The 115343-nt window shown below is 59.8% G+C and carries 100 protein-coding genes and 9 pseudogenes (2 of these 109 only partly in view); 51 read left to right on the forward strand and 58 right to left on the reverse strand.

The features are described 5' to 3' along the window. Both RG540_RS27995 and RG540_RS28000 read left to right on the forward strand, forming a co-directional pair. Positions 1-314, forward strand: the 3' end of a protein-coding gene (locus RG540_RS27995) for a carbon-nitrogen hydrolase family protein (RefSeq protein WP_041365367.1). The gene continues 709 nt to the left of window position 1, outside the view; the window shows 314 of its 1023 coding nt (coding positions 710-1023); the start codon falls outside the window, past its left edge; its stop codon occupies positions 312-314. A gap of 4 nt (positions 315-318) precedes the next feature. Further along, positions 319-1305, forward strand: a pseudogene (locus RG540_RS28000) (molybdopterin-dependent oxidoreductase). Positions 1306-1333: 28 nt separating this feature from the next. Here the strand turns inward: RG540_RS28000 and RG540_RS32055 are convergent. From RG540_RS32055 to RG540_RS33330, 3 pseudogenes are all read right to left on the reverse strand, one after another. Next, positions 1334-1489 (reverse strand): annotated as a pseudogene (locus RG540_RS32055) (SLC13 family permease); the annotation flags it as partial. A 109-nt stretch (positions 1490-1598) separates the two neighbouring features. Next, positions 1599-2036 (reverse strand): annotated as a pseudogene (locus tag RG540_RS28005) (AMP-binding enzyme); the annotation flags it as partial. A 57-nt stretch (positions 2037-2093) separates the two neighbouring features. Next, a pseudogene (locus RG540_RS33330) lies at positions 2094-2367 on the reverse strand (DDE-type integrase/transposase/recombinase); the annotation flags it as partial. On the opposite strand from RG540_RS33330, the gene RG540_RS28010 reads away from it, so the two are divergent. The 9 genes and pseudogenes from RG540_RS28010 to RG540_RS32620 form a co-directional block, all read left to right on the forward strand. After that, positions 2317-2652 (forward strand): M20/M25/M40 family metallo-hydrolase, encoded by a 336-nt coding sequence (locus RG540_RS28010; RefSeq protein WP_244446715.1) that lies wholly within the window; start codon positions 2317-2319, stop codon positions 2650-2652. The pseudogene RG540_RS33330 and the gene RG540_RS28010 overlap by 51 nt on opposite strands. A gap of 1007 nt (positions 2653-3659) precedes the next feature. Next, positions 3660-4169 (forward strand): hypothetical protein, encoded by a 510-nt coding sequence (locus RG540_RS28020; RefSeq protein ID WP_051909867.1) that lies wholly within the window; start codon positions 3660-3662, stop codon positions 4167-4169. 225 nt (positions 4170-4394) lie between these two features. Next, a complete protein-coding gene (locus tag RG540_RS28025) occupies positions 4395-5540 on the forward strand; it encodes a hypothetical protein (RefSeq protein WP_041365375.1) in 1146 nt (381 codons plus the stop codon). Positions 5541-5638: 98 nt separating this feature from the next. Further along, on the forward strand, positions 5639-5914 hold the full coding sequence (locus RG540_RS28030) for a hypothetical protein (protein ID WP_244446716.1): 276 nt from the start codon (positions 5639-5641) through the stop codon (positions 5912-5914). Then, complete coding sequence (hxsB, locus tag RG540_RS28035; RefSeq protein ID WP_041365377.1) at positions 5895-7304, forward strand: His-Xaa-Ser system radical SAM maturase HxsB; 1410 nt, start codon at positions 5895-5897, stop codon at positions 7302-7304. Before RG540_RS28030 ends, hxsB begins: the two co-directional genes overlap by 20 nt. Beyond that, on the forward strand, positions 7301-8389 hold the full coding sequence (gene hxsC / locus RG540_RS28040; RefSeq protein WP_041365379.1) for a His-Xaa-Ser system radical SAM maturase HxsC: 1089 nt from the start codon (positions 7301-7303) through the stop codon (positions 8387-8389). Before hxsB ends, hxsC begins: the two co-directional genes overlap by 4 nt. After that, entirely contained in the window at positions 8386-9003 is a 618-nt protein-coding gene (hxsA, locus tag RG540_RS28045) for a His-Xaa-Ser repeat protein HxsA (protein WP_041365381.1), read from the forward strand. Before hxsC ends, hxsA begins: the two co-directional genes overlap by 4 nt. A 179-nt stretch (positions 9004-9182) precedes the next feature. Continuing rightward, positions 9183-9809, forward strand: a complete 627-nt coding sequence (locus tag RG540_RS28050) for an SH3 domain-containing protein (RefSeq protein ID WP_051909869.1) — start codon at positions 9183-9185, stop codon at positions 9807-9809. Between the two features lie 268 nt (positions 9810-10077). Further along, positions 10078-10221: pseudogene (locus tag RG540_RS32620) on the forward strand (IS3 family transposase); the annotation flags it as partial. Positions 10222-10603: 382 nt separating this feature from the next. Here the strand turns inward: RG540_RS32620 and RG540_RS28060 are convergent. The 8 genes from RG540_RS28060 to RG540_RS28095 form a co-directional block, all read right to left on the reverse strand. Beyond that, positions 10604-12139 (reverse strand): ABC transporter substrate-binding protein, encoded by a 1536-nt coding sequence (locus tag RG540_RS28060; protein WP_046601204.1) that lies wholly within the window; start codon positions 12137-12139, stop codon positions 10604-10606. Between the two features lie 50 nt (positions 12140-12189). Then, positions 12190-13026, reverse strand: a complete 837-nt coding sequence (locus RG540_RS28065) for an ABC transporter permease (RefSeq protein WP_041365385.1) — start codon at positions 13024-13026, stop codon at positions 12190-12192. Beyond that, positions 13023-14000 (reverse strand): ABC transporter permease, encoded by a 978-nt coding sequence (locus RG540_RS28070; RefSeq protein WP_041365387.1) that lies wholly within the window; start codon positions 13998-14000, stop codon positions 13023-13025. Before RG540_RS28070 ends, RG540_RS28065 begins: the two co-directional genes overlap by 4 nt. Further along, positions 13997-15700, reverse strand: coding sequence for an ABC transporter ATP-binding protein (locus RG540_RS28075; RefSeq protein WP_041365389.1), 1704 nt, complete (start codon positions 15698-15700; stop codon positions 13997-13999). The genes RG540_RS28070 and RG540_RS28075 overlap by 4 nt, the downstream gene beginning before the upstream one ends. An 11-nt stretch (positions 15701-15711) precedes the next feature. Beyond that, the gene (locus tag RG540_RS28080; protein WP_041365390.1) at positions 15712-16605 is read right to left on the reverse strand and encodes a fructoselysine 6-kinase; all 894 of its coding nucleotides are present in this window, start codon (positions 16603-16605) and stop codon (positions 15712-15714) included. 133 nt (positions 16606-16738) lie between these two features. After that, positions 16739-17785: an SIS domain-containing protein gene (locus RG540_RS28085; RefSeq protein WP_041365392.1), complete on the reverse strand. Its 1047-nt coding sequence runs from the start codon at positions 17783-17785 to the stop codon at positions 16739-16741. A gap of 23 nt (positions 17786-17808) precedes the next feature. Beyond that, complete coding sequence (locus RG540_RS28090; protein ID WP_041365394.1) at positions 17809-19419, reverse strand: hydantoinase B/oxoprolinase family protein; 1611 nt, start codon at positions 19417-19419, stop codon at positions 17809-17811. Then, positions 19419-21464 (reverse strand): hydantoinase/oxoprolinase family protein, encoded by a 2046-nt coding sequence (locus RG540_RS28095; protein ID WP_041365396.1) that lies wholly within the window; start codon positions 21462-21464, stop codon positions 19419-19421. Before RG540_RS28095 ends, RG540_RS28090 begins: the two co-directional genes overlap by 1 nt. A 137-nt stretch (positions 21465-21601) precedes the next feature. On the opposite strand from RG540_RS28095, the gene RG540_RS28100 reads away from it, so the two are divergent. Beyond that, positions 21602-22504: a LysR family transcriptional regulator gene (locus tag RG540_RS28100; RefSeq protein WP_041365398.1), complete on the forward strand. Its 903-nt coding sequence runs from the start codon at positions 21602-21604 to the stop codon at positions 22502-22504. 263 nt (positions 22505-22767) lie between these two features. Here RG540_RS28100 and RG540_RS28105 read toward each other — a convergent pair whose 3' ends face one another. Continuing rightward, positions 22768-23250: an Lrp/AsnC family transcriptional regulator gene (locus RG540_RS28105; protein ID WP_041365400.1), complete on the reverse strand. Its 483-nt coding sequence runs from the start codon at positions 23248-23250 to the stop codon at positions 22768-22770. A gap of 104 nt (positions 23251-23354) precedes the next feature. Between RG540_RS28105 and RG540_RS28110 the strand changes: the two genes are divergently transcribed. Genes RG540_RS28110 through RG540_RS28120 form a run of 3 tightly spaced genes read left to right on the forward strand, consistent with a single transcriptional unit; the run spans position 23355 to position 26524 of the window. Then, on the forward strand, positions 23355-24860 hold the full coding sequence (locus RG540_RS28110; RefSeq protein ID WP_407668936.1) for an aminotransferase class V-fold PLP-dependent enzyme: 1506 nt from the start codon (positions 23355-23357) through the stop codon (positions 24858-24860). Further along, complete coding sequence (locus RG540_RS28115) at positions 24847-25722, forward strand: MBL fold metallo-hydrolase (RefSeq protein WP_041365404.1); 876 nt, start codon at positions 24847-24849, stop codon at positions 25720-25722. Before RG540_RS28110 ends, RG540_RS28115 begins: the two co-directional genes overlap by 14 nt. 7 nt (positions 25723-25729) lie before the next feature. Then, complete coding sequence (locus tag RG540_RS28120; RefSeq protein WP_041365406.1) at positions 25730-26524, forward strand: sulfite exporter TauE/SafE family protein; 795 nt, start codon at positions 25730-25732, stop codon at positions 26522-26524. 125 nt (positions 26525-26649) lie between these two features. On the opposite strand, the gene groL is transcribed toward RG540_RS28120, so the two are convergent. From groL to tssH, 21 genes are all read right to left on the reverse strand, one after another. After that, the gene (gene groL / locus RG540_RS28125) at positions 26650-28284 is read right to left on the reverse strand and encodes a chaperonin GroEL (RefSeq protein ID WP_041365408.1); all 1635 of its coding nucleotides are present in this window, start codon (positions 28282-28284) and stop codon (positions 26650-26652) included. Positions 28285-28350: 66 nt separating this feature from the next. Then, complete coding sequence (groES, locus tag RG540_RS28130) at positions 28351-28647, reverse strand: co-chaperone GroES (RefSeq protein ID WP_040125314.1); 297 nt, start codon at positions 28645-28647, stop codon at positions 28351-28353. A 240-nt stretch (positions 28648-28887) separates the two neighbouring features. After that, entirely contained in the window at positions 28888-29496 is a 609-nt protein-coding gene (locus RG540_RS28135; RefSeq protein ID WP_040125316.1) for a J domain-containing protein, read from the reverse strand. Between the two features lie 166 nt (positions 29497-29662). Next, on the reverse strand, positions 29663-30919 hold the full coding sequence (locus RG540_RS28140) for an NAD(P)/FAD-dependent oxidoreductase (protein WP_041365412.1): 1257 nt from the start codon (positions 30917-30919) through the stop codon (positions 29663-29665). A gap of 34 nt (positions 30920-30953) precedes the next feature. Beyond that, positions 30954-32453, reverse strand: a complete 1500-nt coding sequence (locus RG540_RS28145; RefSeq protein WP_041365415.1) for a tripartite tricarboxylate transporter permease — start codon at positions 32451-32453, stop codon at positions 30954-30956. Between the two features lie 10 nt (positions 32454-32463). After that, complete coding sequence (locus tag RG540_RS28150; protein ID WP_244446717.1) at positions 32464-32883, reverse strand: tripartite tricarboxylate transporter TctB family protein; 420 nt, start codon at positions 32881-32883, stop codon at positions 32464-32466. A gap of 35 nt (positions 32884-32918) precedes the next feature. Beyond that, on the reverse strand, positions 32919-35294 hold the full coding sequence (locus RG540_RS28155) for a molybdopterin-dependent oxidoreductase (protein WP_041366501.1): 2376 nt from the start codon (positions 35292-35294) through the stop codon (positions 32919-32921). A gap of 2 nt (positions 35295-35296) precedes the next feature. Then, entirely contained in the window at positions 35297-36268 is a 972-nt protein-coding gene (locus RG540_RS28160; RefSeq protein ID WP_041365419.1) for a Bug family tripartite tricarboxylate transporter substrate binding protein, read from the reverse strand. Between the two features lie 114 nt (positions 36269-36382). After that, positions 36383-37162, reverse strand: coding sequence for an SDR family NAD(P)-dependent oxidoreductase (locus RG540_RS28165; RefSeq protein WP_041365421.1), 780 nt, complete (start codon positions 37160-37162; stop codon positions 36383-36385). Positions 37163-37172: 10 nt separating this feature from the next. Next, positions 37173-38120 carry a 4-hydroxy-tetrahydrodipicolinate synthase family protein gene (locus RG540_RS28170; RefSeq protein WP_041365423.1) on the reverse strand — a complete coding sequence of 316 codons (948 nt, stop codon included), beginning with the start codon at positions 38118-38120 and terminating at the stop codon, positions 37173-37175. 297 nt (positions 38121-38417) lie between these two features. Further along, the gene (locus RG540_RS28175; RefSeq protein ID WP_244446785.1) at positions 38418-39164 is read right to left on the reverse strand and encodes a TetR/AcrR family transcriptional regulator; all 747 of its coding nucleotides are present in this window, start codon (positions 39162-39164) and stop codon (positions 38418-38420) included. Between the two features lie 150 nt (positions 39165-39314). Then, positions 39315-39767 carry an ankyrin repeat domain-containing protein gene (locus RG540_RS28180; protein WP_041365427.1) on the reverse strand — a complete coding sequence of 151 codons (453 nt, stop codon included), beginning with the start codon at positions 39765-39767 and terminating at the stop codon, positions 39315-39317. A gap of 2 nt (positions 39768-39769) precedes the next feature. Then, complete coding sequence (locus RG540_RS28185) at positions 39770-40237, reverse strand: SMI1/KNR4 family protein (protein ID WP_041365429.1); 468 nt, start codon at positions 40235-40237, stop codon at positions 39770-39772. Positions 40238-40389: 152 nt separating this feature from the next. Next, positions 40390-41127 (reverse strand): GAD-like domain-containing protein, encoded by a 738-nt coding sequence (locus RG540_RS28190; RefSeq protein ID WP_244446718.1) that lies wholly within the window; start codon positions 41125-41127, stop codon positions 40390-40392. Next, on the reverse strand, positions 41111-42877 hold the full coding sequence (locus tag RG540_RS28195; RefSeq protein WP_041365433.1) for a PAAR-like domain-containing protein: 1767 nt from the start codon (positions 42875-42877) through the stop codon (positions 41111-41113). Before RG540_RS28195 ends, RG540_RS28190 begins: the two co-directional genes overlap by 17 nt. Continuing rightward, positions 42877-43947 carry a DUF2169 family type VI secretion system accessory protein gene (locus RG540_RS28200; RefSeq protein WP_041365435.1) on the reverse strand — a complete coding sequence of 357 codons (1071 nt, stop codon included), beginning with the start codon at positions 43945-43947 and terminating at the stop codon, positions 42877-42879. The genes RG540_RS28195 and RG540_RS28200 overlap by 1 nt, the downstream gene beginning before the upstream one ends. Before the next feature lie 7 nt (positions 43948-43954). Further along, positions 43955-46279 carry a type VI secretion system tip protein TssI/VgrG gene (tssI, locus tag RG540_RS28205; protein WP_041365438.1) on the reverse strand — a complete coding sequence of 775 codons (2325 nt, stop codon included), beginning with the start codon at positions 46277-46279 and terminating at the stop codon, positions 43955-43957. 28 nt (positions 46280-46307) lie between these two features. Next, positions 46308-47165, reverse strand: a complete 858-nt coding sequence (locus RG540_RS28210) for a hypothetical protein (protein WP_244446719.1) — start codon at positions 47163-47165, stop codon at positions 46308-46310. 82 nt (positions 47166-47247) lie between these two features. Continuing rightward, positions 47248-48252 (reverse strand): hypothetical protein, encoded by a 1005-nt coding sequence (locus tag RG540_RS28215; protein ID WP_244446720.1) that lies wholly within the window; start codon positions 48250-48252, stop codon positions 47248-47250. Between the two features lie 218 nt (positions 48253-48470). Continuing rightward, positions 48471-48947: an Hcp family type VI secretion system effector gene (locus RG540_RS28220; RefSeq protein ID WP_041365441.1), complete on the reverse strand. Its 477-nt coding sequence runs from the start codon at positions 48945-48947 to the stop codon at positions 48471-48473. Positions 48948-48989: 42 nt separating this feature from the next. Next, entirely contained in the window at positions 48990-51770 is a 2781-nt protein-coding gene (gene tssH / locus RG540_RS28225; protein ID WP_041365443.1) for a type VI secretion system ATPase TssH, read from the reverse strand. 231 nt (positions 51771-52001) lie between these two features. Here tssH and tssA point away from each other — a divergent pair, with 231 nt between their 5' ends. The 14 genes from tssA to RG540_RS28295 all read left to right on the forward strand — a co-directional run bounded on the left by tssA (position 52002) and on the right by RG540_RS28295 (position 70848). Continuing rightward, the gene (gene tssA, locus RG540_RS28230) at positions 52002-53081 is read left to right on the forward strand and encodes a type VI secretion system protein TssA (protein ID WP_080725108.1); all 1080 of its coding nucleotides are present in this window, start codon (positions 52002-52004) and stop codon (positions 53079-53081) included. Between the two features lie 91 nt (positions 53082-53172). Continuing rightward, complete coding sequence (gene tssB / locus RG540_RS28235; RefSeq protein ID WP_041365447.1) at positions 53173-53697, forward strand: type VI secretion system contractile sheath small subunit; 525 nt, start codon at positions 53173-53175, stop codon at positions 53695-53697. A 122-nt stretch (positions 53698-53819) separates the two neighbouring features. After that, entirely contained in the window at positions 53820-55301 is a 1482-nt protein-coding gene (tssC, locus tag RG540_RS28240; protein ID WP_041365449.1) for a type VI secretion system contractile sheath large subunit, read from the forward strand. 127 nt (positions 55302-55428) lie between these two features. Continuing rightward, positions 55429-56817: a type VI secretion system contractile sheath large subunit gene (tssC, locus tag RG540_RS28245; RefSeq protein ID WP_080725169.1), complete on the forward strand. Its 1389-nt coding sequence runs from the start codon at positions 55429-55431 to the stop codon at positions 56815-56817. Next, positions 56814-57644 (forward strand): type VI secretion system accessory protein TagJ, encoded by an 831-nt coding sequence (locus RG540_RS28250; protein WP_041365453.1) that lies wholly within the window; start codon positions 56814-56816, stop codon positions 57642-57644. Before tssC (RG540_RS28245) ends, RG540_RS28250 begins: the two co-directional genes overlap by 4 nt. After that, on the forward strand, positions 57637-58146 hold the full coding sequence (gene tssE / locus RG540_RS28255; protein WP_041365455.1) for a type VI secretion system baseplate subunit TssE: 510 nt from the start codon (positions 57637-57639) through the stop codon (positions 58144-58146). Before RG540_RS28250 ends, tssE begins: the two co-directional genes overlap by 8 nt. After that, the gene (gene tssF, locus RG540_RS28260) at positions 58139-59920 is read left to right on the forward strand and encodes a type VI secretion system baseplate subunit TssF (protein ID WP_041365457.1); all 1782 of its coding nucleotides are present in this window, start codon (positions 58139-58141) and stop codon (positions 59918-59920) included. Before tssE ends, tssF begins: the two co-directional genes overlap by 8 nt. 21 nt (positions 59921-59941) lie before the next feature. Continuing rightward, positions 59942-61000, forward strand: coding sequence for a type VI secretion system baseplate subunit TssG (gene tssG, locus RG540_RS28265; RefSeq protein ID WP_041365459.1), 1059 nt, complete (start codon positions 59942-59944; stop codon positions 60998-61000). Further along, positions 60990-62186 (forward strand): type VI secretion system-associated FHA domain protein, encoded by a 1197-nt coding sequence (locus tag RG540_RS32625; protein WP_065814454.1) that lies wholly within the window; start codon positions 60990-60992, stop codon positions 62184-62186. The genes tssG and RG540_RS32625 overlap by 11 nt, the downstream gene beginning before the upstream one ends. Then, positions 62176-63516 (forward strand): type VI secretion system baseplate subunit TssK, encoded by a 1341-nt coding sequence (gene tssK / locus RG540_RS28275; protein ID WP_041365461.1) that lies wholly within the window; start codon positions 62176-62178, stop codon positions 63514-63516. The genes RG540_RS32625 and tssK overlap by 11 nt, the downstream gene beginning before the upstream one ends. Further along, entirely contained in the window at positions 63513-65057 is a 1545-nt protein-coding gene (gene tssL / locus RG540_RS28280; protein ID WP_041365463.1) for a type VI secretion system protein TssL, long form, read from the forward strand. Before tssK ends, tssL begins: the two co-directional genes overlap by 4 nt. Continuing rightward, the gene (gene tssM, locus RG540_RS28285; RefSeq protein WP_041365465.1) at positions 65054-68536 is read left to right on the forward strand and encodes a type VI secretion system membrane subunit TssM; all 3483 of its coding nucleotides are present in this window, start codon (positions 65054-65056) and stop codon (positions 68534-68536) included. The genes tssL and tssM overlap by 4 nt, the downstream gene beginning before the upstream one ends. Further along, complete coding sequence (tagF, locus tag RG540_RS28290) at positions 68508-69932, forward strand: type VI secretion system-associated protein TagF (RefSeq protein WP_244446722.1); 1425 nt, start codon at positions 68508-68510, stop codon at positions 69930-69932. Before tssM ends, tagF begins: the two co-directional genes overlap by 29 nt. After that, the gene (locus RG540_RS28295; protein ID WP_041365467.1) at positions 69925-70848 is read left to right on the forward strand and encodes a serine/threonine-protein kinase; all 924 of its coding nucleotides are present in this window, start codon (positions 69925-69927) and stop codon (positions 70846-70848) included. Before tagF ends, RG540_RS28295 begins: the two co-directional genes overlap by 8 nt. Before the next feature lie 2 nt (positions 70849-70850). Here the strand turns inward: RG540_RS28295 and RG540_RS28300 are convergent, their stop codons facing one another. Both RG540_RS28300 and RG540_RS28305 read right to left on the reverse strand, forming a co-directional pair. Then, a complete protein-coding gene (locus RG540_RS28300; protein ID WP_041365468.1) occupies positions 70851-71987 on the reverse strand; it encodes a polysaccharide biosynthesis/export family protein in 1137 nt (378 codons plus the stop codon). 372 nt (positions 71988-72359) lie between these two features. Then, complete coding sequence (locus RG540_RS28305; protein ID WP_244446723.1) at positions 72360-72950, reverse strand: helix-turn-helix transcriptional regulator; 591 nt, start codon at positions 72948-72950, stop codon at positions 72360-72362. Between the two features lie 77 nt (positions 72951-73027). Here RG540_RS28305 and RG540_RS28310 point away from each other — a divergent pair, with 77 nt between their 5' ends. Both RG540_RS28310 and RG540_RS28315 read left to right on the forward strand, forming a co-directional pair. Then, the gene (locus RG540_RS28310) at positions 73028-73741 is read left to right on the forward strand and encodes a CoA transferase subunit A (protein ID WP_041365470.1); all 714 of its coding nucleotides are present in this window, start codon (positions 73028-73030) and stop codon (positions 73739-73741) included. Next, a complete protein-coding gene (locus RG540_RS28315) occupies positions 73741-74382 on the forward strand; it encodes a 3-oxoacid CoA-transferase subunit B (protein ID WP_041365472.1) in 642 nt (213 codons plus the stop codon). The genes RG540_RS28310 and RG540_RS28315 overlap by 1 nt, the downstream gene beginning before the upstream one ends. A gap of 121 nt (positions 74383-74503) precedes the next feature. Here the strand turns inward: RG540_RS28315 and RG540_RS32630 are convergent, their stop codons facing one another. Continuing rightward, positions 74504-74671: a hypothetical protein gene (locus tag RG540_RS32630; protein WP_155414762.1), complete on the reverse strand. Its 168-nt coding sequence runs from the start codon at positions 74669-74671 to the stop codon at positions 74504-74506. A 5-nt stretch (positions 74672-74676) separates the two neighbouring features. On the opposite strand from RG540_RS32630, the gene RG540_RS28320 reads away from it, so the two are divergent. Continuing rightward, entirely contained in the window at positions 74677-74871 is a 195-nt protein-coding gene (locus RG540_RS28320) for an ATP-binding cassette domain-containing protein (protein ID WP_041365474.1), read from the forward strand. Between the two features lie 503 nt (positions 74872-75374). Further along, entirely contained in the window at positions 75375-77396 is a 2022-nt protein-coding gene (locus tag RG540_RS28325) for a sensor domain-containing diguanylate cyclase (protein WP_051909871.1), read from the forward strand. On the opposite strand, the gene RG540_RS28330 is transcribed toward RG540_RS28325, so the two are convergent. The 8 genes from RG540_RS28330 to RG540_RS28365 form a co-directional block, all read right to left on the reverse strand. Beyond that, complete coding sequence (locus tag RG540_RS28330) at positions 77364-77807, reverse strand: gamma-glutamylcyclotransferase (RefSeq protein ID WP_046601167.1); 444 nt, start codon at positions 77805-77807, stop codon at positions 77364-77366. The two genes, RG540_RS28325 and RG540_RS28330, sit on opposite strands and share 33 nt — an antisense overlap. Before the next feature lie 33 nt (positions 77808-77840). Then, complete coding sequence (gene otnC / locus RG540_RS28335) at positions 77841-78476, reverse strand: 3-oxo-tetronate 4-phosphate decarboxylase (RefSeq protein ID WP_041365476.1); 636 nt, start codon at positions 78474-78476, stop codon at positions 77841-77843. Beyond that, a complete protein-coding gene (gene otnK / locus RG540_RS28340) occupies positions 78473-79750 on the reverse strand; it encodes a 3-oxo-tetronate kinase (protein ID WP_041365478.1) in 1278 nt (425 codons plus the stop codon). The genes otnC and otnK overlap by 4 nt, the downstream gene beginning before the upstream one ends. A 3-nt stretch (positions 79751-79753) precedes the next feature. Beyond that, positions 79754-80428, reverse strand: a complete 675-nt coding sequence (locus RG540_RS28345; RefSeq protein WP_041365480.1) for an aspartate/glutamate racemase family protein — start codon at positions 80426-80428, stop codon at positions 79754-79756. A gap of 20 nt (positions 80429-80448) precedes the next feature. Beyond that, positions 80449-81861, reverse strand: coding sequence for an NAD(P)H-dependent oxidoreductase (locus tag RG540_RS28350; protein WP_041365482.1), 1413 nt, complete (start codon positions 81859-81861; stop codon positions 80449-80451). 137 nt (positions 81862-81998) lie between these two features. Beyond that, the gene (locus RG540_RS28355; RefSeq protein WP_041365484.1) at positions 81999-83522 is read right to left on the reverse strand and encodes a tripartite tricarboxylate transporter permease; all 1524 of its coding nucleotides are present in this window, start codon (positions 83520-83522) and stop codon (positions 81999-82001) included. A 21-nt stretch (positions 83523-83543) separates the two neighbouring features. Continuing rightward, the gene (locus RG540_RS28360; protein WP_041365486.1) at positions 83544-83990 is read right to left on the reverse strand and encodes a tripartite tricarboxylate transporter TctB family protein; all 447 of its coding nucleotides are present in this window, start codon (positions 83988-83990) and stop codon (positions 83544-83546) included. 76 nt (positions 83991-84066) lie between these two features. Beyond that, entirely contained in the window at positions 84067-85053 is a 987-nt protein-coding gene (locus RG540_RS28365) for a Bug family tripartite tricarboxylate transporter substrate binding protein (protein WP_244446724.1), read from the reverse strand. A gap of 153 nt (positions 85054-85206) precedes the next feature. Between RG540_RS28365 and RG540_RS28370 the strand changes: the two genes are divergently transcribed. Further along, complete coding sequence (locus RG540_RS28370; RefSeq protein ID WP_162182829.1) at positions 85207-86145, forward strand: LysR family transcriptional regulator; 939 nt, start codon at positions 85207-85209, stop codon at positions 86143-86145. Positions 86146-86166: 21 nt separating this feature from the next. On the opposite strand, the gene RG540_RS28375 is transcribed toward RG540_RS28370, so the two are convergent. Then, complete coding sequence (locus tag RG540_RS28375; RefSeq protein ID WP_162182830.1) at positions 86167-87120, reverse strand: LysR family transcriptional regulator; 954 nt, start codon at positions 87118-87120, stop codon at positions 86167-86169. Between the two features lie 246 nt (positions 87121-87366). On the opposite strand from RG540_RS28375, the gene RG540_RS28380 reads away from it, so the two are divergent. The 5 genes from RG540_RS28380 (at position 87367) to RG540_RS33560 (ending at position 92151) form a co-directional block, all read left to right on the forward strand. Next, positions 87367-88803 (forward strand): c-type cytochrome, encoded by a 1437-nt coding sequence (locus RG540_RS28380; RefSeq protein WP_080725110.1) that lies wholly within the window; start codon positions 87367-87369, stop codon positions 88801-88803. Positions 88804-88863: 60 nt separating this feature from the next. Beyond that, complete coding sequence (locus tag RG540_RS28385; RefSeq protein ID WP_051909875.1) at positions 88864-89391, forward strand: sugar dehydrogenase complex small subunit; 528 nt, start codon at positions 88864-88866, stop codon at positions 89389-89391. 13 nt (positions 89392-89404) lie between these two features. Next, positions 89405-91039: a GMC family oxidoreductase gene (locus RG540_RS28390; protein WP_041365492.1), complete on the forward strand. Its 1635-nt coding sequence runs from the start codon at positions 89405-89407 to the stop codon at positions 91037-91039. Positions 91040-91676: 637 nt separating this feature from the next. Next, the gene (locus RG540_RS32065) at positions 91677-92048 is read left to right on the forward strand and encodes a hypothetical protein (RefSeq protein WP_255761275.1); all 372 of its coding nucleotides are present in this window, start codon (positions 91677-91679) and stop codon (positions 92046-92048) included. Beyond that, positions 91963-92151: a hypothetical protein gene (locus RG540_RS33560; protein WP_255761274.1), complete on the forward strand. Its 189-nt coding sequence runs from the start codon at positions 91963-91965 to the stop codon at positions 92149-92151. Before RG540_RS32065 ends, RG540_RS33560 begins: the two co-directional genes overlap by 86 nt. A 22-nt stretch (positions 92152-92173) precedes the next feature. On the opposite strand, the gene RG540_RS28405 is transcribed toward RG540_RS33560, so the two are convergent. Next, positions 92174-92575, reverse strand: coding sequence for a winged helix-turn-helix transcriptional regulator (locus tag RG540_RS28405; RefSeq protein ID WP_046601199.1), 402 nt, complete (start codon positions 92573-92575; stop codon positions 92174-92176). A gap of 116 nt (positions 92576-92691) precedes the next feature. On the opposite strand from RG540_RS28405, the gene RG540_RS28410 reads away from it, so the two are divergent. After that, the gene (locus RG540_RS28410; RefSeq protein ID WP_041365499.1) at positions 92692-93420 is read left to right on the forward strand and encodes an SDR family NAD(P)-dependent oxidoreductase; all 729 of its coding nucleotides are present in this window, start codon (positions 92692-92694) and stop codon (positions 93418-93420) included. A 420-nt stretch (positions 93421-93840) separates the two neighbouring features. On the opposite strand, the pseudogene RG540_RS32640 reads toward RG540_RS28410, so the two are convergent. Next, a pseudogene (locus tag RG540_RS32640) lies at positions 93841-94035 on the reverse strand (hypothetical protein); the annotation flags it as partial. A 255-nt stretch (positions 94036-94290) separates the two neighbouring features. Here RG540_RS32640 and RG540_RS28420 point away from each other — a divergent pair. Together RG540_RS28420 and RG540_RS28425 are read left to right on the forward strand one after the other, a co-directional pair. Further along, positions 94291-94602 (forward strand): helix-turn-helix domain-containing protein, encoded by a 312-nt coding sequence (locus RG540_RS28420; protein WP_041365503.1) that lies wholly within the window; start codon positions 94291-94293, stop codon positions 94600-94602. Further along, positions 94595-95848, forward strand: coding sequence for a type II toxin-antitoxin system HipA family toxin (locus RG540_RS28425; protein WP_041365505.1), 1254 nt, complete (start codon positions 94595-94597; stop codon positions 95846-95848). Before RG540_RS28420 ends, RG540_RS28425 begins: the two co-directional genes overlap by 8 nt. Here RG540_RS28425 and RG540_RS32645 read toward each other — a convergent pair. Both RG540_RS32645 and RG540_RS28430 read right to left on the reverse strand, forming a co-directional pair. Next, positions 95841-96015: pseudogene (locus RG540_RS32645) on the reverse strand (IS701 family transposase); the annotation flags it as partial. The gene RG540_RS28425 and the pseudogene RG540_RS32645 sit on opposite strands and share 8 nt — an antisense overlap. Positions 96016-96167: 152 nt before the next feature. After that, positions 96168-97493, reverse strand: coding sequence for an aminotransferase-like domain-containing protein (locus RG540_RS28430; protein WP_041365507.1), 1326 nt, complete (start codon positions 97491-97493; stop codon positions 96168-96170). 103 nt (positions 97494-97596) lie between these two features. Here RG540_RS28430 and RG540_RS28435 point away from each other — a divergent pair, with 103 nt between their 5' ends. From RG540_RS28435 to RG540_RS28455, 5 genes are all read left to right on the forward strand, one after another. Further along, on the forward strand, positions 97597-98565 hold the full coding sequence (locus RG540_RS28435; protein WP_041365509.1) for a substrate-binding domain-containing protein: 969 nt from the start codon (positions 97597-97599) through the stop codon (positions 98563-98565). Positions 98566-98624: 59 nt separating this feature from the next. Further along, positions 98625-99512 carry an ABC transporter substrate-binding protein gene (locus RG540_RS28440; protein ID WP_041366517.1) on the forward strand — a complete coding sequence of 296 codons (888 nt, stop codon included), beginning with the start codon at positions 98625-98627 and terminating at the stop codon, positions 99510-99512. Then, complete coding sequence (locus tag RG540_RS28445) at positions 99509-100432, forward strand: amino acid ABC transporter permease (protein ID WP_041365511.1); 924 nt, start codon at positions 99509-99511, stop codon at positions 100430-100432. The genes RG540_RS28440 and RG540_RS28445 overlap by 4 nt, the downstream gene beginning before the upstream one ends. Then, a complete protein-coding gene (locus RG540_RS28450) occupies positions 100429-101208 on the forward strand; it encodes an amino acid ABC transporter ATP-binding protein (RefSeq protein WP_041365513.1) in 780 nt (259 codons plus the stop codon). Before RG540_RS28445 ends, RG540_RS28450 begins: the two co-directional genes overlap by 4 nt. 69 nt (positions 101209-101277) lie before the next feature. After that, a complete protein-coding gene (locus RG540_RS28455; RefSeq protein ID WP_041365515.1) occupies positions 101278-102462 on the forward strand; it encodes a M20 aminoacylase family protein in 1185 nt (394 codons plus the stop codon). Between the two features lie 394 nt (positions 102463-102856). Here RG540_RS28455 and RG540_RS28460 read toward each other — a convergent pair whose 3' ends face one another. From RG540_RS28460 to RG540_RS28470, 4 genes and pseudogenes are all read right to left on the reverse strand, one after another. Continuing rightward, positions 102857-103153, reverse strand: a complete 297-nt coding sequence (locus RG540_RS28460; RefSeq protein ID WP_041366519.1) for a YciI family protein — start codon at positions 103151-103153, stop codon at positions 102857-102859. Between the two features lie 224 nt (positions 103154-103377). Beyond that, positions 103378-103937 (reverse strand): annotated as a pseudogene (locus tag RG540_RS33335) (hypothetical protein); the annotation flags it as partial. 197 nt (positions 103938-104134) lie between these two features. After that, positions 104135-105517, reverse strand: a complete 1383-nt coding sequence (locus RG540_RS28465; RefSeq protein WP_041365518.1) for an MFS transporter — start codon at positions 105515-105517, stop codon at positions 104135-104137. Positions 105518-105754: 237 nt separating this feature from the next. Further along, positions 105755-106702 (reverse strand): dihydrodipicolinate synthase family protein, encoded by a 948-nt coding sequence (locus RG540_RS28470; RefSeq protein WP_041365520.1) that lies wholly within the window; start codon positions 106700-106702, stop codon positions 105755-105757. Positions 106703-106867: 165 nt separating this feature from the next. Between RG540_RS28470 and RG540_RS28475 the strand changes: the two genes are divergently transcribed. From RG540_RS28475 to RG540_RS28490, 4 genes are all read left to right on the forward strand, one after another. After that, positions 106868-107899 carry a LacI family DNA-binding transcriptional regulator gene (locus tag RG540_RS28475; protein ID WP_041366520.1) on the forward strand — a complete coding sequence of 344 codons (1032 nt, stop codon included), beginning with the start codon at positions 106868-106870 and terminating at the stop codon, positions 107897-107899. 104 nt (positions 107900-108003) lie between these two features. Then, positions 108004-108507, forward strand: a complete 504-nt coding sequence (locus RG540_RS28480) for a hypothetical protein (protein ID WP_041365521.1) — start codon at positions 108004-108006, stop codon at positions 108505-108507. Positions 108508-108660: 153 nt separating this feature from the next. Then, on the forward strand, positions 108661-108912 hold the full coding sequence (locus RG540_RS33675; protein WP_051909877.1) for a DUF982 domain-containing protein: 252 nt from the start codon (positions 108661-108663) through the stop codon (positions 108910-108912). A gap of 90 nt (positions 108913-109002) precedes the next feature. Continuing rightward, positions 109003-109257 (forward strand): hypothetical protein, encoded by a 255-nt coding sequence (locus RG540_RS28490; protein ID WP_157884707.1) that lies wholly within the window; start codon positions 109003-109005, stop codon positions 109255-109257. 196 nt (positions 109258-109453) lie between these two features. On the opposite strand, the pseudogene RG540_RS28495 reads toward RG540_RS28490, so the two are convergent. The 5 genes and pseudogenes from RG540_RS28495 to RG540_RS28515 all read right to left on the reverse strand — a co-directional run. Beyond that, positions 109454-110161 (reverse strand): annotated as a pseudogene (locus tag RG540_RS28495) (IS6 family transposase). A gap of 161 nt (positions 110162-110322) precedes the next feature. Beyond that, entirely contained in the window at positions 110323-112677 is a 2355-nt protein-coding gene (locus RG540_RS28500; protein ID WP_041365525.1) for a penicillin acylase family protein, read from the reverse strand. A gap of 26 nt (positions 112678-112703) precedes the next feature. Further along, complete coding sequence (locus RG540_RS28505) at positions 112704-113681, reverse strand: ABC transporter ATP-binding protein (protein WP_041365527.1); 978 nt, start codon at positions 113679-113681, stop codon at positions 112704-112706. Further along, entirely contained in the window at positions 113678-114676 is a 999-nt protein-coding gene (locus tag RG540_RS28510) for an ABC transporter ATP-binding protein (RefSeq protein WP_244446725.1), read from the reverse strand. Before RG540_RS28510 ends, RG540_RS28505 begins: the two co-directional genes overlap by 4 nt. A 6-nt stretch (positions 114677-114682) precedes the next feature. Next, positions 114683-115343, reverse strand: the 3' portion of a protein-coding gene (locus tag RG540_RS28515; RefSeq protein WP_041365529.1) for an SDR family NAD(P)-dependent oxidoreductase. The gene runs 122 nt beyond the window's last position; only the last 661 of its 783 coding nucleotides appear in the window; the start codon falls outside the window, past its right edge; the stop codon is at positions 114683-114685.

Consider the following 115343-nt stretch of genomic DNA (forward strand, 5'->3'; position numbering starts at 1 on the left):
GCAGATCCATTGCTTTGGATGATTCTGCCATCGCAGCAATTATAGATGCCAGTCCGCGGGCCAGCAGTTTTTTCCTTGGACCGACTGGAGCGCCAATTGGTGATGAAATGATCGACGAAGGTATCGGCTACGCCCACATCGATCTCGACGACTGTGTTGAACCGAAGCGCTTTCACGATGTCGTTGCAGGTTACAATCGCTTCGATATATTTGACGTTACCGTCAACCGGGCGCGCCGAAAGCCGATCACATTTTTAGAAGACCACGCTAAGGAGGCTCTAACAGGCCCTGAGGCGATGGCTTTGTCGGAGTAAGGCTATGGAGCGGGCAGGCATGCAAATGACCAAGAAGGGTTTCTCTTTCCGGGGCCCGGATGAAGGCGTGCATGCCCTGAAAACTTGGATCACCCCGGAGGACGATCTTTTTCTGGTTACGCATATGGGGTTCGTCGAGATCGGTTCAGAGCATTGGTATCTCGATATTGATGGCCTCCTGGGCAACCCAATGAGGTTGCGTCTCTCGGATCTTCAAGCCATGCCGCAGCGCGAGTATATGTCGTTCCACGAATGTGCTGGGAGCCCTCTTGCCCCGACAGTCGCCAAGCGAAGGATCGGCAACGTGGTTTGGAAAGGGGTGCCGCTGTCGCTTGTTCTGGAGCGTGCAGAGATCAGCAGCGATGCGTCTTACATCTGGACTTCCGGCCTCGAGTGGGGCGAGTACGCAGAAGTCCAAGAACCTTACCAAAAGGACCTCCCTGTCGAGAAAGCGCTCTCACAAGAAGTTCTTCTCGCACTTGAGATAAACGGTCAGCCGCTCACTCCGGAGCGCGGAGGTCCGGTTAGATTGGTCGTGCCGGGTTGGTATGGCACGAACTCCGTAAAGTGGGTTGGTTCGATTACGGCCGCCAACCGTCGGGCGAGCGGCGCCTATACCACGCGCTTCTATAACGATCCGACTCCTTCAGGCGGGAAGCCGGTTTGGACTGTCGCCCCGGAGTCGGTTATCGTGTCGCCGTCCCCGTATGATCCGGTATTGGCTGACGTGCCGACGAGAATATGGGGCTGGGATTAGGGAGATCGTGAGATATCAAGCGTCGAAGTCAGCGTAGATGGAGGAGACTCCTGGCAACGTGCCACTGTAGGTCAGCGCGAGGACAGAAGTTGGCAGCGGTTTGAATTGCCATGGACCCCAGCGTCCGGCCCGCATCTCCTGCTTTGTCGCTGCACCAACGAGATTGGCGAGGGACAGCCCCCATCGGAAGCAAGAAACGCCGTGCACTCTGTCGAGGTTCAAGTTCGTAACTAGGTCTACAGCAAACGCGAAATCAGGCGGCGTTCGAAGGAAATCGGAAGTCCTCACTGGGTTTCATCCCGATGATCATCGAGCCGAGCGCGGAGGCGCCGACAAACGCCAGTGCACCCATGTTGATCGGTTGGATCGTCGCAATGATAAAGATCGCGACCAGTAAGCCGATGGCCAATAGTTCCAATACCCATGATTCCCCTCCCTCTGACGCACTCTAATTTAGTGCCGTAGTTGTTGTGTTCGAGATTGATGCAGAATGTCGACGCGCCCTCCGCCCAGAGGACGCGATCGCCTTACGTCCTGGCGTAAAGATCGGCGTATTGCTGCCTCAAGACGTTTTTCTGGACCTTGCCCATCGTGTTGCGCGGCAGGTCGTTGGCAAAAATGACGCGCTTTGGCAGCTTGTAGCGCGCGAGACGGTCCTGGAGTGCCGCGACGATCGCCTTTTCATCGATGCTCGCGCCGGGCTTGCGCACGACGATGGCCGTTACCCCTTCGCCGAAGTCGGGATGCGGCACGCCGATCACGGCGCTCTCGACCACGCCCTCGATCTGGTCGATCTCGCCCTCGACCTCTTTCGGATAGATGTTGTATCCACCCGAAATCACAAGGTCCTTGTCGCGACCAACGATGTGCACATAGCCCTCGGCGTCGATTTTGCCGAGATCGCCGCTGATGAAGAAACCGTCGGCCGTGAATTCGGCCGCGGTCTTCTCCGGCATACGCCAGTATGGCATTGTAAACTTAACGTTCACGAGGCAATCGTAGGCCGCTTGCACCATGGCGGTTCAGGCGCGAGCGACTTTTGCCCAGAGGGTTGATTGCCTCTGAACGCAGTTCGCGATGATGGCTTGAGGAAATGTCGTGGCGGGGGATGTGTAACAGGTTGGCGATAGGATCATGGATAGAGGCGAAGCGCTGCAAATGGCGCTGCGACTTGAAGCGTTTCATGATCCGTTCCCGTCGCCGGAATGGCTGATGAGAGTTTTTCGCCCGATTGTTCAAACCTTTATGCGAGCGGTGTTCGACACTTGGCATAATCTCGCGCTTTGCAGCGTCGTATATCCCGCAGTCGTCAATCATCCGGCAGAAACAGCGTTGGCTGTGGAGGTTGCCCGTACCGTCATGGGAGAGGATTCCGTCGATCCCGACCACTCGCAGCTCATGGGCTCTGAGGATTTCGCTTTCATGCTCGAACACCGGGCCGGAAATATCGCGCTGCTTGGAAACGGCAGCACGGCGGGGCTGCATGACCCTGGTTATGATTTCAACGATGCAGCGATTCCTTACGGTGTCGGCTACTGGACACGTTTGGTCGAAACAGCAATGCCGGTGCAGAAATCCTAGGACCGTTCCGATGCAGATCATTTTTAGGTCCCTTGTGAGGAACGATCTTCCCGAACTGCGCAAGTGGTTCGAGGATGCAAAGCTATCACGTCGGCTGTCACTTCCGACTGATGAATGGCTGCACACGTCGCGACTGCGAATCATATAGATCTGAAACCCTCAGCGAGGTGACGAATACGGTCACCGCCCGTCGGCGCGCTAGGTCCGTTTCAGTGATTACGTCGGTCATGCCCGATCTCTCCGGGCTATATTTCAGGTGATTTCAAATGAAGCGGTTATACACCCGCAGCGAGTTTCACGAGCTTGTGTGGTCTGCCCCCGGCAATAAACTCGCGGAAAAACTAGGACTTACACCGAAAGCCCTCAGCCGGCTTTGCCAACACTATCTCATCCCTTTTCCGTCCCCGACGTATTGGTCAGGAGTGGCTGATGGGAAGCCGCCGAAGGCAACGCCTTTACTGCCTATAGACAACGACGAGCTACAGGTAGTCAATCTGGACGGTCCTCAAACCAATAGAAGCGCTTACGCAGCAAAAATCATTGCAACAGCAGCGGCGGCGTCGAATGGAAATGGCCCTCCACTCCCCCGAAAGCCTCCCAGTCCAGCCCCTGCGAAACACGAGGTATCAAAGACCGAGCCAAGTCCGCCTCCCGAGCGCTTTCTAGCGCCAATCGGGAAGATGCATCCAGTAATCAAGGAGTTCGATCGAGATCTTCGAAGCAGCTCCCTGAACCACGCAGGTGAGCTTAATCTAGGCGAAACTGCAATTCACCCTAGCAGTCGGCAAAGGCTAGCCATATTTTTTCACTATCTGGCCAGCGACCTTCACAACGAGGGCATCGATCTCCGCCGAGAAGACCAGCGGTTGGTATTCTTCGATGGCCCGGATAGTACGAGAATCTATTGCAAGGAGCAAAGGACGCGAACAAAACACGAGCCTACAGCGGCCGAGCTTCGCGCGCTTGAGCATGCCAGGCGGTCACGTGAGTGGGGCCGATGGCCATCCATGCCTGATTATGACTACGAACACTCAGGCAAGCTGACGCTGGAAATAGGCGGATGGGGCGGGAATCTTCGCGGGAAATGGTCAGATGGCAAACACCAAACGCTGGAACGGGTGTTTGACAGCATTAAAGCCGGAATCTTGGCACGGATCACATACGAGCGGGAGGAGCGACTTGAGAGAGAGCGGCGCCACCGAGAATGGGAACACTACCAGCATCGGAGGAAACTCCAGAAAGGCAGAGTAGAGCGAGAAGCGAAGCGAGTTTCGTTTCTGAAGCAGTTAGCCGAGTTTCAGCGTGAAGCCTCGGATCTGAGGATGACTATCTCCGAGACGGCATCGGCGCCTAGGACCAATACCGAATATGATCGAATGCTTTTATGGGCGAAGGATCGGCTCGCTCATCTTGAGAGCCTGCAAACGATGGAAGCGGTCACCGAAAAGCTGAAGCAAGAGAAGCTCTTTCCCGACCTAGACGACCTCCATGATCCAGAGGGCGAGCTGCCAAGTTGATAGGCAAGGCTTTAACCCGACTATGCTCGAAAGATTTTAAGCCGCTGAATGGGAATTCTTGTTCCAGGAATCCCCTTATCGCCGCCGACCAAAGTCGAGGTGCTCAAGACGAGCCCTCATAGCAATATTCGCTCGTTTTCGAACAAGATCTGTTAGTATGGCTCCAAAGATTTACAGACGTTCAATGAAGTGGGCATTCGTACGCTTCGGGATTGGCTATGTGTGATGCTTTCTGAGCGCCCGAGTTCTATTTGGCACTTGGCCCGACTGGTGCCGCTGGCTGCCTTGCTCGCGATTGGCGCCGTTGGCAATGTTTCGGCTCAGACAATTGCGGGCTACGCTATCGGTGAAAACCATCTGAAACTAAGTGAACTCGGCCACGCCGCGTGGCAATACGACTACGGCGAGTATACAAGCGCTACGTTCAATGTCGGCCCTGCTATCAGCATATCGAGCGCTGTCGAAAAATCGACGGGTAAGGTCGTCCGCCTGGAAGCCAGTTGGAGCGGCCGAGGCAAGCCGGAGCCGGCATATTTCTCGGACTTCAAATTTGGACTGACTGATCTGGCCACCATCAGGCAACGGCTCGGCAGTTCGGGCGCGCTTCCGGGCAGTGGCTCACCCGTCCTCAGCAGTTCGGACGGTGGCGTCGAAATCTCAAGCTTCTATGAAGTTGCCAACTCCCAGATCATCGCATCTTTCATTACGAAAGTCAGCCGTGACGCACTTGTCGATCTCCAGCGTCGATATGGAACTGAGACCTATGCGCATGTCGCAAAAGTTGCCACCCTTAAGTCAGTCGTGATTTCAGACGCTGCTTATTTCAAGAGCCTTCGCGGGACGACATCTATTTTCGATGTTGGATACCGCTCGATTGCCTGGGAACCAGCAGCCGCGCTGACGATGGATGCAAAGCGGGAAATCTCGCTCGCGCGGATTAAGCCATCGCAATTGCCGGTTCCTCGTGTCTATTCTGGCCCGAACAACCTTCCCGACCTCACCGGTCAAAGCGCATCGTTCAGGACCCACCAGGCCAAGATCGCTGACGGAATGGCGTCCGGGCCATCCTTCGCCGGCGAGTTCGCAGTTATTCAGATCGGTTGCGGATCAAGTTGCTCGAATGTTTTTGTCGGCAATGTACGAACCGGCGAAGTGTTCAAGCTGCCGAAAGGCGGCAAGGACAATCTAAACCTCACTCTTAAATACGAGCTTTCCAGCCGGCTGATGACTGCCCAGTGGTCCGAGGCGGAAACGGGCAAGTGCTTTGTTGTGTTTTTCAGTTTCGATGACGGCGAATGGGTCGAACTCTTAAGGCGCGACATCGGATCGTCAGATCGCTGCCTGGCCTCTCTTGCGCAAAATCTGAGATAGCAAGAAGGCACCGATGACTTCTTTTCGTTGTGCCGTTCGTTGATCAGCGATATCTATGTTTCGGTTGCACGACGTGGCAGCCGGCAGAGTATCTTAAAATGGAAGTAACAGACCCTCGTACCCCGATAACAATCGATGAGCACCTTCTGCCTTGGCTATCCGACGCCGCGCTCCGCTTTCGATACCTCTATCCCCAGATCGCGCTGCACATAGACGGAAACACCGTCAGCTTCCGGGGTGAAGCAGCCGACGATCCTGGCGTTACCAGAGATTTTCTGTTTTGCATCTACCGTCAGAAGATATTCGCCGAAACGCTGCCCTTGCGGAAAATGCTGATTGAAGGCGTCACGGGTTTTGCAGATCGTACCCCTTAAATTCCGCCCGACCGATGACGGGGCTCTGCTGTTCGCGGACGATGCCGGCGGGTATTTCAAGGCCGACCAAGATTTCTTGGAACGGTACGTGGACGACAGCCTCACCCAGTCCGACCACCGCTTCCTAGACGTCAACGGACACGCTTTCGACGGTGTCGGTGACCTCGCCTATTCCGGTTTCGAGTACCGATTTGCGAGCCGGCTCTACTCTCCCGCGGAGCTGGACTATGTGATCCTTGTCCCGACGCTGAGATGCAATCTCTCATGCGGCTATTGCCAGGTCTCCCGCGTCAACGAAACCACCCCTGGATTTGACTGGAACGGCGAGACGCTGCAGGCGGTCCTGCGATTTCTGGGTGGCTTGTCGACGAAGAGGATCAAGATCGAGTTCCAGGGCGGAGAACCACTGCTTCGACTTGATGCCATCAGGCAGGTACAGGCTTTCTGCCGATCGAAGTTCGACCATTGCGAATTCGTGATCTGCACAAACCTGCAGGAGGTCAGCCCCGAAGCATGGGCGGTTCTGGAAGAACCCCATGTGTTCACCAGCACATCACTCGATGCCGACCGGGCTACCCACCAGGCCCAACGGACCAAGAACGCACAGACGACATCATCATTCTTCGATAACCTTGATGCGGCCGTGAACCGGTTAGGCCCGGACAAAATCTCAGCGCTCCCCACGATCAATCCTACCAATCCGCCTCCTGCCACCGCGGTGATCGAAACCTTCGTCGGCTACGGGATCAGGTCGATCTACTTGCGCCCGGTGAACCACCAGGGATTCGCACGCAAGCGGTTCGATGCCCGATCGAGTGCTTCTTCCTGGAACCGATATCATTCCTCGTTTATCGACGCCCTGATCGACTTCAACTGGGACGCAGATGCACCTCTCGAGGAGTATTATTTTACGCACTGTCTGCGGCGTGTCCTGCGCTCGGGCCACAATCATCATGCCGACCTGCGCAACCCGAACATCATCGGTTACAGCTATGTGGTGATCGATCATGATGGCAAGTTTTACCCGACTGACGAAGCCCGTATGGTAAGCCGCGTCGGCCAGTTCGATCTTTCAATGGGTGACGTATTCAGCGGAATAGACCGCGACAAGATCGACATGCTGAATGCCGAAGCGCTGAACAATTTTCATCCTGACTGCGTCCACTGTCCCTACCAGGCATTCTGCGGTGTCGATCTTGTCGACGATCTGTCCCGCTATGGGCGGATTGATCTTCCCAAACACCTGACGGACTTCTGTCAGCGGCACACCTATATCTTCGACAAGATTTTCTCTCTGATCTATTCGGAAGATCCCAAGGTCGGAAAATCCCTCGCCATCTGGTCCGGAGCACCCCGCTTTGACTCCTCGTTCGCGAAGGTCCATCGATGATCGATCTGCGCCTCAAGGTCGATCCTTTACCAATCGTGGAGCCGCTGGTCGTGCGGCTGCTCGATCAACCCGTGGACAATCGAACCGAGCACGACGCCATCATTCTCGATATCGACGGCGATCGGCGAGAATACGAGTATCATGGCTTCTCGTTTACGGTGCATGCACGGCCTCATGAAAGCTTGGACGGTGACGTGCTCCTGGTTCTGCCCGGACAGGCAAGTGCGCATCGCCTCATTCGGGCGAATTCAAATCACAACACCTTCTTGGTCACCGAGCAATGCGACCAGCTATGTGTCATGTGTTCGCAGCCGCCAAAGAAGTACCATTTCGACCTGTTCGACCAACTTGCCGTCGCGGCCTCGCTCGCCCCGCGCGATGCAATGATCGGCATCTCCGGCGGTGAACCATTGCTCCACAAGGAACGGCTGTTTCAGATGCTTTTTGCCGTCAGCGCCAGCCGGCCCGACCTGCGTTTTCACATCCTGACGAATGCGCAACATTTCGAGCCCCAGGACGCGGAACGGCTTGTCGCACTCGGTTCGGATCGCATCCTCTGGGGTGTGCCGCTCTATTCCGCTAACCCTAAGACCCATGACAGGATCGTTGGGAAGGAGGGGGCGTTCGCCAGCCTTGAACCTGGGCTTGCGACACTGATGCGGGCGGGGGCCTCTGTCGAACTTCGAACGGTCGTCTTGCAACAGAATTGGGAGGACCTGATCGGCGTTGCGGAGTTCATCGCTACCCGCCTCGGGTTTATCTCGGTCTGGGCGATTATGCAGCTTGAAAGGATCGGCTATGGCCGGATGAACTGGGCATCGTCCTTCAAGGACACGTCTGCGGATTTTGAACAGGCCGCGCGCGCGATCGATATCGCCGCCGCCCGCGGTCTAAAAGCGTGGCTTTACAATTTCCCGCTCTGCTCGGTTCCTCAGGACTATCGCGGATACGCGCCATCGACGATTTCCGACTGGAAACGAAAATATCTCGATTTTTGTGACGGCTGCGGTGCTCGCGAAACTTGTGGTGGCTTTTTTCAGTGGTATGATCACAAGGAGGGGTTTAATGGGCTGGGGCCAATATGAAATCGCGGATATTTCTGATCCCGTCCTTTTTGGCGGCGGGGTTCCTGCCGACAAAGTCGGATGCAATGCCGATAGCGGACGCAGGGCTTACAAAGAGCCCTATTCCTTCTATTCTGGAGCGCCTTCGTCTTAGTCATATCTTCACGCTCGCCGGACATCGCTCGCACAGCTCCCATCGGTCCCATAGCTCTCACTCCAGCCATCGATCCAGCAGTGGTAGTGGCTACAGCTACGGCGGTTCGAGTTCGCCAACCTATACTGCCCCTTCCCCATCATACACGCCGCCGGCAAGGTCGGTCTATCCGACCGTACCCGCGGCACCTGCTACGCCAAGCGTACCGGCAAATCCGGCCCCTCTTCTGAGCGCGCCGGCAACAATACCCGCTCCTGTTCCGCTGAAGCCACTTCCTGGCAATACGGACAAATTCAAACGCATCACGATGCAGGTTCAAACCGCGCTGACGGCTTACGGCTACTACTCCGGTCTAATCGACGGTCAGATGGGGCAGGCCTGCAAAACTGCGCTGATCGCGATGCAGACCGACTATAAGCTGAAGGTCACCGGAACGATCACTCCCGAAGTCCTTGATACCTTCGGGATTGCAGCAAACTAATCCGACAAATTCTATCCAAAACCGGAGGTCCCTTATATGAATAATTCGTTTGAACGGAAGTCATTTGGCGGCGATATGTTCGTCGACAGTCTCAACCCGCGCTACCCTTGCCGGCTGCTGGATTTTTCCGGCCCTGAATTCTGCTAAAACGGTTGGAGATGGACATGGGCTAGTGATCGATGTCAGCTTCCGCCCGCAAGCCCTGGATCATTGTCGGCGCGATCGCGATAGTCGCTATTTTCGTTAATTTGTTGCCGAAACCCGAGGCAAGCACCACTGAAAAACCTTTCAGCGGGAAACAACCGATCCAAGCGGATAATCCCAATTCGACCATCACAAGACCAGCTTCAGATAACGAAGGGAAAACACAGACAGCCTTGATCGAGAGCCAGGTGGTGAACCGCAAATTTCGAGATATCGATCCGGATCTGAGGGCCGCTTTCGATGCGGCCGCGCAGATTGCGTTGGCCACTCCGCGAGACAGTGGGAATGACTGGAAAAATAACAGCGAGCCGTCACTTCCGACCCTCGAGAACAGAGAGGTTAGAGCCACGCCGCCGGTAGCGACAGCGCCGGCCGTGCCCATCTCGCCGGGCGTACCGGATCCTCCGAGTGCCGAAATCGCGAAAACGATCACGAACCTCAACATGCGCGAGGGACCAGGCACGCAATATGTGCTCGTGGAAAAACTCGCTACAGGTGTGTCAGTCGCCGTTATCGGGACCGAGGCTGGTTGGGCTCATGTCCGAGTCAAGGTTTCTGGCCGGGAGGGGTGGGTGAATCCGAGATATCTGGCGCGTGACTGACAGATCGTCGCCCGCGCGTTGCGCCCGGGGAAACTGCAGGCTTCGCTGACAAGGCAGTGCGTCACCATCTCTGAGAAGGTTGTGCAGCGGTTGATGAAACAAGAGAGCTTGGTCGTCTCCAGGCCCATGGGGCGCCATACGGAGCATCCGGTCTGTGCGGTTTAGGCAATCAAAGTCGGCTTAAACCGCATAGGCTGTCGCTGTACAATAACGTCCGATAATCTTGCCTTACCGGCTATATTTGACTTGCTTTGAACAAGCTCGCACACAGAATGCGCTGACTGCCACTGCCTCGCAGGTGGAGGTCGTCCCGGCCTCCGAATATCGGGCACTTCAGAACCAGGTGAAAGAGCTGCAGCGCCTCCTCGACAAGAAGACGATGAAAGGCGAAATCCTCAAAGAAGCGCTCGAATAGCATCAGGGTCAAAAAAACACCTGTTGCGGGCGCGCTTGCGCTCCGGCAGGCATCGTACGGCGATCCAACCTGAGTCTGGGTCCGACAAGCGCTGGGCCGCTAATCCCATCGGGAATGAAAAGCCAGCTTCGCGCGATCCGTCACAACCGTCGCTCTGCCGGCCCTGCTATTGGCGAAGGAGGCTAACTATAGTCACAATCGCCTTGCTAACGCTAAAGGTCTGCAGTGCAGACGCAGAAGGTACCCACGCTCGCGGGTGCCTTAAATTTTGCACCAGCACCGTTCATCATCATCAACCACGCTCACTCCTTCGACAAGCAGATATGTGCGCTCCCCCGATCTGAAAGATCGGGGGAATAAATCAGCCATTCTCAACCGCCTATTCCATCTCGGTGTCTTCCACCGTGATGCCGGACTGGAATGTCAGGAAGCCGGGAATGTTGGTAAAGCCCTTGACGTTCTTGCGGAGGCCGAAACTCTGGTCGCGCCACATCAGATAAACGAATGGCGACTGCTCCAGAGCACGGTCGACAAACTGGCCGTAGATCTTTCCGCGCTCGGCCGTGTCGAGCGTGACGCGACCCTTGTCCAGGAGATCGTTGATGACCGGATCGTTGAAGTAGGCCGAGTTGTTAAGCCGGACCAGTTGCTGCCCACCGTAGAAGAAGTTGCTGAGCCAATCGGGGTCGGCGATGTCGCCTGCGGTGCCCGCGACAAGAAAATCATAATCGCCGGCGTTGTTCTTGGCGATGCGGCCGGACCAGTCCGGAAGATCAAGCTTCGCCTTGATGCCGATCTTGGCGAGCTCCGCCTGCACGGCGATCGCGGTATTGTTATGGAAGCCGTATTGGGCGGTCGACAACAGCCGTGCCTCGAAGCCGTTCGGATAACCCGCCTTCGCCAGCAGTGCCTTCGCCTTGGCAATGTCGTAGCTGAAATAGTTGGCCTTCTCCTTGGAATAGCCCATGTATCCTTCCGGAATAGCAATTCCGTAAATCGGCGTGCCCCGACCATTGAAGGCCGTGTTGATGACCGTGGCGCGATCGATGGCGTAAGATACGGCCTGCCGCACCTCCGGCTTGGAAAACGGCTCGAATTTGGTGTTGAACTGCAGCATCATGAACGGGCCGGTCGTGCTGGCCAGCTTCAGATTGGAATCGACCTCGATCGAGGCCGCGTCCTTCCACGGGACGTAATCGATGATGTCGACGTCGCTCGATTTCAGCGCATTCACGCGCGTATTTTCGTCGGCATAAAAGACGTAGTGGACGTCATTGAGGTGAGGCTTGCCCTGCTTGTAATATCCGTCGAACTTTTCGACGGTCAATTCGCGACCACGTTCCCAAGTAGAAAACTTGAAAGGCCCGGCGCCAATCGGCGTTGCATTGGGATCCTTGCCATGATCCCTGATCCAGGCGGCGGGCACGATGGCCGATTCCGGAAGCGCCAGGTAGTGGATGAGCGGAACGAATGGCTTGGAAAGCGTCAGCTTGACGGTCTTGGCATCGGGCGTATCGATCGCTTTGATAACACCCAGCTCGTTTCGATAAGTGGCCTTGCTGTCTGCTGCGGTGATGCGCTCGATGGACGCTTTCACATCCTGCGCGGTCACCGGTGACCCGTCGTGGAATTTCGCGTCCCGCAGCCTGAACGTATAGGTCAGTGCGTCCGTGGAGACCTCATAGGACTGCGCAAGTTCCTGCGACAGCTTTCCGTCAGCGCCATAGTTGACGAGGCCACGGTGAATGGCGAGCCGGATCGTGCGGGCCGGCGTTCCCGCGTTGATGGTGCTGTCGAGCGTGGCAGGCTCACCGGAGAGACCGAAATAGAGAGTACCGCCCTCAGCCGCCAGGGCCTGATGCGCGGAAACGCTGGATGCGAGGGCGAAGATAAGCCCGAGAACTGATTTCTTCATGCTGAACCCCTTTTTTGCTTGTGCTTGTTTATTCATCTTTTCCATGTCGGCTATTCCTCCCTGAGACGTGGATCGAGAATGTCGCGCAACCGGTCGCCCACCACGTTGATGGCGAGCACTGTCAGCGCGAGAAGAAGGGATGGCCAGATGACATACATCGGGTTCTGGCCGAGATAGCCGCGGGCGGTCCCGATCATCTGGCCCCAGGACGGCTCCGGCGGCACAATGCCGAGGCCAAGGAAGCTCAGGCCCGATTCGAGGAGAATGGCCGCGGCTACCGTCAACGTCGCCTGGACGACCAGCGGCGACAGGATGTTCGGCAGGATCGCCGTGAAGACGACACGCCGCACCGAGGCCCCCATGGCATGCTCGGCTTCCATGAACTCCTGGCGTGCCACCTGAAGCGTGGCAGAATGAGCGACACGGGCAAAGTGCGGGATATAGAGCACACCGATCACGACGGTCAGGCTGAGAACGCCGCTTTCCCAGAACCCGACCGCGAGCAACGCAAGCAGAATTGGCGGAAAGCTCAACATGATGTCGACGGCGCGCATGATCAGAAAGGACAGCCACGAACGTCCGTAGGCACCGGCAATTCCAAGGAGGCTACCGAACACGGCGGCGATCACCGTGGCGCCAAGCGCTACCATGAGGGTCGGACGGATGCCGATAAGAAGGCGGCTCAGCAGATCGCGGCCGAATTCGTCGGTTCCCAGCCAGTGGCTGGCGGAGCTGCTCTGGTTGACGGCCTGCGGGTTGAGCATGAATGGGTCGTGGGGCGCGAGCCAGCCGCCGAAGATCGCCATCAGAAGGACGATCGCCAATACGGCAAGACTTGCGACGAATGCCGGCTGACTGCGAGCGACGCCAAGGGTGCGGGAGGTCACGTGCGTTTCCTCCTGATGCGCGGGTCGAGCAGGCTATACAGCAGTTCGACCAGCAGATTGATGCAGATGAAAAGCGCAGCGATGGCAAGCATCGCGCCCTGGACCAGCGGATAGTTGCGGGCCGATACCGCGCCCACCAGCAGGGTGCTGAGCCCCGGCCAATTGAACATCGCTTCGACGAGCACCGTACCGCCCATCAGGTTGCCGAGCTGCAGCCCGATGATGGTGACGATCGGGATTGCCGCATTGCGCAGCACGTGCTGCCAGATGATGCGTCGCTCCGACATGCCCTTCGCCCGTAGCGCCCGCACGAAATCCCGTCCAAGGATTTCCAGCATCGACGAGCGCGTCATGCGTGCGATCGAGGCGGCAAGGCCGAATCCGAGTGCCAAGGCCGGGAGGGTGAGCTTGCGGAAATGCTCAAATGCGTTGCGCGAAATGTCCGTATAGCCGCTGGCAGGCAACCAACCGAGTTTCAGGCTGAAGAACAGAACCAGCATCGTGCCCAGGATGTAGACAGGCACTGAAATCCCGATCGTGGCGACGGACGTCAGGATCGTATCGCGCAGACTGCCGCGTTTGAGGGCAGCGGCAATGCCGAGCGGGACGCCGATCAGCGTCGCGATGATGATCGCCGCGAAAGCCAGTTCCAGCGTGCGCGGCAGGTTGGAAAGCACATATCGCGAAACCGGATAGCCGTTGGCGAGCGACGTCCCGAAATCAAGATGCAGCGCCTTCCACAGCCAGACGAAATACTGCGACATGACCGGCTGGTCCAGGCCAAGCTGGCTGCGCATGGAGGCAACGGCTTCAGGCGAGGGATTGCTGTCGGCGCCGAGCAATAGCAGCACCGGATCACCCGGCATGATGTACATGACCGAGAAGATCAGAGTGGCGATTACCAGCAGCTGGATAAAGGCCGTCAGCAGCTTTCGCCCAACGAGCAGCAAAGCTCCGGCAATAGAGGCGTTCATGCAACCCCCTTTCCGACACGGTCCGAACCGATGGTCGGCACCGCATCGAGCAGCATCCGGGTATAGGCTTCCTTCGGATTGGCGAAGATTGCTTTCGCCGACCCGTATTCGACGATGCGGCCCTTCTGCATGACGGCGACCGTGTCACTGATATGTTCGACCACGGAAAGGTCGTGGGAAATGAAGAGGTAGGTCAGGTCGAACTCCACCTGCAGATCCTTGAGCAGGTTGAGCACCTGCGCCTGTACGGAAACGTCGAGGGCCGAGACAGCCTCATCGCAGATCACGAGCGAAGGATTGAGTGCAAGGGCCCGGGCAATGGCAATCCGCTGTCTTTGTCCGCCAGAAAATTCATGAGGATATTTCGCCGCCGCCGCGGCCGGCAGACCGACCGCATCGAGCAGGCCCGCGACGCGGCGGCGACGCACGGACGCGGTGCCTTCCCCGAAGATGACCAACGGCGCTTCGACAAGCTCGGCGACGGTCTGGCGCGGATTGAGGGAGCCATAAGGGTTCTGGAAGACCATGGCGAGCTCACGTCGGAACGGCCGCATCTCGCCTTCCGAAAGTCTGGCGATATCTCGTCCCTTGAACAGGATTTCGCCGGCGTCGGGGCGATAGAGCCGCATGACGGCGCGCGAAAGGGTGCTTTTACCGCAACCGGATTCGCCAACCAGCCCAAGTGTCGAGCGCGGTGCGATGCTCAGGCTGACACGGTCCACAGCACGCATTTCGACCGGCACCGCAAGCGGTGCAGGCTTGATCCAGTAGGACTTGACGAGATCCCTGATCTCGAGCAGCGGCGCAACGTTCGCGTCCGATGCCGCCGCGACATTGCTCGAACGGATGCGCGGTTCGGGTCGGACGCTGAAAACGTTGCCAAGCGCGTCGCGCTCGATCACTGGCAGGCGGTCATGCTGGCCGCCGGGCGTCGGCATCGAGTCTATCAGTGCCTTGGCATAACTGCTCTTGGGATTATTGAAGAGATCGGCGGTGGTCGCCTCCTCTATCCTGTCCCCGGAATACATGACCACGACCCGGTCCGCGACTTCGTAGATAACGCCAAGGTCATGCGTGATCAGCAGGATAGCTGCCCCCACCTCCTCGTTAAGGCCGCGCAACAGGTCAAGAACCTGTTTCTGCACGGTCACGTCGAGCGCCGTGGTCGGTTCGTCGGCAATGATGATGCGGGGTTTGCAGGCGACCGCCATGGCGATCATGATGCGTTGACATTGGCCGCCGGAAAGCTCGTGCGGATAGGCACGCATGGCGCGCTCGGGATCAGGAATCCTGACCTTCTCAAGAAGTTCTATCGCCTTCTGGCGCGCCTGCGCCTTGCCAACCGTTTCGTGAAGCCGGATCGCCTCGATGATCTGGTCGCCGCAGGTGAAGATCGGGTCGAGCGATGCCATCGGATCCTGGAAGATCATCGCAATATGCCTGCCGCGCAGCTTGCGCAGTTCAACCGGTCCGAGTTGAAGCATGTCGATGCCGTCGACCAGAACCTCGCCGCTCGTGACCACCGCATTCGGCGGGAGCAAGCCCATCACCGCAAGCGAGGTGATCGTCTTGCCGCTACCGCTCTCCCCAACCAGACCGAGTATTTCGCCCGGCCCGATGGTGAAGTCGATATTGCGCACCGCGGACTTCAGTCCGTCGCGGGTCTTGAAAGCAATCGAGAGGTTCCTGACTTCCAGCATCGCGCCTCCGATCAAGCCGTGACTTGCGAGTGGATGGGTGCCGGATAGCCGAACGCGCCCTCGATCCGGCAAATCTCGGCGGCAAACTGCGAGCCCTTTTCCATCGCGGCTTGGATGGCCTGCGGCCCCACATGCTCGCCGCGCTTCCAGCCACGGGCAGCCAGCGTTAGCAGCGTCGCGGTGATGAATGCATCGCCTGCACCAAGCGTGTCGACGACATCGGTGGGTACGGGCGCAACGGACACGACGTCCTTTCCGTTATAGGCAACAGCGCCCTCTGGCCCGAGCGTTGCGAGCGCCAGGCCGCAACCATGCCCGACGGCCTCGCGCAGGACTTCCAATGCACGGTCGCGCCCGACATCGCCGGCCGACAGGGCCGCGAAATCGAGGTGCGGCGTCACCGGCGCGATCAGGTCCTCGACCTGCCAGCGATAGGAGAAATCATAGGACAGCAGACGGCTGCCACTCTTCAGCACCGCGAGATGCTGGTTGAGGTGACTGTAGCAACTCGTGTGCACCAGTGCGAAGGCGGAGAGGTAGTCGATGTCGCCTTGGCCTGGCGCGAACGGGTTTTCCCGGGCGACGCCTCCCTTGTTGGAGAACACGAATTCCCGGTTTCCGTCGACGACACGCACATCCGCATGGCCGTTTTCGCCGTCGATAATACGGCTGTGCGTTGCCGGCACGCAAAGCGCTTCAAGCGTGGCCCGAACATGCCGCGCCGCGGCATCCGTGCCGAAAGTACCCAGAAATGCCGCATCGGCTCCAAGCATCTTGGCATAGACAGCAAAGTTCAGGGCGTTTCCGCCAGGATACATCTTGCCGGTGTTGAGATAGCGGTCGACAACGTTATCGCCGAGCCCGAGCACCTTGAACGTGTTGAAAGACGTATCGGGGGTGATCATTTTTCGGCCGCCTTCTTTTCATGCAAGACATGGAGCGCGACGGAGAAACCGCCCGCGCGCGGAGGCGATGCCGTGCCGAACCGCGATGAACGCGCGCGAGGCAGAAACAGCCATGCGGGCGGGCGCCTGATCATCAGTAGTCGACCTTCCACATGTAGCGGCGAACGGACAGCGGATGTTCGCGCAATACCGACAGCGTGTGGGCAAACCAGTACCAGGTGACGCCGATCACGAAGGGCGACAGCAGGGCTGAGACGTTTTCATAGCGGCCGGCGTCGAACGTGATGATCTTGTCGGTGACGCGGCGGGTGAACTTCAGCGCGCGCTGGTCGATCTTGCGGTTTTCGCCATTGTCCATGAGGAAGACATAGGCCATCTCCGGATCGGCAACTTCGAACGGACCATGGCGAAATTCGCCCGAATGGATGTCGGATGCATCAAGCCATAACATTTCGTTGAAGATGCAGATCGAATACTGGTAATTGAGACCCGAGAGGATACCGCTGGAGAGCACGTAGTAGATGTTCTCGTCCTTGTAACGGCGGGCGAGCTCCATGCCACGCTCGCGCTCGGCATCCTTGATGTCGTGCAGCTTGGCCGGCATCGCTTCGAGGTCACGCACCAGTTGCGTACCGACCGGGTTGCCGAGGTGCTTTAGCAGGTAGGCGGCGAAAAGATAAGCGATCATCGTCTTCGGCATGCCCGGCAGCTCCTTGCTGTAGGGCAGAAGGTAGTCGCAGATCTTTGCCAGACCGCTTTCGTGGCCGGAGGTGAGCGCAACGGTAACCGCGCCGGTGGTCTTGGCCCAGCGGGCGGCAACCACGGTGTCTTCGGTCTCGCCGTTATGCGAGGTGAGAAGCACGACAGCCTTCTCGTTGACAGGCTTCGGGCGGCGCGTTTCGAACTCGGTCGAGTTGATACGCTCGATGCGCAGGTCGCAATACTTGTCGAGGATGTACTTGATCGGTTCGATGTAGGAATTCGAGCCGCCGGCGCCGACCAGATAGACGGTGTCGATTTCACGCGAAGAGAAGATGTCCTCCACCAGCTTTTCGGCCAGCGGGTTGCCGTCGCGGAAGGTCATTTCCAGGACGCCCTTCAGATAGTCACCTTCGAGGTAATTCGGGTTCGGGGCAGACTTGATCTCTTCGTCGCTTGGCGTCAGGTTTTCGAGAGCCATGATAGTTTTATTCTCCAATCAGTTCAGGACGCGCGACCGAAGCCGCCGCCGCCCGGCGTTTGCAGGAACAGGCTGTCGCCACGGTTCATGAGGATATTGGTGATCGAGATGTCGTATTCGGTCACAGTGCCGTCGGCAGTGCCGAATTTCAGCCGCGCAACCTCGCCCTGTCCGCCGCCGAAGACCCCGTCGGCTGGAGTACGCAGTCCCTCGCAGGAAGCGTTGGCGCGTATGCCATCCGTCATGGCGACGACCTCGCGGACGATGCCCATGCCGCCCGTGGTGTGCCCCTCGCCGCCCGACCCGTCGGCCAGCGCATAACGACGGACCATCAGCGGATATTCGATCTCGAGTGCCTCGGCCGGCAGGTTCGACGTGTTGGTAATGTGAACCTGAATGCCATTCATGCCGTCATGATCAAGGCTCGCGCCGGCACCGCCACCCACCGTTTCGAGATAGACGAAGCTGCCCTCGCGGGTCTTGTGCGGGCCGAAAAAGATCATCGTCGCGTTCATGTCGGCGGAAGAGGCGAATACCTTTTCCCGGGGCAGAACGTCGGCGAAGGCCTGGAAGATGGCACGGACCACGCGCTGGCAACTGGTCGAGCGGATACCGACGGCGGCGGGAAACTTCGGCCGCACCAGCGTGCCCTCCTCGGCAATGATGGAGACTGGCAACGCCATGCCTTCATTCGGCGGAAGCGACGGGTCCAGAAGCGCCTTGATGGTGTAGTAGCAGGTGGCGTCGAGGGCGGTCTTGGGAATGTTGACCGCGCCTCGCGCCTGACTGTCGGTGCCTGTGAAGTCGAAGGTGATCCCCTCGCCTTCCACTTTGATGGCGACCCGGATACGGCAGGGATCGAAACCAACGCCATCGCCGTCGATGAAGGCTTCGCCTTTGTAGATGCCGTCAGGCATTTCCTTGATGCGCTTGCGCAGCCGGCTTTCCGAATAGGCGATCAGGTCCTCGATCGCCGTCTCGACCGTGGCGATGCCGAATTGGTCGGCAAGGGCCACGAGCTTCCGCTGCCCGATTTCGTTGGTGGCTATCTGCACCTTGAGATCGAGGATGCGCTCCAGCGGATCGCGGCTGTTGGTGCTGATGAGTTTGACGATCTGCTCATCGAGCACGCCCTCGCGCGCGATCTTCAGCACGGGAATACGCAGGCCTTCGGCAAAGATGCTGGTCTGGCTCGGATCGCAGGAGCCGGGCACGCCGCCTCCGACGTCGGAATGGTGACCCAGATTGGCGGCGAAGAAGCAAAGGCGGCCTTGATAAAAGACGGGCGTGAGGATGGAGATATCCGGCGTATGCGAGCCGCCCGCCAGATAGGGATCGTTGCAGATGAACGCATCGCCCGGCTTGATGTCCTCGGGCTTGTAGTTCTCGAGTACGGCGGCTACGCCGCCCTGCAGCGACCCCAGATGCACCGGAATGTGCGATGCCTGGACGACCAGGCGCCCTCTACCATCGAACAGGCCAACGGAGCAGTCCTTGCGTTCCTTGATGTTGGTGGAGAAGGACGACCGAACGAGGCTGAGCCCCATCTCGTCTGTGATCGACATGAACCGGTTGGAGTAGACCTCCATTTCGATGGCGTCGAACTCGCGCGGGGGGTTGACGTGCTGCTGCATCACGCGCGGTCCTTCACAAAGCTGAGGATGATGTTGCCATAGGCGTCGACGACGCCGGTCTGGTCGGGAAGCACATAGGCGGTCGAGGTGAGTTCCTCGATAATGGCTGGGCCGGCGAATTTTTCCCCCTGCGGCATCAGCGCACGCTTGTAGACTGGCACAGTTTTCCAGCCGCCTTCGGGGCCGACATACACATCGCGCTCGCCAACCCTGGCATCCGCCATGGTGCCGGAAGCGCTTTCGACCGTCTGCAGCGGCCGGCCGGCGTGGCCGATCGCCTGGACACGCAGGTTGACGATCTCGACCGGATGATTGTCCAGTGCATAACCGTAGACAACGCGGTGGGCTTCGGCGAAACGAGCCGCGAAATCCTCCGCGCTCGACAGGATGCCTTCGACACGAATTTCGTGGTTCTGGCCCGCATAGCGCGCTTCGGCGACGTGCTGCAACGCGCGCTTGTCGTCGGGGATGGTCTCCGCCTCGAGCCATTCCCTGGCCCGCCTTTCAAGACCTGCGACGGCTGTCGTGATCTCGGTCCAGCCTTCGCCCCGTGCCCGCTTGATCTGAGTGGAGACGAAATCGCGGGTGACGTCGGAAAGGAGAACGCCGCGGGCGCACATGGTGCCGGGCGATTCCGGGATGATGACCGTGTCGAGACCGGTTTCGGCAGCAACCAGCGAGGCATGCAGGGGGCCTGCGCCGCCGAAGGCCATCAGCGCGAACTGCTTGAGATCGTGGCCCTTGTCCATCGACACCGCGCGAATGGCGCGCGCCATGTTGGCGACGGCGATCCGAATGATGCCCCAGGCGGTATCTTCGACGCTGCGGCCGATCTTTCCGGCCACCGCGCTGATCGCACTCAGCGCCGCCTCGCGATCGACCGGCATGGCGCCATCAAGCAGCGCAATCGGGTTCAGGCGCTGCAGGACGATATTGGCATCCGTGATCGTTGCATCCGTTCCGCCCTTGCCGTAAGCGGCCGGGCCCGGAACCGCCGCCGCGCTCTGCGGGCCGACCTTCAGGCCGCCGGCATCGTCAAGCCATGCGATGGAGCCGCCGCCTGCCCCGATGACGCTGACATCCACCATCGCGCAACGGATGGAATAGCCGGCCACGTCGCGGTCGGCCGAATAGGCGGGCTTGCCGCCAGCGATGAGAGCGACGTCAGTCGAGGTGCCGCCCACGTCATAGGTAATGATGTCGGGAAAGGATGCCGCCTTGCCGACGAGTGCTGCACCAACGACACCGGCCGCGGGACCCGACAGACAGGTCCGCACCGGATAGTTGCGCGCCGTCTCGGTGGACATCAAGCCGCCATTGGAATGGATGGTATAAGGCTTGGCATCGATGCCGGCCTGGCGCGACCGTTTCATGAAGCGGTCGAGATAACCGTCCATGCGTGGCATCAGATAGGCGTTCATCACCGTGGTGGAGATGCGCTCGTATTCGCGGAACTCCGGCAATACGTCGCTCGACAGGCTGACGAAGACATCCGGCAGATGCTTGCGGACAATCTCGGCTGCGCGCCGTTCGTGAGCGGCATTGCGATACGAATGCAGAAACCCGATGGCGATGGCTTCGACGCCCTCTGCCCTGAAACGTTTTGCGGCGTCTTCCACGCCGGCTTCATCGAGAGGAACGATGACTTCGCCGTCTGGACCGAGGCGCTCGGCGACCTCAAGGCGCAACGGCCGCACGACCAGCGGATCGGGCTTGCGGACGCTCATGTCGAACAGGTCGGGGCGGGTCTGGCGACCGATTTCCAGAACGTCCCGGAATCCTTCGGTGGTGAGGAGGCCAGTCTTGCCGCCGCGACGCTCGATGACCATGTTCGTGGCAACCGTCGTGCCATGACCGAAATGGACGACGTCGGAGGCTCTCAGGCCGCGTCCTTCGAAGCTGGCGATGCCGATCTCGATTGCCTCGGAAGGATCATGCGGTGTCGAGGACACCTTGAAGTGGCGCATGCCGCCCGTTTCGTCGTCGAGTACGGTGAAATCCGTGAAGGTCCCGCCGACATCGATGCCAACCCTGATGTTGCCCATGATGATCTTCGTGCTTGGGCGTCGGCTTCCGCTTCCGCCTGTCCTGTAATGACCAGCAATCTAGAAAGGCATGGCGCATCTTGTAAAATTCAATTATTCGAGCTTTCCATTCAATTTTGGAATACCCTGGAGATATCATGCGCCGGATCAAGTTGCGCCATCTCGACACCCTGGCCGCCTTCATGAAAACAGGCTCCGTCACGGAGGCCGCGCTTGTGCTGCACACGACGCAGCCCAACGCGAGCAAGTCGTTGAAGCAGCTTGAGGATTTTGCGGGCGTCAAACTGTTTGAGCGCAGCGCCGGCCGACTGCGTCCGACGCCCGAAGCGGAGCTGCTTTTTGCGCATGCGACGCTGCTGATGGACGAGCTGATGCTATTCGAGAACCTGTCTCTCGACCTCACCACCATGTCGCAGGGCTATGTGAATATCGGCATACTTTCGGCGTTCAGCACCGCGCTGATCCCGATGGCTGTCGAGCGTTTCAACAATCTATACCCCGGAATCCAGGTCCAGGTGGACCTTCTCGACTCCGACAAGATCCACACCTATGTCAGTCGCGGAAATTACGATTTCGGCTTGGTGCATCATCCCGAGCATGAGGCCGACCTGATGACGCAGACACTCAAGACCTCTTCCATGGTCTGCATCATGCCGACCGATCACGAGCTTGCGAAACATCGCATCATCCTCGCCAGCGACATCGCCGACCAGCCGTTCGTGACCTATCCGCGCTCGGTCCCGTTTGGCGCCGCGATCTTCCGATCCCTTTCCGACGAAGGCGTACGGCCTTCGAACAGCCTGATCTCGAACCAGAGCCAGCTTATCCGACGCCTCGTCGAGCGGGGGCGCGGAGTGGCCCTCGTCGATCATTTCTCGGTTTGGGATGCCAATGAGTTCGACCACATCGCCGTGCGCCAGTTCGAGCCCCGCATCCCGGTTTCCGTTGGAATGATCATCCCCAAACGCCGTCCCCTATCGCTTGCCGCACAGACGTTCGTTGGGACGTTGAAGGAGGTGCTGGAGCAAGGTCCAGGATAGGGAGTTGTGGTTCTTGGGGACGCTTTGAGGCATATGCAAAAATCCCCATGCCGCGAAAAACCCCACCGCAGTTCCAAAGGTTTCCGATGGCGCTTGTGATCTCCGTTGGAGGCTGAGCTAACACAAGGAGAGACGGCACCGGCCGTGATCGTGGGCGGAAAGCCGATGCAGGGCCAGATGGGCCGCCGCAGGCAAGGGCCTGCCAACACAGCAAAAGAAGCATTGATAGCTACCAGCGCTGACGGGCGCCTCGGTCAGGGTCGTTACCGCAACCGGCTCAGATCCACCGGACGATTGTTGATGATGGCTTCCATGGAGAAGAAACCGGTGACCGTCGCAAGGTCGAAATTGGTGATCAGCTTCTGGTAAAATGTGTCGTAGCCGGACATGCCTCTGGTCACGACCTTGATCAGATAGTCCCAGTCTCCGCCAATCCGGTAGAAATCGATAACTTCGGGAAGACGCTCGACATGGTTGCGAAAACCGTCGATCCATTCCTTGGAATGATGGCGGGTGCGGATCATCACGAAGACGGTGAGATCCAGCCCCAGCGCGCTGAGGTCGATATCGCTGTGCGAACCGCGGATCATGCCGATCGTCTGGAGCCGCTGAAGCCGCCGCCAGCAAGCGTTTTGCGACAGGCCGACCTTCTCCGCCAGATCACGCTGCGAAAGGCCGGCATCTTTTTGCAAAACAGTGAGGATTTTCAGATCAAACACATCGATCTTTGCTGTAGATTCGATCATATGACACAACCTGGGGGAAAATTCGCATAAAATAGGTGAGTTTTTCGAGCCTGAAGCAGAATACAATCGCTGTCAACTTCGAGACTGAAGAGGATGACAGCGAGATGACCGTGCAAGCCATTCGTCCTGAAACCAATCAGGCCCTCACGCCTCTTGCTCGTTTTCGCAAGTCCCTGAACCATCCCGGGCTGATCGCCGATCTTCGCAACGATCTCGTCGGCGCGACGGCGCAGATCGATGGTCCGTATGGCGTGAAGAACCTGGTCTATGCGGATTACGTCGCCTCTGGCCGGGCGTTGCGCACGATCGAACACTTCGTGATGGACGAAGTCCTGCCCTATTACGCCAACAGCCATACGGAAGCCTCCTATTGCGGCGGCTTCATGACCCGGATGCGGCGGGAAGCGCGGTCGCTGATCGCCGAGTTCTGCGGCGCGACCGAGGAGCACGCCGTCATCTTCGCCGGCTCGGGCGCGACGTCCGGCCTCAATCGGCTCGTCAAACTGTTCGGCGTCACGGAAGCGGTCACGGCGGGCAAGACCGTCCGGGTCATTATCGGACCCTATGAACACCACTCGAACATCCTCCCCTGGCGCGAAAGCGGCGCGGAAATCGTCGAGCTCTCCGAGTGTCCGTCCGGCGGGCCCGATCTGTCCCTTCTCGACAAGGCGCTACATGACGGATCGCCAGACCTGACAGTCTGCACATTGTCTGCCGGATCGAACATCACCGGGATTACCAGCGATATCGCTGTGATTACCAAAATGGTCAAAGCCGCAGGCGCGAGGATGATCTGGGATTATGCGGGCGCCGGTCCCTATGTGCCGATTTCCATGTCGCCTGGTGCGGATGCACAGATCGACGCCATCGTCATTTCGCCGCACAAGTTCATCGGCGGTCCTGGTGCTTCGGGCATCCTTATCGTCCGTCGTGAGGGCCTGGCGACGAACAAACCCTCTTGGCCGGGCGGCGGCACGGTGAAGTTCGTCTCTCCAAAGACCCACGATTACAGCAGCAGCCTGGAAGCGCGCGAGGAAGCGGGCACGCCAAACGTCGTCGGCGACATTCGAGCCGCTCTCGCCTTCATCATCAAACACGCAATCGGCCTTGAGGAGATGGATAGCCGCAACCGAGAGCTGACGCGGCAGGCATTTGCCGCCTGGAGGCAGGTGCCGCAACTGGAATTGCTCGGATTGCCCGGCGCGGATCGGCTGCCGATCTTCTCCTTTCGCATTCGCAACGGCAAAGGCGGTTATGTCCATCAGCAGCTTGTCACGCGCATGCTGAGCGACCGCTTCGGCATCCAGGCGCGCGGCGGATGTGCCTGCGCCGGGCCTTACGTTCACCGGCTGCTGTCAATCGACGCCGAGCAATCCGAAGCGATGCGGCGGGCCATTCTCGCCGGCGACGAAATCAGGAAGCCGGGTTTCACGCGGTTGAACTTCAGTGTCCTGCTTTCGGAAGAAAAAGTGCGGTTCATCATCGAGTCCGTGGCGCAGCTTGCGGCAGACGCGCCGATGTTCGAGGCCGACTACGATTTCGACCCGGCACGAGCGATCTTCTTTCCGCGCATGGAGACCGAAGAGGGCCTGGCCTATGCACAAGCCTGATGTTGCCGCTTTCTACGATGCGCGGACGGGCAGCATTCAATATGTCGTATCAGACCCGGCGACGCGCAAATGCGCTATCGTCGACCCGGTCCTCGATTTCGACGAGAAATCCGGCTCGACGGCAACTGTGAATGCCGATGCGATCCTCGACCACGTCGCCTCTCGCGGGCTGACGGTGGAATGGATCCTCGACACGCATCCGCACGCGGATCATTTCTCGGCAGCACGTTACCTCAAGGCGAGGACCGGCGCGCCGACCGCGATGGGCGAGCATGTGGTGGCGGTGCAGAAAATCTGGCGACAGATCTACAACTGGCCGGATCTCGCCTGCGACGGCTCCCAATGGGACCGGCTGTTGCGGGACGGAGAGACTTTCGCGATCGGCGAGCTGGAAGCACGGGTGATCCATTCGCCCGGACACACGCTCGCCTCGATTACCTATGTCGTCGGCGATGCGGCCTTCATTCATGACACGCTGTTCATGCCCGACACCGGCTCCGCCCGCGCCGATTTCCCCGGCGGCAGCGCCGCTAACCTCTGGATGTCGATCCAGGCAATCCTGTCGCTGCCCGACGAAACTCGCCTCTTTACCGGCCATGACTACCGGCAGGGTGGCCGCGAAGCCTTATGGCAAAGTTCGGTCGCGCAGCAGAAAGCCGAAAACCCGCATGTCGCCGGCAGGTCGCAGGCGGATTTTGTCGATCTGAGGGAGGCCCGCGACAGAACCTTGCCGATGCCGAAGCTGATCCTGCACGCGCTGCAGGTCAACATTCGCGGCGGCGAACTGCCGCCGGCCGAAGACAACGGGTGCCGTTATCTGAAGATTCCGCTCGACGCGTTTCCCCGTTCGGTCTGGAATTGACGGCTGTATGGACGGATCAATCGAGCAAGTCCTGCTTGCGATCGGCTCAGGATCGCTGATCGGTTTCACCCTCGGCCTGATCGGCGGAGGCGGCTCGATCCTGGCGACGCCGCTGCTGATCTATTTTGTTGGCGTCAAGGACGTGCATACCGCGATCGGCACCGGCGCGCTCGCCGTCTCCGTCAATGCCTATCTCAATCTCGCGGGCCATGCGGTTCGCGGCCATGTCTGGTGGCGATGCGCCTTGATCTTCACCATCGCCGGGTCGCTCGGCGCCTATTTCGGCTCCAGTCTCGGCAAGGTCGTCGAGGGCCAGGACCTTCTCTTCATGTTCGGACTGCTGATGATGTTCGTCAGCTTCGTCATGAGCAAGACACGCAGTCAGATCGGCATCACGCCGCAATCCCTGACGGTCCGCACCCATGGAAAGACCAGCCTGGTCGCCTTGCTGACCGGCCTCTGTTCCGGTTTCTTCGGCATCGGCGGCGGCTTCCTTATCGTGCCCGGACTGCTGTTTTCTACCGGCATGCCGCTGATCAACGCGGTCGGTTCGTCTCTCCTCGCCGTCGGCACGTTCGGCCTCACGACGGCGGCCAACTACGCCTTGTCCGGACTGGTGGATTGGCAAGTCGCGGGATATTTCATTGCCGGCGGCGTCGGCGGCGGGACGCTCGGCACCATAACCGCCACGCGGCTCTCCACGCATCGCAATACGCTGGCGCAGATCTTCCGATGGATCATCTTTTCCGTCAGCCTCTACGTCCTGTGGCGAAGCTACGCCGCACTGCCTTGGACAAGATGATCGCAAAACCTCAGGTAGCGGGGAATTGTGGGAACGAGACGTAGCGAGCATATGACAAAAAGGGCCCCGATCGATCGGAGCCCTTCACCGCGAACGGCTTATTCGAGTTCCCGATTGGGAACCGCTTACATCATACCGCCCATGCCGCCCATGTCAGGCATGCCGCCGCCGGCAGCATCCTTCTTCGGCAGGTCGGCGATCATGGCTTCCGTCGTCACCAGCAGACCGGCAACCGAAGCCGCGTTCTGCAGAGCCGTGCGAACGACCTTGACCGGATCGACGATGCCCATGGCGATCATGTCGCCATATTCAGACGTCTGGGCGTTATAGCCGTAGTTGTCGGTGTTGCTTTCCAGGATCTTGCCAACCACGATCGAACCTTCGTCACCGGCATTTTCAGCAATCTGACGAACCAGCGACTGCAAGGCCTTGCGGATGATGTTGATCCCGGCATTCTGATCCTCATTCTCGCCCTTGATGTTCAGAAGGATGGAGGCGCGAAGAAGGGCTGTCCCCCCGCCAGGCACGATACCTTCTTCGACCGCTGCACGCGTCGCGTTGAGGGCGTCGTCGATACGGTCCTTCTTTTCCTTGACTTCGACTTCCGTCGAGCCGCCGACGCGGATCACGGCAACGCCGCCGGCCAGCTTGGCCAGACGTTCCTGCAGCTTTTCGCGGTCGTAGTCCGAAGTGGTTTCCTCGATCTGAGCCTTGATCTGGCCAACGCGGCCTTCGATGTCGGCCTTGGAGCCGGCGCCGTCGACGACGGTCGTATTCTCCTTGGTGATCGAGACCTTCTTGGCGCGGCCGAGCATCTCGAGCGTGACGTTTTCGAGCTTGATGCCGAGGTCTTCGGAGATGACAGTGCCGCCGGTCAGGATCGCCAGATCCTCCAGCATGGCCTTGCGGCGGTCGCCGAAGCCTGGAGCCTTGACGGCGGCGATCTTGAGGCCACCGCGCAGCTTGTTGACGACGAGCGTTGCAAGAGCTTCGCCTTCGACGTCCTCGGAAATGATCAGCAGCGGCTTGCCGCTCTGGACGACTGCTTCCAGGATAGGCAGCATGGCCTGCAGGTTGGAGAGCTTCTTTTCGTGCAGCAGCACATAGGCATCTTCCAGCTCAGCCACCATCTTTTCGGCGTTGGTGACGAAATAGGGCGACAGGTAGCCGCGGTCGAACTGCATGCCTTCGACGACTTCGAGCTCGGTTTCGGCTGTCTTGGCTTCTTCGACGGTGATCACACCCTCATTGCCGACCTTTTGCATCGCGTCGGCGATATACTGGCCTATTTCCTTCTCGCCATTGGCCGAGATGGTGCCGACCTGGGCAATCTCTTCCGAGGTGTTGATCTTCTTGGCCTTGGCAAGCAGGTCCTTGACGACGGCGGTGACAGCAAGATCGATGCCGCGCTTCAGATCCATCGGGTTCATGCCGGCTGCAACGGCCTTGCCGCCTTCGCGAACGATCGCCTGGGCAAGAACAGTTGCAGTCGTGGTGCCGTCGCCGGCGACGTCGTTGGTCTTCGAAGCGACTTCGCGGACCATCTGGGCGCCCATGTTTTCGAACTTGTCGTCAAGTTCGATTTCCTTGGCGACGGCAACGCCGTCCTTGGTGATGCGCGGTGCGCCGTAGGATTTGTCGATCACGACGTTGCGGCCCTTCGGACCGAGCGTGACCTTGACTGCGTCGGCAAGAATGTCGACGCCGCGCAGCAGCTTTTCGCGTGCATCACGGCCGAATTTGATCTGTTTGGCAGACATGGCAATAACTCCCGGGCCATTGGCCCCATAGTCGTCATCAAAAGGAAATAAAGAAGCGCCCGAAAATCAGGCGATGACGCCCATGACGTCGGCTTCCTTCATGATCAACAGGTCTTCGCCGTTGAACTTTATCTCGGTGCCGGACCACTTGCCGAACAGGATGCGGTCGCCAGCCTTGACATCGAGGGGAACGATCTTGCCGCTCTCGTCACGTGCTCCGGTGCCGACGGCGACGATCTCGCCTTCCTGCGGTTTTTCCTTGGCGGTATCGGGAATGATGATCCCGCCCTTGGTCTTGGCTTCAGCCTCGATACGGCGCACGACGACGCGGTCGTGCAACGGCCGAAAAATGGTATTATTCATTTGGGTTCCTTGGCGAGAGCGCAGCCCAATGGCGGGTTCCCGGTTGGACACCCTTAGCACTCTTATGCTGAGAGTGCTAGAGCGATTCGTGCCTTAGTTGTGATCCGCCATCCGCGGCGACTCCACGGATTTCATCGCTGTAAGCCGCCGTCAGCAATCGCTCTATCCGGGATGCCGCCTCCCTTCGTCGGAGGTACGGGCCGCTGCCATCGAGAGTGCCGCAGATCCCTTGCCACGCCCCTAGCAGAAGCCGTTGAGCTTGAGGATCTTATGGGCGTCGATCGACGCTCGAAGCTCGTCCTCAGAGTTGCGCTCTCCATGGTTTGCGTCCGGATGGTGCATCTTGAGCCTCTGTTTGTAGCGGCTTCTGATCTCCTCCGGTGTCGCATCCGGCGAAAGATCGAGGGTCTCGAAAGCCTTGGCCTCCAATACCTTGAGCTTGCGTCGCTGAAGATCTACTTGTGCCGCCTGGCGTTCTGCAGCGCTTTTACGTGCGTTCGTCGCCTTTGCAGAACCGGAGCGGGCCGTCGAGGGGAGCGGCATTTCCGACGCGCGATTGATACCAGTACCCCAAGTCGGGCGGCTGCCGTTTGCCGCTTCCGTCTGATAGCGCCTAATTAAAGGGTCAGACAGATTTGGCGCAAAGTTATAACCTTTGCCGTATTCCCTTACATGCTCGGGACAGAACAGCAGATACAGCCCCTCAGCATCTCGCCCGACGGGAGCGCGATGGGTGCCATTCTTTTCGCATCCGTCCCATTGGCATTTCGCACGACTTGGTTCGTGGTCCGGGGCCGGCTTTTTGCGGGTCGACCGCAGGCCAACAAATATCTTTGAATCAGACGTCATCGCGCCTTATACGGCCGGCTGGTCTTCTCGGCAACGAATATGGATCGCCCAACCGAAGAGATTTTCGAACTCGGGGATCGCCGGATGCCGTCGAAGCACCTGAAAGCAGGGATTTGGGCCATTTCGGCGGCATGATGCTCTCCGACACGATCCTGCAGATTGCAGATTAGCGAAAACGGGCGGCGGACAGTGCTGACAGATCGATGGCACATTCGCGCCTAGCGATCAGGTCTGCAACAAGCGCGCCGCTGACCGGTCCGGCTGCAAGGCCGACGTGACCGTGGCCAAACGCGTGAACGATGTCTTCGGAAGACTTTGAAAAACCGATCACCGGAAGGCCGTCCGCAGTCGAAGGCCGATGCCCCATCCACCGATCGATATTTTTGCCTTCGGATAGATCCGACAGCGCCGGATAGGTTCCTCTGGCGTGTTTCAGCAGGATTTCGGCGCGGGTCCAGTCCGGACTTTCCTCAACACTTGCCAGCTCGACCTGTCCGGCAATACGAAGTCCGGCAAGGCTCGGATTGTTGCCCATCTTGCCGTCGCTCGGCATGATCGGCATCTCCCCCTTGGCCAAATGATAGGGAATGACTACGTGATAACCGCGCTCGCTCTGCATCGGGATTGTGTCACCGGCCAACGCCGAAAGCTTTTTTGAGTGTATACCGGCAGCGATGACGGCCTTGTCGCACGTCACGGTACCCGCCTCTGTTCGTATACCGGAAAGCCGGTTGCCGGTAAGATCGAAACCGGTCGCCCTCGCGTTGATACGCTGGGCGCCGAGACCCACCGCATGATCCACCATCGCTGCGACATAGCCTCCCGGATCCACACAATGACCGCCATCCTCGACGAAGGCAGCAAAGGAATAGCGGGATGAAAGATCCGGCTCGAGTGCATGCAATTCTGCCGAAGATAGTTCTCGATAGGAAACGCCGTTATCGCGTCGCAGGCGCCACGCAAAAGTCTCTGCCTCGAAAGCAGCTCGGTCCTGGTACACGTAGAGCAGGCCCCTGCGCTGGATGAGATCCGACCGTCCGATTTTCTCTGCCAGAGCCGCATGTCGGGATGGAGCATCGTGCAGGAGGCTCGCCAGAATTCTCGCGGTCCGTTCGACCTTGGCTTCCGTCGAACCGGCCAGCACGAAGCGCAGTAGCCAGGGCGCGAGACGCACCAGATGCCGCCAGCGGATGGTCAGCGGTCCGGAAGGGTCGGCAAGATAACCGGGCACCTTCCTCCAGAGGCCGGGCATCGACATCGGGATGATCGAGGCAGGGCTCAGCCAGCCGCTGTTGCCATAACTTGCGGCGTGGCGGCCGCCGGGCTGTTCCGGCTCGACGATGGTGACCTGGTGCCCGTCTTTCAACAACTCGAGTGCCGTCGCTGCGCCGACGATACCCGCTCCAATGACCACTACATGCATGGTGTTTCACTCTGCGTGTCCGGAATAGGCTGGTTCATTCCTGAAATGCCTCTTCACGGACGGCCTTGATCTTCGGCAGGGCGACCGCGACGATGGCGAGCACAGCAAGGACAAGCAGACCGGCCGAAATCGGGCGATCGACAAAAATGCCGGGATTGCCGCGGGCGAGGAACATGGCTCTACGGAAATTTTCTTCCATCATCGGCCCGAGAATGAGGCCCATCACCAGTGGTGCCGGATCGCAATCAAGCTTGGCGAAGATGTAGCCGGCGACGCCGAAGGCTCCAAGCAGCCAAAGATCGAAGACCGAGTTGCTGAGCGAGAATGCGCCAATCGAGCAGAACACCACGATAGCCGGAAAGAGATAGTGGAAAGGCATCGTCAGCAAGCGGGTCCAGATGCCGATCAGTGGCAGGTTCAAGACCAGCAGCATGAGGTTGCCTACCCACATCGACACGATGACGCCCCAGAACACGTCGGGATGTTCGGAAATCAGCGTCGGCCCGGGTGCGATACCCTGCATGATCAGGGCGCCGAACATCAGGGCCATGACGGCGTTTGCCGGTAGGCCGAGCGTAAGCAGCGGGACGAACGAGGTCTGCGCACCGGCATTGTTGGCGCTCTCGGGCGATGCCACGCCTTCGATCGCACCACCGCCGAAACCTTCGGGCGGATTGGCAACGCGTTTCTCTATGGCGTAGGCGGCGAAGGCAGCGAGAAGCGCGCCTCCGCCCGGCAAAAGTCCCAGCACGGAACCGATCCCGGTGCCACGAAGGATCGGCGCAACCATCCGGCGCCAGTCCTCCCGCGACGGGATCATCGAAAAGAACGGTGCGTTGATGGCCGTACGGCTTTCCGGGTTTTCCAGATCCTTGATCAACTCGCCGATGCCGAATAATCCCATCGCCACCACGACGAAATTGATACCGCTCGACATCTCTTCGAAACCGAGCGTGAAGCGCGGCACGGCAGTTTGCACGTCCTGGCCGACAAGGCCGACCAGAATGCCGATGAAGACCATGGCAAGTGCCTTCGGCAGCGATCCGCGCGAAAGCACGACCGAGGCGACAAGCCCGAGGATCATCAACGAGAAGTACTCCGCGGGGCCGAACAGCAATCCGATTTCGGCAAGCGATGGTGCAAACAACGCCAGCAACAGCGTGGCGACGGTGCCGGCGAAAAAAGAGCCGATCGCCGCCGTCGACAGGGCCACGCCCGCTCGTCCGTTGCGGGCCATCTTGTAGCCGTCGATCGCCGTAACCACGGACGATGCTTCACCGGGCAGGTTGAGAAGGATGGCCGTCGTCGAACCACCATATTGCGCACCGTAATAGATGCCTGCCATCATGATCAGCGATGTCACCGGTTCAAGTCCGATGGTGAAAGGCAGGAGGATGGCCATTGTGGCGGCCGGCCCGAGGCCTGGCAGGACGCCGACAAGGGTCCCGAGCAGCGTGCCAATCAGGCACCAGAACAGGTTCGTCGGCAGGATTGCCTGGTCAAAGCCGAGAAGCAGGGCGTTCAGCGTATCCATGTGATCATCCCTAAAGTCCGAACCAGGGACCAATGATGGCAATCGGCATGCCGAGCCCCTTGATGAAGGCGAGGCTGCAGGCCGTGCCGAGCCCGAGCCCGTACAACATCGATTTCACCGGCCGCAAAGGGCGCGACGCCAACGAGGAGATGACGCTGCAACAGAAGACCGCCGGCAGCAACCCTCCTCCACGAATGACCAGCCCAAACACCACTATCGCTGCAATGATGAACGTGACCTTCGATGAATAAAGACTCGGTTGTTCTTTGCCGGCGTTAAGTTTCTCGGCCGTAAAGGCGACAATGACGCCCATGGCGATCAGCGCCGAGGCGACCAGACCCGGAAATGCACCGGGACCGATTTTGCGCCAGGTACCGTAGGAGAGATCGAGACTGCTCAACAAGAAAGCGGCGCCGATCAATACGAACACGAGGCCTGCGATCAATTGCGGATTGAGACGTGAGGTCATGGGCATTCCTTTCCGTGAGCGTCATTCAATCGCGGGTCGGGGACCAGATCCGGCGGGCGGTAGGCTCGCACCTGCGGCGGCGTGCCGATGAAACGGGAAATCTCGACAAGGCATGAGTTCGGGCTTGGCCCCTGCGTGAGGCGGGAAGTTCCACGATCCGGCGTCAGGACATTCGGATTGCCGTTCAGTTCCAGCGAACCCGGCGTCGAGGGATCCGCCGGATCGAACCAGGCGCCCGTCGCCAACTGCACGACGCCGGGCATGACGGCATCGGTGATGGCAACGACCGCTAGGCAGGCACCGCGAGCGTTGGAAATGGTCACCACCTCGCCTTGCGCCAGTCCGCGAGCCGCGGCGTCGTCGGGATGAATGCGCACCGGCTGGCGGCCTCCGCTTTTGGTCCGGCGCGACGGTGCCGCATGGTCCCACTGGCTGTGTAGCTTGTCATGCGGCTGGCAGGACAGGAGATGCAGTGGATAGAGTGCCGCCAGTTTGCCCCCGAGCCATTCGACCGGTTCCACCCAAGCCGGATGACCTGGGCAATCGACATAATCGAAGCCGGCAATGAGTTCCGAGGAAAGCTCGATCAGACCGGACGGCGTGTGCAGCGGATGGGCAACCGGGTCTGCGCGAAATGCGGCAAGGAAAGGCTTGTCGGCGTTTTGGCTTTCCACCTCAACCAGTCCCACATTCCGAAACGTCGAAAAATCGGGCAGGGAAATGTCGCCTGACGCGGCGTTCGCCTGCGCGTCGGCATAAAGCTTCTCCAGCCATTCGGATTCGCTCCATCCACCGGTGAATGCCGCTTCAGTCCCCAGCTTTGCCGCAACGCGACGCAGGATCTCGTGATCCGAGAATACGTCCGCAGGTGGCGCCGTTGTTCGTGTCGAATATCCGAGAAAACCGTCGCGGCCGCTGGCGACCAGGTCGTCGCGTTCCAGGAATGTCGAGGCCGGCAGCACGATGTCGGCATGCCGGGCGTGGGCATTCCACCAGTGCTCGTGAACGATGATCGTTTCAGGCTTCTGCCAAGCTTCAACCAGTCGATTGAGATCCTGATGATGGTGAAAGGGATTGCCGCCAGCCCAATAAATCAGCCTGATGTCCGGATAGATCCGTTTTTTGCCATCATGGTCGTATTCCGCTCCCGGCGACAGCAGCATGTCGGCAATTCGGGCGACCGGAATATAGTCGGAAATCGCATTCTGCCCCTGCGGTAGCGACGGCCATTTCACGGCCGACGCCGGCTGGCCAATGCCCGATACGGATGCATAACCGAAACCAAATCCTCCGCCGGGCAGACCGATGCGACCCAGCAGCGATGCCACCGCGATTGCCGCCGAATAGGCCTGTTCGCCATGGTCGGCGCGTTGCAGCGCCCATGCCATCATGATGAAGGTTTTTCGCGAGGCCATGGTCCGGGCAAGGGTGAGGATGTCCTGCGCTTCAAGACCGGTAATGCCGGCCGCCCAGGCGACATCCTTGATGACGCCGTCCACATTGCCAAACAGATAATCCCGCAATGTCTCGAAGCCAACGGTGTAGCGTCCGATGAACCCCGCGTCGTAATGATCCTCCTGGATCAGCACATGGGCGATGGCCAGCAGCAGGGCGGCGTCCGTCCCGGGTCTGAGAGCCATCCACTGGGCATCGAGCTCGCCGGCGGCATCGTCCCGGACGGGTCCGACGTTGATGAAATGGGCGCCTGCCTCCTTGCAATCAAGCAGACCCTGGCGGGTTTCATGCCGCGAAACGCCGCCGGCATTGACCTGAGCGTTGCGAAGCGGCGTGCCGCCGAACATCACGATCAGATCCGCATGACCGACGATCTGGCTCCATGGGCTATGGCCGGTAATCAGCCCATCGGTGGAACCGATGACGTGCGGCAGGATGATTTCGCCGGCGGCATAACTATAGCTCTGGACGGAACGAACGGAACCGCCGTTCACGTTGAAAAAGCGTTTCAGCTGGCTTTGCGCATGATGAAATCGCCCGGCGCTCGACCAGCCGTAGGAGCCGGAAAAAATCGCGCCGTTACCGTGCTCGTCTCTGACGCGGCGAATTTCGCCGGCGACCAGTTCGAGTGCTTCATCCCAGGAAACCTCGACAAATGCCTCGGCTCCCCGCCGCCCGGCACGATGGCCCGGTCCCTTTTCAAGGAAGGATCGCCTGACCGCTGGTCTGAGGATGCGGCACGGCGCGAGCCTGTCGGCTGGAAGCTCCCCGCCGAATTGAACGGGATCGGGATCGCCCGCCATCGAACGAATGGCGCCATCTAAGCCATCATGACTGTAGAACCCCCAATGGGTTCCGACATGGCGACGGTCTGCCGAAGGCTCCGAATGTTGCGTGGTTTTCGGAGCCTTCGTCATCTTCATTCTACCTTGATGCCGGCTGTCTTGACTATCTTGCTGTAGCGCTGTGTCTCGTCAACCACGAAGGCCTTCAGATCGGCGCTGTTCTTATACATCGGCTCGAAGCCGAAGACGGTCAGCTTGTCCTTGAATTCGGTGGAGGTGACAACGTCCTGAATGACCTTGCCGAGATATTCCGCCGCTTTTGGATCAAGATTTTTCGGCGCCCAGACACCGTACCAGGAGAGCATTTCCAAGGCAGGCATGCCGCTCTCGGCAACGGTCGGGACATCCGGTGCCAGGGGCGAGCGGGTCAGGCTGGTCACCGCAAGCGGCTTCAGCCGGCCTGCCTTGACATGCGGCAGGGACGACAGGATCGGGTCGGCGATCAGTTGCACCTGGCCGCCAATCATGTCGGTAAGTGCCGGACCGGCTCCCTTGTAGGTAACCACTTCAGTATCGACGCCAGCTTCGCCCTTCAGGACTTCCACAGCCAAATGACCAGCCGAGCCATAACCCGAGGTGGCGAAGTTGTAAGAATCCGGAGCCGCCTTCACCTCCGCGAAGAATTCCTTCAGCGTGTTCGCCTTGTCCGACGGATTGGTGGTGATCAGCAGCGGGCCAGCCGCGATGCCGCTGATATGCGTGAAGTCATTGACGACATCGAAGGGTACGTTCTTGTTGATCAGCGGCGTGACCACATGGATCGACGCATTCAGCAGCAGGGTGTAGCCATCAGGTGCGGCCTTGACCACATCGGACGAACCGACCACGCCGCCGGCACCGCCAGCACGGTTATCGACCACGAACGTCTTGCCGGTCTTGACGGAAAGCGTGGCGGCAAGAACCCGTGCAACACCATCGACCGCACCGCCCGGCGGATAGGGCACGACAATGGACACCGGCCGACTGGGATAGTCGTCCGCCTTGGCGAGGCCGGCCGCCGGCAGCGTCATCGACAGAGAAAGCAATGCTGTTCCGAAGCGGTTCATAGATGGATTTCCTTCTGGCTCCAAGAGGGATGTATGCAGTCGAAAGTCATTGTATGCATCGGCGGATCCCTCGCGGCGGTGAGCGGCGGGAGGTAATCCGCTTGGTTCCGGCCGTCAGAATGTTCCAGGATATTGCCCGCCATCGATCAGCAGGTTCTGAGCAGTGACGAAGCCGGCATTGGCCGAGCAGAGGAAGGTAATGTAGGCGCCAATTTCTTCGGGGCGTCCGTAGCGGCCGGCCGGGTTCTGTGCCGCACGTGCGGCCCAGATTTCGTCGAAAGAGCGGCCGCTTTCCTGAGCAAGCACCTCGACATGCTGGCGCTGGCCGTCTGAAGCGACAATGCCCGGAAGCACATTGTTAATCGTCACATTATGGGCGATCGTCTGCCGAGCTAGGCCCGCGACGAAACCGACCAGGCCTGAGCGCGCCGCATTCGACATACCAAGCTCGGCCTGGGCGATCTTGACGCTGCGCGACACGATGTTGACGATACGGCCGAACTCGCGGGCCATCATTCCGTCGACGGTCAGGCGCATCATGTCGATCGGCGTGAGCATCATCCGATCGATGCCCCGCAACCAGTCCTCACGAGACCAGTTGCGGAAATCCCCGGGCAGCTCGCCATCGGCGTTGTTGACCAGGATATCCGGTTTTGGGCAGACGGACAGAACGGCTTCACGACCGGCAAGCGTGGTAATATCGCCAACGACGGCGGTGACGCGGGCGCCGGTAACGGCGCGGATTTCTGCGGCTGCCGCCTGCAATGTTTCGGGTGTGCGGGCGATGATGGTCAGATCCACATTCTCCCGCGCGAGAGCCATTGCGGCGGCCTTACCCATGCCCCGGCTTGCGCCGGTAACGACAGCATTTCGACCGGAAATCCCGAGATCCATCGGCCGAGCGTCAAGCGGCCAAGGCGGAAGCGGGCTGCAGCTTCCAGCCATATTTTTTGTCGAGGCCGAGGTCCTGGACGATGCGAATGCCCTTTGCGAGCGCTTCGCCTTCCAGGCCGGTCAATGGCCGCCGCAGTTCGCCAGCCGGCAGCCCGACAGCCTTCATTAGCGATTTCACGGCCACCGGATTGATGGCCGAGTAATTGTAGTGCAGCAGCGGCAGAAGCTTCAAATAATTGTCGCGGAACCCTTCGGCTTCGACATAACTCGTCCACGGACGCGACATCACCGCCACTTCGGCCGGGGCAATATTACCGCCCATGTTGGCGGTGCCATGACCACCAAGGCTCATTGTTGGAACGACGAGGCCGAGATTGGGGCTGTCGCAGCACATGACCGAAATATCCGGGCGCGCAGCGAGAACCTGGGCAACCTGGCCGACACGCGCAGTGGATTCCTTGTGAATGACGTAGTTCGGATGCTTGAAAATGCGCAGCAGGTGATCCCAGTGCAGGTCGCTCTTGACGCGCGGCGGGTTGTTGTAGAGCCCGAGGGGTAGGTCGGTTGCGTCGGCTACCTCCAGGAAATAACCTTCGATGTCGGCTTCCGGGGCGCAGATATAGGCTGGAGCAGCGAGAATGGCACCGTCCGCGCCGTTATCCTTGGCGAACTTCACATTTTCGATGGTAACGTCTGTGTTGTTGCCGGTGCAGCCAAAGAAGATCGGCATCTTGGCCGATTTCATTTTCGACGTCTCGACGATGATTTTCTTCTTCTCCTCGGCCGACAGCATGGATACCTCGCCGGTCGAGCCCATGATCAAGACGGCTGAGGTGCCGTTCGCCTCATGGAAGGAAAGCAATTCGCGGAACGCCCCCATATCGACGGCGCCTGACTTGTCAAATGGGGTGATCAAGGCAACGAAGGATCCGGTGATTTTCGGGGCAGCAGCGGTCATTGCAGGACTCCGTGAATGTTAAACAATGTTTGAAACATAATTTGAGACGAGATGGAGTCAATGATTTTAATCGGTCAAACCGCCCAAGAATCAAGCAGCAGCCGGTGACTTTGGAAAAACTAGCATGCGATTGAAGGGATAACTGGAAAGACAGTCTAATCTTGAAATATATGCCCCGACGTTTTTCTCAGAAGGCAGTAAAAAAGATTATTATCCAGCGTAGATTCGATTTTGAATAGAAACTGAAGTATATCGCATCGTGAGCAAATTTCAGCTGTAAGTCGAGATCCAGGATCATCACCCAATGGCAGGCGCCTGAAATCCAGTGCAGATAAACCGCGAGAGCTGACGGATGATCTCTTCATCGTCATCGGTATCGCAAAGGCCGCCGGACAATTGCTTGAGACGGTACGATGCCGGGTCTGAATCGATCAGAACCTGCATGATCGCGCCAATCGAAAAATTGTAACGCCAGAAAATATCGCGGCGCTGCATATCCGGTAGTGCTCGGCTGAAGGCATCGATAAAACGGAACACGGCTGGATCGACGCGGCGTATGAAAAAACGGTTGGTCGATTCACGCGGCCGCGAACGGACCTGCAGGATCAGCCGCGTCAGGGGGCGGGCACCTGAGGCGTCGCGGCTAAATTGTACCATCGGTCGGACAAGAGCCCCGACGACTTCCTCCAAAACCGGGAATCCCGGTCGAGTTGAGGCCTCGCATTTTTCCAAAGCCTCGATCCGGGCATGGGTATAGGGCTCCATCATCAGGTTAAGCACCTCGCTGATGAGATCTTCCTTGGAGCCGAAATAATAATTGACGGCAGCAACATTCACATCAGCCCGCCTCGTGATGTCGCGAACGGTCGCAAGATCAAATCCCTGTTCGATAAATACTTCACGCGCGGCCGCGACAATACGCTCTCGCGGCTCATCTGCACGATTGACGTTGGACGTTCCGTTATATGCCTTTTTCACCATGCATCCCAAATTCTTTGCTTCGCGGGTATCGTCGTCGTTTTGTAGCGGACCAACGGGGGCCATCAAGTGCAATTTTTGGGAGCATGCGGATTTGTGGGGCCGTCATCAAGCTTGGCGCGGTTCGCTTGCGCATAATTGTCGTCGACCGTGCCGATGTCATTGAGACCCGAGACTAATCTTGGGGCTTTTTCCCGGCCAACGCTTCCATCTACGTTAAGGCCCAAACAGCGTCATCATTGCTTGATTCTTCTTGGTTATCGCCATGTCTGCCGACGATCGTCCGGCGGCATTCTTGCGGTGAGGGCCCGCACCCTTTGTGACAAGCAGGTCAATCAATGGCAGGCTCGGGCGCGGGTGCATCACCGCCGTCCAGAGCGCGTCATTCCCATACTTGTCGAGACAACGCAGATCAGCGCCCTTGTTGACGATGTCCGTCGCAAGATCATACATGCCCCGCGAGACCGCATACTGAAGCGCCGTCTGGCCGTTGCCGTCCTGATGATCGAGAGGTACGTCAGCCTGCAAGATCGCTTCAGCATGTTCTGGTCTGTAAGCAATCGCTTCCTGAAGGTAGCTGCGACTGTCCTCACTTATCTCGCTAAAGTCCGGAATCATATGAGGGTCGAAATTCGGATCTGTTCGTAACTCTGCGAAGAAATTCGCCATTTTCAGGATTGGCCGTCCTCCGCCTTATAATCTGCTATCGTTTGCGACGCGGCGTCATCCAAAAACGCCTCAAAAGACTTGAAGGTTGGCAACTCGTCATCAACCTCTCCTGTATAGTTCCAGCCGACAACCCCACCAGTCGCACATTTTAGCAAAAAAACAGGACCATATCCGGTCGACGCAACGACAACGTGCCCCGGGGGAATCGTGCCGTCGTCCAGATCAGATTTTGTCATGAAATAAGCATTAGGCGGTCCCTCGCCGGTGATATTGCCTTTGATGAGACCGTAAATTTCAAGCCCATAGAAACCAAAAGTCCCATATTTGGACAAGAAATACTCATAAGTTGGAGGAAGCTTGCCAACCAGCGTTTCAAGTTGCTCAATTTCTTCCGGCGAGACGCCGCCAGTCACGCGAACCCTGGGGAAATTGTTTTTCGCTTCGGCGACAATTTTGTCTACATCGTCCATACGGATTGGAAATCACCTGCTCTGCTTCGCCAGTATTGCCGAGACCAAGTCCTGAAAGCTCCGCGATCTATAGGGGGCGGAGCGGGGCGATCTTCATCAGCCTGAATTCGGATAAGTCGAGCAAGGATGCGCGACTTATCCGAACGCATATCTCAACCGATTGGACGCACCGCCGTATATTGTCCTCGCTCCAGTCTCATCAAATGGAATGTGCCCAACTGGGCCAGAATGGCAAAATGCTCGAGTGCTGCCACCCGCCTGATGTTTTCGACCCGCCTCACGGGGCTATCCAGACCCACTGTCGCAATCGCGGGGAAGTAGCCGTAGCATTCGTTCCGCTCGAGATCCCCATGCATGGCACGGCAGCGCGCAAACATGGGCTGGTCCTGAGCGTCGAATTCCTCATAGTCCCGTTGATCCGACACCAATAGCGAGCGCGCCAGCACATTCGGGTCGGTGCTTCGCTCGCGCTTTATTGTTCCCGGCGGCAGAATGAATTGCGTTGGCGCGAGCTTTCGGGAGGTCATCCGCAGATCAACGAGGTCGATTTCGAATTGATCGTGCCGTTGCGACCAGCAGATCAACCGGCCAAAAGCGGAATAGCCGACGACGAAGCAGTCTCTGTGGCTAAAATCGGGATCGCCTGCAAACACGAGTGCAAGAATGGGAGAAAATTCCGCCGGGTCGCAATACTGGACCTTTCGATCGAAATAATCGCCGAAGCCGTATTGAAGAAGGAACGCCATGAAGCTCGCCGGCAACTGCTTCGAGAGACGATTTTCCTGCTCGGGGGTCATCGGAATACAGCGCTGCGGCGGGCCGATTTCAGCAATCGTATCTTCAAAAAAGGAGTCTAACATTGGTAGCTGCCCTTCAATGCTCTTCGCCACATATATTCAACTCGACATCCATGAGTTGGCCCGCCTGACCATTTCTCCGCATTTGGTCTGCTTCCGTACGCAATGCTTCAGCCCTGCCTTCTTGGGTCCACATCGGGCCAATTCTCTGGTTCTCCGCTCCACCACCTATACCCAACTCGCGTGGATCGCCGCCAGCGATTATATCGAGATAGTGCGTTGCGTTGACCGATGCCATCTGTTCGCGGATTTCGGCCCTCGAATAACCCGCTTCCCTCAGGGATGCCTCGAAATCGGCACGGGCTGCCTCCTGTGCCTTTCCGTCGCGCAGCAAATTGGTGAAGGAGCCTTTCTTGCCGCTTCCCGACCACGCCTCACGAGCGTGATCGAGAACCGTATGAGCGTAGGCCATGTCGTCCGCCGACATGTTTCTAATCGTCGCCTGCTGTTCTTTCAGCTGACGTCGAAACTCGTCGCGATTGACCCCTCGCGGCAGATCGAAACACCGCACCCTCAGTCTTCGCGTACTTCTCGCACCCTGCGCGCCGTCCTCGACCTTCGATTCGATTTTCCGCGCATCGTTGGCCGCTTCCGCAACCTCTTCGGCTTTGTGCGCCTTGGCCGCGACCCCCGCGCCGATCGACGCTGTCTTTCCGGCGACCGTGGCCGCCCCCTTGGTTGCCAAGGCTTCGATGGCGAGTTTTACAGCGTCGAAGGTGCCGTGACCTATGGCCTGGGACAAGCCGCCTTTGTCATAGGCTTCGCTGTAGGGATCGGCGACCGCGTGCCAGATCGAACTGGCCGTATTTTGGGTATTCTCCCATCCGCGGCCGAGTGTCGCCCCGGGATCGTCGTACAGATTTTGTGCAACCTCCGCCGTCCAGTTCGCCGCACCAACCGCGCCATCCTTCACGCTTTCGGCACCGGCCGCGACCGTTCCTGTCGGATCATTCCAGAGGTCCGAGGCCAGATCCTTGGTGCCCTGCAGGACATCCGATCCGACCTTTTTCAACCCCTCCCAGGTCTCGCCTGCATTCTCCGTGAAGCCATCGGAAAATTTCTGGCCCTCGCTGCGCGTATCTTCAGCCTTGCCGCTACTCTGATCTTGTCTGTCTGTTCCCTCGGGAGCCTTGTGCGAGTCGGTAGCCTCGACATGCACGTATTCGCCCTCGGTATTGCCTTTGTTCAAGGTGCAGCGATCACCGTGGCGCTGGATCCAAACTCCATTTGCGCGTACGATTTGCGACGACGTGACCGGTTCGACGACATCGCCAACCGTGTTGGATTTGCAGCCCAACCCGACGCCCGGCTCATCGCCATAGCAGCAGGAAAACTTGGAATCCTGCCGCTTTATGACCTTGCCGTTCGAGCGAACGTCCGGAGAATAGTTCTGGTCATCGGAAGCCTCCCCCCAGGACATGTAGGGAACCGGCTTGTCCGGAGATCTGCAGACGTCAGGCGACAGGCAAACCGCGATCGTCTTGCTATCATCCGGGATAAGCTCGGGCGGGGCCGGGTTCGCACTTGTCGGAGATTGTATCTTTTTCTCTTTTTCCCTCTTTTCCTCGTCCTCTTTCACTCGTCTCGCAAGCAAATCATCGGTGAATTCCTTGGGAGGATCGAGGCTTGTCGGGCTGTCATATTGATAGAAGTAGTCGCCCGCCTTGTTCCACATCACCGGCTGGGAAGGATCGAGTCCATTTCGAGCGATCGCACCGGTCTCGGCGGCGGCCGCACTGACATTACGGATGTGGCTGCCGTCGATGGTAATTTCCATTCCCATCAGGCGACCTCTATCTCGGATCGGGCAAAGATGAGTTTTGGAATGCCGATCCTCTGAGGCCAGGGAAAACCGCAGCGCCACGTGAGGAAGACGCGGCCGACACCAGGGCGCATGTCGAAATGAACCCCATCAAGCTTCATCTCTCCCCGGGCGAGACCAGCACCGCGGTCAATCTCGACCTCCAGCCCGATCCCAGGCAGAGCCCCCTCCAGCCGCGGGTATTGCGGCACCAGATTCTCCAAGGTGAATTCCTCGTCGCCTTGGAGCCAAGTCTTACTGACGAGATGCGGATGAGCAGCCTGCCAAAAGCGGAAGTCGAAATCGCTTGGCAGAAGCGGATGACGTTCATTCAGCCAAACATCGTCATATGTTCCTGCGCGATCCACCCTGTCCTCCCAAAAGGGCGACAACAGGCCAAGACCGGCCGGATCAGGCCTGTCATTCACATCACGAATTGGATGTTTCTCGTCCTCGATCTGCGGCGCGGGCCATTGTGGCCGTTCGCGGAAAAGAGTTTGGTCGACAAGGCCAATTCCGATGGGATTCTTTTCCACAACCTCCTTTTTGCCAGAGCTTTCGAGCCGCCCCCCGAAAGCAAATCGCCAATCCAGCGGAACATGCGTAACGGGCTCCGGATCTGTCAGGTCCCAACCGTCAAGTGCGTCCTCTTGCGCTCGATCAATCAAACCTTTCCAGGTCTTGCGGGTGCGGGCATGCCAAGCCCGAGGTCCATAGACGCGCAACCGTTTTTCGACTGGCCCGACCTGCAACCCACACGTCCAGGATTGCGCGGACTTGCCGTCCGGCGCAAAGGTGGCGCCGAGAAATGTCACGTCGGTACCGGGCTTGAAAGGAGCAAGATCGGTGCAGGCCACCTGCGGCGTCTGGTGTGGATCACCATTATAGGTGTCCGACATCACCAGAGAACGCTGGACATCATCCAGAACCAGAGGCCCGCCATTGCTGAGGCGAAACGTTCCCCGCGCCACCACGACGCCGAGCAAATCGCCGGCGAGATTGTACTGCCGGAACGCGAGCGCTGGGAAAGGCGTGCGATTGTCGACCGACATCGGAGCGTCAGCCCTTTGCTGTCGTGTCGGACGAGGTAGGCGATGCTTCCGAAAATCCTCCGCCCGGCTTATTCAGATCGACGACCACGCCGTTGATCTGTGTCGGGCCGGATGCGGTGAAGTTAAAATGCGTGCCCAGGATGATGACGGTGCCGTCCTGGCGCATGATGAACTTGGAGGCGCCGCATTCGATGACGAATTCCTCGCCGACGATCACCTTCTTGAATTTCCCCACCTTTTCGAGAGACGTCTGCCCGACATTCGTCACTTTGCTGACGCCGATCTGCTCCACCCGGGCGACGCCCACCGTGTCGGACTTGAACGACCCAACGATCGTGTTCATGATTCCGGGCAGCGGGAAGAGGCTCGAGGCCGCATCGCCGACACCGGTGCCGGAACCGGCCAGCGCGGTGCCGGCGTCAGCCCGCGGGCTCGGGCCGGACACGACACCCTGGCGGCTGCCGAGACCGCCGGCATTCAGGAAGCCGAGTGCCGAAGAGGCAAGGGTTCCCGCGAATGCGGCAAGGCCGGGTCCGCCGCCGCCGGCGATCTGGCCTGCCTGGCCAAGCAGCGTCGCAGTCTGGCCGGCAAGCCCCTGCACTGCCCCCATCAGCGCCATCGCCATCGGCCCGGTGCCACCGACGACGGTGTTCATCGAGCCGCCGACCTCGTGTTTCTGGTTGCCGCCAACTTCGACCGTGCGGTTGGCGCCGATCGCCGACACTTCGTGCCGGTCGACGCGCTTGGTCCGGTCGTTGAGGACACGGGTGGTCTGATCCTTCTGGGCATGGAAGAACATGTTCTCCCGGCCGGCATCGTCCTCGAACGTCATCTCGTTGAAGCCGCTGCCCTTATGGGTATTGGAGCGCATCACCATGCGCGTCTTGTTGGCCGGCAGGTCGTAGGGCACCCCGTTCGACGGGTTCGGGACGACGCCCGTGACCAGCGGCCGGTCCGGATCGCCGTCGATGAAGGCGACCATGACCTCCATGCCGATGCGCGGAATAACCTGTCCACCCCAGGTCGAGCCGGCCCAGTTCTGCGCCACGCGGACCCAGCAGGTGTCGGAGCCGTCCTTCTTCGCTTTGCGGTCCCACGGGAACCAGAGCTTGATGCGGCCGTACTGGTCCGGATGAATTTCCTCGCCGGCCGGCCCTGCGACGATCGCCACCTGGGCGCCCTCGATCCTGGGCCGTTTCGTCTCGCGATGCGGCGTCATCGGTACACGGGAGGGCGTGGCCTCGAATTCGTTCGTGTATTCCGGCTCGTTCGTATTGGTCTCGTAAGAGCGGTCGACGACCTTCTGGGTCATCTTGGTCACCACATGCTCCTCATAGACATGGTCGGGATGGGCCACCTCGTAAGGTGTGAACCGACGCCCGACTTCGAGGATACGGGAGGTTGAAGAACTCGAGACGCGGTCGTGATCGGCTTCGCTCGCCTGCATGCGCAACTTTTCGGCGCGCTCGGCTTCCGCAACGGATGAGATACGGGCCGGATATTCGTAGAGCTCGCGCTTCACCGCCTCGGGCATCTGGACGAGCGATGGTGTCATCGTCCCCGGCACCATGCGCGGCGTCTCGAAATTCCAGTCAGCGCCGGCGCGCTGGCCGGGCACGTAGGAATACCGCCGGCTCCAGTCGGTGATGTGGTTGCGGTCGGAAGAGCCCTGCGCCAGGCGCACCCGCCCTTCGCCCTGCGCCGAAGGGGATGGACCAAGCCAGGAACTGGCATTGTCCCCCACATGCAGCTTGTGCTTCCCATCCTCGTGGCTGAACCAGTAGAACAGCCCGTCCTCTTCGAAACGGCGGGTGAGATAGGCAAGGTCGGTCTCGTTCCACTGCACCGAATAATGTTGCGGCGGCGGTGGCGTCACGATGCCGGACGTGTCGGGCGCCGGAATGCCGTGCTCGGAAAACAGCGTCTCGACGATGTCGATTGCTGTCTTGTCCATCCAGATACGGCAATCCGAACGTCGCGACAGAAGCCACATCTGCGGCCGCAGCACCATCGAATAGGATCTGAGGCCGCGGGTGATGGGCGGCCCTTCGTTGAGTTCGGTCACCAGGCCGTTGAACGGACGACGCACGCCGCCCTCCCCTTCGCCCTGCTGCACCTCGACGGAAACATCCACCAACCGGCCGATAAGCTCTTCCGGCTTGACCGTCGGCTTCTTGGCGCGCGCCGACAGCTTGATCTCGAACAGCGAGGATACGCCTTCCTCGATCGTCACCCGTTCCGGCAGGAGCTGGTCCTCGCCGAGCGGCGAGACGATCTTCAGAATACGGCTCGCCTGGATGAAATCGGCGGCAAAGGATTGCAAATCGTCCATACGTCAAGTCCCGTCTTGAAACGCTCAACTACTGTTGCTGCGGTCGGGGATGAGTTTTGAAATAACCCGCCAATGCCGAGAAATATTTCTCAAGCATCCTGGTATTGGCCTGATCGGAAACCTGCCTGTAAGTTTCGACAAGCGCTTGCCGCTTGGCCTTGCCTTCTGCGCTTTGATAAAAATCCGAAAGAACCGAAAGATCGTCCTTTGGCAGAGCGGCAAGGACGAAGGTCAGCCGCGCCTTTTCTTCCATGCGGGCAATATCCCTGGGCACCGGCTTTTCGTTCTCGGTCCTGTCGCGCAGAGATGCGATGACGCCTCCAAGCTCGGACTTCCGTTTCTCCGATGATGCGGATGCCAGTTCAGCCGAGTTCGGGTCGGAGAATGCCTCCAGCGAAACGTACATGACCTGAGCGGTGAGAGCAGTTTCTGCAGCCAGTTCCGGCGATGCCATCAGGTCGGCCAGTTGCTTGATGCGGGGGCCGTCATCGGCGCCGGCGATGCGGGCCTCGATTTGTTTTGCAATCGCCTGATCCTGGCTTCGATACATCTCGGCAATTTTTTTACGCCCGTCCTCGAAAGCGGCGGCGGCCTTGGCCAAGGTCGCCGGGTCGATTTTACCACCTTCGACCTCGGCAAGGCTGTGCGATATCTCGGCGACCATGCCTTTGGGATCGAACGAGGCGCGGACCACCGGTTCAAGGATCGGCCCGGCCTTCGAAGCCTCGTCATTCCCCCGATCAGTCGCGGCCTTCACCACGTTTTCAACCTCCGACGGCATCGCCGAAAGGCGTGGCCCGACCCGCTCTATCTGAAGAAGAGTCTCGTCGATTTCGTCAGAGGCTGCGGCGAAGGCGGGAGCCCATACCGCCATGGCAAAGGCCACGGCAACATTCCGCGACTGTCGCAGAATGGGGCCTGTCCGAACCGATGGCGAAAAAAAACTGATCAACTTCATCCACCGCACCTCAGATCATCCGCACGTCTGTCAGCTGCCTGGGGCGCGCATCGTTGTAGAGCTTGTTGATGATCTGCTCGGCCTTCACCATCTGTGCGTGGCCGGTTGGGTCGAACAGCTTCCTCTCCACAAAACTCTGGTTCGGATAGAATGGCCCGTTCCCGGTGCTGATGCTGAGTTTGTTGATGCGATCCCGAATACCGGAGCCGATATTCTCGTATTCGATGCGTTGACCCGGATCATAGGGCACGAACGGCCGGCCGACGAACTTGGGGGAAGCAGCCTTCGGATAATGGCCCGTGTTGGACGGCATCTGCGAGATGGACTTTCTGCTGTATTCGACGTCCTGGCCCATACCGCCGAAGCTTCCGCCGGTTGCCGGCGCATAGGTGACGAGCCTGTCGGAATCCAGTACTGAGCTCATGTAGAAGAGCAGTTCCATCTTATTGGCGAGCTTCGGTTCATCGATGCTGCTGCCGGACGGCGGGTTGCAGAACGGGATCCTGGCGGCCATATCGGCAACTTGCGCCTTGTGGGTCTCGCTGATCGAATTGTCTTCCTTGACCCCTTCGATGAAGCTATGCGTGCAGATATGGCTGACCCGGATGAAGTCCATCAGCCGTGATTCATAGTTGACGGACGTCGGCGCAGAGATCTGTGTCCCGGTGCTCGTCAAGCCTTCCACGAGCTTCGTCACCTGTTTGTTGGCGACCTTCTTGGCCTCGTCCAGGACACCGCCCAGCGCGAACATGAACGCCTTGTTGTTGTTTGCGGCGACCATCAGATTGAACGTCCGGTTGAGATTATTATTGCAGATCACCCTGACAATCGCGCGGCCGGCCATGACACGGACCGAAGTCGTGGCGAAGGCAGCCATCATGACGCTGCCGGTCAGGATCGAAGCGGCCAGCACGAACATCTCGGCGGTCGCGCGATCGCGCTCGCCCTGGGCCTTCATTTCGTTGTTGTAACTCAATACTGCGGCGTCATATGCGCGCACATAGGGGCTGGCCACATTCAGCTCCCATTGGGACTTATATTTGGGAAGCTTTACAAGAATATCGCCCAAGCGTTGATTTGCGGATGCCACGATCATCTCCCATCGTCCAAAGCCGAAAAATATCTCTCAACTGTCTGCGAAAACGTCTGTCACCCGCTCAAACGGAGACGGGTGGGTAGCGCATGGATGCGACGCCGGCCGAAAAGGGCCGGCGTCGCCCATGTTGAGCGGCCTTAGGCGGCCTTGGCGGTGGAAAGATCGTAGGACGCGATCATCGGCGACTGCGGCGAATGATTTTCGTCGTAAGGCGTGTACTTCACTTCCATCTTGGTGAAGTTCAGCTTGATCGTTTCGATCGGGCGGTCGCCGTTGGAATCGATCGAGTAGCTGGCGATCAGCGTATTGGTCAGCGAGTATTCGATATATGTGTCGCCCGGGTTACCCGTGGTCACCAGGTGGATCACCGTGCGCTTGCCGGTGCGGCCCGAGCAGGCTTCCTGGAAAAGTTTGGTCGACGAGGAGTCGCTGACCTTGGTGAGGATGACTTCCGAGACAGTCGGCTCGGAAGCTTCACGGTTTGCCGCGGAACCGGCAGACGTGTTCATGTTGCGGGCAACGTTCCAGTGGATGGCTTCGATATCCATCCACTTGCGGTGCTGTTCATGGGTTGCGTCACCCTGAATACCGTCGATCTGCAGATAAATCGGCATGCTATCAGCTCTCCTATTATCGGATTAAATGCCTAGTTGCGTCTAAGGCGCAGTTGCCTTTCGTCTTGCTCCTCCCCGGGTGCGCTTGCGGCCCGAGGGTTCTTCATCCGCCTGCCGGCTATGATCCGGTTCGACGAATTTGTGTTGGACGGCTGCGCTTTCGCTATCGATGCCGAAGCTCTGACCGTCGAAAATGATGGTGATGGCGGCGATCTTCCGGCCTTCCGCGACTGCGTCGAGAAAGAACGTCGAAAGTACCGGCAGAAGATCGCGGGCGATCATGATCTCGATGGCGCGGGCGCCCATCTCGCTGGTTTTCGCCCTGGAGATCAGCGCTTCCCGCGCGTCGGCCGACAGGTCGAGCGCCGTGCCGTAGGCCGCGCCGACGCGTTCGCGAATGCGTCCGATCTGGATATCGACGATGCCGGACAATGTTTCGCGGCCGAGTGGCATGAACGGCAGCACCATGGTGCGGCCGAGGAAGGCGGGCTTGAAATGTTTCTGCAACTCGGGGAGCAGAAGCGCTTCGAGGGCCTCTGCCTCCGGCATCGTGTCCGGATCGGCGGCGAGCGCCGCGAGCAGTTCCGAACCCGTATTGGCCGTCATGAAGATCGTCGTGTTCTTGAAATCGATGTCGCGGCCCTCGCCGTCGCGCAGCGTTCCCTTGTCGAACACCTGGTAGAAGATTTCCTGAACGCCCGGATGCGCCTTGTCGATCTCGTCGAGCAGCAGCACCCCATACGGCCGGCGCCGCACGGCTTCCGTCAGGACGCCACCTTCACCATAGCCCACATAGCCGGGCGGCGAGCCGAGCAGCATCGAGATCTTATGTTCTTCCTTGAACTCAGACATGTTGATGGTCGTGAGATATCGGCTGCCGCCATAGAGCATGTCGGCCAGCGACAGCGCCGTCTCGGTCTTGCCGGTGCCGGACATACCGACGAGCAGGAAGACGGCCGGCGGTCGACGCGGATCGGACAGACCGGCGCGCGCAGCGCGCATCGCGGATGCGATCCTTTCGAGCGCGGCGTCCTGGCCGAGCACGCGTTCCTTCAGCCGCGTGTCGAGCGTCTTGACCGTCTCGACCTGGTCGGACAGCAGCTTGCCGACCGGAATACCGGTCCAGCGGGCAACGATCGCCGCGACGACCTCCTTGTCGACGACGCGCGGTACCAGGGCGGTTTCACCGGCAACCGCCAAAAGGCTGCGCTCGGTGGTAGCAAAGGCGGCCCGTGCGCTCTCCGGCGTCATCGCCTGCGACGGAAACGGCGCAACATTGGAACTGACGCTCGCCCCTTCGTCCGGCGCCAGCGGCGCCACCGCACCGTCATGCGAAAAAGTGTCCTCGAGACGGTCCGCTTCGCGTGCCAGCCGCATTTCCTCGTCGAATTTTGTCCGCACAACGTCGATTTCGGCGGCGATGGCGTCCTGCTCCCGGGCAATCTCGGCAAGCCGCACAGCGGAAACCGGTGTCTCCGGCTCACTGGCCAGCCATCTCGCCTCGGTCTCCAGAAGATCGCGTTCGTTCGTAAGTAGTTTCAGGGCCTCAGGCGTCGTTTGCCGCGCCAGTGAGACGGCCGCCGCGGCGGTGTCGATCAGGCTGATCGCCTTGTCGGGAAGCTGTTTTGCCGGCAGGTACCGGGCGGAAAGCCGGACTGCGGCGACGATCGCCTCATCGCGAATCCGCACCTGATGGTGCGCCTTCAGGCTATCGGCGACGCCGCGCAGCATGCGGATAGCGGTTTCTTCGTCCGGTTCCTGCACATGCACCACCTGGAAACGCCGGGTGAGCGCCGCGTCCTTCTCGATGTAACGCTTATATTCGCTCCATGTGGTCGCGGCGATGGTGCGCAGTTCGCCGCGCGCCAAGGCGGGCTTCAGGATATTTGCCGCGTCACCCTGCCCCGCCGGCCCGCCGGCGCCGATCAGGCCATGCGCCTCGTCGATGAACAGGATGACCGGCTCGGATGACGCCTTGACACCATCCACGACACCGTGAAGGCGTCGTTCAAATTCGCCTTTGACGCCGGCACCGGCCTGCAGCAGGCTGAGATCGAGAAGCAGCAGCCTCACCTGCCGCAGACGCTCGGGCACGCTTCCCGCGGCAATCTCCAGGGCCAGCGCCTCTGCGACCGCCGTCTTGCCGACGCCGGCTTCGCCGACCAGGATCGGATTGTTCTGCCGCCGCCGCATGAGGATGTCGATCAATTGGCGCAGTTCGCGATCGCGGCCGATCACCGGATCGATGCGGCCGGAGCGGGCGTCAGCCGTCATGTCGCGGGTATAGAGCCGCAGGAATTCGTTCTCCTGAAACGAAAAAGCCGGCTTCGAAACGGCCGGCTGCAATGGGTTATCTGCCCGATCGGGCTTCGCCTCTTCCAGCTTGTTTTCAAGACGCGTCCGGTCGAGGCCACGCACGGATGGCGCGATGCCACGAATAACAACGCGCAAGGCCTGATCGGCTGTTAGTGCCGCAAGCAAATCGGCCAAGATCACCGTGCTGCGCCCGAACTGCAGCGACGCGATGAGCCAGGCTTCGCGAGCGAGCAACAGCAAATTCTGGGAAAGTACAAGGGGCGCGCCGTCCTCCCGCCGGATATCGGCAATCGCCGCATCAAGCTCGGAGCGAAGCGTTTCCGAAGGAATGTTGAGATCCTCGAAAACCGCCGAAAATTCAGGGATATCGGCAACCGAACGCAGCCAGTGAGCGACCTCGACGACCGGCTGCTGATGGCGTGCAGCAAGCGAAGCGGCTGTCTCAAGACCGACACGCAGATTTGGCTCAAGCGTTCTGATCAGACGGTTGAGATCGATGTCCGACATCCGGCAGTTCCTGTCTTTTCGTCGAAGTGCAGTGTTCTTTCGAGATGCGAGGCAACAACTAGGGCGGTTACCAGACCTTGTCCAGATCAAAAATTGCGCTATGTCAAAAAATAGCAGTTTCGACAGACGTCATAAATCTGTCACCTTACAGCCAGTGTTGACAATTCAGTATAAGCTTCGCAAGATACCGTTCCGCAGAATTATTCTCTAAATTTTGGAGCTAATCGCAGCGTGAATTTCCATCAAATCGCCAATCCACTTGAAAAAGACGGCCCATGCGGAGAAAACTTGCGGCATAATACTTCTGCGCGCGAAATATACTATAGAATTAAAGACGCAAGGACCGCCGCGAGGACAGCTGAACGTGGTGTAAACCCAGGTGAAACTATTGGGCTTTCACCTGCCTGGCAGGAAGTCAGCAATCTCGGATTGCATATTCTTTCTTCCCAGAGCAAGGACATTGAAGTATTGGCCTGGCTTGCGGAGGCCCAGCTGCGGCTGAAGGGCTTCGAAGGGCTGAGGGATGTCTACGAAGCCACCGTGTCGCTTTTAGACAACTATTTCGACCTGCTGCATTCGATTGGCGATGACGATTTCGAGGAGCGGTTCGCGCCACTTGCGGGTTTGAACGGGATTGGCGGCGAAGGCACCATCATCCAGGCGATCCGATTGACTTCGTTGATTCCCGGCGGGAAATTCGCTCAGTATTCGCTGTGGGATTTCCAGCTTTCGCAGCGTGCGAGCGAAAGCGGCAGACGCGAAGATTTGCAGCAGGCCGCTACCGAGGCGGGTGTCGCACGGATGTCAGGCCACCTGACGGTACTCACGGAATGCATTACCGCTTTTGACCGTTTGGTCGCAATACTTGATGCCAAATGCGGAGATCAGGCGCCGCCGAGCACGAATACACGCAGTGTTTTGCACGAAGCCGCCTCGGCCATTCGCGTTCTTGCCGGCATCGAGGCCGCTACTCCGGCCGCTGAACTGCCGGCGCTTCCAAGGTCGGATCTCTATCCCGCCAACACCAATGCCCGGGCAAATGAAGACGAAACCGACGCTCCCCGGATTCGGATGATAACCGGCGACACGATCCGCTCCCGCGAGGAAGCCTTCGAATTGCTTGCCGCGGTGGCGCGTTATTTTCGCCGCACCGAGCCCCACTCTCCCATCTCCATGTCGATCGAGACGCTGGTGCGTCGCGGTCGCATGGATTTTTCCGAGCTTCTCGCCGAACTCCTGCCCGAGCAGCACGCGCGCAATGCGGTGCTGACGGCAGCCGGCATCCAGCCCCTGGGGGACAGGGGAAGTTAAAAGCAAGCGACCACACATGCGGGCTTTCGCCCGACCGCAATCTGCAACAGCCCGATTTCGCAATCAGCCGAAGGCACCAAGGAGAATCCCGATGGCAAGTGTGCATGAGAAACTGGAAAGGGTCCGCAAACCGCGGGTCCACATTAAATACGAGGTGGAAACGGAAGGCGCGATGGTGGTGAAGGAGCTGCCGTTCGTCGTCGGCGTGCTTGGCGATTTCTCGGGCAATCCAACCCAGTCTTTGAAACCCTTCGGCGAACGCAAGTTCGTTCAGATCGACCGGGACAATTTCGACGATGTGATGCGCCGCATGACCCCGGGCCTTACCATTTCCGTCGAAAACACCTTGCAGAACGACGGAACCCAGCTTCCGGTTTCGTTGAAATTCGAAAGCATGGACGATTTCGAACCGGGCGCGATCGTCGATCAGGTGCCGGCCCTGAAGGCACTGCTCAGTGCCCGCAACGAACTCCGCGACCTGATGAGCAAGGCGGATCGTTCCGAGGAGCTCGAGCGACTGCTCGAGGACATCCTGCAGAACAAGGCCGACCTCTCGCAACTCATGGCCCAGCTCGGCGGGGGCAAGGCCGCGGAGAGGAAAGACGTCGTCAACTGAGCATGTTCGGCGCGCTCCGAACGCGCCGTGAAATTCCTGCCTATCTGTTGATCGGAGCAGCCGTTTTTCGGGAAGGCCGCAAGCCTCACCAAACCGCTGCTCTCCTGAAAAGGATTTGAAACATGAGTGCCGACACGCAATTGCAGACAAAGGAAGAGGTCGATTTCGTTCCGGATCAGAACCTCCTCTCGAAAGTGGTCGCGGCAACCCGCCAGACTGAACCGAACCGCGCCCAGGACCTCCTGCGCACACTTACCGACCAGGCCTTGAAAGGCACGGTAACCTACGACCGCAACCTGACGGTCACCCTGAACAACGCAATCGCGGAGATCGACAGGACAATTTCGACGCAGCTTGCGAAAATCATGCAGTCGCCGGAATTCGTGAAGCTCGAGGGTACTTGGCGCGGTCTCAACTACCTGGTCAAGAACACCGAGACGAGCGTCAATCTGAAGATCCGCGTGCTGAACGCCTCAAAGCGCGATATTGCCAAGGATCTTTCCAAGGCAGTGGAATTCGACCAGTCACGCCTCTTCAAGTCGGTTTACGAAGATGAGTTCGGCACGCCGGGCGGCGAGCCGATGGGCGCGATCATCGGCGATTACGAATTCGACAATTCCTTCGACGACGTTCAGCTGCTGCAGGGCGTATCGATGATTGCCGCTGCCGCTTTTGCGCCGTTCATCTCGGCGGCCAGCCCGCGGATGTTCGGCTTCGAGGATTTCCGCGAACTCGCCAAGCCACGTGATCTCGAAAAGATCTTTGAGACGGTCGAATACGCCAAATGGCGCGGCCTGCGGGAAAGCGACGACTCGCGCTTCGTAACACTGGCCCTGCCCCGGGTCCTGGCCCGCATGCCCTACGGGCCGAACACCAGTCCGATCGACGAATTCAACTACGATGAAACGGGTGGCTCGCAGACCGGCGAACTCCCGCACGATAGCTATTGCTGGATGAACGCGTCCTATGTCATGGGCACGCGCCTGACGGAAGCCTTCGCAAAAAGCGGCTGGTGCACGGCGATCCGCGGTGCGGAAAACGGCGGCAAGGTCGAAGGCCTGCCGATGCATATCTTCTCCAGCGACGACGGCGATCTAGACCTGAAATGCCCGACGGAAGTCGGCATCACCGACCGCCGCGACGCCGAGCTCGGCAAGCTCGGTTTCCTGCCGCTCTGCCACTACAAGAACACCGACTATGCCGTATTCTTCGGCGCGCAGACGGCCCACAAGCCAAAACTTTACGATCGCCCGGAAGCCAACGCCAATGCGGCCGTCTCGGCGCGCCTTCCCTACATGATGGCGACATCGCGTTTCGCCCATTACCTGAAGGTCATGGGCCGCGACAAGATCGGCTCCTTCATGGAAGCGGAAGACTGCGAGGCCTGGCTCAACCGCTGGATCTCCAATTACGTCAACGCCAATGACGAGGCCGGCGAGGAATCGCGCGCCAAATATCCGCTGCGCGACGCCAGGGTCACGGTGCAGGAAATTCCCGGCAAGCCAGGTGCCTACAATGCGGTGGCCTGGATGCGCCCCTGGCTGCAGATGGAGGAATTGACGACCTCTCTGAGGATGGTCGCCCGGATTCCCTCCAAATCCTGATGCGACGGCGCGCGCGGCGCCCCCTCGCCGCGCGTGATCTCTCTCTTTCTTTGTTTTGACGCAGTTTGCACGGGAAAACCGCGACCTCAATTTTATAGAAGCGACCCGACTTGAAACCAGGATGACGATGGGTTCTTGCACAGAGTGGAGGCGTCGGGCGGACGAGTTGGTCGCACTGATCGACGAGGCGCTGAACCGCCAGGTGAATGCGATCCTGCACCATCCCGATTTTCAGGCGATGGAGGCACGGTGGCGTGGCCTTGCCATGCTGGTGCGTGCTTCCGGCCGTAGCGGCGAAGTAAAGATCAAGCTGCTGAGCCTCGGCTGGCACGAGCTTGCCCGAAGCATGGAACGGGCTCCCGATTTCGATCAGAGCAATCTCTTCGAGTTGATCTACAGCCGTGAATTCGGCACGCCGGGCGGTGAGCCTTACGGGCTTCTGATCGGCGACTATCAGTTTTCGCCGAAGGAGCCGGAGGGCGGCGATCCGGTCGGTGTCCTGACACAGCTTGGCATGGTGGCCGCGGCAGCCTTCTGCCCTTTCGTCGCCGGCGCCTCTCCACAAGCGATCGGACTAGAGGATTTTCGCGAACTGGGGCGCGTCCAGGATTTCACCTGGCTGGCGGGCGATCCGACCCGCATCCGCTGGAACGGGCTTCGCGGCCGCGAGGACTCGCGTTTCCTCGGTCTTGTCGCGCCGCGGATCCTGATGCGCTCGCCGCTCGAACCTTATGACCGCCGACGCGAGGACGGCTTCCCGTTCCGCGAGGAAATCGCCGCAGACGGCAGTTCCCTGCTCTGGGGCAATGGCGCCTTCGCCTTCGCCACCATCGTCATCCGCAACTTCATCGAGTCCGGTTGGTTTGCCGATATCCGTGGCGTTACCCAGGATGAGATCGACGGCGGCATGTTGAGCGCAACGGAACTCCGCCCTTATGATTTCGGCACCGAAAGCAGCGGACTTTCGGCCCAGGCCGCGGTGGAGATTCGCCTGACGAGCGGCCAGGAGCAGCAGTTCTGCGACCTCGGCCTGATCCCGATCGCGACGACCTATCTCTCCGCCTCGGCGATCTTCAATTCCAACCAGTCGCTGCACGCGCCACCGCATTATTCCAGCGAGCATGCCCGGCAGAACGCCCGGCTTGCCGCGATGCTACAATACGTGCTCTGCGCCTCGCGCTTCTCGCATTATCTCAAGGTCATTATGCGCGACGAGATCGGTCAGCTCTCCGACGCCAACTCGATCCAGCGGAAGCTCGAGGAATGGCTGACCGGTTACACGCTCGGCAACGACGACGCCGACCTTTCGCTGCGGACCCGTTTCCCCTTGCGTTCCGCCGGCATCAACGTCGTGGAAGTCCCCGGCAAGCCGGGCACCTTCTCCTGCACCGTCCGGCTGCAGCCGCATTTCCAGCTCGACGACGTTTCCACGAGCTTCCACCTCATCGCCGAAATCCCGAATCCGGGCCAGATCGCCAACCGCCCCGTCGCCATTCCTGAAAGGATGTCCGCATGACGCTTTCCGAAAGCATCGCCCGTTCGCTCAGCGACAACGCGCTGGAGGACGCGCTCGACATGGCGAAGGCGCATCTGAAATCCAAGCCCTCGGACCAGGAGGCGCGGCATCTCTATATAGACCTGCTGGTGCTGGCGGGGGACTATGAGCGTGCCGACAATCAATGCGGCCTCGCCGTCACTTTTGCACCCGAGGCGACCATGGGCTTTGCCCTTCTGCGCCACGAACTGCGCGGTATGGCGGCCCGCGACGCCTGGTTCCAAAGCGGCGCCGTGCCGGAATTTCCGCAAGGGCCGAGTGATCTCGACAAGCTTGCCGTCCGCCTCGGCATCGCCCACCGGATGCAGGATGCAAGCGACGCGAAGGCGGCGTTCGCATCGCTGGAAGACAAGCGTGGCGAACGTCCGATGGTATGGAACGGCGGGAAGGTTTCCGACTTCCGCGATCTCGACGATCGGACGCCGCATGCCCTGGAAGTGATCATGACCGGGGGCGCCTATCTCTGGATCGACTACGCCAAGATCGCCGCCGTCACCATCGAGCCGATCGCAAGGCCGCGCGACCTCGCCTTTCGGCGGGCGGAGCTTTCATTGATCGACGGCGCCGTCGCCTCCGTGCTGCTGCCGGCGATCTATCACGGCACCGCAGGGGATGCGACGCTGAGACTTGGCCGCGAGACAGATTGGATCGACGAACAGACGGGCATCACCACCGGCCGCGGCCAGCGCTGCTTTCTCGCCGGTGACGAACTCGTCTCCTTGCACGACACCGAAAGCCTTGAAGCGATCGTCGCAACGGCCGAGCGGAAGCAGGTTGCCCATGGCTGATCCGCTCGAACGTTACCGGCCGCGCGATCGCGTCCTGACCCGCTCCATCCTCGACCGACTGATCGACGAAGCCCCGGATCGGACGTTCGATCCACCGGCAAACCTGGTCGATCAGGTTCGCGACATGCGGGAATCGATCCGTAGAGATATGGAGGCTTTGCTCAATACACGCCGCTGCCCGACGGCGCCACCGGCCGTGCTGGCCGAGCTCAAGGATGCGCTTGTCAGCTACGGCGTCGACGGCATGGTGTCCGCCAATCTCATGACCGATGAAGCAAAGCTCAAGCTCGCCCGGATGATCGAGCGGCGCATCGCGCTTTTCGAGACGCGGCTTTCCGATGTTCGCGTGACGATCCTGAAGAGCCGGACGATGACCGAACGGGCGCTTCGCCTGCGTATCCAGGCGACTTTTCGCCTGCACGAAGGCATGCCGCCGATCAACTTCGAATCGACCATCGATCCGTCCACGCAACGGTTCCTGGTGGAGGCGCCGCATGGCTGAAAGTTTCCTCAACCGCTACAATGACGAACTGCTGGCGCTGCGCCGCCGGGCGGCACGGTTCGCGGACGCCTTTCCGAAGATTGCCGGCCGCCTTCGCATGACAGGCGATGTTGCAGACGATCCCCATGTGGAGCGTCTGATCCAGAGTTTCGCCTATTCTGCCGCCCGCGTGCGCCAGAAGCTCGACGACGAATTCCCCGAGCTCACGGACGGACTGCTCGAAACTCTTTATCCGCACTACCTGGCGCCTTTGCCTTCGATGAGCATCGTGCGCTTCAAGGCCGACGATACGCTCGCCTCGATGCAGACCGTGCCGCGCCACACGGAAATTCTGGCTGAGCCTATCGGCGGCGAAGCCTGCCGCTTCCGTACCACCCAGGATGTGGAGATGGTGCCGGTCGAGATCACCGGCGCGATATTGTCGGGCCAACCGATCGACGCACCACTCTCTCCTTATACTGGCATCGCCGGATGCCTGCGCCTCTCCATTCGCCCGCTCGACCCGCGCAAGCACTTCACAGATATCGGCATCACCCGGCTGCGCCTGCATATCCCTTCGCCTTGGCGGCAGGCGGTGGCCATCCATGAGCTGCTCGCCAACCACACGCTTGGCCTTGCGCTTGCGCGACACGCCGATGATCGCGAACCTGTCTTCCTGTCGGCAAACAACCTCAAGCCCGTTGGCTTCGACCCGGAACAGGCCATGCTTCCCTATCCGGCGCCGAGCTTCATTGGCTATCGGTTGCTGACGGAATTCTTTGCCCTGCCGCAGAAATTCCTCTTCCTGGATCTCGACGGGCTCGATGTCTGGACAGCCGAAACGCTGGAAGTCTTCATCTATCTCGATGAGACGGACGGGAAGCTGGAACGCGTGGTTTCGGCCCGCGATTTCGCGCTCCACGCCACGCCGGTCGTCAACCTCTTCCGCCAGGTCTGCGAACCGATCTCCGTCGACGGCACCCGCACGGAATACCGCCTGCTGCCGGATGCGCGCCGCCAGAAGACCCGCGAAATCTACTCGGTCGATCGGGTGCTGCTGACCGGCTCCCGCGGACAGGAGGAATTCTGCCAGCCGTTCTTCGGCCGCTCCCAGCGGGCGGGCAACAGCAGCGCCTATTGGCAGGCCTATCGTCGCTTCGACGAAGACGATGGCACGAGCGACATGGAAATCGCTTTTGTCGACCGCAATCGCCGTTTCGCCGGGCCGATGGATGTGGTGGCGAGCGTCGACACGCTCTGCCTCAACCGCGACCTGCCGGAACAGCTGCCTTTCGGCGGCGGCCACCCTTACCTGCATCTCGCCTCCGGCCATGAGGCGGTCGCAGGCGTGGAGGCGCTCATCCCGCCGACAGCCTCCGTGCGGATGAACGATCAGGAAGGCCGCAACTGGCGCCTCGTGTCGCATCTGCTACTCAACCACCTTTCGCTTTTCGACAACGAAGGCGCAGCGCTGAAGGACATCCTATCTCTCTATGCCTTCCGCGACAGCCCGGAAACAAAGCAGCTCGTCGATGCGCTGATCCGCATCAAGGCCGGCACTTCGACCGCCCGGCTCGGCAGCGGCGGCATGGTTCCCGGCACCGAGATCGCGCTCGAATTCGACCCGGCGGCGATTGACCGGCCATCTGCCTTCCTGTTCGGCGCGGTGCTCGACCGCTTCTTCAGCCTCTACACCTCGGTCAACAGCTTCACCCGACTGACCGTCTCGATGAAAGGACAATCGAAACCGGTTGCCGTCTGGCCTGCCCGCGCCGCCGAGCGGCCATTGCTGTAACGAAAGGATTGCGAAGGGACCATGGACCTCACGACCCGCGAGTCTGACGCCGTATCCGGCGCTCCAGCCACAGCCCTTGCCGACCTGCTCGAACGCGACCCTGGCCGCTTCGAACCGGTGACGGCATTTCGCGTGGCGCAGGCGGCAGCCGAGTATACGGAGGTCGAGCTGGAGGTCGCATCCCATATGGGCGTCTCTCCGGCGCCGCTTGCCATCAGCGGGTTCCGGCGCAAGGGCGGGCGAACATCCGTCAGAAGCGCTCTTGCCGGACTGATCGGTCCGCTCGGCTCCATGCCGTCCGCCTACAATGAGATCATCCTGCGCGAAGAGCGCCACAAGTCGAAGGCACTGGCAAGTTTCTTTGATCTCTTCAGTGCCCGCATGACGGAACTGTTTGCCGACGCTTGCGAGAAATACCGAATAGCGCGCCGGCTGCGCTGGGGCGGCATTCTCGGGAGCAACGCCTTCATCACCACGCTCCGCGCGCTGACGGGCTTCGGCACCAGAAGGCTGATGGAACGAAGCGGCGTCGACGAGGACCTGATCCTGCGCTTCTCCGGATTTTTTGCTGCGCGCAATCGCAATGCCGCCAACCTGCAAGCCATGCTGGAGGAATTCAGCGGCCTACCGGTCCAGATCGAACTCTTCCGCGGCCGCTGGCTTGCGATTCCGGAAGGCGAGCGCAGCCGTATGGGCCGGCCGCAAGGCGTACAGCTCGGTGTCAATGCCACCGCCGGCGCTGCGATCCGCGATTTCAGCGGCGGTTTTCGCGTCGTGATCGGCCCGCTCGGTTACGCCGATTACCTGTCGCTGGCGCCTGGCGGACGCAACATAACCGAACTCTTCGCGCTGATCCGGCTTTATGTCGGCTCGGCCCTCGATTTCGATATTCAGGTCATCCTCGGGAAGGAAGACATCCCCTTTTGCCAACTCGGCCGAAGCGGCCGGGACGCCGGCGATCCGCCACGCCTCGGCTGGAACAGTTGGGCCCGCATTGCACCCGCGACGAAGGATAGCGGCGATGCGGTGATCATGGAGCGTCTCCCGGCACGATCGCAAGGAGGTGGGCATGCGGCTTGAACTGAAGCCGATTGGCAATGACGGCATGCCGCCGACCGCTGCGAAAAAATGGTTCTTCGAGCGCGGCCGACGCACCCTTGGACGGGCGCCGGATTGCGACTGGCAGCTGCCGGAGGAACAACGTTCGATCTCGAAATTCCACTGCACGATCGAACGGGACCGGCAAGGCTTCCTGCTGCGAGACAAGAGCGCCAATGGAACGAAGGTCGACGGCCTCGTTGTCCACGAGGGAGAGACGGTTCGGCTCGCCGACCAGTCGAGGCTGGAAGTCGGGAACCTGGCTTTCGAGGTCCGTATCGCCGGCGAACGGGACGAAGACCTGGAGGACCCCGAGGCCGGCCTCCTGCTCAGCGACGAACATTTGACCATCTCCGCTATCCTCGCAGATATCGCACCCGGCGGCCGTGCTGCGGGAGGCATTCTCGGCGAACGCGTCGCAGAGGATTGGTCGATACCCGTCGCAACCGGAAAGGAAGGCTCCAGCCCCTCCCGCAATGTCGAGATCGGCTGGAACGGCCCGCCCGAAATCCGGTCCGCCACCAAGTTCCTTCCGGACGATTGGAATGCGGGCGAAGGATCCGACTATGGCAGCCATCTGGAACACGGATCCGCCACCCATGTGTCCGCACCGGCTCTGCGTATCCGTTCCGTGGAGACATTGGAAACCGTTAACGACAACGCCCCTCCTGCGGAGCCGTTGCTCGATGATTTCCCACCCCTGTCGATTGGCCGGGCGGGCGAGCTTGCGGAGAGGCTGGAGCCATTGCTCAGCCGGCTTGAAGAGGCCCTCGAAAACGCGTTTGCCGTTTTCGAGATGGAGCCGCCGCTGCCCGATGCGGAGCCCGAGATTTTCGGCCGGAGCTCAGAGGAAGCGCTCGTCATTCGCGCCGCATCCCTTCTCGACCGGCAGATGAAGCTCAATGCCGCTCTCGAAAATCTCGTACGAGAGGCGGCAAGCCAGATGGAGCCGCGTATTCTCGAAGCGCGGATCGATGCCGGTCCTCGCGGTCTGCGCTGGGCGCGCAATCGGGACTATTGGCAGGCCTACAAGGCGCAATTTGAAAAGAACGGCAGGGCGCAATCGATCCGCGACATTTTCCGCGACGCGATGATGCGCGCGGTCAATCACGGCGTGAGCCGCGCCGCGCGGACGCGACAGGCAGGAGACGGCAGATATGAGAAATGAGAACCGGGTGGCCTGGAGCGAGGGCATGTTCCTTCGCGTACAGCACTTCCAGCAGGCGGATCGCTGGACGGAACGGCTGGTCCGCACCACGACACGCGGGCTGTCTCCCTACCCCTGGGGGGTGTCTGAGATCGGCATCGACCGCAGTGCGCTGGCGATCGGCCAGTTCGCCCTTTCTAACCTGCGCGGCATGATGCCGGACGGCACGCCCTTCGAGGCGCCGATCGACGCGGACCTGCCACCGCCGCTCGATCTCGACGAAAACACCAAGAACGCTGTCGTCTATCTCGCCCTCCCCGCGCGACAGCCGGGCAAGGCCGAGATGGCGATGAACGGCGGCGCAAAGCTGAACAGCGTCCGACTGATCGCCTCGCATTACGAAGCGCCCGATGCCAATGTAGAGACCGATTTCATGGCACCGATCGACGTCGGCCGTCTCAGGATGCGTTATCTGAAGACCGGCGACGAACTGGCGGGTTATGAACTGGTCGGCCTTGCCCGCGTCATCGAGGTGCGCTCCGACAGGGCTGTCATCCTCGATCCGGAATTCATTGCGCCCAGCCTCAACTGTGCTGCCGAAGCCCGCCTGACGGAACTGATGACCGAATTGCTCGGCATCGTCCGTCACCGCGCCGAGGCGATTGCCGAAAGGATCGGCGATCCAACCATTCGCGGCACCGCCGAGGTCGGCGACTATTTCCTGCTGCAGATCCTCAACCGCGCCGATCCGATGCTGAAGCACATTGCCGCGAACGCCACCCGCATCCACCCGATCGAATTCTACGAGACCTGCATCCAGCTTGCGGGCGAACTCGCCACCTTCACGACCGACCGGAAACGGGCGACGGATTTCCCGCCCTACCGGCACGACGACCTGAAGGCGACCTTCGCGGCGGTGTTCGACGATCTGCGTGCGTCGCTTTCCGCGGTCCTTGAGCAGGCGGCAGTTTCGATCGAACTTGCCGAGCGTCGCCATGGCGTGAGGGTCGGCGTGATCAACGATCGCTCGCTTCTCAAGGATGCCGGTTTTGTGCTGGCGGTCCGGGCGGAAATGTCGGCGGAAGACGTCCGCCGCAAATTGCCGGCCCAGATCAAGGTCGGCCCGGTGGAGCGCATCGCCGAGCTCGTCAATGTCGCGCTGCCCGGCATTCCTGTCAGGCCCCTGCCGGTATTGCCGCGCCAGCTGCCTTATCGCTCCGGCACGATCTACTTCGAACTCGACACCAAGAATCCGCTCTGGAAGCAACTCGACACCTCGGGCGCCATCGCCATGCATCTCGCAGGCGAATTCCCGGGCCTCGAAATGGAACTGTGGGCCCTTAGAGAATGAAGAACGAACCCGCCTCCGCCTGGCAGGAAGTGCCGACCATCGTCGAACTCACCGAGGACGGCGTCAGACGAAAGCAGTCGGCCCGCAGGATGGCCGAAATGCTCGATGACGTCCTTGAACTTCCGGAAAATTCCCCGGAGAAGCCAGGAAGCCAGATGCCCCGGAAAGGCGGTTGGCCAATCGAGGCGCTGGTCCGGGATTTCCGCTTCGGCGGGGAGGACGTGCCCACTGTGGTGCGTTCAGCGGCGCCGTTGCTCAACCTCGCCCATGCGCTTCGGCATGCCGAGGAGCAGCCGGACATGGACCAGCTCCGCAAGGTCGCGGTCGACGCCATCGGCCGATATGAACGCGATCTGGCGAGCGCCCGCATCAGTCCTGACCGCGCCCGCGCCGCCCATTATGTCGTCTGCGCTACCGTCGACGACGTCGTTTTGAGCAAGCCATGGGGCGTGCGCGCCGGTTGGGCGCGGTCCGGCCTGGTTTCCACATTTCATATGGATGTCACCGGCGGCGACCGGGTCTTCGACCTGCTTGACCATTTCCACCAGAGCCCGGGCGCCAACAAGGATCTGCTGCTTCTCATCTATCTCTGCCTGTCGCTCGCCTTTGAAGGCCGCACCCGGGTTTCGCCGCGCGGCAATCTCGAACTCGGCCGCATCCGCGACAGCCTGTACAAGACCCTGCTCGGCCAGTATGGCGTCTTCGAGCGGGAACTTTCGCCCCACTGGAGGGGAGTCTCCGCCCGCCATAAGCCGCTCCGCACGGCAGTGGCGCTCTGGACGCTGCTCTGCGCACTCGCGCTTGCCTTTGCACTGGGCTATCTGTTCTTCACGCTGTCGCTGAACAGCGCTTCTGACGGAACGTTCCAGCGGCTTGCCAGCCTGCCGCCGCGCGATACGCCGAGTGTGCTGATCAAGGCACCGGAACGGCCGCCCGAGCCGCGGCAGCCGGTCGCCGAAGCCAGGCCCGAACCGCCGGTGCAGCCGCCACCGAAGCAGGAGCCGCCGCCGAGCCGCCTCGACAATCTGCTCGCCTTCCTTCAGCCGGAGGTCGAGAAGAAGCTCGTGACGCTGTCGGATTCGAATGGCCGCCTTCTGGTGCGCATCAACAATTCCGGCCTCTTCGATACCGGCAGTGCCGAAGTCAGCGACAAATTCCACGATCTTATCCAGAGGATAGGTGGCGCGCTTGCGGCAGAAAAGTTCCGCGCCGTGGTCGTCGGTTATACCGACAATGTACCGATCCGCACCATTCAGTTCCCCTCGAACTGGCATCTTTCGGAGGCACGCGCCAAGGCGGTCGGCGACATTCTCGCATCCTATGCCGGGCTGGGCGCGATCCTGACGGAAGGCCGCGCCGACAGCGATCCGATCGCCGACAACGCCACGCAGGAAGGCCGCCAGATGAACCGCCGCACGGAAATCCTGGTGCTCACCGATCCGACCGAAAGGCTGAGCGACGCGGGCCTCAAGGTGCCGCCCGTCGAAGCCGAAAAGCCGGCTGGCCCGGGCACTCCAGAGCCGAGAGGAGCTGCGCGATGAACCCGTTGAGCTTCTTTTATACGCTGCGCTCCTATGTGGAGGCCTATGCAGGGCTGCTCGGCCGGAGATTCATCTCGATCATCTGGGTGGCGGCGATCTGCGTCGTCATCTGGTTCTATGGTTATCTCGCGGCCTACGGCAATTTCAAACCGCTGGCGAGCACCAACGCACGGCTGCTGTTGATCGGCATCGTCGTTGCCGCCTGGCTCTGCTATCTCGCCTTCACGATCATCCGCGATCGCCGCCGCGACAAGCGCCTCGTCGAGGGCATAGAGCGGGATGCGGAGGCCGAAGCTGCGGCAAGCCGGCAGGCCGAAGTGGGTGAAATCCACAGTCGCCTCAAGGAAGCGCTGCAGCTCTTGCGCCGCATCACCCGCAAGCGCTTCGGATATATCTACGAACTGCCCTGGTATGTGATCTTCGGCGCGCCCGGCTCCGGCAAGACTACGGCGCTCACCAATTCGGGGCTGAAATTCCCGCTCGGCGATGCGTTGGGCAGCAATTCGGTGCAGGGAATCGGCGGTACGCGCAATTGCAATTGGTGGTTCACCGACGAGGCGATCCTGATCGATACCGCCGGCCGTTATACCACCCAGGACGACTTGAACGGCACAGCCAAAGCCGGATGGGAGGGTTTCCTCGGGCTCTTGCGCAAATATCGTCGATCTCAGCCGATCAACGGAGCGCTGCTGACGCTTTCGATCGGCGACCTCATAACTCGGGACGCGGAAGCGCAGCGCGAGGAGATCAGGGCGATCCGCCAGCGGTTGTCGGAACTCGACGAGTTTCTCCAGGCCCGTATTCCAGTCTATCTGGTCCTCACCAAGGCCGACCTCCTGACCGGCTTCGCGGAATTCTTCGACGGCTTCAACAAGAGCGACCGGGAGCAGGTCTGGGGTACGACGTTCGGTCTCGAGGAGAGCTATGGGGCACGTAACCTGCCAGACCGTTTCCTCGAAGAATTCGCCCTGTTGCAGGAGCGTGTGGGAGCGATGCTGATCGAACGCCTTCAGCAGGAACCCAGTCTGGAACTGCGCGGCCGCATCTTCCGTTTCCCCGCCGAACTCGCCTCCCTGAAGGAGCGCCTGCACGAAGTGATGACGGAGCTCTGCTCCGGCTCGAAACTGGTCGAACCGCCGCTGTTGCGCGGCATTTATTTCGCCTCCGGCACCCAAGCCGAGGAGACGAGCCTGGCCACGACAACGCGTGCGCGGCGCAGCTATTTTCTGTCGCGGCTCTTCAAGGATGTCATCTTCGACGAAGCGTCACTGGTCGCCCGTGACAAACGGCTCTCCCGCCGGCATGTCTTCTTCCGCCGCGGCGCCTATGCAGCCGCGGTCGTGGTGCTGGCAGTCGTGCTGGCCAGTTGGACGGCGACCTATTTCCAGAATGCCGCAGCACTTGCCAGCGCTGAGCGGCGCATCGATGCCTACGAACAATTGGCGCGCGGCGTGCCGGTGCGCGACGTGACGGACTCGGATTTCCTCCGTGTGCTACCGGCGCTCGACAATCTCGCCGCTGTCACCAGCGATTTTTCCAGGACGCGCGCTTGGCCGGTCAGTTTCGGCCTCGACCAGGAAAGCAAGGTGGCGGGCCGCCAGCGCGACGCCTATCAGCGGGCATTGAACGCGCTGCTTCTGCCCCGAATACTCGTCCAGCTGCAGAAGGAAATGATCGTAAGCAAGGAAGTCGCGACCACCTTCGATGCCTTGAAACTCTACGGGATGCTTGGCGGGCTGGGCCCGATGGATGCGGATTTCGTCGCCCAGGAAGCGGAAGAGATCTTCACGACGCTTTATCCCGGCGAAGGCAGGTCGGCGGCGCGGCAGGCGCTGATCGCGCACGCCAGCGCCATGGCCCATGGCGGGCTGCCGCCGATCGAACTCGACAACACCCTGATCGCCAAGGCCCGCGAGACGATCCGCTCGCAAGGCATCCCGAACCGGGCCTACGATATTCTCGCAAACTATCGCCAGTCTCGCGCACTTGCCGACTGGACCCCTGCAAGTGCGCTCGGTCCGCTTGGCGAACAGGCTTTCGAACGGATGACCAAGCTTCCGTTAAGGGAAGGCCTGCCGGGTCTCTTCTCCAGCACGGGATATCGCCAGGCCGTTCTGCCGAAGATCACCGACGCGTCGCGAGCAGCGCTCGAGGAGCATTGGGTTCGCGGCGAAGCCAACCCGGCCGATTTGACCGTCGATGCCGTCGCTCAGACCGCGCTGCAGCTTTATTTCGACAATTTTCAACAACGCTGGTCTGCGCTGTTGGCGGATCTGCGGATCAAGCCATCGCAGACGATCGCGGACGCGGCCGAGACCACCCGCATCCTCTCGAGCGAGCCAAACCCGGTCGAGAGCTTGGCCAAATCCATCGCCGCCGCCACGGATCTTCGCCGGCCTGGCACAGAGGTCGCGTCCGCGGCCGGCGACAGCCTGCCTGACTCGACCACCGCGCTCGCCAGCGCAGCAAATGCGCCGGACCTGTTCGCTTCCCTTCGCGCTGCTCTCGAGCCGCCGCAATCCAACCAACTGCAGGCGGGACAGAGCCAGGAAGCGCCAAAATCGCAGATCGCCCGACTAAAACCGGTTCTCCAGAAGGTGCACGATCAGCTCTCGCGTGCGACGACCTCTACCGCCGAAGTAGCCAAGGTCTTCGATGTTGACAGTCAGTTGACGAACGCCAATCAGGATCTGCTGCAGCAGGCGCGCAGTTTGCCGGCCCCCATAGACACCTGGATGGCGGGTGTGGCTGCCGATATCGGTTCGCTGGCGGTCAAGTCCGCCCGTATACGCATCAGCGACGCGTGGACTGCCGAAGGGGCAAATTTCTGCGCCAACGTGATCAAGGGCCGTTATCCCTTCGACCGGGAATCCCCGCGCGACGTGGCGATGAGCGACTTCGTCCGCCTGTTCGGTCCCAAGGGCCTGTTCAAGACGTTTTTTAACGACAGGCTGGCCCCGTTCGTCGACACCAGTTCCTCGCCCTGGGGCTGGAAAGGCACCTTCGGCTCAACCAGCATACCGAGCGAGGCAATCGCTCAGTTCGAGAATGCCGACAAGATCAACCGGGCTTTCTTCGCCGCGGACGGAGAAAGCCCATCGGTTGCCATCAACATCAAGCCGGTGTCGCTCTCGGACGGGGCAAATGCAGTGATGCTGGAGATCGAGGGAGAACGCGTCGTCTATTTCCACGGCCCGATCCAGTCGAAATCGATTGCCTGGCCATCAAAAGAGGCAAGCAACGCTTCGCGCATCGCCTTCCAGCCGGGAGGCTGGCAACAGGCGTTGACGGAGAACGGCGACTGGTCTCCCTTCCGCCTCTTCGATGGCGCCAATATCACCATGCAAGGGAATGATCTCTTCCGCGCCAAGTTCCAGCAGAACGGCCAGACGGCAGAGTTCGATGTACAGTTCGGTTCCGTCCTCAACCCCTTCCGCCTGGAGGCTTTGAATGCCTTCTCTTGTCCAACGCAATTCTGATCGGGCCACCATGAATGAGCGCGCGACGCTGGGCCAGATTTGGTCGGAAACCGACCGTCTTGGTTTCTTCGGCAAACTGCCGAGCCATGGCGATTTCGTTTCGATCGGTCTCGGGCGAAAACTGCAGGCCGCGCTGGATGCCTGGTTGCAATCCAGCCTCCACGCCATCCAGGCAGAGTTCGGCAATCAATGGGAACGCCGTTTCAGATCCATGCCGTCCTGGCGTTTCATCGTCGATAGGGACCTTTGGGGACCGGCAACCGTTGCCGGTGTCATCGTCCCGAGCCTCGACCGCGTCGGCCGCAGCTTTCCTCTTGTCCTTGCAGCCCAGCTTCAGGGGTTTTCCGGAGATCCGCGCAGCCTTTGTCTCGATGATACATGGTTCATCGCAACCGAAGGCCTGGCCGAGACGTCAGCCCGCCACGATTTCAACATCGACACCTTCACGACGGACCTGAAGCGGCTGAGGCCGCCACGACCCGGTCAATTCGACGGCGGGGTGGAGCAAAGCAGCCCGACGCCGCCTGGAACGCTCTGGTGGCGGATGGATCCGGACGACCGGCGGATGAAGGGGTTCCGCGTCGGTGGCGCTCCCGGTCCATTGGATTTCCTGAAGCTCCTTCCCGAAGGCGACGCCAAGGAGGCCGGACAACCCGGTTCCGGCCTCCGCCAACAACCGGCGGTGGCTGAACCGAAGCCAGCGCCTGCCGAAGCACCCGGCAGCCTGAAGCTCTTCTACAGCTATGCCAGCCACCCCGGAACCCGCCTGTCTCTCAACGCCGACAGCATCTTCATCTCGGCAACGCCGTCAATATTCGCGATCGCAGACGGCGTCGGCGATGGCAGCGTTGCCCTCGAAGCCAGCAGGATCGCCATCGACATGCTGAGCCGGGCGGCGCCCCAGGAAACGATCGAGGCTCTTGTTCAGGAACTCAAGGGAAAACTGGGCAAGGCCCACGGAGTGCTGCAATCCGGCCATCTGACGGCAGACCGCTCCGTGCCCTCGGCCAGCATCGTCATTCTGGCATCTCTGCATGAAAGTTATTCGATTCTGTGGGCAGGAGATGCCCGGTCTTATCTGCTGCGCGACGGCATGATGCGTTGCCTCACGCGTGACCACGCCGAAATCGGCCTGAGGCGCTCGCTTGCCCGCGGGATCGGCCTGAAGGGCCAACTGGTGCCCGAGGTGGTTTCCGACCGGCTGCGGCCCGGGGACCGGCTCCTGCTCTGCAGCAATCCGCTGCCCCGCATCCTGTCTGAACGCGCCATTGCGGAAATCCTGCTAGCGATGGAACTCGACGAGGTTTCCGCCGTACTGACGCAGGAAGCCCTGATCGCAAATTGCCGGGAAAACCTGACCGTCATGGTGATTGACGTGAAGGCCGATCGTGGCTGATCATCTCGAGGATACGGATTTTGAGGAGGTTGCACGCAATTTTGCAGCGCTCTGGCACGCTCTTACCGTGGCCGGGGACGGCGACCCGGAAAAGCACCGTTCTCTGATCAATCAGGTCCGCGACGCCCTGGACCGGGGCGAACACCGCCTTGCCGGTCACGACCCGACGATCATCGCCAATACGTTCATACTTGAAGCCCTGGTCCACGAGGGGGCGACGACACGGATCTATCGTGCGCGCCATCGCGACCTCTTGAGCCTGCACGCGGTCAAGACACTCCGCCCCGACCAGGCGGGCGACCCCGTTGCGCGAAAACTGCTGCTAAACGAGGCGAGGATCGGAGGCGCGATCCGCCATCCGAACGTGGCTGCGACGGAGACGCTTCTGCGGTTCGCCGACGGCCGCCCGGCTCTGGTCCTCGAATGGATCGACCGCAGCCTTGAAGACATTGTCCAGGAGACATCGCTTGGGGTCGGCGATATCATGCACGTGATCGCTGCCATCTTGAGAGGGTTAGAGGCGATCCACGCGGCCGGCTACGTCCATGGCGATCTGTCGCTCTCCAACATCCGTAGTATGGACAACGACCTCTCGCGGCTGAAGATCGGCGATTTCGGCATCGCGCTCGAAACGGGGCACTGTCATCGGGATCTCGACATCGCCTTTGCCGGCCGCCCCCGGTTTGCGCCCCCGGAACAACTGGCAGGACAGGCGCTCGACGGCCGTTCGGATCTCCATGCTGCAGGCCTTATCCTGTCGAAACTCCTCGATCATTGTCGAGAGACCGGCGCGACCGTTAAGCGCTTGCGTCAACTCGCCACGGAACTCGCGCGGCCGGAACCGCAGGAGAGACCTGAAAACGCGAAAGCCGCCCTGCATCTGCTGGACGGCCTTGGCAAAGACATACCGCGTTAGGATCAGTTGCTGCCGGGCAGCGGAGCGGCGGCCGTCGGCGCGCTCTTTTGATAGATCGTGAAGAGCTTTGCGAAGTCCACGAGACCCGAATTGCTGGCATAGAGAATGTCGCCGTCCGCCATCTTGAACCGCTGCATCAGCGACAGGTTGGCGACATCCTTCATGTCGACGCGGTAGATCGCCGGCTTGGTCGTCATGACCGCGGTGCCGGGGTTCTTGGCAGCATTTGCCGCCGCAACCTGGCTGTAGACCGGCTGGTTGCGCACCACATAGAAATTGCTGGCGTCGGCCCGGTCGTCGAGCAACCCACCCGCACGGCTGAATGCCTGCATGAGAGTGAGCTTGCCTGGCTCGAATTCGAATTCGCCAACGCTCTTGAACGCGCCGAAGGCCGTAAACGACGGCGCATCCTTACCGATATAGACCTGGTCTTCCGGCAAGAGGTAGATGTTCTGGCGATCCTCGTTGATCACCCGCTCGAGCGGCGCGCTGGCCTTCTGCTTGCCGCGAATGACGGTCACCGTAGCGGCGGTCGGCGCCGAGGAGGCCCCGCCTGCGAGCGCGACGGCGTCGAGGACGCGCTCCTTGCGCGCGGTAAGCGGGAAACGGCCGGCCGCACGGACATCGCCATTGACCGTAAAGCCGGTCGTTGGCTTGTCGACGACGGAAACCACTGCCTGCGGGTTGACCGCCGAACCCTTCAGACCGGATGCGATCCGCGCCTGCAGCGCCTCCGGCGAGGATTCCAGCACACGCTGTTTTCCGACAAAGGGCAAGGTCACGGTGCCGGCGGAATCCACGGTGAAGCGTCCCAGGTTCAGCGTCTTGCTCTGGGTCGAGGAGAACATGCCTTCCTCGCCGGTATCAAGGATGGTGACCTCTATGACGTCGCCGCGGCGCAGCCGGCTATCCGCAAATCCCGTGGAGCGCAGGACACTGAGGCCTGGATCGGCTGCGGAATAGCCAAGCGGAGCAACGTTGAACGGCTCCATCGGCGCATTCGCCAGCCGCACCACCGGGATCTTCTGCCCAGTCTGGGGATCCGTCGCGTCATAGAACCTCCCGGCTGCCGGGCCGTCCGACGGTGCGGCACAGGCACTGAGAACCGCAACATAGACGCAAGGGGCAAGCTTCCGCATCCCGTATCCTTTGGAAAAGCCTCGTTTCCTTGACAAGTATCAAGTCGATGCATCACGGCAATATGGCCCGAGCACAAAAAAGCCATTATGACAGCTTGGAGGCGAGCACGTGTGGTTGATATGCAACTCTACCCGGCCGTTGGCCTGTGTAGCCCAAAGCGGGTTCGGCATTTATAGCGAGCAGATGTTGATTTCGCGCCCGCTCCAGCGCGGGATTTTGCGGCAGGTTGCATCCTGATTCGCCATAAGGTGCCCACATCTTCCCCTCTGCCAAAAAGCGAAAGACCCTCGGTGAACCGAGATCACAATGCCGAGCGGGAACGACCCAATCTGACTGAGGACATGACCTCGACTCGGCCAGATTGGATGAACTCATCCTTGCCGTTTATGACCTGCCGTAAACCAGGCTACCAGCTCCGCCGAATTGCGTACGCCTACGGCTTGCATAAGCCGCGCGCGATGAGATTCGATGGTCCGTTTCGAAAGTCCGAGCTCGTCAGCGATCATTGCGTTACTCTTTCCCTGGGCAACCAGGGTGATGATCTGGTGCTGCCGGTCGGTAAAGGTAGGATCGGAGCTTTTGATCGGCCGGTTGATCGCTTGGAAACAATAGAGTGCTTCGGCAAACGGATCGGCCAAATGGTGGCTCCGGCCGTTCACCCTGCACCAGAAGCGTCCGCCATCCCCCCTCGTCATGATCCGCTCGTCATAAAAGACCTGCCCGGCAGGCAGATGACTGCGCCACAAATGACCAATGCGGACAAAGTCTGCGATCTTCGGATAGAGCCGCGCAAAACTGGTGTCCAGGATCTCTTCGCGGCGAAGCCCAAAAAGCGTCGCGAATTCGACGTTACAATCGCGAATAATGCGATGCCTTGCATAAACCATCGGCACCGGCATATCGGCCAGCAGAAAGCGATGGCTCTGATCCGGATCCGGGATTGATGCTGGAGCGTCAGACATGCAGTATAAATACGGCTAGTCGCCGAGGCCGTTCAAGCCTTAGTTTCGTACGAGCGTAATTTCGTGGGAGGGTCGGGATGCGAAAGACAGTATCGAGCGCCACTGAGGCGCTGGCAGGCGTATTGAAGGACGGCATGGTGATCATGTCGGGAGGCTTCGGGCTTTGCGGAATACCGGAAACGCTGATCGAGGCCGTCAAGCTGTCCGGCGTAAAGGACCTCACGGTCATCTCGAACAATGCTGGCGTCGATGGAATAGGCCTCGGCTTGTTGCTGGAAACGCGCCAGATTCGGAAAATGATCTCGTCCTATGTCGGGGAGAACAAGCTCTTCGCCCAACAGTTTCTGTCCGGCGAACTCGAGCTCGAGTTTAATCCGCAGGGTACGCTTGCCGAACGGATACGCGCAGGCGGCGCAGGCATTCCGGCCTTCTTCACAAAGACGGGCGTCGGTACGATCATTTCGGAGGGCAAGGAGATTCGGGAGTTCGGCGGCGACCAATATGTCATGGAAATGGCGCTGACCGCGGACGTATCGCTTGTCCATGCCTGGAAGGGCGACACCGAAGGCAATCTCGTCTATCGCAAGACGGCCCGGAACTTCAATCCGATGATGGCGACCGCGGCCAAGTTCACAGTCGCCGAGGTCGAACTTCTCGTCGACGTCGGCCAGATCGACGCTGACCATATCCATACGCCGGGCATCTTCGTCTCGAAAATTCTCCATGTTCCCGATGCGAAGAAACATATCGAACAGCGGACCGTGAGATCCGTACAGACGGAGGCGATGTAATGGCTTGGACACGCGACCAGATGGCCGCGCGCGCAGCGCGCGAGCTTCAGGACGGCTTCTACGTCAACCTTGGCATCGGCATCCCGACGCTGGTGGCCAACCACATTCCCGACGGGATCAATGTCGTGCTGCAGAGCGAAAACGGCATGCTCGGCATCGGCCCTTTCCCGTTCGACAATGAAGTCGACGCCGACCTCATCAATGCCGGCAAGCAGACCGTCAGCGAACTGCCGATGACGAGCTTCTTTTCGTCGGCCGACAGTTTCGCGATGATCCGCGGCGGTCACATCGACCTGTCGATCCTCGGCGCCATGCAGGTGGCCAGCAACGGTGACCTCGCGAACTGGATGATTCCGGGCAAGATGGCCAAGGGCATGGGCGGCGCGATGGACCTCGTCGCCGGCGTCAAACGTGTCGTGGTACTGATGGAGCACGAGGCCAAGGGCGAGTCGAAGCTTTTGCCGGAATGCGATCTTCCGCTGACGGGCAAGCGCGTCGTGGATCTCGTCATCACCGACCTCGGCGTTTTCACGATCGCAAGGACGGGCGCTCCGGAAATGGTACTGATCGAAATGGCAGAGGGAGTGTCCCTTGAAGAAATCAAGGCAAAGACCAGAGCTGGCTTCAGGGTCGGCCTTTGATCGGCGCATGGGGCGATACATCCCGCAACGTGATCGCCTCACGCTGGAGCTGATCTCTCCCTGATCTGCGACAAAACGATCGAAACGCCGGTGAGCTTCACGCTGTAGCGGGCGGGCACGATCATCTGAGGCGCTGCTCGGTCTCGGCGTCGCATAGATGGAGACTGCTTGCGGCAAACGTCAGCCGGATGATGGTCTCGCCTGCCATCACCACGCTCCTGCCATTCAAGGCAATGACAATCTCAGGCGCGGTGGCGGTGGTGATGAACGTTGCCTGACGAGAAGTCATAAACAGTGGTGATCGTGCTGCACTACATCAACCAGGCCGGTTCTCACGCTGACAGGATCGTCGCCTTGAAGGGCGGGCAGGTCGTCGCCAACGGGACGCCAATGGAGATCCTTACGCTCCCGACCCTTCTCGGCATATTTGGATTCGAGATGCGGGTCGAGATGATCGACGGATACCCGACCTTGCTGCACTTCCGGTGAAATCTTGCAACGAGACGTAGCTGACGAAGGCCGTGAAATGCTGGACGCCGTACGGGCCGAGGAGAATTCCGATGAAGTTGCGGCCACGCAGAGATCAGATCAGCTGATTGAAGACGATCAAATGGGCGCTCTATGGCAGAATTGGCCCGGAGCATGGTAGCAGAACGCATGCTACCGCTCAATTGACAGGGTCACCACACAAAGTGAGGAAGGCCCGTTAACTTTACGATGTCCAACAGGGCCCTGCCGAGGAATAGGGATTCTGCGCAGGTTAATGTTTTTATAAGTCGCCGCCAGTAAGGTTACCGGATATCGTAACCTGCGAGCGAGTTGATCGTTCCTTACGAGCGTGCGGTGGATCAATGTTGACGCATTCCCGGTTCCAACTTCCATCAGAGTAGATCGGTTTCTGAGTGACCCACGTCCTCCAAAATGAAATCGAAACTCATCGTAGCGTGAGACTGTGGGCCGAGCTCGAGCATCGGACCAGAGTCACGCCCGCAATGCTTCATTCGATCAACAAGGAGGGACGATTGATCTCCGTGAGCGACGCCTGGCTATCGAAGCTCGGTTATGCCCGCGACGAGGTTATCGGGAGGCGGTCATCCGAGTTCCTGACTCCGGAATCGCGGGAATATGCGATCACGGATGTGTTGCCCGGTTTTTTTCGGACCGGTCGCATTGATGACGTCGAATACCAGATGGTGTGTAAGGACGGACGGGTGATCGACGTCCTGTTGTCCGCCGTTCTGGACGACAATTCCCCGGGGGTCGGTGTTTCGCTGGCTGTCATCACGGATGTGACCGCGCTCAAAACCGCCGAGCGGCAGTTGACCTTGAGCGAGGCGCGTTACCGGGAATTGGTCGAGAGCCAGTCGGAACTGGTGTCGCTCGCCAGCCCGGAGGGCGAATTGCGCTTCGTCAATCATGCCTATGCGCGGCGCTATGGCCGGCTGCCCCACGAAATGGTGGGCAGGAGCCTTTTCGACTTCGTCCCCGAGGAGGGCCGCGCCGCAGTAGCGGAGCACTTGAAGCAAGTATGCGGCGTCGATCGAAGCGTCGAAAACGAAAATCAGGTGGTTCTGCCAAATGGCCAAACGCGATGGATGGCTTGGACGAATAGAGCGCTCACCGACGCCGAAGGACGAGTAACGGCTATTCATTCGGTCGGTCGCGACATCGACGAACGCGTTGCTGTCGAGCGGCGCCTTCAGGAGAGCGAAGCGCGCTACCGCCTCCTGGCGGACAATTCGACCGACATGATTCTTCTTGTTGGCCGCGATGGAAAACGGACCTATTCCTCTCCAGCATGCGTAGCGCTTCTGGGCTATGAACCCGAAGAGATGCTTCAGATCCGGACCAAGGATGCGATCCATCCCGACGATATCGGCTTTCTGGCGGATCGGCAGGCCTACATCGATGATGAAGCGACGACTTTCCGCTATCGAATGCGCCACAAGGACGGCAGTTACGTTTGGGTCGAGAGCGTTTCGCGGGCAATTGCGGCCGAGCCGGGGCAATTGCCTCAGCGACTTGTCGTTGTTCGCGACATCCAACAGCGCCTGGCAGCCGAGCAGCGCCTCAAAGAAAGCGAGGCCCGCTACCGCCTGCTGGCGGACCACGGGACGGATATGGTGTTTCAGCTCGATCTCGACCTGGTGCGCCGATATGTATCGCCGGCTTGCCGCGAAATTCTTGGCTACGCCCCGGAAGAATTGACCGGGATAAAATCCGTCAGCATGGTGCACCCCGAGGACGCGGTGGGTGTCACGTTGGCTTTCCAATCGCTGCTGAGCGGCCATGTGGATCGCCACTCGATCATCAATCGCTTTCGCCATCGTGACGGACATTGGATTTGGGTGGAGGCGCAACTCAAGACGCTCAAGGATCCCCAGACAGGCCAGCCCTCAGGCATTATTGGAACCCTTAGGGACATCTCGGCTCGAAAGGCCATCGAGGATCAACTGCAGGACGCCAATCGGCGCTTACAAGCGCTCGCGGAGCAGGACGGGCTGACCGGCTTGGCCAACCGGCGATCTTTCGATAACGCACTTTCACGCGAGCATGGGCGCGCGCGACGAGACAAAAAGTGCCTCGGGCTGCTCATGATCGATGTCGACTGGTTCAAATCCTTCAACGATCGTTATGGTCACCCGGCCGGCGATGAATGCTTGAAGAGGATTGGCGCGGCAATCAAAAACACAGTCTGCCGGCCTAGTGACGTCGTCGCGCGCTACGGCGGGGAAGAATTTGCCGTACTCCTGCCGGATACCGATGAAATCGGAACTGCGTCAATCGCTGAGCGGATTCGACAGGCCGTGTTCCACTTGGCGATCGAACACGAAGCCAGTCCGAAACACGTCGCGACTATCAGTGTTGGAGCCGTCTCACTGGCTGAAGGTGGGCCGGCCGAACCTGAGGCTCTTTTGCGCAACGCCGACCAAGCACTCTACCGCGCGAAAGACAATGGTCGAAACACCGTCGTTCGTGGCTCACATCTGGCTCCCCACGGACCACCGGGATGAGGGAATGGCCCAGATCATTTTGTAAGCAGAATAATGATCGGCCCTGCCAATAAAACTCCAAAAATGACGATCGGTTGGACATAGCTTGGCAGTAAACGCGATTTTCCCGGCACGTTGACGCCTGCTATATTGGGCGCAGGATCCGCCCTCCCCGCAGGCGTTGGCGATCAGCGTCGCGGTGGTCTCCTGCGACAAGGGCATCGTCAGCCCCACGCGTTTCGTGCTTGCCCAGAATGTCAGGGCTTTCCTGACGCCATGGGGTGTTTTGACCTGCACCCACCGGACCATGCCGATGACCTCCCGATATTTAATTTCGCGTTTGACGAGCGCCCGAAGATCATCACGACGACGCCTCGGCGCCAGTTGCAGAATGACACCGTCGCAGCGTCGGCCACGCTCGAGCGCCATCATCAAGCCGGGCTGGATGTCCTCTCACGATCTGCCTCAGCTCGGAAAGGCCTCACTCAGTTCTACGATCGCCTCGCAGGTCAGAAGCGAGACAGGGCGATTTCCAACGAGAAAGAACAGTTTGGCTGTTTCCTCAAGCTCCTCAAAGGAATGGACGGCGTCTTGAAGAGATGTCCCGGAGACGATCGGGCCATGATTGGCAAGCAGCATCGCCTTGTGCCCGCCCGCAAGTCGGCGAACCGCCTCGGCCAATTTGCGATCACCAGGCCGGTAATACGGAACCAATGGAAGGCGCCCGACCCGCATCATCTGATAGGCCGTCAGGGGCGGCAGAACGTTGGCGCTGTCGTCATGGCAGATGCAGGACAGCGCAACGGCATGGGTCGAATGCAGGTGCACGATCGCTTTGGCGGATGGCCGTTCCTCATAAACGGCAAGATGGAAGAAAGCCTCCTTGGACGGTGGATTGCCTGCGAGAAGGTCTCCGGCAGGCGACACTTTCGATATCTTTACGGGAGTGAGAGAGCCGAGCGAAGAATTGGTCGGCGTGACCAGGATCGCCCCATCATCGAGACGGATCGACAAATTCCCAGCACTACCATGGGCAAGGCCGCGCGCGTAGAGCAAGGCTCCGAACTTCACTATCTCGCAGCGAAGAGTATCTTCTGTCATAAGGATACACCACCTTCTAAAAGCCGCAGCGCTTTCCGGAAAAAATCCGGTGCGCCGAAGTTGCCGGATTTAAGCGCCAAAGCAATGGCCCTGGTCGGCTCGGCCAAAATGGGCACACCGGGATCGATTTCGGGGCCGATGCTCAGGGCCTCCAAATCGAGCGCTTGCGCCACCGCCCCCGATGTTTCTCCCCCGGCCACGACCAGCCTAGTAACACCACTGTCGACAAGTGCCCGCGCCGTATCTGCAAACAACCCGTCGAGGGTTAGAGCAAGACTCTCGCGCCCGTAACGGCTCTGCAATGCCTCGACTTCCATGGGATCATCGGAGGAATAAACGAGCGGTGCCTGGCCACGGTGACTTGCTACAAATTCGACGATTTCGCGTACGCCGAGCGTGCCGGCCATGATCGCATCCACATCAAGCGCCATGACCGGATGGTCATTTGCATGCGTGGCAATCTGATGGCGGGTAGCTGCTGAACAGCTTCCGGCCAGTATTGCTTCCGGTCCAGCGACACCTTCAAACGACGTCCTGGCCCCGCGGGCTAATCCGCTACGAATGAAGTTTGCCGGCAATCCGATGGCGATGCCCGAGCCACCCGTGAGAAACGGCACACCAGCGGCAGCGGCACCGAGTGTGATGAGATCCTGATCTATCGCCGCATCGCAGATGACCATCGTCCTCCCTTCCGCGGCGGCGGCGTCGAGCGCTGCCCTGACCTCGGCACTGCCGGCGCGGACCGTGGCCACCGGGACAAGACCGACGAGGTCGCGTGTCTGGTGCGTCAGCCAGCGACGAATATCGGAGTCCGTCATCGGTGTCAGGGGATGATGCCGCATGCTGGATTCGCTCAGCAACTGGTCGTGAACGAATAGATGTCCCTGATGCACCGTTCGACCGACAGTCGGAAATGCCGGGCACGCTATGACACCTTTCACTCCGAGGGCATTGGCAAGTGCTTCGCTCACCGGTCCGATATTGCCTTCCGGTGTGGAATCGAAGGTAGAGCAATACTTGAAGACGAACTGCACGCAGCCTTGCGCTTGCAGCCATTCCAGGGCCGCCAACGACTGTACCACGGCGGCCTCGACAGGTGCCGAGCGCGTTTTCAGCGAAATTACCGCCGCTTCGACGTCCGGCGCAGCTGGTGATGTCGGTATGCCAAGATATTGCGTCACAGCCAGTCCGCCTTGGCCGGCAAGGCCCTTGGCCAGCGTGTTTGCAATGTCGCTAGCACCTGTGAAATCGTCTGCGATAACGCCTAGCAGCATGATTTAGTACCCTCCACCTTCAATCAACTGTTTCATTCTGGCCACCGCGCTGTCGGGGGCGGTCAGAATAGTCATCGGTACAGCCGCCCTCACCGTTTCCGCAGCCCTCGAGGTTGAGAAATGGGCGAGCATGATGGCATCGCGCTTTCCAAGACCCACGGCCGCTTCGGCGACCCGGCGATTGTGGTTGGAGACATCCCCTTTGCGAAGGCTTTCGATTGCGCTTGGTGCATGTACGATCGTCAGCCGCGCCTTGCTGCCTGATTGCGCCGCGAACGCACGGAATTCCTCTTCCATCGTGTCGATTGCCGGCGCAAAGGTCGCCACCATCCCGATGTCGTCTCCAGTCGCCATGGCAGCGCGAAACATAGCCTCGTTCGGCATCAGCACGGGAACCTGGACTTCGGCGGAAAGCCGTTTGATCGCCGGGCCGAACGCAGAGCATGTTATGAGGATGCCGTCGGCCGCCCCTTCGATCGCCTGATGCCCAAGAGACAGGAACCGTCGCGTCAAACTCTCGGAGAGCTGCGTTCCCTCGCCTGCCCGATCGACGGACAGGCTTTCGTCGAGGATATTGACGGCCTGAGCTTCGGGCCAGAGGTTTTTCATCGAGGCACAGACCGACTCCATCGCCACCGGAGTGGCGTGGAACAGGAAGATGCGGGGATCATAGGTCATAGTGCACCTCTATCGACGTTCTAAAGAAACGTCTGGTCCTGCAGGCGCCGCATAGCCCAGAGCTCCGAGCCCTGTGGCTCCTCTACCATGTCGTAGGTGAGAAGCGTCCCGGCAGAAATATCCACTGTTGCCCGGTTGCCCGTTAACAGGTGTGCGCAGGCGGGGTTGCTGGCGTTTACGGGTACCGCCGGAATGATACGGGCAGTCAGCATCGGGCTGTGGTCGTTCCCGAACACCTCGCCAGCCTTAATGTCCCGCGCCGCGACTTTGACGAGATCGTAGCGCGGCCGGTAATCATCCGAGCCGGTGTCGATGCCCAGCAACCCTGCCATCAGCAGCGAAGTCGAGGTCTCGACGCCGCAGAGGTGATACGGCCGGTAAATGACGGCTGCGGTCTCGTCGTAATTCGGGATCTGGCCCTTGGTGACAAGAATATGATTGGAATAGGCATTGTCGCAACGGACGACGAGAAACACGCCACCGCCAAGGCCGGATTCATCCGGGCGCCGCAAACACGTTGCGAGGTCGATCGTTTCACCGCGTTCGAACAGGCCGCCATTGGCAATCTCCGCATAGGCAACCGGGATCTCGGTAATGCGCAGTGCCGCATGCACGAGCGTATCAACGGCCGGAGCCATACCCGTATAGTTTGCCGCGACCGTTATTTCGCAAAGGTCGTATGCGCCCGGTTGCGGCAGGCGGGCAAGAATCTCCTTTCGTCGGGCGACAAATTCTGCGGCCTTCCCTTCCGGGATCATCGCCAGCCATTTGCGGTCTTCCTCGGCGATGGTGATCGTCTCGACGTAAGGTGCGTGAACCTTCTTGTCGGTCCTGATAGTCACGGTACCGGCAGCCTCGTCGTAAACGAACTCGCCGTCGGTTGCCTTGCCGCCCGAAAGCACGGTGAGCCCCACCGACTTCGCCCATTCGTAGAACTGGATCAGCAAACCGTGCTGGTCGCCGTCAACCGGCGTGTAGATGACGCCCGCATCCCTTGCGAGCCGCTTCAGCATCGGCCCGACCGCAACGTCGCAATCCTTGGTCACCATAGCGACGTGCTTGCCGGCCTCGATTGCCTGAACGGCATATCTGACGCTTGCCTCGGGAACGCCGCTGCTTTCGCAGACGATATCCACGGCCGAAATAGCACCGATGATTTCAGGCTTGTCGGTATAGACCGATTTACCCTCGACGATCCGGGCCTGCGCCTCTTCCGCTGTCTCGACTTGGAAAACGAGCGCCATGTCGTAGCCGCCTTTTTCGTAGGCGCCCCGCGCTGCGGCAAGTGAGATATCGGCAACCGCGACCACGTTAAGACGCGGCGTATAGGGTGCCTGGGTTACGATCGCGGTGCCGTAGTTTCCGGCGCCGATGACCCCGACCTTCACCTCGTCGGCTTTCGCGAACCGTGCATAGAGATGATGGTAAACCATTGTTTTCAATCCTCTTCAACTGCGCTCGACAGGCGCTTCAAGATTAGTGCGAGCCTGCAGGAGGCCAAGTTCAGGTCACGCGCAGGCGGCTCTCGCCTGCGCATCGGGTGTCGGACTGGATGCTGTCGGTGGTCTTCTCAGTTGACCTTGCTTGCGTCCGCTTCGATCGTCGTCTCGCTCGGCAGGCGTTTTTGCAGGAACCGGGGCGCCACGAGCAGAACGACCGTGATGAGCAGGATGACCAGCGCGATCGGGCTTTGGAAAAAGACCGAAAGGTCGCCGTCCGACGCCACCAGGGTGCGACGGATGCCACGTTCCAGGATCGGGCCGAGGATCATGCCGAGTACCAGCGGCACAGGTGGGTAATCCAGCTTCATCATCAGGTAGCCGAGGATGCCAAAGCCGATCACCAGCCCCACTTCAAACATCGAGTTGTTGATGCCGAATATCCCGAAAGCGATAATCGCGATGACGGCGGGGAACAGGAAGCTCGGGCGAACGAATGCGCAGGTCGCCAGTACCGGCGTCAGTACGACGGTGATCGCCACCAGCGCCAGGTTGCCGATGTAGAAGCTGCCGAAAATCGTCCAGACGAAAGCAGATTGCGTCTGGAACAGCATCGGGCCCGGCTGCAGTCCGATCATCAGCAGGCCGCCCATCAGGACCGCCGTCGTACCAGATCCAGGAATGCCGAGTGCGAACATCGGGATCATGTTGCCATAGGCGGCACTGTTGTTGGCAGCTTCAGGTGCGGCCACGCCTTCCATCGCGCCATGGCCGAAGCGTTCCGGATGCTTGGATGTGCGCTTGGCGAAGGTATAGGCAATCATCGTTGCAGCCGTTGCGCCGGCCCCCGGTAGGATGCCGATGAAGAAACCGATGAGCGAGCCGGAACCCAGTTCACGCCAGCAGCGCAGCGTGCCACGCACGTCCGGGAGCAGTTCGCGGAAACGGAAACGGTTACTCTCCTGCGGCTTACCGATAGATGGCGGGGTGGCATACATTTCCGCCAAACCGAACAGGCCGACTGCAATGATCGAGAATTCGATGCCGTCGAACAGCCGGACTTCGCCGAAGTCGAACCGCGGCAGACCGACCATCGGGTCAAGCCCGATCGTGCCGATGAACAGGCCGGCGAACAGCGACATCATCGCCTTGTTAAGATCGCGGCCGCCGAGCACGCTGACCAGTGACAGAGAAAAGATCATCAGCGCAGTCATTTCGATCGGACCGAAGGCGATGGCTGCCTGGGCAATCGTCGTGGCGAACGCGGTCAGCAGGATGAGGCCTATCAGGCCGCCGATGAAGGACGCCGCGATGCTGAGGCCGAGTGCGGCGCCGGCCTTGCCATTGCGGGCGAGCTTGTGTCCGTCGATGACGGTCATCGTCGCCGAAGCGTCTCCTGGAATTCCGAGCAGGATTGCGGTAACAGCGCCACCGTATTGCGCGCCGTAGTAGACGGCCCCGAGTGCGGCGATTGCGGCGGTTCCGTCGAAGCTGACGGCGACCGGCAGGAGGATCGCCACGCCGGCGGTCGGCCCCAATCCGGGCAGCGCGCCGATGAACAGACCGATGACCGCACCGATCATGATCGCGACAAGAACGGAGGGCTGCGACGCTGCGACCAATCCCTCGGCGAGCAAGTGCCATGATTCAAACATGATGGATTCTCTTTCCGGGGATCAGAGCAGAGGAATGGCGAGAACCATGCCGAAGACGAGATAAAGTATGGCCGCCATCGCTATCGAGATCGCGCTCACCGAAATCAGTGAGCGGGCGTCGCGCGCACCGAAGACGCAGCCGATGGCGATCATCAGCGGTACCGAGGCTATCAGCATGCCAATGACGTCAGAGATCAGGACGAAACAGACAAGGGCGAGACTGACCAGCCCTACCGTGACGACTTCCATCGTTTCGACGCTGCCGAACAGGCCCGACCGCTTGAGGACCTTAATGAGGTTGAGCACGGAAAAGAGTGCAAGCCCGGCTCCGATCCACACCGGAAAGAAGCCGGCCGCCGGCACCGAGCCGTCCTGGTAGCCGAACATGGTGCCCTGCCAGGCAATATAGATGCCGAGCAGGGCGAAGACGGCCGAAAGACCGAGATCGAATGAACGTAGAGGTATCATCTGCTATTTCTCCTGAGCTTGGCGCTATGGAGCCTGTGATGGGGTGTCGCCCCGGGGGAGCCGGAGGGCGCCTATCTCATTTGATCAGGCCGAGTTCACGCATCAGGGTCTCGTATCGTTGCGATGTCGCGACGATCTCCTCGCCGAATTCCTTGCTGTTGAGGAACAACGGTATTTCGTTGAAGCGATCGACATACTGGCTGCGCCATTCCGGGCTGTCGGCAACGGTCTTCATCACACCTTCCCAGTAGGAAACGGCCTCAGCCGGCACGTCCTTGGGCATGATGATGCCGCGAAGCTGGGTATGGACAATCTCGTGTCCCAGTTCCTTGAAGCTTGGCACATCCGGAAGCGATGCCATTCGCTCGGCGGAAGTGACCGCGAGCGCACGCATCTTGCCGGCATTGACCTGTTCGAGAATTTCGTTTGGATTGCCGAACACAAGGTCGAGATGCTTGCCGAGAACGGCCGCCATGACCTCGCCTTCACCGTCATAGGGAACGACCTTGATCGTCGCCCCGAGCTGCTTGTTCACCAGATGCGACAGCAGTGCAGGGTCGGACACCGCGCCGGCGGAACCGATGGTCAGTCCCTTCGCCTCCTTGAGGTCGTCGATCGTTTTGATCTCGGAACCGGCCAGAACCGCGAGAATGTACGGCGAGCGTGCGATCGCTGCCAGCGGGGTGAAGTCCTTGTAGCTCAGCGAAATCTTGCCAAGCAGCGGCGTGGTGAAGAAGCTGACGCCGACGCCGCCCAGATAATACGGGTTTCCTTTGCGGGAGCTGATGTAGGAATAGCCGACTGCACCCGAGCCTCCCGGCCGGTTTTCGACCAGCATCTTTACCGGGATGAGGTTTTTCTCGTTGATGACCTTGGCCATTGTGCGGGCAACGATATCGCTGCCGCCGCCGACGCCGAAAGCGACGATATAATTGATGGTTTCGCTTGGATAGGCGTTTGCCCGGGCAAAACCGGACAGTAGCGGTTGCGCCGAAATCATCGCCGCGCCGCAGCCCAGAAGCGTGCGACGGTTTATACCCTTGCGGGGGTCATGTGTGTTCAAGGTCGTTCCTCCCAATTGAAATCTCGGCCCTCCCGCCGATGCCGACAACCCCTTCCCGATCGCGACAAGGCAAAGTTTGGACCTCTCATTGCTGGTTAGGCAAGTACAATAATGATACCGATTGGTCTCTTTGATTTACCAATGCAGGTTTCAATGGACATCATCAACGACATCAATCTTCGGCTACTGCAGACCTTTCTCGTCGTCGCCAGCGAGGGCAGCTTTCGTATGGCCGGCGAAAAGCTCAGTCGCGCTCACTCGGCCATCAGCATCCAAATCCGCCAACTCGAGGAACAGCTTCAAGTGAAGCTGTTCGAGCGCACAACGCGCAGCGTCAAACTGACGGAGGAAGGTGCAAAGCTGCAGGAAAGCCTACGCAAGGCTCATTTCGAAATACAACATGGCCTGCGGGAAATTCGCGAAGCTGCGGATCTAAAGCGGGGCCAATTGTCACTGGCCAGTTCTTCCCACGTCGCCTCGGTTCACCTACCGTCGATCCTGACAGAGTTCGTTAGCCAGTTTCCCGAGGTTGCGGTCACGATTCGTGAACTGACCTCAACCGATCTTTACGCCGCTTTGCGTATGCAAGAGGTCGATTTCGCGATCGGTCCCCATGGAACGGATCAGGCATTCGAGTTCATCCCGATTCTCGTTGAACCACTTCATGCCGTGGTGCATCCACGTTTCTTAAATCCGTCCAAGGATACGGTTACGTGGCGGGAGATCGCCGGGTTTCCGATACTTCTTCCCGCGCCACAAACTGCCATGCGCAGGATTGTTGACAAGGTCCTGAATGACGTCGGGGTGGAATCGCCAAACCGGTATCAGTTCATCCACGCCGAGACGATCATCGCTATGGCGGAAGCCGGGTTGGGCATCGCGGTACAACCTGGCACAAGGCTGGCGAAGCACCCCACCACCACGGCCCGAGTCATGACATTGACAGATCCTCATATTCGTCGCGCCATGTCTCTTATCCGCTTGAAGAACCGCGTCTTGTCACCGACCGCGCGTTACCTCGCCGACAAGATCGTCGCTGAGGTCCGCCGTGTTACCGGGTATAGCCCGGAAGAAGATTTTATCGTCTCCTGACGCGTCGAAACCGCCAACAGGTCACGTGGAGCCATTGTCCGGCTGGCGAACCGTCTCAACATAGTCCAGAAGGTTTGCCAGGAGCGCCTTTCCGTATGGCGGTAATTGCTCCCGGTTTCGCACGCAGAGGTAAAGCTCGCGCTCAGACCACGTTTCGCAAATCGACAGCGTCCGGAAATCCATGGTCCGGCCGTAACGGAGAGCCGCAGTTTCAGGGACAATACCAACTCCCGTACCGCATTCGACGACGCGGCACAGCGCCTCAAAACTCTCCACCCGCATGCGAATGGTGGGCCGCCTGCCGAGTTCATTCGCCAGGCGTCGTAAGAATTGCGACAGCGCCACCTTTTCGTCGAGGACGACGAGGGGATGATCGAGAATGCTTGAATAGGCAAGCGGTCCGCCCAGAGGGAAGTCACGCGGAACAATCGCCACGAGCCTGTCAGGTACAAACCGCCACCTTTCCAGACCCGTCATGTCGGCAGACGATGCCACAATTCCCATGTCGGCTTCACCTGCCCTCAAAAGATTGACCACTTCCAGACTTGGCTTGTCTTTCACCGAAACGAAGACATCGGGATGATCACGCAGAAACGTCCCGATAAGCTGCGGCATGTGCTCGGAAAGCATGTTCGTATTCGAAAGAAAACGGATGGTGCCGCCGCGCCCCTGTGAAAATGCATCGAGCTCGACTTCCAGCTTTCTCGCGTCATCCAGCAACTTGCGCGCATGCCGGCACAACAGGTCTCCTGCGAGAGTGGGCTTGATGCCGCGACCGGTGCGTTCAAACAGCAAAAGGCCGAAATTTTCTTCCAGCTTTCTCAGCCGTGCGCTGACCGCCGCAACAACGATGTTGTTCTTTGCCGCAGCCGCCGTGAGGCTTCCGCCTTCTACCGCAGACAGGAAAATCTTGAGGTCAGTAAAATCGAAATTCAACAGAGAAACCTTCACTTTTGGTGAAATCTGTTTGTACAACAAACTGACTACCCAAGTCATCCGTGGCGACGCTATGAGGGACATCAAGTTGCGCCCGCGACACATCGACACGCCTCATTCCTTTCGTGAAGAGTGACATGACACGTCATTTTTATTCAATATTACCTTGGATGGAGTAGGATTTTTCAGGTTTGGCTGTGTGGGCTGCGGCGATACGTGTCAGGTCAGGGCGTGGGAGGCGTTCTGGATCTGGAGTTTTGCATTCATGATTGATGAAAGCCACTCATGTTTAAGCTTCCTCCCACCCTCAAAGCCGCGCGTGGTCCCCTCGGTTCTCTCGCGCTCTGTCTTGGTGCTCTGGTCGCGACAAGCTGTCCCGCCTTCGCAGATGACGCGTCTGATCCCATCTCTCGCGGACGTTATCTTGCCACAGCAGCCGACTGTGCTGCCTGTCACACCGCACCGCAAGGCGGCGCACCCTTTGCCGGCGGATACGGCATCGACACGCCGCTCGGGAAAATTTTCTCAACGAACATCACACCATCCAAGGAAGCCGGTATCGGCAACTACAGCGAAGAGGAATTTTCTCGCGCTGTGCGCGATGGCATCGCGAAGGATGGCAGCCACCTCTACCCGGCCATGCCCTACACGGCCTACGCAAAGATCACCGACGAAGACATGAAGGCGCTCCACGCCTACTTCATGCAGGGCGTCAAAGCAGATGACCACAAGCCCCAGAAAACGGAACTGCCGTTTCCGTTCTCCATCCGTGCGTCGATGGCTGGCTGGAACCTGCTTTTCCTCGACAAGGATCGCTTCCAGCCCAACCCTGCCAAGTCGGCGGAATGGAACCGTGGCGCTTATCTCTCCGAGGCGCTGGAACATTGCAGCACCTGCCACACTCCGCGCAACATGTTCATGGCGGAAGACGCCAGCAAGGCGCTCTCCGGCGGCTCCATCGGTCCGTGGTACGCACCCGACATTACCGCGTCGACGGTATCAGGCGTTGGCGGCTGGTCCGATGCCGAGCTGACGCAATATCTCAAGACCGGTCTGGTTGCGGGCAAGGCTCAGGCTGCAGGCCCCATGGCGGAAGCTATCGAAAACAGCCTGCAGCATCTTCCCGACGAAGACATCAAAGCCATCGTCACCTATTTACGCGACGTTCCGGGTGTGGCTTCAGCGACCGGCACCTCTCGCGACGCTTTCGGCGCGCCATCCACCGTGGTCGAAGCCTCGCTACGCGGTCTGCCGGGCCAGGCTCCGGATGAAAACGGCTTTCACATATTCAGCGGTAGCTGTGCTGCCTGTCACCAGGCGGAAGGCCAGGGCAACGACCATTATCCGTCCCTATTCCACAACACGGCGACCGGCGGAGATCGCCTTGACAATCTTGTCGCCACGATCCTGTTCGGTCTGCACCGCACGGTGGGAGAAACCGTTGCCTTCATGCCCGCCTTCGGGGCGGACGCGTCCTACACGGATCGTCTCTCCGACAAGGACATTGCCGATGTCAGCAACTACGTGCTGGCCAACTACGGCAATCCGGCGATCAAGGTGACACCGGCAGACGTCGCGCGCATTCGTGACGGCGGTGAAAAACCTCTCATCGTCAAGCTGGCACCGTTTGCACTGCCTGCAGGCATCGCGATTGCGGTGATCGTCATCGCCCTGATCACCTGGCTGGTCCTGCGTCGCCGCCCGCGTCCGGTGCTTGGCTGAGCCTCAAGCGCTCGGCCACCCCTTCACCTTTTCGCATTTCATGCTCCATCGGAGATCCTGATGCCCTTTGATCCATCTTCCCCGGCCATGTTTGGCCAAACGCTCTCCCGCCGCAGCTTGCTGCGTGGGACGGCCGCCTTGGGCGGCCTGGCGCTCGCCGCCAGCCTCGGCGCGCCTCTGTCTGCTGCGGCAGCGGACGACGCCGTGGCATCGTTCACGCAACTGTCGGAGTTTCTGACCGGCTACACGCTCGATCCGGTTCTCGGCGCACGTTTCCTGGCAGCCCTGAAAAAGCGCGATGCCGATCTCGACGCCAGCCTCGCGGCCCTGTCGCAGCTCATCAAGCAGTCCGGCGTTGCAAATATGGACGGCTTTCTGGCGCTGACCGGCACGGATCCGGCGCTCACCAAAACAGCCACCAAGATCGTATCGGCCTGGTATCTCGGCGTTGTCGGCGAACCGGAAGATGCCGAGCTGATCACCTATGCAGAGTCGCTGATGTATCGCCCGACCAAGGGCCTCCTTACCGTTCCGTCCTACGGTCCCGGCCCAAACGCCTGGGGACCGAAGCCCGGCAGCAAGATCTGACAGGAATAGAGACATGGCCAACACATCCTACGATGCGGACCTGATCGTTATCGGCTCAGGCGTCATGGGCGGCATTGTCGCCGCAAATCTGGCAAAAGCCGGCAAGAAGGTTATCGTGCTGGAGGCCGGCCCTCGTGTCGACCGCCGCGAGATCGTCGAAACCTACCGCAACGCGCCGGTAAAACTGTCGCTGGCAAATGCCAAGCTGCAGGGCGCGGGTTCGCCATTCCCGAGCATGCCCTGGGCGCCATCCACCTATGGCGACTATCTGCAGTATGAAGGACCGGTGAAATACAACACCTCCTATCTCAGAGTCGTCGGCGGAACGACCTGGCATTTCGGTTCGGCGCTGTGGCGCATGATCCCCAACGACTTCAAGATCCAGACGCTTTACGGTCGTGGCCGCGACTGGCCGATTGGCTACGACGATCTCGAGGACTACTACAACAAGGCCGAGCTTGAACTGGGCGTGACCGGAACCGATGGCCAGGACGAAAGCGGTCGGGGCGGCGGTCCGATGCCACCACGTTCGATGTCTTTCCCGATGAAGCAGTTGAACAGCACCTACATGTTCGACACATTGTCGAAGAAGCTCCTCGTTGGTGGCTTCAACCCGGTTCTCGAGCCGCATGGACGCGCTTCGCGCCCCTATGGCAACCGCCCGGTCTGTGCCGGCAACAACAACTGCAACCCGGTCTGTCCGATCGGCGCCAAATATGACGGATCGATGCATATCGACGAGGCCGAACGTCATGGCGCACTGCTTCTCGACAACTCACCGGTCTACAAGATCCAAGCTGGCGACGACGGCAAGATCACTGCCGTGTGGTACAAGAAGCCTGATGGCTCCGAGCATCGCCTCACGGCGAAGTATTTCGTGCTCGCCGCCTACGGCATCGAATCCGCCAAGCTTTTGCTGATCTCGACATCCGAGAAATACCCGAATGGCATCGCAAATTCCTCGGATCAGGTTGGCCGCAACCTCATGGACCACACCGGCATCAGCATGAACATGCTGACCAAGGAAGACATGTGGCCGGGCCAGGGTCCAACCGAACTTCTCGTCTACCTCAACCAGCGCGACGGCGAATTCCGCAAAGATTATCCAAGTTACAAGATCAAGGTGCGCAACACCGTTCCGACAGCGCAAATGACCGAAGGTTTCATCAAGAAGGGCATCCTCGGCTCGAAGCTAGACGAGGAGATTCGCAAATATTCGGCCCGCTCGCTCAACTGGGCGATCGATTTTGAACCGCTGCCGCTGCCGGAAAACCGCGTCACACCGTCGAAAACCAAATTCGACGCGCTCGGTGTCCCGGTTCCCGTTCTCTATTACAGCGTCACCGACTACTGGAATGCCGGTCGCGATCGCGGCCTGCAGGATCTGCACAAGATCGCCGATTTGCTGGAAGCCGAGGTGTTGTCCACGGACGTCAAATGGCAAAACCGCCAGCACGTGATGGGCACCACCCGCATGGGCAACGACCCGAAAGATTCCGTTGTCGACCGCGACTGCCGCACGCACGATCACCCGAACATGTTCATTGCCGGCACCAGCGTCATGCCGTCCGCTTCCTGTATGAACCCGACCCTGACGGGTGCTGCGCTCAGCGTTCGCATTGCAGAACAGTTGATCAAGGAAATCTGAACGCGAAGACCGGAGAGCCCTCCAATTTTCTGCGGAGGGCCTCGTGTCGAACATGGGTCCGAAATCCGGCTCATCTGCGGCCTGCCATTTTCAAAGCACGCATGAGTAGCTGACTTTTGTCATGTTCAATTGACTTGCCAATCTCTGCCGGGAAAAAGATGATTATATCGCCCGCTTGGCAATGTGATTTTGGATGATGATTAAGCTTTGCGGGCGGTTGCAGTCATGTCTCCGGCCTTTTTGTGCGGCACGATACGACCGCTGGCCCTGATGTTGTTCGCTTGAGCCGATCTATTGATGACAATGCCATCCAGACATGACATCACCGCGCTTCCTGCTCTCAAATACGCCCACTGCGTTTTGTCGTTTCAGACGGCCTTCCCAAACTGGAACTATCCGCGAGGGGCGGGACCTATTAGCTTCAAAGCAGCGCTATATCTCGTCTATCATCGATATACGTGCCGATACCTGCTTTACGATAATTGCGTATTGACCGTAGATATAGGCAGTATACCTTAAGCCGACGGTCGCAGGTGTTTCTGAAGCGCGGCCAGATTGAAACCTCAACGGCCTGACCCGCGATCATCGGCTCCCTGGAGCTGAATCTTACGCCGAGCCGATCGCGATCGGTGGTGTGATGGTTGGCGCCACCGTGGCCAAGATCAAACAGTCACGTCACCCGGACTGGAAGGAAGGCGATATCGTTGTCGCCTATTCGGGCTGGCAAAGCCATGCCGTTTCCGATGGAAGCGATCTGCGCGCCATCGACCCGGCCGTCGCTCCGATCTCCACCGGGTTGGGCGTGCTCGGCATGACAGGCTTTACCGCCTACGCCGGCCTGCGCAACGGCAAAGCTTTCGGTCGACAGACTACCGGTTACCATGCGGGACATCCAGCAAAAGAGCATCACGGTCCGCGGCTTCATGAACGTGGAATTTATCGCGCAGCAGCCGAACTTCTTGAAGGCGGCCGCCGGCTGGATCGCCGACGGTACGTTGAAATGGCGTGAGGATATCGTCGATGCCCTTCAGAACGCTCCCGCCGCATTCATCGGTCTTTTGGAGGGTCGCAATTTCGGTAAGCTGGTGGTCAGAATATCGCCGGAGCGATAAACCTTTCGGAAGACTGACGCACCTAATCCCGAACGCGGTCGTATTCCTCCTGCGCGCGTTCGAGCTCCGGTCCGTAGTTCATGGACCATTCGTAGAGCGCCTCGAATGGCTGCCTAAGGGAGTGGCCGAGCGGGGTGATGGTATATTCGACGCCGACAGGCGTTGTCGTCGTCAGTACTTCACGGCGAATGAGCCCATTGCGCTCGAGGCGTTTCAAGGCATCGGCAAGCGCCTTGTGCGTAATACCGTCGAGGCGCCGCATGATCTCGTTGAAGCGTGACGGCCTGGTGCACAGGACGGTCAGGATCAGGACCGACCACTTGTTGGCGATCTGCTCAAGCACCGGCCGTGCCTTTTGCACGTCTATCAACGCCTCGACGGAAACGGGCTTGGGACGACGGGGCGGGCTGACTTTGACGGGCATGTCTTCAATCATGGCGGACATAGGTATACTCCTCGATATCTTCTTTACTTATAGTGCGTAATTGACCGTAGGTATAGGGCGTATATCTTCCATCTGTCACTTTTGATGGAGTTTACATGACCAGATTAGCAAGCAAGATTGCCCTCGTTGTTGGCGGTCACGGCGGCATCGGCGGCGCCGTTTCACAACGGTTCGCGCAGGAGGGGGCGCAGGTCTATGCGACCAGCCGCAAGGGCACGGATGGCGTACCTGAAGCAATAGGCGACGGGAGCATTAGGCCTCTGCAGGCAGATGTGAGCAACACCGCCGATCTGAACCGCGTGTTCGAGCAGATAAAGTTGGAACAGGGGCGCATAGACGTCCTCGTCGTCAACGCAGGCCTTTCCGAATACGCCCCGCTTGAAGAGATTTCCGAGGATCATTTCGACCGGACATTCGGGCTTAACGTCCGCTCGCTCGTCTTCGCGGCACAAGGTGCTACTAACCTCATGCAACCTGGCGGAACGATCGTGTTGATCGGCTCCATCGCAGGGGACATCGGCACCAAAGGGTATGGGGTCTACGGTGCCACCAAGGCGGCGGTCCGCTCGTTCACGCGCACATGGGCCAACGAACTCGCTCCGAAGGGCATCCGTGTCAACGTCGTCAGCCCCGGTCCGACCGATACTGCGATGATGGCGGGAGCCTCGAAAGACGTTCGGGACGCGCTTTCCAGCATGATTCCTCTGGGGCGCATGGGCCGGCCAGACGAGGTCGCCGCTGCGGTCCTGTTCCTTGCCAGCGACGAGAGCAGTTTCACAACCGGTGCGGAACTAGTCGTCGATGGCGGCATGGCGCAGGTCTGACGCGACAGACACACGAGGCGGGAAATGGGCAGGTTCGACATGATGGATCTCCCGCTGCCCGCCTGTGTCGATGTTCGTCCTTTTGCTCCACCTCGCTAAGGACCGAGGATATGATTGGATGAGCGGGTCGGCATATCGTGGTGTTCTCTATATGGAGAAGAGGAGGGCGCTGTCCGTGATTGCAGCATCAATCCCCTGAACCAAAGGCTGAAGCATAAGCATGGGCCAACGTGCGGGCCGCAGCTCCAGTTCGATCATCGATATCGGCTGCAGATTTCAATCGCATCCTATCGCTAGGTCTGGCGGAAGATCAGCCTGAATTACCCCGATCGGGCGAGCCGATAGAGGCGCTATCGCCGAATGGTTTCTCGGATAGAGTTCAGGCCCCTTCATGGTCGAGCAGGAGAGGGATCGCGTCATGCAGGCCTGTCCGATCGTCGTCCAGTCAAGGCGGCCATTCAGGATCGGTGGCGGCTTCCGGTAAATGATCAGGTTGATGAGATAGGGGCGGATATTTTCCAGCACCCCTTTCGGTGCGATCGGCGCGATGCGCACCTCGCAGAATTCCGAGATCTTTCTTTGAAAAAGACGTGATGAAATATCCTGTTTGGGCATGCTCATTCCATTTCTCTCAGGCACCAGTGCCGAGGGCGAGCGGGAATAGGAGGCAGGCTTTAACAAAGCATGTATCGGAATTATAATTTGACGGTCACGCTCGATCCCGCAGTGCGCGTAAATTCTTCTAGAAGGCATTTAAACAGATCATAATCCATAATATGATCTGCAAATAGATCAATTACCTTGACTTTTTTAAGGAACAGAGATATGTAAACGTAACATTTAATACGCGACGATAGGTTTAGAGATCAAATGATTGCTGAGTCAGGGGCTTTGCTTGCGGTCGGCCGGCTGTTGAAGACGGCACGTAAAAACTTGGGACTCACTCAAGAGCAGGTTGCCGACTTGGCAGGCATATCACGTCCTCGCTATCGCGAGATCGAGGCTGGAAGTGCCGCTGCTCGCACAACGACCTTGATCAACATTTCGCGAGCGCTCGGTCTCGAACTAATGCTCATCCCGCAGGCCATGGTCCCGGCGGTTGATGCCCTGCTGCAGCCCGATGGTGCTGAAGACGACCTTCCTGCGTTCGCGGTCAGCGCCGACGGCAATGCCAATGCCTGAGGCTCCTCTCAATCCAAGACCCATATCGTCACTTGAAGTGCTGCTGAATGACCTGAAGGTTGGCACGCTTGTGCGGACGCCCGGCGATTTCAACGCGTTCAGCTTTGAGGAGAGCTATCGCGCGACGGGCGGCTTCCCTGTTTTGAGCTTGTCTTTCCGCGCGGCAACCGGGGGTCTGCGCAAGGATCCCAAACCTGTTGCCAGAGCCTTGCCGGCATTCTTTGCCAATCTTCTTCCTGAAGACAAACTGCGCGAGGCGATGGAAAAGCACCATGCCGGCAGTGTTCGCGCCGGAAACGACTTTGATCTGCTGGTTGCACTCGGGTCGGATCTGCCGGGTGCCGTCCGCGTTGTGCCAAGCGAAGGAACGGTTGCTCGCGTTGACGATCCATCACCTCTCAAATCGAGGGCCCGGTTTTCGCTCGCTGGCGTGCAGATGAAGCTTTCCGTCATCAAGAACACCGGCAAGAGTGGCGGCCTGACACTGCCGCTGGGAGATGAGCAGGGGTCTTATATTGCCAAGTTTCCGTTGACGTCGTTTCCCGGGGTCTCGGAAAACGAATATGCCAATCTCGCTTTGGCCGAAGCGATCGGCATGGACGTGCCGGAACGTGAGCTTGTCGAGCAATCGGAATTCGAAGGGATCCCGGAGGAATTCAAGACGCTATCGGACGGTAAAGTCCTGCTCGTCAAACGCTTTGATCGCGGCACCGGCGGCGAGCGGATCCACATCGAGGATTTTGCTCAGGTGTTTGGAATCTATCCTTCGCGCAAGTACGAAGGAGCAGCCTATCACGATATTGCGGCTGCTCTCGGCATCGCCGTATCGTCGGCGGCGTCGATTGAATTTGTCCGTCGACTGGCGTTGGCCGCCATCACCGGGAATGGCGACATACATCTCAAGAATTGGTCTCTGATCTATCCTGGTGCGGGCGACAAACCCGCGCTCGCTCCTATTTATGATGTGCTCTCGACCATTCCCTACATCCCGGCAGATGCCATGGCGCTGTCGCTCGCCGGCGAGCGTTCCTTCAAGGCGATGGATGCACAGCGATGGAAAGTCTTCGCCAATCGTGCACGCTTGCCGGAAGCGGCGGTGCTCAAAGCGGTGGTCGATACCGTTGAACGTGTCAACGAGCTTTGGTGGTCGCTGCCGGAGCGTGAGGTCGTTCCGGCAAAAGTTCTTGAGCGGATCGATGATCATGTGAAGTTGATGATACCAATCCTCAGCACGTGCGCGGACTAGCATTACAGAAGAACGCGAGATCGCCATCGCTGATATTTACGCCGGATCAGGAGGCCACGGGTCCAAAGCCCCGATTTCGTCTCGTCATATTCGTCGACATCGAGGTCGGCGCGTTCGCAGTAAGCCCAGTCATGAAGCCGCGCGCCTTTGGTGCCATCACCGGCGGAAAATGCCAAAAGCCATGATATCCGCGCAAAGGCGCACTGGAACGCTGTGACGACCGCGCGTACCTACGTCATCAACAAACACCGCGTTCGCGGCGGCAATGGAACATTGTGACACCGCATGCACCAGAGCTGTCAACGCATAGCATGTGCAGCTACATAATGTGGGCGAGTGCAATCGCGTCAGCTACATCCTCGGAGCGCTCATCCAACATCGACGTTGCCACCCGAATGTTATTGCTGTGAACAATGCAGAATTTGCTTCCCGAGTTGACCGCAATGTTCCGGGCAGCGAGCGTAACCATTGCAAAGGGCTCAGAGACCACCGGCACCCACAAAGATAACCCGTCTCCATCTTCGATGGTTAGGCCGCGCACGCGCAGAGCGCTAGCGAGCATATCGCGTCGTTTTTTATAGATAGCCCGGGCAGATGCGATGCCTTCCCAAGTTTCCGGTTGGCGCAACAACCATGCGCCGGCGGCTTGAAGAACGCGGCTGGTCCAGGCAGCACTAAAACTACGATAAGACTGGATCTGTTCAACGATTGCCGCTGTGCCTGACAATACCGCCAAACGAAGATCGGGGCCGAGCGTCTTGGAAAACGAGGTAATGTGAATGACCCTATCGGGAAACTGCGTGCCAAGCGAATGACGCTCAACCCCCGAAATATCGGACATGCCATCATCCTCAATTATGAGGGTGTCGCTGTCACGTAGTACTTCAGTCAGTTCGCCCAGACGTTGCCGCGTCACTGTCCGGCCGGTCACCGAATGCAGCCGCGGCTGAAACAGGAAAACGACCGGTTTGTAGCGCATCGCATCCTGGAGCGATGAGGGCAGCGGGCCGTACTCGTCACATTTCACAGGTAGTATACGTGCACCCTGATGCTCAAGAATATCGAGGAGCCGCATCGCCGTCGGTTCTTCGATGGCGACAGGCGCGCCGGGCGTCACCAGCGCATGAATGGCGGTATACACTGCATTATAACCGCCGTTGGTCGCAAGCATCGCTTCCGGGTCATAGGGCCATGTCTTGCGTACTTCGGCCTCCAGTTCCGGCAGAATACGGCTGCGCTCATAGCTGTTGAGGTTCTCTGCGGAAGCCCCGTATGCCAGCGCCTTCTCCAAAGTCGGCAGCAGCCTTGGGTCCGGAACGGCCATCGTCAGGTCGAGCACATCTGCACCGTAGTGGCCGGAACTCGCAAGACGCTCTGGCTTTGCGATGAAGCGGTCACCGCTGACCCAGGTGCCGTTACGGCCCCTTCCTGTAATGATCTTTTGCCGTCTAAGCTCGCTCCAAGCTTCCGAAATCGTCGCCGGGCTGACACCGAGCGAAAAAGCGAGATCACGGATCGGAGGCAGCTTGGCGCCTACGGGAAGCGCCCCTGCCCTGATCAAGGCACTGGTTTCCAACGCAATTCCGCGAATTGTTCGATCGCTTAATTTTTCGGCAAACCAGATCGAATCGTAGGCGTCGCTCATTTTCTCACCAGTTTAAATGTTCAATAACGTAATAACATTTGATCATTACGATGTGAACATTTTAATCTCCCTTCGTAAGCACTTTCTGACATGAGTATGTAGAATGACACTGGGCCTTCGAATTGCACTGCGTGACTGGGACTACATGACCCCGCTGATCCTCGGCGATGTCGCTTCCGACAAGCTCGACTTACGGGTGGAGCGGATCGGAACGCTTGTGTCCCATCTCGGCAAGAGCCCCGACCACGAGGCTGCCGAGATTTCGTTCAGCCGCTATACCCAGCTTCGCCACGACGGCGATGACAGCGTCGTTGGCATTCCCAACTTCATCATGCGCGGCTTCCGCCATCGCTGCATCATGACCACTCGCGACAGCGATCTGACAACGCTCGGCCAGCTGGCCGGCAAACGCATCGGCGTCACCGGATGGCGCGACAGCGGCAACACGTGGACGCGTGCAGCTATCCGCCGCGAAGGCGTCGAGATCAAGGATGCGACGTGGTATGCTGGCCGCCTGACAGAGGCCCACCCAGTCACCGATCGCCTCGACGGCTTTGGCCAGCCCGGCCTGATCGAAGCCTGCCCCGGCGAACGCCCGATGGTCGACCTTTTGCGCGAAGGCGAACTGGATGCGATCTTCACGCCCTTCATGCCCGATGGCTATTTCGAGCCTGGCTCACCGTTCCGTCAGGTGCTGACCGATTTCCGCGCAGAAGAGCGCCGGTATTTCGACGATGTGGGATACGTTCCGGGCATGCACCTGATCGGCATCAAGGCTGATATCGTTGCCGAGAACCCATGGGTAATTGCCGAAGTCAGCAGACTGATCGACGAGTCGCAGCGCATGTGGACCACCAAGCGTCGCAAATATGCCGAAACCACGCCATGGATGTTCGACGAGGTCCTGAAAACTTCGCGCGAACTGCCCAAAGGCTGGGATGCCAGCGGATTTGCCGCCAACCGCAAGATGATCGACGATTTTGCCGGTGAATTGCACGCGCAGGGCATCATGAAGCGCCACATGACGCCGGAAGAGCTTTTCGCATTCGATACGGATGGCAGCCGGATCTGACCGGCAGTCGTAACCTTAATCTCTCAAGAAACGTCGCTTTGTAAAAAAGGGGAATGAACATGTCGCATAAGAAACTCATCGCTCTCGCTCTCGTCAGCGTAGCACTTGCGGGCGTCGCCAGGGCGCAGGACGCATCCATCAAGCTGGACGTCAACAAGGCGCTCCACGATCGCCTGCCGGAAGACATCAAGCCCGCCGGCAAGATGATCTCCGTCAACAACGGTTCGTTCCCTCCCTACGAAATCGTCACCGGCACCGATATGACAGGCGCCAGTGCCGACCTGACCGATGCGCTCGGACAGGTTCTCGGCGTCAAGATCGAGCATGCGACTGTCGGTGGTCTGCCGGCCCTGCTGGCCGGCGTTAACGCGGGTCGTTACCAGTTCGCCTTCGGCCCGATCGGCGACTACAAGGATCGCGAAGCAGCAAGCGACTTCGTCGATTGGGTGCAGGAATTCGTCGTCTTCGCCACTCTCAAGGGCAATCCCAAGGGCATTGGCTCGCTGGACACCTCCTGCGGCCAGCGCATCTCGGTCATGGCCGGCGGATCCGCCGAACGGGTGATCAAGGCACAGTCGGACAAGTGCAAGGCTGATGGCAAGGAACCGGTGGAGGTCCAGTCCTATACCGACCAGCCGGCATCGATCCTGGCCGTCCGTTCCAAGCGCGCCGATGCCTTCTTCTCCTCACAGGCGCCGCTGACCTATTTCGTCTCCCAGGCGAACGGCCAGCTGGAACTGACCGGCGTCGGCCAGAAGAACGGCTTTGAAGACATCTTCCAGGGCGCCGTCGTGCCGAAGGGCTCACCGCTCGGCCCGCTGTTCGTCGATGCCATCAAGGTGCTCATGGACAATGGCACCTATGCCGCGATCATGAAGAAATGGGGCATCGAGAACAACATGATCAAGCAGCCTGGCCTCAACCTTGGCGGGCAACTTCCCAAATGAGCACCACCAACAACAACGCAGCGCCTTCGGGCGCCGCGGACTTCCGCGATGTGGCGACGGCTCACACGCCTTTCAGGGCTGGCCCTCTTGCCCTCCGGATCGTGATTGCGCTGGTCGTCATCGACTTCGGCTGGATCGTTGCCGCCAATGAAAACTTCGGCTGGCCGGTTGTTGCCCAGTATTTCTTCGATCCGACGGTTTTGAGCGGTCTTTACGTCAGCCTTGGCCTCACCGTGATCGCCATGATCCTCGGTGTCGCGCTCGGCCTGGTGATCGCTATTGCCCGCATGTCGTCCGACAAGCTGGCGAGTTCGTTCGCCTCGCTGTTCATCTGGTTCTTCCGCGGCACGCCGCTGCTCGTCCAGCTGATCTTCTGGTACAACATGTCGACGCTGTTTCCGGCGATTTCGATTTCACTTCCCTTCGGTCCGACGCTTATTAGCTGGGATACCAATTCTGTGATCACGCCGATGACCGCGGCGATCGTTGGCCTCGCACTCAACGAGGCTGCTTATATGGCAGAAGTCATCCGCGGCGGCCTTCTGTCAGTTGACCGCGGTCAGACCGAAACGGCGGAAGCCTTCGGCATGACCAAGGCGCGAGCCCTGCGGCGGATCATTATTCCGCAGGCGATGCGTTCGATTGTGCCGCCGACCGGCAATCAGTTGATCAGCATGATCAAGGCGACCTCGATCGTCAGCGTCATCGCCATGGCCGATCTGCTTTATTCGGTGCAATCGATCTATAACCGCACCTTCGAGATCATCCCGATGCTGCTGGTCGCGGTCCTCTGGTACCTGCTCATCACCTCGGTGCTGAATATCGGTCAGGGCTATATCGAAGCCTATTATGGTCGCAGCGACCGCCGCAATGGCGCCACGCCCAAGCCAGCAGCCGTCACAGAGGAGGCAAGCCATTGACCATCGTCGATACCACCAAGCCCCTCGTCCAGGCTCGTAATGTCCACAAGTCCTTCGACCGGCTCGAAGTGTTGAAGGGCATCGACCTCGACATTATGCCGGGGGAAGTCGTGGCCGTTCTGGGGCCGTCCGGCTCGGGCAAATCCACCTTCCTGCGCTGTATCAATCACCTCGAAGATATCCAGAAGGGATATATCGAGGTGGATGGCGAGCAGATCGGTTACCGCGTCAAGAACGACCGGCTGGAAAGGCTGTCGCCCAACGGCATTGCAAGGCAGCGTCGAAAGATCGGCATGGTGTTCCAGCAGTTCAACCTCTACCCGCACATGACCGTGCTGCAGAACATCATCGAGGCGCCAGTCGGCGTCCATCGTGAAAGCCGAAAGGATGCGATCGAGAGCGCCAGTCGACTTTTGGAGCGCGTCGGTCTGTCGGAGAAGGCGAATGCCTACCCGCGGCAGCTTTCCGGCGGCCAGCAACAACGCGTCGCAATTGCCCGCGCGCTGGCGATCAAGCCAAAGCTGATGCTGTTCGATGAGCCAACCTCGGCGCTCGATCCGGAACTGGTCGGCGAAGTGCTGGCGACGATGCGGGACCTGGCAAAGCAGGGTCTTACCATGATCGTCGTCACCCACGAGATCAGCTTTGCGCGTGAAGCGGCCGACCGGGTGGTGTTCATGGACGGAGGGGTGGTCGTCGAACAGGGAAAACCGGAAGACGTGATCGGCAATCCGCAGCATACGCGCACACAGGCTTTTCTGTCGCGCTTCCTGTAAATCCTCCCCGACTAACCCCGGCCGAAAGGCCGGGGTCTTTTGTTCAAAATCTGAAAGTCTGGATATCCCATGCCTAGCCAAGACAATCTCTACGCCCGCATCGCCGATTTCGACTCTATGGAAGCCGAGCTGAAGGCGACCCGCCAGCATCTCCATGCTCATCCGGAACTCTCTTTCGAAGAGGCCGAAACCGCCCGATACGTAGCCGAAAAACTCGAAAGCTGGGGTTACACGGTAACCCGCAATGTCGGCGGTCATGGGGTTGTGGCGACGCTCAAGAATGGCGAAGGCACCAGGAGCATCGGTATCCGCGCCGACATGGATGCGTTGCCGATCGAGGAAGAGACAGGCGCGCCTTACTCCAGTACCGTACCCGGCAAGATGCATGCGTGCGGCCACGACGGCCATACCACGGTTCTGCTCGGGGCCGCTGAATATTTGGCGCGCACCAAGCGCTTCAACGGCACAGTGACGCTGATCTTCCAGCCTGCTGAAGAAGCAGGCCAATTCAGCGGTGCGCAGCGGATGATCGCCGATGGCCTGTTCGAACGCTTTCCGATCGACGCTATCTTTGGTCTGCACAACCATCCCGGCATGCCCGCCGGCACGCTGCTCACCCGAGCCGGCCCAATGATGGCCGCCGGCGACACCGTCAAGATCACCGTCACCGGCAAGGGCGGACATGCCTCGCGTCCGCACCTGACCGTCGATCCGGTCCTTGTCGCCTGCAATCTCGTGATGACGCTGCAATCGATCGTCTCGCGCAATGTCGATCCGACCCAGACGGCGGTCGTCACGGTAAGCACCATTAATGCCGGAGAGGCATCGAACGTCATCCCTAATAATGCCAAGATTTCGATGAGCGTGCGCTCCTTCGATCCGGCGATCCGCGTTTTCCTCGAGGAGCGCATTCGCAAATTGACGGCAAGCGTTGCCGAAGGGCACGGCGCGACCGCCGAGATCGAATACGAATACGGTTATCCCGTTGTAGTAAATTCCGAGGAGGAGACGGCCTTCGCACGCGAGGTCGCCGAGGAACTGGTTGGCACCGACAATGTCTTGACCTGCCCGCCTCTGCCCGGCAGCGAAGACTTTGCCTATTTCCTTCACCATCGTCCCGGCAGCTTCCTGCGGCTTGGCAACGGCAAAGATTCGCAGATCCTGCATTCATCGAAATACGACTTCAACGATGGCAGCCTGACGACCGGCGCCGCCATGTGGGCACGCCTGGCCGAGCGTTATCTCAACGTATGAGGCCCTCCGAAAAATAGAGTTTAGCATTGCCGCCATGATCGCCTCAAGAAGGTGTCCGAAGCCGTTCACGCTGGCAGGCGGAGAATGTCGTTCGAAGATGACTTGGCGATAGCTTCGGCGTGCGGAGATGGCAAGGCCGATTGGACGCATCAAGCTTCATCCCCAATTGTTCTTGTGCTTGCGCCGCGCATATTTACGAGATGGCGGAGCAAGAGATGACGTCCCGCCAGTCAGACGGGGCATTCGGCTTGAACCCTAAATCCGACGGCTGCGACCGCGCTGAGCTTAGAGCTGCTGAGCGACATGGTCTGTCGAGCTGCCATGAACCATGGGACTCGGAGATCCGCTAGATGCCAAGACCGAATACGATGAGGAGATAGCGTAGTCTATAATCTTAGCCGCGGTGCTTCAAGTGAAGCATAGGATGGTGTTCGTAGTGGCCCGCCCCGTTTTGCACAATCGGGTCGCTCGACGTCAGTGTCTCGATCTCTTCATCATCGGCGATCTGATAAAGAGAGACGCCGTAACCACCGGCTGGATCCATGACCGGACCGTGCGCGATGATCTTTCCCGTACCGAGAAGCCAGTCGAGATAGGCGCCGTGCTGGGCCATCCAGTCTTTCTCGTCCACCGTCATTGTCGCAAGGAAGTCCGTGCGGGGGGGTATGTATTTGCAGAGGTAGTATTTCATCATCGAACTCCTCAACGGCCAGGTACCAGACTGTCGTCTACCGTCGACCATAAATTTAGGCTGGAAGGACCTTGAGGCAAGCGTTACTATCTATTTGAGAGTGAGTCACCAAATTAATCGAGATGATGACGGATTGCACGCAGGCCTGATGTGGCCAGTCGTCGATAGTTTGCGAAAGAATTGCGTTCTTCGCTAGCAAGGTGGTCATGCTTGTCTCCGCTAAATTATAACAGCGGAGGGTGGGTATTATGCCGAGCTTGCCACGCGGCTTTACCGGAAATCTCGGGCTTTAGGGAACGGGCTCGGCATAGTCTCCGGCTCGGGATAAACACCTTATGCCGAGTTCGGCATGAAGATATGAACATGTCGTGCGCGGCTATAACCGGCTTCCGTATGTCCCGTGGATCGGATCCGCCACCCCGCGCAAACTCATCACCCCTGCCTGCCGGCAGTTTGAACTCTTCATCGCGATCGGCAAGGCCCACAAGGTCGGCTGATAAGTTGCAGGGCAACAAGATGGACGACCTCCCCTTCCCGCTGGGTCCGACCATTGATCGCCATCATCGAAGACCCGAGAACGACCCGCCGGCGTTTTTCAAAGAGTGTCGGCCAAACAACGAGGTTGGCCGGCCCAGTCTCCTCCTCAATGGTGATGAACATCACGCCCTTGGCCGATCCCGGCTTCTGCCGCACGAGTACGAGGCCGGCAGTATAGACCCATCGCCCTTCTCTCGAATTCATCGCTTCGACACATGTGGATGATGTTGCGAGCGGAGAGATCGCGCAAGAAGCCGTGCCGAGTTCGCGGTTCGGGAGCCGCTCGCGCTGCCCCGGTATTTACGTCGGACGGCGAAGCAATCTAGGGGGGTAAAACGATGGCCAGCCCGTACGAAGCTGCAACTGTGAAAGATCAAGGCCCGTGCGATCCTCGCCGAGCCTTTGATCCCTGCTCTTATTCATCGCTAGCGCATCACGGCGACATCACGGCGAAAGCTCCTCCAAAACCTGGCCCTTGGTCTCGACCGCGAAGAGGGCCGTCACCAGGGCGCCAACGAGAAGGATCGCTGCGAACGCGCCGAAGACATACTGGATGCCCATCGACGACATGACCCAACCCACCGCGATAGGGCCCGCGGAGGATCCGAGACGAAGCCAGGCGCTGCCTGTCCCCGTGCCAATGGCACGAAGGCGGGTCGGGTAGATTTCCGCCGAATAGAGATAGAGCGAGAAAGTTACGGTTTGGACGACGGCGTAGGCGAGACCGGCCAGGATCAGGACCTGTGTTGCCGACGTCGCACCCAACCAGGCGAGGATGACAAGCGGGATCGGCGCGATCAGAAGCGCACCGGTGTACCAGCGCTTGCGACCGACCTTGTCGATGAGCAATGCGCAGATAACGGCCGCGATCACGCCACCGACCGAAGTGATAAACCCGTATAGGATACTGGTTTCTAGCGGCAGGTTGAATGTCTGGCGATAGAGGGTCGGAAGCCAGGTGATCGTCCCATTGGCGACCATATAGGCACAGAACCACATCGCCCAGATTGACAGTGTGCGCTTGAGATAGATGCCCTGGAAAAGTTCGCGCCAGTCCGATCGACGACGGACAGGGGCGGCTATGATTTTCGGCTCCGGCAGTTCCTTGCCGGCGGCACGAGCGCTGTTCTCAAGCTTGGTGACGATGCGGTCGGCTTCCTCATAGCGGCCGTTGGCGGCGAGCCAGCGAGGTGATTCATTGAGGAACCAGCGCAGCGGGATCATGAGGACGGCCGGGACCAGGCCGACGACGAACATCGCCTTCCAGCCATAGGCTGGGACCATGAAATAGCCGATCAAGCCTGCGCCGACGAGGCCGAGCAGAAACATGACCTCATACAGCAGGAAGAAACGACCCCGCCCCTTCGAGCTGATCAACTCGTTGATATATGCACTCGCGACCGGAACTTCGCCGCCGGTTCCGATGCCTTGAATGAAACGCAATGCCATCATCATGCCGGCACCGGCCGCAAAAAGGCATGCGACGTCCATGCTGACGAATAGCAGGATGGTGAATAGCAGCACTTTGAGACGGCCGATCCGTTCGGCAAGCCAGCCAAAGCAAATGGCGCCGATCAACTGCCCCAGGTAGCCCATCGACAGGATCATGCCCGTCTGTCCCGGGGTCAAACCCCACTCGCGAACAAGAACCGGCATGGCATAGGCTATGGCAATGACGGTGTAGCCGTCAAAGAACGTCGCTGCGCCGACGATATTTCGAGCCCAGAAAACCTCCCGGGTCACCGGCAGCCGTTCTAGGCGGGCGCTGATTTCAGCTTGGGTGTCGACCGTCGGCGACTGCGCGGCCATCCGTTGTTCCATATTCATATTTTCCTCCCTCTGCCTGGCCCACTCTCCCGGCCTGGCGTCGAACCTACGCGTTGGATGTCTTAAATTTCGGGACCCTTTGGCATGGTGTGGTTGTGGATCCAGAAGGTGTGGCTCTCTCATCGGCTAGCCAAGCACCAGCGTGACAGGCGGCGCGACCGCGGCGCGTCACTCCCCGATGCGCCCGCAATCCCTCCCCGTAAGAGGCCCCCGCTTGAGAGGCGGGGGCGTCGTCAGTCACTCGGCTGCCAGAAGCTGCTCAACCCGGCCGATGCCGGCAGCATCAAAGGCTGCAAAGATCTCCGCTTCGGCCTTTTCGCCGAGGTTCTTCAGAGGCTCCCGGATAGTGGCATGCTCAAGCACACCACGATGAACAAGCCCAAGCTTGAGGGCGACGGTGCCTTCCATATGGGAACCACGGTGGTAGACGGCACGGGTGACGGGAAGGAGACGTTCGAAAATCCGGCGGGCTTCCGGATAGTTCTGCGCCTTTCCTGCCTTGATCAGGTCGATCAGCAGCTCCGGCGTAATATTGCCGTAGCCCACAAGCAGGCCGTCGACATCGAACATGGTCGGCAGCAGCCATTCGTCATGGCAGCTCAGGATCTGCAGGTTCGAGTTGGCCTTCTTGAGTTCCGGAATCTCGACGTACCAGCGCTTCATGTTTCGAACGCCGTTTTTGGTGGCGACGACGCCATCCTGGGTCGCGATCGCAAGCTGGGTGTCCAGGTCGTAGGAAGCCTTGGTGGCATCCGGGTACTGGAACAGGATGCACTGCAGGCCCGATTCCTGCCAGATTGCCTTGTAGCGATCCTGCGGGGCGCCTTTCTGGAAGCCGAAACGCAGCCAGCCGTGGTTCGGATAGACAAGAGCACCGGTCGCGCCGGCAGATTTGCACTTCATGGCTTCTTCTGCGGCAACCTTGGTGCCCTCGCCGGTGATGCCAGCAATGATTGGAACCTGACCATCGACGGCTTCGACATAGGTGCGGATGAGCTTCAGGCGCTCTTCCTCGGTCAGGAACGTGCCTTCGCCGGCATGGCCAAGGATAACCAGGCTCTTGACGCCGTCCATGCCGGCAAGCCATTTGGCAATACGGGCATTGGCCGGATAATCGACTTCTCCGTCGCGGGTAAACGCGGTAACGGGTGCCGGGCTCAGGCCTCTCAGATCCATCGTTGGCATAGGTTTTTCTCCTCCTAGATAGCCGCTGGCCGCCTTCGTGATCAGCGATGGGATCGTTAATGGGAACGTTCCCACTATCGTTTCCGATTTTACTGGAGTCAACATTTTTTTTGTTGCATGGTTGGGGCGTTGACCGCGAGAACGCCGCAGATGGAAAAAAGCGAAATGGATTCAAAGCCCGCAGAAGCGAGCCGTCAGACACGGGTGACCATCCTTGATGTCGCGTCGGCAGCTGGCGTTTCGAAATCGACCGTATCGCGCATCCTCGATGAACGACTTCCCCGATCCGACAACGAAACTTCGCGCCGCGTCCGGAAAATCGCAGAAGACATGGGTTATGTCAGAGACGTCTCCGCGGCGAGCCTCCGACGCGGCAACACGATGACGGTTGGCGTGATCGTGCCTCGGCTGACCGATACCGTCATGGCAATGCTTTATGAAGCCCTGGCAAAAGCATGCGGCAAAAGTGGCCGCTTCGCGATTGTCGCAACGACGGATGACAAGCCCAGGGCCGACAGGCTCGCTGCCGAGTCTCTTCTGAAACGAGGCGTCGACGGGTTGATCCTTTCGACTGCCCGCGAGGATGACGATTTTCCTGACGAGCTTGCGGCCCGAGGTGTACCTTTTGTCCTGGCGTTGCGTACCGATGGACGGAGCCTGTCTTCGGTGGGCGACGACAGGCTGGGCGGATATCTGGCGACGCGCCACCTCCTGGACCTCGGTCATCGTCGTATCGGAGTGATTGCCGGTCCTTCATATGCCTCCAGCTCGCGCGGTCGCGTCGAAGGCTACAGGCAGGCATTGGAAGAGGCCGCCATCTCGGTCCGCCCCGATTGCATTGTGCCGTCGACCTTCGGGATCGACGCCGGAGCGGATGCGGCCCTGCATCTCATGCGCCTCGAAGATCGCCCGACGGCGATCTTTGCCGTGAACGACAACACCGCAATCGGTGCTCTTTCCGGCCTGTCACGCCTCGGGATATCCGTACCCAACGATGTTTCGATCGTCGGATACAACGACATCCCGATCGTCAGTCATCTTCCGACACCGCTCACGACACTGCGCGTCCCCTTCGAGCAGATTGCGTCAAACGCTTTGGATCTGCTCACAAGCGGCGCCATTTCAGCAGACGATCGAATCCGTATTTCGGCTCCGACCCTCATACCCCGAAAATCGTCCGCCAAACCCTGCTCTTGATGGGAATCACTCCGAAGCACAACGCATCCTCGATGCCGATCGAGGTAACGGAACCATTGCCGACATACCGCGGTTGTGACGCATCAAGAACAAGGAAGCTCACGATGCGCATATTCTCGATCCCTGTGTTGATCGCAGGTTCGCTTATTCCCTTCAGCGCGATGGCAACCGAGGAAGACTTCCTGAAATCGATCGAAGGTGACTGGACGGGCGGCGGCAAGGTGCTCCGAAAGCTGGGTGGCGACAGCCTCAGCGTGTCCTGCAATATGAAGTCCGAGGCTGATGCATCGAGCTTTTCCATGGATGGCTCGTGCCGTGCCCTCGTGGTCGTGACACGGGGCTTCAAAGCTAAGGTCAATACGTCGGGCAACTCCTATTCGGGTACTTATGTAGGGGTGTCGGGCAAGCCTTCGACGCTCGCCGGTAGCCGCGAGGGCGATACGATCAATCTCGACGTGACGTGGGCCAATGAAATCTACGGGGACCGCAAGGCCACCATGATCATCCAAAAGGTTGGTGAAACCGGCCTGCGTATCAAGACCGTCGATAAGGATCCCAGTTCTGGAGAGTCGATCGTAACCACCCAACTCGATTTGAAACGGAGATAAGGTCCCCTCGGCGATGGCAGGAGAAGTTCGCAATTCGACTCCGTTTACGGCCACCAACCCGCGCTAGCCTCAGCGTCCTCGCTGTTGCCAGAAATGCTGGGGAACGTATCTGGATGCGGGATGTTATCTGGCGCTGGGTATCGGAGCTGAAGCATGTTCGATCCTAAACGTTGGCGCCGACCGGTGGTTTACGAAGACGAGAATGGCCTACGCCGCAAAGTCAGCAGCACTGAACAGGCCTCGGACATTCTGACCTCCTCTTGGCCTGTGAATTCCGGGGAAGAGTTTCTTCGAGCTCACGCAATCTTCCTTGAGGTCATGAGTGGTAGCCGACCGGTGGCGGAAGCGCGGGCTGCGTTCCTGCGAGCTGCGGAGGAAGCCGACCTTGACATCAGTGGCAACTGAGCTGGAGGATAAACATGTCGGAAGGTCCGAAGACCCATCACTAGCAATTCTACCAGTGGCACCGCGCACCAAATGGCCTCAAGTGCCGTCATGACCAAAAATGAAATAGAAGCCTTCGTGGCTGCCATGATCGAAGCCGGGAGCAACATCCAGGCGATCGGGACAATCGGCTATGTCCTGGCTGAACCGGTCAACCCGACTGACAGAGAAGCTTATCGCCGGATCGAGCTTGTCTCCTCGGCATTCGGCGAGCGAAACCATCTCAAGGATGAGATCATCGCCCGCCTTCACGAGCTCGGACGGGTGGTGGCGATCACAGAGGAGCCCGACACAGGCCGTGCTTGATCCCTGTGCCGAGCGACGGGCAAGCGGATAGGAGAGTATCCGGCGATGCGCCCGCGGCGTGGATATGGCGGGCGGCATCCATGAGCGCAAGCTGATGCAGTGTGGCGGATCAGCGCATCTGAGTTGAGAATGTCGCGAGGGCATCGTAAACTTAACGGCAAAGATGCCAGACCACGACGCCGGCCTATTTTGTAGGTCATGCTCGGGCGATTTTCGCCCACAGGTTCATCGCTGCTGCACGCAATTCGCGATGATGGCTGCAAGGGATGTCGTGGCGCGGGATGTGGAACAGGTTGGCAATCGGGTCATGGATGGAGAGGAAGCGTTGTAGATGTCGCTGTGACTTGAAGCGCTTCATGATCCGCTCTCGCCGCCGGACTGGCTGGTGGGAATTCTCCGCCCGATTGTTCAGGCCTTTGTGGGAGCGATGCTCGACACCGGACATGAACTCCCCCTTTGCGGCGTCGTAGTATCGAAACTTATCGGTGATCATCCACCCGCGGCGCTCTCCCCTGGTTCTTCAAGAGCTTACGCGTTAGACGTTTGGCCGCCTTGGCATTGCGGCGGCTTTGCACCGGCACCTCCAGAACAAAACCGTCCTGATCAACGGCGCGCCATAGCCAGTGCTTCTTGCCTCGGATCGAAATGACGGCCTCATCGAGGTGCCACTTGTCTTCAAGCTGGCCGGATGAGCGACGACGGACGTCGTTGGCGAAGGTCCACCCAAATTTCTCCGCCCACAGCCGGATCGTCTGATGTGAGACAATGATCCCGCGGGCAGCCGACAAGTCCTCGACATCCGCAGGCTGAGAGGGAAACGGAAATAAAACCACACAGCGTGGGCAATGATGTCAGCGTGAAAGCGATGGCGGCGATATAGCGGATCACGGGCTAGTTTGGTCATGCCACCAGATCCCACATTTTGATCGTTGCTCAGTTAACTTTACGATGTCGTCTGAGAGCGTCCCATTGCTGGCACGGCGGAAATTTTCGCTCGAAGAAGTATCTCTCGGCCTGGCACATCTTCGGAGCGGCCAGCGGAAATCCCAGCCCCCTCCCGCCGGCTTAAACCGGCAGAAGTGTGATGCGGTGGGTGGTTTCCAGCGCGATGCGGGCGTCGCTGTAGAGGAGCGGCACGTATTCGCCTTTCGACCAGGTGTCGGCGAGGTCGCCGTAATGCGGCGAACGGGGGTCACCGGACTGACCGGGTGTGTTGATGCAAACGCTATTGTCCCAGTCGCCGACATCCATGACAAGTCGGACGGAGGCGCCGGCATTGACGCCAAAATCACCCATCCGGTAGCCGGCATGCATAGGCGTCGAACGGCTACCGCCAACGGGCAGCGGGCCGACGTTCCAGTCGGGGTCCCCTTCGGTCTTGATGCGGCTGGTCGCGTGTTCGAAGAGCGCGCGGTGCAGGTCGCCCCAGCGCCAGGCCGACGGATCAGGGCCGAGCCGGATTTCGCAATCGGCAAAGCCTACGGAAAGCGTCGAAAGCAGCATGGAGTCGCGGTCGGCGGCCTCCCAGAGCGCGCCGGGTTCGCTGAGCAGCACCAGCATGCGGTCGACATCGCCGGGCAGCAGCAACTGGCGGATGGTCGGGTTCGGTGCGAACCTTGCCAGCAGCGCCGGCCGTAGATGCTTCATCCACCAGACTTCGAAGAGCGCTGCCGGTGCGCTCGCCGCTTCGAGGCGATAATCCCAGCCGTTGAAAAGCTTTATGGCATGTTCCTGCCGGTCATCCAGCGGTTGACGGCTGGCAACTTGTTGAAGCACAGCGCAGATGGTTGCGGCCGGGCGGGAGTAGACGTCGGTCTGCAGAGCCATCGAGGCCCCCAGCGTGTGTTTGGGATCGGCACGCAGGACCGATTTTATGCGTTGGGCGCGGCTCACTTCCGCCCATTCGTGGCCGATCGATGGAGCACTTGGATCGCGGTCGGCCGGCAGGTTCATCTCGTTGGCCGAAGCAACGAAACCATCGGCCGGGTTATAAGCACGCGGCAGTTCGCCGGCGGGCAGGAAGCCGTCCCATTCGTGGCTGCCATGGCCCGGCACGGGCAGCAACCCTTCCCAGTTGCGGCGCACCGGCGTGAAACCGGCGGTGAACCAGCCGATATTACCGTCCACATCGGCGCTGACATGGTTGACCGAGGGCGTACCCCAGGACCCAAGCGTCTGCGAAAACGCCCGCACCGAACCGCTGCGCATATAAGACAGGCTGCCGAGATAGGCGGCCGAACCGGGCGACAGCCAGACGGAGCGGATGGCGATGACCTGACGGATCTTCGGGTTTTCGTGGAGGATCGGGCCGTGGCGGGTGAACGAAAGCGTCAGCGTCTGGTCGGGATGGCCCTTGACCGCGAAACTCTCCTCGATGCGGGTGATCTTCTCCCAGCCGTCGGCGTAACGATACTGTTCCGGATCGCCGTCCTTGGTCGCGTAGACATAGACGTCTTCCTGGTCGGCGCCGAAGATGGTGAGGCCGAAGGCGGTGCGATCGTTATGGCCGAGCGAGATGCCGGGGGCGGTCGGTTCGCCGGTGCCGATGGCGTTGAGGCCGGGGGCCTCGAGGTGGACGAGGTAACGCAGCGACGGAACCGCATGCGCGCGGTGCGGGTCGCTGGCAAGGATCGGTCGGCCGGTCTCGGTGCGCGAACCGTGGACAGCCCAGTTGTTGGACCCTTCCTCCGCGATCGCCTGGACGATATCGCCGAGATCGGTGACCTCAGTCCATTTCCAGACATCGTCTAGCCCCGCGGTCAGGCGAGCCTTGTCGAAGGTGACGGCCGCCGTGGCAAGCTTGAACAGGCGCGTCGCGACGAGCGGGATATCTGCGAGCGAAATCCCCTCCTCCGGCTTCGGCGAGACCGGCGGATCGAGCTCGAAGCGCAGCAGGTCGGTCTGTGCATCCGCAAGCGCCATGATGTTAGCGCGCAGGATTTCGGAAAGGCCGTTGCGGGTTAGCGCATGGCTGCGGATCCGCACCACGTCGGCCGGCTGCCAGCGCGACGGCCTGGTGCCGAAGACCGTGAATTCTGGCGGCAAGCGGGCCGGCTCCGCTTCGCAGAGCGCGACATAGGCATTGATGCCGGCGACAAAGGCGGTGCAGATCGCCTGCGTATCCGGTGCGTAGGAGGTCCACTCCGGCGCCATGTCGCCGCGGTAGAGGAAATGCCGGGCGGCGTGGTCCTGCGCCAGGTAGCCAGGGCCGAAGTCGGCGGCGAGCAGACCAAGCCCGCGCTTGCGCCAGAGGTCGAGCTGCCACAGCCGGTCGCGAGCGGCATTGAAACCCTGGACGAAGAACAGGTCCTTGTCGCTCGCCGCCTTGATATGCGGGACGCCCCAACGGTCGATGCGGATTTCTGCCTGGGCATCGAGGCCAGCCAGCCGGAAGGTTTCGTGTGCCTGGGCGTCAGTCATGTCAGTCTCTCATGCGCGATGGCTTCTTAGGCGTGGTGACAAGCGACGCGCGCGCCATCGGCACGGGGCGTCAGTTCCGGCCGCTCTTTCGAGCAGATTTCGGTCGCCAGCGGGCAGCGCGTATGGAATGCGCAGCCGGACGGGATGTTTGAAGGACTTGGCAGTTCGCCGCTGAGGATAAAGCGCTGCTTGGCGCGCTGCACTTCGGGGTCGGCTTCCGGCACGGCCGACATCAGCGCCTTGGTATAGGGATGTTTCGGATTGGCGAAGAAGGTGTCGCGGTCGGCCATTTCCACGAAGCGGCCGAGATACATGACCACGACCCGATCGCAGATATGCCGGACCACGCCGAGGTCATGACTGACGAAAAGGTAGGAGACGCCGGTGCGCTTCTGCAGCGCCACCAGCAGATTAAGGATCTGGGCGCGTACGGAGACGTCGAGCGCTGAGACCGGCTCGTCGCAGATCAGGAGATCCGGCTCGAGGGCGAGCGCCCGGGCGATCACCACGCGCTGGCGCTGGCCGCCGGAGAACTGGTGCGGATAACGGTCCGCGTGTTCGGGCCTCAGGCCGACCTGCTGCAGCAGCGTCGCGACCCGTTCCTTCAGTGCCCTCCCCTTGGCGACGCCGCGCACGATCAGCGGTTCGCCGATCGTGGCGCCGACGGTCGCGCGCGGATCGAGAGACAGCGCCGGATCCTGAAAAATCATCTGCACCTTGCGGCGGATATCGTTGAGCTGGCGGCGACTGGCGCCGACCACTTCGTCACCACTGATGCGGACGCTGCCGGAGATCGGCGCTTGCAGGCCGACGATGGTGTTGGAAAGCGTCGACTTGCCGCAGCCGGATTCGCCGACCAGCGCCACGGTCTCACCGCGGGCGATATCGAGGTCGACGCCATTGACGGCCTTGACCACCGGGCCTGACTTGCCGAGCAGTCCGCCGCGGCCGCCGAAATGCACCGCGACATCGCGGATTTCGAGAACGTTCTGATGCTCGCTCATGCCGCCACCTCGCGGATTTCCGCCATGCGGTCGATATGCCAGCAGGCCGAGCGATGGCCTCCGCCGCAATCGAAAAGCGGTGGCTGTTCGGTGCGACACTTGTCGGTCGCCAGCGGACAGCGCTCGACAAAACGGCAACCGACGCCGAATTCGTTCGGCGTCGGCACCGTCCCCTCGATGGTCGCGAGGTCCGCCTTCGGCGCATCATCGAGCTTGGGAACGCTGGCAAGCAGCAGGGCTGTGTACGGATGCTTCGGCTGCCGGAAGAGATCGTGCACCGGCGCAATTTCGGCAATGCGGCCGGCATACATGACCGCCACGTCGTCGGCGATATCGGCGACCACACCCATGTCGTGGGTGATCAGCACGATCGCGGTGCCGCGGTCGGCGACAAGCTTCTTCATCAGGTCGAGGATCTGCGCCTGGATGGTAACGTCGAGTGCCGTGGTCGGTTCGTCGGCGACCAGCAGGCGCGGCCCATTGATCAGCGCGATCGAGATCATGATGCGCTGGCACATGCCGCCGGACAGTTCGAACGGATATTGATCCAACCGCCGGGCCGGGTCGGGAATGCCGACATCGACGAGCATCTGCCGCGCCTTCTCGTAGGCCTCTGCCTTGGAGACGCCATGGTGGACGCGATAGGCCTCGGCAATCTGGGAACCGACCGTGGTCAGCGGGTCGAGCGAGGCGCTCGGCTCCTGGAAGATGATCGAGATGTCCTTGCCGCGCGCCTTGCGCAACTGCCGCTCGGACAGGGCTGCGAGATCGGTGTTTTCGAGCATGATCCGGCCGGCGGTGCGTCTGGCGGCAGGGGGCAGCAGGCCGAGCATGGCATAGGAGGTCAGCGACTTGCCGCAGCCCGACTCCCCCACCAGCGCCATGACCTTGCCGGGCGCGACGGTGAAGGAGACGTCATCGACGACATTGGCGCCACCGATATCGATGGTCAGCCTGTCGACGGAAAGCAACGGGAAGGCGGCGGGGTTCATCATCGCTCCTCAGCCTGCCGTCTTGGCCCGTTCGGGGCGCTTGTAGTTGCCGATCGAGTTGCCGCCATCGACGCTGATCACGGCGCCGGTGATGAAGGCCGCCTTGTCGGAGCAGAGATAGGCGATCGCGCCCGGCGCATCATCGGGACCACTGGCGCGGCCAAGCGGAATGTTCTTCAGCATGTTGGTGACGTATTCGTCGGAAAGTTCGCTCACCTCGCTGCCCGGCGCAAAGCCCGGCTCTACGACGTTGACGCGGATGCCGTATTCGGCAAGCTCCAGCGCAAAGCCCTTGGAGAGCCGTTCGATCGCGGTCTTCGAGGTGCAATAGGGGACGGAATTCTGATTCATCTTGCGCGCCGCGCCCGAGGAGATGTTGATGATCGAGCCGGCCTTGCCTTCCGCGATCATCAGCTTGGCGAATTCGCGCGACAGCACGAAGGGCGCGCGCAGGTTGACGCCGAAGACGCGGTCCCAGTCGGAGAATTCCATCTCCAGCAGGCTGAAGCGGGTGTAGATGCCGGCATTGTTGACGAGAATGTCCGGCGCCTTCCATTCCCGCTTCACGAGATCGACGAGTTCGAGCATCGAGGCGTCGCTGGTGAGCTCGGTCGCGTGCAGCAGAACCTTGGAGCGGTCGAGCCCGAGCTCGGAGACCGCCTTTTCAAGG

Source organism: Neorhizobium galegae bv. orientalis str. HAMBI 540, from assembly GCF_000731315.1.
Lineage (GTDB): Bacteria > Pseudomonadota > Alphaproteobacteria > Rhizobiales > Rhizobiaceae > Neorhizobium > Neorhizobium galegae.

Excerpts from the sequence above, each read along its gene's own strand:
- RG540_RS28010 (WP_244446715.1), top strand. The coding sequence starts at position 2,317 with ATGCGAGCGGTGTTCGACACTTGGCATAATCTCGCGCTTTGCAGCGTC.
- RG540_RS28020 (WP_051909867.1), top strand. The coding sequence starts at position 3,660 with ATGCCTGATTATGACTACGAACACTCAGGCAAGCTGACGCTGGAAATA.
- RG540_RS28025 (WP_041365375.1), top strand. The coding sequence starts at position 4,395 with ATGCTTTCTGAGCGCCCGAGTTCTATTTGGCACTTGGCCCGACTGGTG.
- RG540_RS28030 (WP_244446716.1), top strand. The coding sequence starts at position 5,639 with ATGGAAGTAACAGACCCTCGTACCCCGATAACAATCGATGAGCACCTT.
- hxsC (WP_041365379.1), top strand. The coding sequence starts at position 7,301 with ATGATCGATCTGCGCCTCAAGGTCGATCCTTTACCAATCGTGGAGCCG.
- hxsA (WP_041365381.1), top strand. The coding sequence starts at position 8,386 with ATGAAATCGCGGATATTTCTGATCCCGTCCTTTTTGGCGGCGGGGTTC.
- RG540_RS28050 (WP_051909869.1), top strand. The coding sequence starts at position 9,183 with ATGTCAGCTTCCGCCCGCAAGCCCTGGATCATTGTCGGCGCGATCGCG.
- RG540_RS28060 (WP_046601204.1), bottom strand. The coding sequence starts at position 12,139 with ATGAAGAAATCAGTTCTCGGGCTTATCTTCGCCCTCGCATCCAGCGTT.
- RG540_RS28070 (WP_041365387.1), bottom strand. The coding sequence starts at position 14,000 with ATGAACGCCTCTATTGCCGGAGCTTTGCTGCTCGTTGGGCGAAAGCTG.
- RG540_RS28075 (WP_041365389.1), bottom strand. The coding sequence starts at position 15,700 with ATGCTGGAAGTCAGGAACCTCTCGATTGCTTTCAAGACCCGCGACGGA.
- RG540_RS28080 (WP_041365390.1), bottom strand. The coding sequence starts at position 16,605 with ATGATCACCCCCGATACGTCTTTCAACACGTTCAAGGTGCTCGGGCTC.
- RG540_RS28085 (WP_041365392.1), bottom strand. The coding sequence starts at position 17,785 with ATGGCTCTCGAAAACCTGACGCCAAGCGACGAAGAGATCAAGTCTGCC.
- RG540_RS28090 (WP_041365394.1), bottom strand. The coding sequence starts at position 19,419 with ATGCAGCAGCACGTCAACCCCCCGCGCGAGTTCGACGCCATCGAAATG.
- RG540_RS28095 (WP_041365396.1), bottom strand. The coding sequence starts at position 21,464 with ATGGGCAACATCAGGGTTGGCATCGATGTCGGCGGGACCTTCACGGAT.
- RG540_RS28100 (WP_041365398.1), top strand. The coding sequence starts at position 21,602 with ATGCGCCGGATCAAGTTGCGCCATCTCGACACCCTGGCCGCCTTCATG.
- RG540_RS28105 (WP_041365400.1), bottom strand. The coding sequence starts at position 23,250 with ATGATCGAATCTACAGCAAAGATCGATGTGTTTGATCTGAAAATCCTC.
- RG540_RS28110 (WP_407668936.1), top strand. The coding sequence starts at position 23,355 with ATGACCGTGCAAGCCATTCGTCCTGAAACCAATCAGGCCCTCACGCCT.
- RG540_RS28115 (WP_041365404.1), top strand. The coding sequence starts at position 24,847 with ATGCACAAGCCTGATGTTGCCGCTTTCTACGATGCGCGGACGGGCAGC.
- RG540_RS28120 (WP_041365406.1), top strand. The coding sequence starts at position 25,730 with ATGGACGGATCAATCGAGCAAGTCCTGCTTGCGATCGGCTCAGGATCG.
- groL (WP_041365408.1), bottom strand. The coding sequence starts at position 28,284 with ATGTCTGCCAAACAGATCAAATTCGGCCGTGATGCACGCGAAAAGCTG.
- groES (WP_040125314.1), bottom strand. The coding sequence starts at position 28,647 with ATGAATAATACCATTTTTCGGCCGTTGCACGACCGCGTCGTCGTGCGC.
- RG540_RS28135 (WP_040125316.1), bottom strand. The coding sequence starts at position 29,496 with ATGACGTCTGATTCAAAGATATTTGTTGGCCTGCGGTCGACCCGCAAA.
- RG540_RS28140 (WP_041365412.1), bottom strand. The coding sequence starts at position 30,919 with ATGCATGTAGTGGTCATTGGAGCGGGTATCGTCGGCGCAGCGACGGCA.
- RG540_RS28145 (WP_041365415.1), bottom strand. The coding sequence starts at position 32,453 with ATGGATACGCTGAACGCCCTGCTTCTCGGCTTTGACCAGGCAATCCTG.
- RG540_RS28155 (WP_041366501.1), bottom strand. The coding sequence starts at position 35,294 with ATGACGAAGGCTCCGAAAACCACGCAACATTCGGAGCCTTCGGCAGAC.
- RG540_RS28160 (WP_041365419.1), bottom strand. The coding sequence starts at position 36,268 with ATGAACCGCTTCGGAACAGCATTGCTTTCTCTGTCGATGACGCTGCCG.
- RG540_RS28165 (WP_041365421.1), bottom strand. The coding sequence starts at position 37,162 with ATGGATCTCGGGATTTCCGGTCGAAATGCTGTCGTTACCGGCGCAAGC.
- RG540_RS28170 (WP_041365423.1), bottom strand. The coding sequence starts at position 38,120 with ATGACCGCTGCTGCCCCGAAAATCACCGGATCCTTCGTTGCCTTGATC.
- RG540_RS28175 (WP_244446785.1), bottom strand. The coding sequence starts at position 39,164 with ATGGCCCCCGTTGGTCCGCTACAAAACGACGACGATACCCGCGAAGCA.
- RG540_RS28180 (WP_041365427.1), bottom strand. The coding sequence starts at position 39,767 with ATGGCGAATTTCTTCGCAGAGTTACGAACAGATCCGAATTTCGACCCT.
- RG540_RS28185 (WP_041365429.1), bottom strand. The coding sequence starts at position 40,237 with ATGGACGATGTAGACAAAATTGTCGCCGAAGCGAAAAACAATTTCCCC.
- RG540_RS28195 (WP_041365433.1), bottom strand. The coding sequence starts at position 42,877 with ATGGGAATGGAAATTACCATCGACGGCAGCCACATCCGTAATGTCAGT.
- RG540_RS28200 (WP_041365435.1), bottom strand. The coding sequence starts at position 43,947 with ATGTCGGTCGACAATCGCACGCCTTTCCCAGCGCTCGCGTTCCGGCAG.
- tssI (WP_041365438.1), bottom strand. The coding sequence starts at position 46,279 with ATGGACGATTTGCAATCCTTTGCCGCCGATTTCATCCAGGCGAGCCGT.
- RG540_RS28220 (WP_041365441.1), bottom strand. The coding sequence starts at position 48,947 with ATGCCGATTTATCTGCAGATCGACGGTATTCAGGGTGACGCAACCCAT.
- tssH (WP_041365443.1), bottom strand. The coding sequence starts at position 51,770 with ATGTCGGACATCGATCTCAACCGTCTGATCAGAACGCTTGAGCCAAAT.
- tssB (WP_041365447.1), top strand. The coding sequence starts at position 53,173 with ATGGCAAGTGTGCATGAGAAACTGGAAAGGGTCCGCAAACCGCGGGTC.
- tssC (WP_041365449.1), top strand. The coding sequence starts at position 53,820 with ATGAGTGCCGACACGCAATTGCAGACAAAGGAAGAGGTCGATTTCGTT.
- tssC (WP_080725169.1), top strand. The coding sequence starts at position 55,429 with ATGGGTTCTTGCACAGAGTGGAGGCGTCGGGCGGACGAGTTGGTCGCA.
- RG540_RS28250 (WP_041365453.1), top strand. The coding sequence starts at position 56,814 with ATGACGCTTTCCGAAAGCATCGCCCGTTCGCTCAGCGACAACGCGCTG.
- tssE (WP_041365455.1), top strand. The coding sequence starts at position 57,637 with ATGGCTGATCCGCTCGAACGTTACCGGCCGCGCGATCGCGTCCTGACC.
- tssF (WP_041365457.1), top strand. The coding sequence starts at position 58,139 with ATGGCTGAAAGTTTCCTCAACCGCTACAATGACGAACTGCTGGCGCTG.
- tssG (WP_041365459.1), top strand. The coding sequence starts at position 59,942 with ATGGACCTCACGACCCGCGAGTCTGACGCCGTATCCGGCGCTCCAGCC.
- RG540_RS32625 (WP_065814454.1), top strand. The coding sequence starts at position 60,990 with ATGCGGCTTGAACTGAAGCCGATTGGCAATGACGGCATGCCGCCGACC.
- tssK (WP_041365461.1), top strand. The coding sequence starts at position 62,176 with ATGAGAAATGAGAACCGGGTGGCCTGGAGCGAGGGCATGTTCCTTCGC.
- tssL (WP_041365463.1), top strand. The coding sequence starts at position 63,513 with ATGAAGAACGAACCCGCCTCCGCCTGGCAGGAAGTGCCGACCATCGTC.
- tssM (WP_041365465.1), top strand. The coding sequence starts at position 65,054 with ATGAACCCGTTGAGCTTCTTTTATACGCTGCGCTCCTATGTGGAGGCC.
- tagF (WP_244446722.1), top strand. The coding sequence starts at position 68,508 with ATGCCTTCTCTTGTCCAACGCAATTCTGATCGGGCCACCATGAATGAG.
- RG540_RS28300 (WP_041365468.1), bottom strand. The coding sequence starts at position 71,987 with ATGCGGAAGCTTGCCCCTTGCGTCTATGTTGCGGTTCTCAGTGCCTGT.
- RG540_RS28305 (WP_244446723.1), bottom strand. The coding sequence starts at position 72,950 with ATGTCTGACGCTCCAGCATCAATCCCGGATCCGGATCAGAGCCATCGC.
- RG540_RS28310 (WP_041365470.1), top strand. The coding sequence starts at position 73,028 with ATGCGAAAGACAGTATCGAGCGCCACTGAGGCGCTGGCAGGCGTATTG.
- RG540_RS28315 (WP_041365472.1), top strand. The coding sequence starts at position 73,741 with ATGGCTTGGACACGCGACCAGATGGCCGCGCGCGCAGCGCGCGAGCTT.
- RG540_RS32630 (WP_155414762.1), bottom strand. The coding sequence starts at position 74,671 with ATGACTTCTCGTCAGGCAACGTTCATCACCACCGCCACCGCGCCTGAG.
- RG540_RS28325 (WP_051909871.1), top strand. The coding sequence starts at position 75,375 with ATGCTTCATTCGATCAACAAGGAGGGACGATTGATCTCCGTGAGCGAC.
- RG540_RS28330 (WP_046601167.1), bottom strand. The coding sequence starts at position 77,807 with ATGATGGCGCTCGAGCGTGGCCGACGCTGCGACGGTGTCATTCTGCAA.
- otnC (WP_041365476.1), bottom strand. The coding sequence starts at position 78,476 with ATGACAGAAGATACTCTTCGCTGCGAGATAGTGAAGTTCGGAGCCTTG.
- otnK (WP_041365478.1), bottom strand. The coding sequence starts at position 79,750 with ATGCTGCTAGGCGTTATCGCAGACGATTTCACAGGTGCTAGCGACATT.
- RG540_RS28345 (WP_041365480.1), bottom strand. The coding sequence starts at position 80,428 with ATGACCTATGATCCCCGCATCTTCCTGTTCCACGCCACTCCGGTGGCG.
- RG540_RS28350 (WP_041365482.1), bottom strand. The coding sequence starts at position 81,861 with ATGGTTTACCATCATCTCTATGCACGGTTCGCGAAAGCCGACGAGGTG.
- RG540_RS28355 (WP_041365484.1), bottom strand. The coding sequence starts at position 83,522 with ATGTTTGAATCATGGCACTTGCTCGCCGAGGGATTGGTCGCAGCGTCG.
- RG540_RS28360 (WP_041365486.1), bottom strand. The coding sequence starts at position 83,990 with ATGATACCTCTACGTTCATTCGATCTCGGTCTTTCGGCCGTCTTCGCC.
- RG540_RS28370 (WP_162182829.1), top strand. The coding sequence starts at position 85,207 with ATGGACATCATCAACGACATCAATCTTCGGCTACTGCAGACCTTTCTC.
- RG540_RS28380 (WP_080725110.1), top strand. The coding sequence starts at position 87,367 with ATGTTTAAGCTTCCTCCCACCCTCAAAGCCGCGCGTGGTCCCCTCGGT.
- RG540_RS28385 (WP_051909875.1), top strand. The coding sequence starts at position 88,864 with ATGCCCTTTGATCCATCTTCCCCGGCCATGTTTGGCCAAACGCTCTCC.
- RG540_RS28390 (WP_041365492.1), top strand. The coding sequence starts at position 89,405 with ATGGCCAACACATCCTACGATGCGGACCTGATCGTTATCGGCTCAGGC.
- RG540_RS32065 (WP_255761275.1), top strand. The coding sequence starts at position 91,677 with ATGGTTGGCGCCACCGTGGCCAAGATCAAACAGTCACGTCACCCGGAC.
- RG540_RS33560 (WP_255761274.1), top strand. The coding sequence starts at position 91,963 with ATGAACGTGGAATTTATCGCGCAGCAGCCGAACTTCTTGAAGGCGGCC.
- RG540_RS28405 (WP_046601199.1), bottom strand. The coding sequence starts at position 92,575 with ATGCCCGTCAAAGTCAGCCCGCCCCGTCGTCCCAAGCCCGTTTCCGTC.
- RG540_RS28410 (WP_041365499.1), top strand. The coding sequence starts at position 92,692 with ATGACCAGATTAGCAAGCAAGATTGCCCTCGTTGTTGGCGGTCACGGC.
- RG540_RS28420 (WP_041365503.1), top strand. The coding sequence starts at position 94,291 with ATGATTGCTGAGTCAGGGGCTTTGCTTGCGGTCGGCCGGCTGTTGAAG.
- RG540_RS28425 (WP_041365505.1), top strand. The coding sequence starts at position 94,595 with ATGCCTGAGGCTCCTCTCAATCCAAGACCCATATCGTCACTTGAAGTG.
- RG540_RS28430 (WP_041365507.1), bottom strand. The coding sequence starts at position 97,493 with ATGAGCGACGCCTACGATTCGATCTGGTTTGCCGAAAAATTAAGCGAT.
- RG540_RS28435 (WP_041365509.1), top strand. The coding sequence starts at position 97,597 with ATGACACTGGGCCTTCGAATTGCACTGCGTGACTGGGACTACATGACC.
- RG540_RS28440 (WP_041366517.1), top strand. The coding sequence starts at position 98,625 with ATGTCGCATAAGAAACTCATCGCTCTCGCTCTCGTCAGCGTAGCACTT.
- RG540_RS28445 (WP_041365511.1), top strand. The coding sequence starts at position 99,509 with ATGAGCACCACCAACAACAACGCAGCGCCTTCGGGCGCCGCGGACTTC.
- RG540_RS28455 (WP_041365515.1), top strand. The coding sequence starts at position 101,278 with ATGCCTAGCCAAGACAATCTCTACGCCCGCATCGCCGATTTCGACTCT.
- RG540_RS28460 (WP_041366519.1), bottom strand. The coding sequence starts at position 103,153 with ATGAAATACTACCTCTGCAAATACATACCCCCCCGCACGGACTTCCTT.
- RG540_RS28465 (WP_041365518.1), bottom strand. The coding sequence starts at position 105,517 with ATGAATATGGAACAACGGATGGCCGCGCAGTCGCCGACGGTCGACACC.
- RG540_RS28470 (WP_041365520.1), bottom strand. The coding sequence starts at position 106,702 with ATGCCAACGATGGATCTGAGAGGCCTGAGCCCGGCACCCGTTACCGCG.
- RG540_RS28475 (WP_041366520.1), top strand. The coding sequence starts at position 106,868 with ATGGATTCAAAGCCCGCAGAAGCGAGCCGTCAGACACGGGTGACCATC.
- RG540_RS28480 (WP_041365521.1), top strand. The coding sequence starts at position 108,004 with ATGCGCATATTCTCGATCCCTGTGTTGATCGCAGGTTCGCTTATTCCC.
- RG540_RS33675 (WP_051909877.1), top strand. The coding sequence starts at position 108,661 with ATGTTCGATCCTAAACGTTGGCGCCGACCGGTGGTTTACGAAGACGAG.
- RG540_RS28490 (WP_157884707.1), top strand. The coding sequence starts at position 109,003 with ATGACCAAAAATGAAATAGAAGCCTTCGTGGCTGCCATGATCGAAGCC.
- RG540_RS28500 (WP_041365525.1), bottom strand. The coding sequence starts at position 112,677 with ATGACTGACGCCCAGGCACACGAAACCTTCCGGCTGGCTGGCCTCGAT.
- RG540_RS28505 (WP_041365527.1), bottom strand. The coding sequence starts at position 113,681 with ATGAGCGAGCATCAGAACGTTCTCGAAATCCGCGATGTCGCGGTGCAT.
- RG540_RS28510 (WP_244446725.1), bottom strand. The coding sequence starts at position 114,676 with ATGATGAACCCCGCCGCCTTCCCGTTGCTTTCCGTCGACAGGCTGACC.